Genomic DNA, 115343 nt, shown 5'->3' with positions numbered 1-115343 from the left:
GCATCAACGTAATTTCGAGGAATAACTTCGAATGTCCATTGCACGAATCATTCAGAATGCCTGGAATCGGAAAGCCAGGTGGCTGATCGTGCTGCGCCCGCTGTCCTGGTTGTACAGAGCCGGTTTTTTAGTCAATAAAACACTGTATCAACACGGCATAAAAAAAGTATATCAGGCGCCTGTTCCGGTCATGGTTATTGGAAATATCACGGTGGGAGGCAGTGGCAAAACACCGTTATTAATTCATCTGGTCAGATATTTACAGCAGAAGCAGATCCGGGTCGGTGTCATCAGCCGGGGCTATGGCGGTCACGGACCTTTTCCTGCGCTGGTGACGGTGGATACTTTGCCTGAAACGGCAGGTGATGAGCCTTGTCTGATTGTACAGTCTACCGAGGCTGTCATGACTGTGGGAGCTGACCGGAAAGCCGGTATCGAATTATTACTCCAGCAGCAGCCGCTTGATTTGATTATCAGCGATGACGGCCTGCAGCATTGGGCATTGGCCCGTCAGCTGGAATGGATTGTGGTTGATCATAATCGTGGTCTGGGAAATCAGCAATTACTACCGGAAGGTTATTTACGGGAACCGGTTTCCCGCCTGGATCAGGGTACTGTCATTGAACATGCAGTTCAGCCACAGACGGCCCTGAATATGCATTTGCAACCAGGGAAACCCTATCTACTCAACCCTCAGACTGCATTACTCAATCCACAATTCAATCCCCATCAGGACTATTATGCAGTGGTGGGTATCGGTTTTCCGCAGCGTTTTTATCAGACGCTGGACAGTATTGGAATTTATCGCTTTCAATGTCATGAATTTTCGGACCATTATGACTATGAGATTGATGACTTACAGTTTGAGGATGAAAATCCGGTCATTACCACGGAAAAAGATGCCGTTAAAATATTGCCGCTGTTAAAAAAACATCCGGAATTCAGTCGCGAAATCTGGGTTGTTCCTGTTGAAGCGGTATTATCTGATCCATGCTATACATTGCTGGCGCAGCAATTGAGTCAGCTGGGTATTCACATTTCTTAAGGTTTACGCCATGAAACACATTGTCATTCCTGCACGCTATGCCAGTTCCCGGTTACCGGGAAAGCCATTATTGCTGATTCATGGTCGGCCAATGGTTTTGCGTGTTGTGGATCAGGCACGCAAAGTGCAGGGTTTTGATGACCTGTGTGTTGCCACGGATGATCAGCGTATTGCTGACATCTGTCAGGTGGATGGCGTGGATGTGGTGATGACTGATCCTGATCATCCATCAGGAACCGATCGTTTAAGTGAAGTCGCGCGAATCAAGGGATGGAGTGCTGAGGATATCGTGGTCAATGTCCAGGGCGATGAACCCTTCCTGCCGGCACAGCTGGTGGGTCAGGTGGCGGATTTGCTGGTGAATCAGCCCGGCTGTTCAATGTCGACATTGTGCGAGCGCATTCATCAGCTGGACGAGTTTCAGCGCAGCAGTATTGTGAAAGTGGTGATCTCCAGGCTGAACGAGGCGTTATATTTCAGCCGTGCTGCGATTCCCTGTGACCGGGACGCGGCACAACAGGCTATTCCTCAGCTGCATCAGCAGGCTTATCGTCATCTGGGGCTGTATGCCTATCGGGTCAGTCTGCTGCAGGAGTTTGTCAGCTGGGATATGGGTGCACTGGAAAAACTGGAAAGCCTGGAGCAGTTAAGGGTGCTTGAAAACGGTCGTCGAATTGCCATTGATATTGCCCAGGTAAGCTTACCTCCAGGAGTAGATACCCAAGCCGACCTGGATCGTCTGAATGCAATGGATATGTCATATTTTGAGTCAATCTGAGCCAGGTGATTATTGATGGACGTTGTGGATTCAAAAGTTTACCCCTGGCAGGAACACAGTTGGGAAACCCTGACCGGACGTTTTCCTCAGCTGAGTCATGGCTTATTGTTCTATGGAAAAAAAGGCTGCGGTAAGCATGCGTTTGCACGACATTTCGTGGCCTGGGTACTGTGTCTGAATAAACAGGCAAATGGTGCCTGTGGTGAATGCAGCAGTTGCCAATGGCTGAAATCTGATACGCATCCAAATTATGTGCATATCAGTACGGATGAAGACAATAAAAAGCAGAATGCCCGTATTAAAATTGAAAAAATCCGGGATTTATTGCCTTTTGTCCAGCAGACCGTGGATGGCTGGCGTGTGATTGTGATTGAACCGGCAGAAGCCCTGAATATTGCCTCTGCCAATGCGCTACTGAAAACCCTGGAAGAGCCGGGCGAACGCGTAGTGATCATCCTGCTGGCGGATCATTATCTAAAACTGCCTGCAACCGTCCGCAGTCGTTTACAGCATGTTGCCCTGGACCGGATTTCAGCAGAACAGAGCCAGGCATATTTACAGCAACATCTACCGGAATCAGCAGCATCACAGCTTTCATTGCTCATGAATCTGTCCGGTCATATGCCGTTGCAGGCTGTTCAGCTGGCACACTCCGATTGGTTGCAGCGCCGGCATGAGTTCGTCCAGGACTGGGAAAAACTGGTGCTTCAGAAAAACATGCCACTTCACTATGCCACCAGGTGGAATAAGGAATTGAGTTTTATCGACTTTATGCAAATGCTCGATTATTTACTGTCAGATCTGGCCTGTATAAAGCTGAATCAGCAGATCAAAAATAATGATATGCAACCGGGGCTGGAGCGTTTGTCTGCGCAATATCAGCTGGAACAGCTTTTTACCTTATATGAGGATTTACAGCGATTCAGACAGCTGGCCGATCAGAATGTACAGAGTAATTTAATTATGGATCAATTATTTATAAAACTGATGAATTGTGGCCCATTTCTTGAATGATTCTGACCCATTGGCAGGAAATATGTGGTATAAAAATCGGAATACTGTAAATGGATTATATCAGGTGAGATACAGGTGAAAGAAATCAGTTACTCTGAGTTAAAAAAAACGCTGGATGGTTTTTCAGGTCAGGGAAAAGAACCTCAGCGAATTTTAATTGGCTACAAGACTTTTGCAAAACTGATGCGGGAAGAAAAATTTGCAGCGTCACTGCAGAAAATTGAAGGTAGTCCCTTACAGCGCTCGTTTAAAAAAATTATTATTAAGATTGTGCCGGAAAAGCATTATCTGGAAATCACCTGATTCCCCAATGAATCAGGCTGTTGCCCATCAACATCAATACCTGTTGTTATGCAGCTGCATGGTTAAGACGGATGAGAAGGGAATGATGATCGTCTGCTCAGCATTCAGGAAATATACTCGTATTGACATGGCCCCCATGTTTTCTTTTATCTGATGAGCTCAGCTCAAGTTGAATTTGCAGAGATTTGCAAAATGATTGTCATGTTTCGGTAAGACAAGTGGCTTAGGCTGATGATTGACAGGGTATGGTCATGCTATAGCTCTCGATCAATACGACAGTCATTTACAAAAAAGACAGTAACTTACAGAGAATTGTTGAAAAATGGTTTTATACCCTATATTATTCTATTAATTTATAGATTTTTAAATTAATATGGACAGCAGTGAACTGGAAAACGTTTCAGCTTTATTCCGTGCACTTTCTGATCAGGGGCGTCTGTCATTGGTTATGTTACTGGAAAGTGGCGAAAAGAGTGTAGGTGAACTCACGGAAGCAAGTGGGGATAAACTGGTCAATGTTTCTGCACGGTTACGTGACCTGTACCATGCCAGACTTGTTTCCAAAAGACGGGAGGGAAGAAACATTTATTATTCCCTGTCGGATAAACATGTTACTGAAATCATCCACAATGCCTGTGAGCATATAAGTGAATGTTAATGACAGAGGATAAGAAAATGAACTGTACCGAAAAACACCATGAAAACCATGATCATCAGCATGGAAAAGGTTGTGGGCATACTGCAATTGTACATGAGGACCATGTTGACTACCTGCATGACGGACATCTTCATCATCCGCATGGTGAGCATGTAGACGAGCATGTTCTTGAAGTCAGTGAAAAAAATCCGGATACCTGTACGCCGGAACATCGTTGTTCTGGTCATGAGCCCGGCCATGTACATGGGGTTGGTTGTGGCCATGAAGCGGTTCCGCACGGTGATCATATTGACTATCTGGTGGATGGTCATCTGCATCATCCACATGGTGATCACTGTGATAATCACGGGCCGGTTGAACTCGTGAACAACAAATAAAGCAGCAACAAATCAATAAAAAAGTCGCCAATGGGCGACTTTTTTATTGATCAATGATCTGGTTTTTATCGTCCAGGCAAGCCATAGCTGCACTGAACGCTCAGAATGCTTCTGAAAGGGCTGCGGCTGAAATTTTTCAGGATACAGACAAGACCGTTTTATGACTGAGCAAAATCCCGGATCAGCGCTTCTGCGGCCATGCGACCCAGCAGGTCTGAGGCCAGTGGACTGTCACCGGTAATCAGTCTGCGGTCCTGATGACATTTTCCTGTAATGTCACTGTTTAGAATTTCAACGCCCAGAGCTTTCAGTCTTTCACCCACCAGCCATGGCATCGGGCCGGGAATATAACCGATATCAATATTTGCACCGGTATCCAGGCTGTCTGGGAATACACAGATCTGATAGCCTTTGAACATATAGTTTTCAGGTGCTTCATCGATAGAGGCAGCCAGCAGGCCTGCCGGACCATGACACAGGGAAATCACATATTTATCTTCATGCATTGCCCATTGCAGAACGGATTTAACCGCTTTGCTTTGTGGAATACTGTTCATGACACCATGCCCACCGGGAATAAATACACCGACATAAGGTGAATGTGGACCCGTAATTTCCTCCAGGATATCTGTCAGTTTCAGCGGCGTGACCAACTGTGGCAAAAAATTCTGATAGGTGTTCATGACAAGTTCATCTTTTTCAGGCAATGCCCAGATCTCCAGTTTTACCGGGTTGCCGGACAGGGTGGCAACATCAATATCAAAACCGGCCTGGGTCATATGATACATGGGCAACAGCATTTCGACCGGATGGTTGCCGGTTGAAAAGAATTTCCCATCCTTCATTAATAAATAACGTTCATCGGATGCAATCATCAGAATTTTACGTTTTTTGTCAGTATTGGCACCGGCATAGGACACTGCTTTTGCCCCCGTGACTGGAGAGGTGTACTGACTCAGTGAATAAGGGGATGGGAAAAAGGCATTATGTTCTGCGGGATCCGGGGTCGGTTGTTTATGATCCTGTTCTATGGACATGATAATCTCCTGTAATCTGGATGATTGATGACTAAAAGCCTGATCAGGCTGTTTGCTTTTATGTTCAACTGTCTTTTTAGCTGGTCGATCTGCATGGCTGCTGAATCGATCGGGTATGGGACTGTCAATAAACGAGGGCACCCTGCGTGCAGTGAAATGATTAACTGATCGTCAGTTATAGTGATGCTGCAGCTTTAAGGATAAAGGCTGCAACTTCCTGTGGTCTGGATGCCAGTGACGCATGACTGGCTTCAAGCTCAATAATTTCCCTGGCGTTTAAACGGGCTGACATTTTTCGCTGATTATCCGGGGCAATCATACGATCCTGTGTTGAAATCTGATACCAGCAGGGTTTTACCTTCCATGCCGGTGCAGATATGGCATCTGAAAAGGTTGCAGCAAGTGGTGCTTTCTGGGCGACGGCCATCGCAATTGATTCTGATGGATCCAGGTCCTGACAGAAACCATCATGATATTGATCTGCCTTGATCCATAAATAACCGTCGCTGTCCGGGTAAAGGCTGGCCGCTGCCTGTGGTGGGTTCTGTTGGGTAATTGTCCCCGGGCTTTCTGAATGGTCGGGTGCAAAAGCGGCAATATAAACCAATCCGGCCACTTTCTCATGATTGCCGGCTTCAGTAATGACCGCCCCACCATATGAATGTCCCACCAATAGTACGGGGCCGCTGGCCTGGTTAATCATTTTATTTGTTCTTTCAACGTCATCTGCCAGTGAAGTCAGTGGAATTTCCACAGCCTGGACATTAAGGTTTTCTTTGACCAACAAGGGAATGACGTGTTGCCAATGCAGGGAATTTCCCCAGAAACCATGCACCAGGATAATTGTTGGTGATGTCATTTGTTATCTCCTTCTAATTTTAAATTTATCTAAATAATAGCGGATCAGCATGTTGTGAATGTTTGTTTTTTGTTGAAGACGATAGTAACCTATGGAATGATGAGTTTTAAATTTAAGTAATTAAAAAATAAAAATATTTTTTAATTATGAGTCTGGGCGTGCAAAGGGCAGGCTGCCCGGGGGGCTGTTGATGTGACTGTTGAACCAGCCGGAATTCAGTGGGCTTGCTGCCTGGCGGCAGTAGGTCTGCTGATAATAACTTCTATTGATTCAGTTGCATGCTATGTCTGATGCGATGAAAAAATTGCCCGGATGGATTTTATGCTGAGTATTGAGGGTATGGTGTGTATAGGGCTGGGTTAAAAATGGCAGATAAGATTAAACTTACTTCACAGAGTTAAAACTTATAAAATGATTGCAATTGAATGGTCATGTAAAATATCAGTGCAATATAAAGGAGTCGCTCAAATGTATAAAATAGTCGCCATGATTTTAATGCCGCTGGCAGGACTGGGTTGCAGCACTGTGCAGCAGCATAATGATCCATCTGCTATAAATGCGTCTGATGGGAAGACCATTTATCTTGAAGTTGCAGCGCATACACAGCTATGTCCAGGCATGGCACAACAGTTTGAATGTCTTCAGGTTCGGGAGGTCAGTTATGATCAGCAGGGCCATAAGGTGATCAAAAACCCGGAGTGGCATAATTTTTATAACGAAATAGAAGGCTATACCCATCGGCCGTCGGAACAGGCGTTATTAAAATTAAAAATGTATGAGATTGCTCATCCTGCTGCGGATGGTTCCAGTGTCAGGTATGTGTTTGACCAATATGTGGAAAGAAAACAATCCAGATAAAAAACACAGTTGATCCGGAGTCCAGTGCTTAGGGTGACATGGAGACAGCGGCTGTATGAGTCGTCGTTATTTATAGGGTTATTCTTTAACAATTTTAACAACAGTTCTTTAACAATGGGACAGGTGAGATTCTGGTAGTGGTGCCGGGATTAATTATCTATAATCAGAATGAGTCGATGCGGTATGTGCAGGGATACATGAAATTTATTTTCATGATTCAGTCTGCAATAGTGTACAGATGGTTTGGCAGAACAAAAATCATTCATACAGCTGCGGATACAAGTCTATGATGGATGATTGATAAAAATGAATGAATTTTGCATTATCCAGGGGGAATAATTATGCAGCCACGTATGGGCGGTTTATTACAGGTCAATATCCATGACAGGGCAACCCTGCAAGCCAGCTATATGCCCTTTGTTCAGGGCGGTGGTCTATTTATTCCATCAAAACAGCCGGTTAAGATGGGAGAGGAAGTATTTGTACTGGCCACTTTGCCGGATCAGTCACAGAAAATACCACTGACAGGCAAGGTCATCTGGATTTCACACAAACAGGTGGGAATGAAGCCACAGGGTTTTGCCATCCAGCTGTGCGGTGAAAAGGGCGTATATTACAAAATGGAAGCAGAAAAATTACTGGCCGGCAGTATGTTACTGGACCGTCCAGGCTTTACAATGTAAATCACTCATGACCAAAACGGGTAGTTACTGTGTTTGTTGATACGCACTGTCATTTAACAATGCTGGATCTTGAGCCATATGGTGGCAGTCTTGATGCAGCACTTCAGCAGGCACGGGATGCCGGGGTCTCCAGGATGATGGCGATTTCAGTTGATCTGGATGATCACATTGCACTGTCTGAAATTGCCTCACGGCATGCCGATGTTGGCTATAGTGTCGGTGTCCATCCCTGCGAAAATCCGGAGGTCATGCAGCGGGCAACGGTTGAGCAGTTGACTGCGCTGGCACGGCAGGACAGGGTCTGGGCACTGGGTGAAACCGGACTGGATTATTTTCACAGCACTGAATTTGTGACAGAACAAAAAGCCTGTTTTGCACGGCATATTCAGACTTCACAGATTGTCAAAAAACCGGTGGTGGTGCATACACGTGCGGCTAAGCATGACACGGTGGATATTATTCGGGCCGAGAAATCCACACATGGCATTCTGCATTGTTTCACCGAAGACTGGGAAACGGCAAAGGCCGTGCTGGACTGTGGTTATTACATTTCATTTTCAGGCATCGTGTCTTTTAAAAATGCCGGGGATCTACGGGAGGTTGCAAGGCAGGTTCCGCTAGATCGGCTATTGATTGAAACCGACAGCCCCTATCTGGCGCCAGTGCCCTACAGAGGAAAACCCAATGAACCGAAATATGTTCCTTATGTAGCCAAAGCCTTAAGTGATGTATATGATAAACCCCTCGAGGAGATTGCCTTGATTACGACACAGAACTTTGAAAACCTCCTGAGTCAAAAGTAAATATTTTAAATGGTTTAATGCAGGCAAGAAGAGAGTGATGAAGTGAAAATGGATCGTCAGGCTCAGTTCAGAGCGAGAGAAGTACTGATTTTTCAGGTTGCTGAACAGCTGCTGCTGGAAAATGGTGAATCCGGGATGACACTGGACGTACTCGCAGCGGAGCTGGATCTGGCTAAAGGTACACTTTATAAACATTTCCAGAGTAAGGATGAGTTATATATGTTGCTTATTATCCGTAATGAGCGCATGTTGCTGGAAATGGTCCGTGATGCAGAAAAAACGTTTCCTGAGCATCTGGCTTTCTTTATGCTACATCATTTGCATCATCCTGAACGTGCTGTGTTGTTTCATCAGATTGAAGAGCGTCTATCGACTACAGGGCAGGGCATTCACCATTTATTCAGTGAGTTATATCAGGTGCGCAAGCAGCGTCTGCGTATCATCATCAGTATGACGGAAGACTACCTGGCGACGGTTCAGAGCAGCATGACGGTCCGTGATTATCTTGCTTCCATCTGGTCTGTGACTCAGGGTGGAGCGGCAATTCTGAATTCAAGTTTTTATCAGCGTTATCTGGGAAGCCGGGACACCCTGCGGGTTGCATTGATTGATCAGGCATTGGCCATGCCGGAGCATCAGTCAGTGAATGCACAGATGAATTAAAGGCCACTCATGAAAACAGGATCATCATCCAGGTCTGTGGCGGGTTTTACACTGATAGAGCTGATGGTGGTGATTGTTATTATCAGCATTATGGCCTCATTGATTATTCTGAATATTGATGGTGTGGACCAGCGTAAAGCCATGCAGGCACGTGAATTGCTGATCCTGGATCTGAGAAAAATCAATCGTGAAGCCAATGACCAGGCACGTATCTATGCGCTGAATGTCCAGTATGCGACGGATGTTGCATCATTCGGTTATGGAATTGATGAGTATCTGATGGTGTCAGGGAACCGGCCGGGCCAGCCTCAGCCGGTTGGGCAGAACCAGTGGAAGGCGGTCACGGACTTTGAACAGAGAAAATTGCCTGATCATGTCTCTTTCAGTATCACCGAACAGGAACATCAATATCAGAATGCCGGTAACAGTGATCTGGTGGGCGGAAATGCGCCTAAATTGATCTGGTTCGGTAACGGTGAAGCCAAACCGGTTTCCATACAGATGTACTATGACCAGACCCCTGTGGGTGATGTCATTAACATCGATTATCTGGGTAAAATCAATGAAAACTGATCAGGGTTTTACGTTAATTGAGGTGGTGGTTGCCCTGGCGATTTTTGCAATTGCGGCAATTGCCCTGAGCAATGTAGCCATGCAATATACCCAGTCAACAGCCAATGCCATTTTAAGAACCAAGGCACAGTTTGTCGCACAGAATGAAATTGCACAGATGCAGATTAATGGCGAATGGCTGGAGGGGACTCAGTCGAAACAGGTGACATCCCAGGGGGAAACCTGGCAGATTGACAAAAAATCAGAAGCCACCATCAGTCCCAGTGTGCAAAGGATTGATATTCAGGTGAGTTTGTTTAATACCGCACTCGGTAAGGTTGACTCAGGCATCACTACAATGGTGTTTTTCAACTACCCGAGCAAAGTAGAACAACAACAATGAAAAGCCGGCCAGTTATGAAGAATAAAACAACAATGAAGCATCATGGGGTGGCTGCGGCAACAGGAACATCCCGTGGATTTACGCTGGTTGAGCTATTGGTGGCCATTGCCATTTTTGCTGTATTGTCAGCACTGGGATGGAAAGTGCTGGACTACCTGATAAAGACCAAAGAACGTAATAGCATGCACGAAGAGAGTCTGGGGCAGTTGCAGGAAGCATATCAGCAGATTCAGCGGGACACTTTGCAGATGATGCCCATGACTGCAAATACCAATGGAGAAATACAGCCGGCTTTAGTGCTGGAAGATCAGCGTTTAATCTTCAGTAAAGCCGGTGTGACAGATCCGCTGAAACAGGGTCTGTCGCCGTATGAACGTGTTGAATACCAATATAATGCGCAGGATAAAAAAATTTATCGGCTAAAATACAGCCATTTGAATACCGGCAGTACCGAGCAGCCATTATCAAGTGTCTTGCTGACAGATGTCGATCAGTACCAGATTATGGCATTGAACCCGGGTGAGCTGCCACGATGGCCTGAAACCACAGAAGAGGGCAATAAGGATCAGGCTGCCCGATTACGTCGATTACTGCCGCATGGCCTGAAAATGAAATTCAGTATACATGGTGTTGAATATGAATGGATATTCAGTGTATTAAATACAGATTTTCTGATCATGCAGCAGGACCAATCCAGTGCACCGGGAAATAATGGAGATGCTCAGGGTAGCGGCAGTCAGCCACAGAGCAGCGGTTCACAGAAGTCCGCAGAATCCGGTGGTGCCCAGCATGATATCTGATATGAAACAGCAACGGGGCATTGCATTACTGACCATTCTGGTGATGGTGGCACTGGCGACTATTCTTGCTGCAACTATTGCAAAACGTCAGCACAATACCTATGAAAATACGGCCTATCTGATGCGCCAGAACCAGGCACTGGCTTATGCAAAAAGTGCCGAGGCTTTTTTCTCGGAACTGCTGTTGCAGGACAGTGAAAGTTCTGCAGATGCCGATTACCTACAGGAAAGCTGGGCACAGCCCATGCCGTCTTTTCCGGTTGAAGATGGCATGGTCAGTGGTTATCTGGAAGATGAGTCCGGGAAATTCAATTTAAACAGTCTGCTGAAAAAAGATGGCACTGTAAATGAAAACGCCCAGAAGTTTTTTGAAAAACTGCTGGTGCGTGTCGGTTTACCGCCGGAATCCAGTCAGGCGGTCATTGACTGGCAGGATGACGATGATGCGGCCATTGGGGCGATGGGAGCGGAGAGCAGTTATTATCAGGGATTGCCCAACGGATACCTGGCTGCAAATGCCCCCTTTCATTCCATTGAAGAGCTCAGGCAGGTCCGGGGTTTTGAAGGAAAGAATTTTGAACTGATCGCCCCCTATATTTCGGCATTGCCTGATGCTGAAACCAAAATTAACATCAATACTGCACTGCCTTTGTTACTGGCTTGTGTGGACGAAAAACTGGATGTCAATGCCGTGCAGGACGCCCTGCAAAAAAAGCTGAATGGCACCGAACATTTTACCGGTGTGGATCAGTTATTGGCGTTGCCGCCTTTTGATACACTCAGTGAAGAATCCAGACCATTGGTCAGTGACCTGTTTGACGTAAAATCCAGTTTTTTTGTGGCACGGATTGAGGTGGTCTTAAGTAACCGAAAGAGACAATTTACCAGTCATCTGATCCGGGTTAATGGTCAGGTCAGTGTTTATGCAAGAAGCCTGGCGCCATTTATTTCGGACCGGGCACCCGCGGCTCAGCCTTGATTCTGCCGGTAAATCTGTATGCCGTGACTGAGATACTGCCGGATCCTGCGTATAAAGGCCGTTAATCAATACACATACGTGTTAAAATTAATGCTATGAGTTTCTATTTTGCTTTATAATCAAATTTCTTAACGTTTTGTTGATATCCCTGACACATGTTAATCCGTAAGCTGTTTAAGTTTGAAAACGCACATATTGTGCGCAATTGCACATCAGACCGCTGCAAGCGTTCGATTCACGGGCACAGTTATAAAGTGGAACTGTTGCTTAAGGCTTCGAAGCTTGATCACGGTCAGATGGTCTATGACTTTGGTTTACTCAAAGGGGTAATCAGGGACCTGTTTGACAGTTTTGACCATGCAATCTGTTTCTGGCAGAACGATAGTGCCGATTATATACAGGCCTGTAAGACCTTCAGTGCAAGATGGATTGCCTTACCGGTTTCACCTTCGGCTGAACAGTTTTCACGGATTTTTTTCTACCTGGCCCAGCAGATTTTAAAAGCCACCATTACTCAGAATGGTGAAGGTGATGTTGAAGTTTATTCTGTGATTGTGCATGAAACAGATACCGGTTATGCCCAGAGTTTTCTTGAAGATATTGACAATGAACAGATGGGCAGACTGAATCTGGAACAGATCGTATTTTCTGAGCAGGTACAGTCGGAGTGGGCGGACCCGCAGATGTTTGAAAACCTGAAACAGGGGCTTAAATTTCAGAATCCACAGGTTGACTTACAGGTCCGGATTTAAGGAAATTTGCCAGGTCATTTTTGAATAATAACGAATGGACTCAGGACAAAATATTGATGCAGCTGACTGAACAGGAACAAATTAAATTAAATCAGGTTCGGTTGGATGACAGCTGGAAAAACAGCCTGGCAGAGTTTTTACTCAGTCCGAAAATGGACGAGCTGCGCTCATTCCTGAACACAGAGCGGCAGGCGGACAAAGTGATTTACCCTCCGGGATCACAAATATTCAATGCACTGAATACCACACCGCTTCATCAGGTCAGAGCAGTGATTCTGGGTCAGGACCCCTATCATGGACCTGACCAGGCTCATGGATTAAGTTTTTCTGTACAAAGAGGGCTTGCATTACCGCCTTCTTTACGTAATATTTTTCATGAATTACAGACCGATCTGGGGGTGCCGCCCTCCAGGCATGGCGACCTGAGTCAATGGGCACAACAGGGTGTATTGTTATTGAACAGTGTCCTGACGGTTGAAGCCGGGCAACCGACATCTCATCAGAAGCGTGGATGGGAAGAATTTACCGATACAGTCATTGATGTGCTGAATGAGCAGCGTGAGCATATCGTTTTTATCCTGTGGGGAGCATATGCACAACGCAAGGGACAACGTATCAATCAGAACAGACATCTGGTTCTAAAGGCTGCTCATCCATCACCACTGGCGGCAAACCGGGGTGGTTTTTTTGGTTGTAAGGTTTTTTCAAAAACCAATCATTATCTGAAACAAAATGGCATTGAGCCCATAGACTGGCAGTTGGACGCATGACAAATTCTTCTGAAATCAATCACTATCATCCCGACTTAATTGTAGAAGAGGCACAGAATGGCTGGCGAATTGTCCGCCTGAACCGCCCGAAGTCGCTGCATGCGCTGGATGAGTCCATTACCACAGCCTTACTGAAATTATTTCAGGACTCCCATACGGATGATACCGTCAAGGCGATCTGGCTGGATTCGACCACACCCAAGGCATTCTGTGCCGGTGGCGACGTCAGAAAACTGCGTCAGCTGGTGATCAATAACGAAGTGGATGCGGCCAATAAGTTCTTTGAGCAGGAATATGCACTTGATTTGCTGCTGCATGATTATGCCAAGCCTGTGGTGGTCTGGGGTGAGGGCTACGTCATGGGTGGCGGGCTCGGGTTGTTCATGGCAGCACCATTCCGGCTGGTGACATCACACTCCCGACTGGCGATGCCGGAAGTCAATATTGGGCTTTATCCGGACGTCGGTGCCAGTCGTTTCCTTGCAGACCGCGGACCGATCGGGCTGTTTACAGGGTTGACTGGTTCCATTATGACTTCGGCCGGCGCCTATGGTATTGGCTGGGCGACGCATATCTGTGATGCGCAGCGTGACAGCGTGTTGCAAAAATTACTGGATATTGACTGGGAACATTATCCGGCGGGTGATTTCCGGGCGCTGGATGATACCTTGAATGGGCTGCATCGTCCGGTTCCGCCAGGCCCATTGCAAAACTCGCTGGATGTGATTCACAGTGTCTGCCGTGGGGTCAGTTTTGAGCAGGACTATGAAGCCATCATTGGTTTAAGTGATGCACGCAGTGACTGGTTGCGTCAGGCCAGTGAAAATCTGCAAAAGGGTTCACCCAGTACAGCAGCCATTACCTGGTTACTGTGGCAGTGGGGACGGCAGGTGCATCCGTGGCATGAAGTTTTTGCACTGGAAACCCAGATTTCTGACTGGAAAATACGCCATCCGGATTTTGTGGAAGGTGTTCGTGCGCGGCTGGTGGATAAGGATCTGTCTCCCGAGTGGCAGGCACATGATTCCATGACCCTCAAGGGGATTTTATCCGGTAATCCACCTGTGACGAATATGGACAGCTGGAATGCGCTGTTAAAACATTATGAGATTATTTAAATACACCGTGATTGCGCATGACTGAACATCAAAAGCCGGAAAATGCTGAATCTGAAGGTATTCAACAGCGACAGAAGCAGCAGGCTGAAGATGAGAAATGGATGCACTGTGCTTTTGAACAGGCGGCGTCAGCAGCGCTGATGGGGGAAGTGCCTGTCGGTGCGGTTATTGTCAGTCAGGGGGAAATTATTGGTCGGGGATTTAATCAGCTGATTTCACGGCATGATCCGACTGCCCATGCTGAAATCCAGGCCCTGCGTGAGGCCTGCGAAAAAATACAGAATTATCGCCTGCCGGAAGATTCAACCCTGTATGTCACACTTGAGCCCTGTACCATGTGTGTTGGCGCGCTGATTCATTCACGGGTCAGTCGTGTGGTTTTTGCAGCCACTGAGCCGAAAGCCGGTTCCCTGGTCAGTGCACGGCGCTTATTGGACAGTGGTTATTATAACCATGTCTTTACATTTGAAGGCGGTTGCTTACAGGAGCAATGTTCAGCGCAATTGTCCGATTTTTTTAAAATGCGGCGTGAACAGAAAAAACAACAGCGGGCCAGACAAATGGACGGTGTGGAACAGGCAAACGATGCCGAATAAAAAACCATGTCAAATAAAAAAATGGTGTCAAACAGAAAACGTCGGACAAAAAAACAGGGCTGAATGAGCTGAATCAGTCAGAATGCTTCGATCATTGTTCACAAAAACTATCGGCATCAACAGGGAATTGATCATGAACACCATTCAGATTACAACAGAATTTAATGCACCCATAGATCAGGTATTTGAATTACTTTCAAAACATGCCAGCTATAATGTTGCTTTTGCACCGATTCAGGTGGTCCGGGTGACTGATGCTGCTGATCCTGAACATCCGGATGGGCTTGGCTCAGTGCGCCGCATGGGGTTTGGTCCTGTAAAGCCACTGATGGAACAGATTACCCGGTTTGAGGTGAATCAGCGTATTGAATATCAGCTGATTAACAATCCATTCATCAGGCATCATATCGGTATTATTGAGTTTCAGGCATTGGCACCGAAGAAAACCCTGGTCAGCTATACGATTGAATTACAGGCAAAAGTCCCTTTTGTCAGTCAATTAATACTTGCACAGCTTAAATTGGCGATTAAACTTGGTCTGAGTAAACTGGCAAAATCTATCGCTTAAACTGGACATGCAATGACAATTCAAATTATTACCATCGATGGTCCCAGCGGTTCCGGCAAGGGAACCCTGGCAGCAAAACTTGCGGATCACTATCAGTTTCATCTGCTGGATTCGGGGGCATTGTATCGATTGCTTGGATTATCATTACACAAAAAAGACCTGCTCGATTCCCTGGAAGATCAACAGGGTCTTAAACAAAGCGTTACAATTGCAACGGCGCTGGATATCTGTTTTCAGAGTACGGAACAGGGCATTTCCATTCTGCTGGATGGTGAAGACGTTACACAGACCATCCGCACAGAACGTGTCGGCGAGTTTGCCTCAAAAGTTGCTGCAATTCCTGAGCTTAGAGCTGCCTTGTTGAGCCGGCAGCGCGCTTTTGTCAGGCTGCCGGGGCTGGTGGCCGACGGCCGTGATATGGCAACCTCTGTCTTTCCGGAAGCCCAGGCCAAGATTTATTTGACCGCTTCGGCAGCATCCAGGGCGGAGCGTCGGGTAAAACAGTTGCAGGCTATGGGCCTGGATGTTAAAATAAGCGACATTTTGGCTAATATACAGGCCAGGGACAAGCGTGATATGGAAAGAACCGTGGCGCCACTGAAGCCGGCGGTTGATGCCTATATCATTGACAGCTCTGATCTGAACATTGATGAAGTCTTCACCCTGATGACTGATTTTGTCAATGAAAAGTTGGCCGGATAACCAATATATCACCGAATATTTGCCAAAGCATAGCCTGATCAGTTTTTATATGGACTATGTGGAAGCCTAACTGAACCGGCCCTGTCTGATCCAGGACCGCTGACTTTACCAGGTATATCATGACCGAATCTTTTGCAGCCCTCTTTGAAGCAAGTGAATTAAACCTCAACGTTGAAAAGGGTGCCGTCATCCAGGGTATTGTTGTCAGCATTGACTCTGACTGGGTAACTGTTGATACAGGCCTTAAATCTGAAGGTGTTGTTGCACGTGCTGAATTTTTAAATGAGCAGCGTGAACTTGAAGTTCAGGTGGGCGACACTGTGGATGTTGTTGTTGAAGCACTCGACAACGGTATGGGACAGACTGTTTTATCACGTGAAAAAGCCAAACGTGCTGAAACATGGACAAAACTTGAAAAAATCTTTGAAGATGGTGAAATTGTTACCGGTGTTATCTCCGGTAAGGTAAAAGGTGGTTTCACTGTTGACATCGGTCCGGTACGTGCGTTCCTGCCAGGTTCTCTGGTGGACACTCGTCCGATCCGTGATACAACTCACCTTGAAGGTAAGGAACTTGAATTCAAGGTCATCAAACTTGATGCCAAGCGTAACAACGTGGTCGTATCCCGTCGTGCCGTCATGGAAGCTGAATCTTCAGCTGATCGTGAAGCGCTGCTTTCCCAGCTGGAAGAAGGTCAGACCGTTACCGGTACCATCAAGAACCTGACTGACTACGGTGCATTCGTTGACCTTGGCGGTATTGATGGTCTTCTGCATATCACGGATATGGCCTGGAAACGTATCAAACACCCTTCAGAAGTGGTTGAAGTGGGTCAGGAAGTTACAGTTAAAGTTCTTAAATTTGATAAAGAACGTAACCGTGTATCCCTGGGTCTGAAACAACTGGGTGAAGATCCGTGGTTAGCGATCATGAACCGTTATCCTAAAGGTTCCATCGTTAAGGCGCGTGTAACCAACTTAACTGACTATGGTTGCTTTGCTGAAATCGCTGAAGGCGTTGAAGGCCTGGTACACGTTTCAGAAATGGACCACACCAACAAAAACATTCATCCATCCAAAGTGGTTCAGATTGGTGATGAAGTGGATGTCATGGTACTTGAAGTGGATGAAGAACGTCGTCGTATTTCTCTTGGTATCAAACAGACTCGCGCGAATCCGTGGGAAGAGTTTGCCAAGGCACATGAAAAAGGCGAAAAAGTTTCCGGTACAATCAAATCAATCACTGATTTCGGTATCTTTATTGGTTTACCTGGCGGTATTGACGGTCTGGTTCACCTGTCTGATATTTCCTGGAACGAACAGGGTGAAGAGGCGATTCGTCGTTACAAGAAAGGTGATACCGTTGAAGCCGTTATTCTGTCTGTAGACGCTGAAGGTAACCGCATCAGTCTGGGAATCAAGCAGCTGAACAATGATCCGTTCAATGACTTCCTGGCTGCAAACGAACGTGGTGCGCTGGTAAAAGGCACTGTCACTTCTGTTGATGCCAAAGGTGCTGTTGTTAAACTGGGTGATGAAATTGAAGCGCAGTTAAAAGCGTCTGAAATTAATCGTGACCGCGTTGAAGATGCAACTAAATTCCTGGAAGTTGGTCAGGAAGTTGAAGCGAAAATCATCAACGTTGATCGTAAATCCCGCTCTATCAACCTGTCGATCAAAGCGAAAGACGAAGCTGAAGAGAAGGAAGCTGTTGCGAACTTACGTCAGGCGACTGCTGGTCAGGACAATGGTCCTAAAACCATCGGTGATCTGATCAAAGCGCAAATGAATCCCTGAGTTGAAGTAAAAAAGTATTATCTAATGTAAGTTATTAATACTTTTTATACGAATACTGTAAACGGTGGCGTAGTATTTTATGACTGCGCTACCGTTTTGTATTTAAACAGGTTATTATCAGTGCTAATAGCAATTAGATGATAATAGCGAGGTCATGAATGACAACCGAAGCACTTAATAAATCGGACTTAATGGAAAGAATTTCACTGAAGAATCCACACCTGGCAGAACCTCTTGTTGAAGAAGCTGTTAAAATTATGATTGATCAGATGATTGCATCGTTGTCTGCAGATCATCGTATTGAAATCCGTGGATTTGGCAGTTTTGCCTTACATCATCGTGATCCGCGCATTGGCCGTAATCCAAAAACAGGAAAATCTGTTGAAGTTGCAGCAAAGGCTGTACCACACTTCAAGCCTGGTAAGGCATTACGTGATGCAGTAAACGAGTCTGCCGATAAATAAAATTCGAAAGAGGTGTATATGCGCTATTTTCTGGTTGCATTATTAATTGTAGTCTTTGGTTATGCATTGGCACTTGTACTGCAAAATAGTACAGAGTTGCCGGTGGATCTGCTGTTTACCCAGGTTCCGGCAATGCCTTTGGGTCTATTACTGCTATTGGCTCTGGTCATTGGTATTGTACTTGGTTTGCTGTTGGGCGTTCAGATCTTCCGTGTATTTCAGAATAGCTGGGAAATTAAACGTCTGCGTAAGGATATCGCCTATCTGCGCAAGGAACAGATTCAGACTGCACAACTGGCCGCCGCAGAGGCTGCTGTGAATGTAAAGCATGAAAAAACAGTACTGGACATTCATCCTGAAAACAGAAATTCAAATCCGTTTTAAGATAAATCGACTGCTCTGTGCATATGTTGCAACGGAGCAGTTACTTGCTTTTTCTCCCACAGCTTCGTTGCGTCCCTGACCATTTTGCTTCCCTGATTTCTACCAAGTGGTTTATTATTGCTATTAATGTGTTCTGATCAGATGAATGCCTGAGCATCAGCATAATTCAGTGTTTAGCTGCTTTATTTTTCCTTACTCCCCATAAATCGCTACATAGGCTTTGTCAAAGCTTTATTCAGTGGATACAACTCATTTATAATGACGCATCTTCTTATGTGATGGAATAAACGCTTGAGTATCATTGTTGCCCTCGATGCCAGAAGTCAGTATGAGGCGCTGAAGATTGCAGAACAACTCGATCCATCACAATGCAGGGTCAAAGTGGGAAAAGAACTGTTTACCCATGAAGGACCGGCTGTTGTCACGGCCCTGCAAAATATGGGTTTTGAATTATTCCTTGATCTGAAATTCCATGATATTCCAAATACTACGGCACAGGCGGTCTGTGCCGCGGCCGATCTTGGGGTGTGGATGGTGAATGTCCATGCATCAGGTGGCCGTAAAATGATGGAAACCTGTGTGGAGCGTCTGAAAGCCGGCAATTATTCGACACAACTAATTGCGGTGACTGTACTGACCTCCATGAGCCATGAAGACTTAAGCGATATTGGTCTGGATATTGAACCGGCAATACAGGTACAGCGACTGGCAAAACTGACTCAGGCCTGCGGTCTGGACGGTGTGGTCTGTTCTGCACAGGAAGTGATAATGCTGCGTGAACAGCTGGGGCCGGATTTTGCACTGGTCACACCGGGTATTCGTCCTGCCGGCTCCAATATGGATGATCAGAAGCGCATTGTAACACCGGAACAGGCCATGCAGGATGGCTCCACCCATCTGGTGATTGGCCGGCCAGTCACCCAGTCTGATAATCCTGCTCAGACATTGACCGACATTCTCTTGTCTATTTCAGCAGGTTCATCGCAGTAAATTTACGGTTATTCGGGCAGGGTAAAGGGGTTAAAGCGCTGCCAGGACACTCACGGCAATGGGCGCCACAATGGACAGAACAAAACCGCTGACCATGGCATGTGGAATAAATTCATTGCCGCAGGCCTGCTTGACCATAGGCAGGGAAACATCCATTGCTGTTGCTGCTGCGGTGGAAATTGCAGAGCGTGGATAGCGCCAGCCAATGCTGTACATCAACAGAATTGCAATGATTTCACGAAATAAATCATTCATCAGTGCAACACTGCCAAGCTGTGCATTTTTTAGTTCCGTGACCACAATCCCGCTCATGGAATAAAAACCATAGCCTTGAGACAGCATAATCAGATCTTTCAGGCTGATCTGACTGATCAGCAATGAAGCAATGACTGCCCCTATGACAGAACCCAGCATACAGCCGAACGGCACCAGCAGGATCCGCCAGTTTAACCAGGAGCGATCCAGTGGAGAGTAAGCCAGATCCAGCCCGATCAGCAGCATATAAATTAGCAGCAGTTTCCATGTGCTGATGTGCAGCACATAACCGGCATTGCTGCACAGTTCCGCCACAATATACCCACAGGCCAGTGCCATAAATGCATAGCTGATATTCAGTAATGACCTGAACAAAAAATCGACTGATATTTTGCCATGCACAGGCTGATAACCGATGGCCCTGAACAGGACATAGCAACATAAAAAGGCACCGCCTGATGTGGCAATGGCCAGTATAATGGCACTGGAAAGAATTTTTGAAGGTGCTGAAATCTGATGCAGGGTCAGGGAAAATTCAATGGCAATTGCTGCCAGCAATACATAGGTAAAACAGGGCAGAATTTTAAATGCTGCTTTTTCCAGCCATTGTGGTAATCGCCTTGCCAGCATGAAACCTGTCAGCAGACAAAACAACAGTTGAAAAATAAGCCAGAGGGATTGCATGAAAAATCTATAAATAATGGTGACAGATGATTATAGTCTGATTTGATGACAGCACCGATACTTTATATGCAACTTATTGCAGTCTAATGCATTCCATACTTTTTATTATGATCTGATTTTTAGATGAGATTTTAAAATATTGATAGTTTTGGCAATGTTCAAATGCTGAAATTCAGAGTAAAAAATTGATTGCTATTGTTCTGCAAATCATGTCTGAACCAGCGCAGATCCTTGATCATTTTACCGGCATTGAGTCATTCTGCCATAAAAATCAGGCATGGGTTGATTTATCCATGGTGATAATTCGATATACTTTCAACACGCCACAAAAGTACACAAGCCATATGACCGATCAACAGACTATACATCATACTTCATTTACACCTTTATCTCCTGCAGAGCGTTATGCTCAGGCTATTGCTTCCGGTCAGTTCATGCCGGATGACGCCCAGGCGCAGGCGGTACATGAACTTGAACGGGTCTGGCAGGAACTGCTCGGGCGTTATAAGGCATCCAGGAAAACATTCAGACGTTTTCGGCGGCAGACAGCGCCAAAAGGCGTTTATATGTGGGGCGGCGTCGGTCGGGGTAAAACCTGGCTGATGGACCAGTTTTATGAATCCATCCCTTTTCGCCGTAAAACCCGGATGCACTTTCATCATTTCATGCAATTTGTGCATAAAGAGTTAAATCAGTTGTCCGGGCAACGCAATCCACTGGATATTGTGGCCAATCAGATTTATAAAAATGCTGTGGTGATTTGTTTTGATGAGTTTTTTGTGGCCAATGTAACGGATGCCATGATACTGGGTGATTTGTTTCAGAAATTATTCAGTCGGGGCATTACCCTGATTGCGACCTCAAATATTGCACCGGATGGCTTATATCAGAACGGCATACATCGTGACCGTTTTTTACCGGCGATCGAAGTGCTGAAAAACAGTTGTGTGGTGCTGAATGTTGACGCAGGAGTGGACTACCGTCTGCGGGTACTGAAACAGGCACAACTCTTTAAGTCACCGCTGACGGATGAACATGATTTATGGATGGCACAGCGTTTTGGTGCGCTGACTCAGGCACAGAAAGTCAGTGATGAACCGATTATGGTCAATCACCGGGTGGTGGAAACCCTGGGGCATACTGATGATGTCCTGTGGTGCCGGTTTTCTGAACTGTGCCTGAAACCGCGCAGTCCGGCAGATTTTATTGAAATTGCCCGGATTTATAATACTGTGCTGGTCAGCAATGTGCCGCATCTGACAGATTATCTGTCGGAAGGAACACGACGTTTTATTTATCTGGTGGATGAATTTTATGATCGTGGGGTAAAGCTGTTACTGACATCTGAAGACAGTATTCTGGACATTTATGAAGGGGAAAGACTGGCGTTTGAAATAGAACGGACCCGTTCCAGATTACTGGAAATGCAGTCAGATGATTATTTGCAGTCTGCGCATCGCTCATCAGATGTTGCGAAGCAGGAAACAGAACATTAAGGATGATCAGGATTTTGTTCTGAGCAATTTTAGTCGGGTTTATCTGCTTATTTCAGACCGCAATACAGGCGATTGCTGAGGTATCTGCAGTCCCTGATGATGTCAATATGGATGTGTTAAAAAATGATTACTATTTAGGAATGTGATATTACTATTCAGCCACTTATAAATGAGTATACTAGAAGCTCTTGTGATAAAAAGTAGCACTATCAGGAAAGACAATGACTGCACGTATTCAAAAAGGCAAGTTGGCGATTGCTCAGGAACTTTACGATTTCATCGAAAATGAAGCTTTACCCGGTTCAGGTCTGGACAGTGAGACTTACTGGAAAAACTTTGAGCAGGTCGTTGTTGATCTTAGCCCTGAAAATAAAACGCTGTTGGCAAAGCGTGATGAACTTCAGGCTAAAATTGATGAATGGCACCGTAACAATACATTTGAATTGGGGGCTTATAAAGCTTTCCTTGAAGAAATTGGCTACTTATTACCAGAAGTAGAAGATTTCCAGATCAGCACTGAAAATGTCGATGAAGAAATCGCATTGCTTGCTGGTCCGCAACTGGTGGTTCCTGTACGGAATGCCCGTTACAGTCTGAATGCAGCCAATGCACGATGGGGTTCCCTGTACGATGCATTATATGGTTTTGATGTGATTCCGGAAGATGGCGGCGCTGAAAAAGGCAAGGGCTATAACCCGGTACGCGGCGAAAAAGTAATTGCATTTGCGAAAAACTTTCTGAACGAAACCTTCCCGCTTGCACAGGGTTCACATGCAGATGCGACAAAATATGCAGTGGATCACAACAGATTGGTTATAACGCTTAAAGACGGTACAACCACCAGCCTGGCACACGAAGCTCAGTTTGTCGGTTATAACGGTGAAACTGCTGCACCTGTGGAAATTGTTTTAAAAAATAATGGACTGCATGTTATTATCGAAATCGATGCAACCGGCCCGATTGGTCAGACAGATGCGGCCGGTGTAAAAGACCTGGTCCTTGAAGCAGCAGTCACCACCATTCAGGATATTGAAGATTCGGTTGCGGCGGTGGATGCCGAAGAAAAAGTGGAAGGCTATCGTAACTGGTTGGGGTTGATGAAAGGGACCCTGGAAGAATCGATTGAAAAAAATGGCAAAATCGTCAGCCGTAAACTCAATAAAGACCGTACCCATAAAAATTTGATTGGCGGTGAAACAGTGATTCATGGCCGTTCATTAATGCTGTTGCGTAACGTCGGTCACCTGATGACCAACCCGGCCATTCTTGTGGATGGTGCCGAGATTTACGAAGGGATCATGGACGCTTTAATTACGCCATTATTGACCTTTGCAGACATTAAGGGCGAAAACGAGATTAAGAACTCACGCAAGGGCTCCATGTATATCGTAAAACCGAAAATGCATGGTCCTGAAGAAGTGGCCTTTACTGTAAAACTGTTTGAACGTGTCGAACAGGCACTGGCTCTGCCGGCAAAAACGCTGAAAGTCGGTATTATGGATGAAGAACGTCGTACATCCGTGAATCTGAAAAACTGTATCGCTCAGGCGAAGGATCGTACCATTTTCATTAACACAGGCTTTATGGATCGTACCGGTGATGAAATTCATACCTTTATGGATGCCGGTCCGTTTGTCCGTAAGGGTGAAGTGAAAGCTCAGATCTGGTTCCCGGCTTATGAAAACCGTAATGTCATGGTTGGTTTGCAGACCGGTCTGCGTGGCAAGGCTCAGATTGGTAAGGGTATGTGGCCTAAACCGGATATGTTGCTGGATATGTACAAGACCAAGATTGAGCATCCGGAGGCTGGTGCAAGCTGTGCATGGGTACCGTCTCCATCCGGTGCCGTGATTCACGCCATTCATTATCATCAGTGCAATGTTGCGCAGCGTCAGCAGGAGCTGCTCGCAACAACAGCATTGCCACTGGATGATCTGCTGACGCCACCATTGGCGAAGGACACCAGCTGGACGGAAGAAGAAAAGATCAGGGAACTGGAAAATAACTGTCAGGGCATCCTGGGTTATGTAGTTCGCTGGGTTGATCTGGGTGTGGGTTGTTCCAAAGTGCCGGATATCAGCAATGTCGGTCTGATGGAAGACCGTGCAACATTGCGTATTTCTTCCCAGCATGTGGCCAACTGGTTACGTCATGGGGTTGTGACCCGTGAGCAGGTTGAAGATGTCATGAAACGTATGGCTAAAATTGTGGATGGGCAAAACGCCAGTGATTCAGCCTATCGGCCAATGGCAGTAAACCTCGAAAACAGTATCGCGTTCCAGGCAGCATCTGATTTGATCTTTAAAGGTGCTGAGCAACCTTCAGGTTATACTGAGCCATTGTTACATGCTGCACGTTTAAAATTAAAAGGTTATACCGGTGACTGATTTCACCGTATAGCAGTACAGTATTGGACAAGACAAACGCCCGGTGAATTTCATTGGGCGTTTTATATTTCAGGACTGGACTGTGGAACGATAGTACTGGATAAAACAGGCTGCAATCATAGCGGCTGTTCTGTAGTGCGTTAAAAGTCTGTACAGCATGTAAAAAAGCACTAAAAAAATACTGACAGCACAACACTGTCAGTATTGGAGAAGTAAAAGGTATTTCTAAAGATATGTATTGTTCTAAAGTCGCAATTTCTTAATGATTGCTCACAATGCCTATTTTAGTCACGCCCAGACGCTGTGCTGTTGCCATGACCAGGGCCACATTTTTATATTCTGCCTGCTGATCCGGTTGCAGCCGGATCTGGTCCTGATCCTTTTTACGGGCGACGCCCTGCAACAAAATCTCCAGTGCCTGACGATCAGTAACCGGTTTCTCATTCCAGAATGACTGGCCTGTTGCATCAATACGCAGATCGACCACTTCCGGCGGCTTTTCCCGGGTCGGTGGTGGTGTGCCATTGGGCAGATTAATGTTAATGGCATTGTTCGGTGTTGGAATGGTAATAATAAACATAATAATCAGGACCAGCATGACATCAATCAGTGGTGTCATGTTGACCTCCATCATGACGTCATCATCATGATTTGAACCGGTATTCATACCCATAACTGACTCCTGAATGAATTAGGACGACGCCGGCGGTGTTGTGACAAAAGCAATTTTGCCAATTCCGGCCTGTTTGGTGGTGCTGATCACCTGATCAATTGCATCGAAACGGGTCAGCTGATCTCCACGGATATGCACTTCAGGCTGAGGGCGTTTTTGTGCCTCAACCTTAAGCCTGGCCAGTAATATTTCCTGATTCGGAAGATAATCCTCGTTCCAGAAAACATCGCCGTTTTTATTGATGGCCAGCTGAATATTTTCAGGGGTGGTTGCATAAGGGGTACTTTTTTCCTCAGGCAACTTCACCGGAACAGTATGTGTGACCACTGGAATGGTAATTAAGAAAATAATAAGTAAAACCAGCATCACATCCACCAGGGGAGTGGTGTTGATCGTGCCAATGACTTCATCATCATTGTCATCTGAGTTAACCGTCATACCCATGAGAGATTCCTCTTATTTCATGCCGCGATTGACTGGATTATTGGTGCTCATTTCCCCGCTGAGCAATATGGCATGCAGATCAGAGCCAAAGGAACGGACATTTTCCATCACGGCTTTATTGCGGCGTGTCAGCCAGTTATAGCCAAGTACTGCCGGCACAGCCACGGCAAGACCAATGGCAGTCATAATCAGTGCTTCGCCCACCGGACCTGCGACTTTGTCTATGGAGGCCTGCCCGGAGATGCCGATTGCAGTCAGCGCATGATAAATCCCCCAGACGGTCCCAAACAGACCAACAAATGGCGCGGTTGAGCCAACGGTGGCCAGAAAGGCCAGTCCACCGCTCAGGTGACTCTGGACTTTGTCCACGGCACGCTGAATGGAAATACTGACCCAGGTATTAAAATCAATCCGTTCCAGTAAGGTGCCACCATGATGTTTTGTAGAGTGAATGCCCTTTTCAGCAATATAACGATAGGCACTGCTCTGTTCCAGACTTTCTGCGGCACTGTCCAGCGATACTGATTCCCAGAAACTCTTTTCAGCCTGCTTGCCCTGGCGTTTGACCTTTGCCTGCTGCAGAAATTTAGAAATGATGATGTACCACGTGCCAATGGACATCAGCACCAGAATGAATAAGGTTGATTTTGCGACCAGGTCACCTTCTTTCCACAGAGCTTCCAGTCCATAGGGATTATGCACTGTTTCTTTGGCGGCAGGTGCCGGAGGAGGAACCGGAGTGGTTGAAGCAGGATCCGCGGTCGTGGTTGCAGCAGGAGTGGGATTGACCTGTTGTTCTGCAAAAACTGAATTCAGGGGCAATAATGTGCTGAGAGCCAGCAAACCGGCAGAAGCAAACCGGACCAGACGCTGTGTTGAATTGTTCATAAAAATAATCTCCGATATTAGTAAATTGTTTAATTTAATCTGTTATTCAAGTACGAAAGGATATTCAATTTCGTACCAGTCCTGCTGAGGGACACCATCTTTCATTGCCGGTGTAAATGTACACAGGCTGTAGGCTTTGGTTGCGGCTTTATCCAGGCTTTTACTGCCACTGGATTTTTTAACTTTCGCCTCAACCACCTTGCCCGAAGTATCGACAAGCACTCGGATCTGAACCGTACCCTGTTCTTCATTCATCAGTGCATCACGTGGATATTCCGGTTTTTTACATCCGGCACTGCCTTGTGAAACCCCCTTACTGACACCTGTTGGTTTTGCAACCGGCGCAGCAGCGGCAGGTGCCGGCTCTGGTGATGGCGAAGCAGGTGCTGGGGGTGCAGGCTCCGATTTTTCAGTTGGCCGGGCTGTCGTTACCGGTTCTGTTTTCTGCACCGGTTGTACTTTCTCAACAGGCTTGGGGGTGTCCGGTGTTTTCGCGACTTTTTCAACTTCAACCATTTTGGGAGGTTCAGACACTTTTTCTTCTGGTTTGGGTTTTTCCGGTTCCGGTGGGGGTGGCGGCGGTGGAGGCGGAATATCCTGAATAATTTGTAATTCCACAGGTTTGGGGGCAGGTTTTTCAATGGTATTTGTCAAACCCGACACCAGGATATAGGCGACAAGCAGGTGCAGGAAAAGCACTGCTGCAATCCCAATCAGGCGTTTGGCAGATTTATTTTCCGGCTCTGTAAAAGATATGCCCATTGTTGCTCCTGAAACTTAAGGCAAACCATCAATGTAAGTGACCGTAAAGACGTCCTGGATGTCATGGGATCATCCTGTCATGATGTTTACAGTCACTTCCTGTCTGGCTCAGATTTAGATTTTTAAAGGCATCATTTCTGTCCATATTAAAGTCAGGAAAACAGAAACCATGCCAGGGACGGGACTCAGAACTTATAGGTTCCCCTGACAAAGTAAGTGCGTCCAAGTGGATCGGCATAGCGGGGATCATAACCCTGTTGCGAATTATCCTGGACGTTGCTTGCCGGTGGATCTTCATCAAATATATTTTTGATACCCATGGAAAGTTCGAGGTTTTTAAAGCCCTTATAGGTGCCTGAAATGTTGTAGATGGTATAGTCGCTGACCCGGTGATTTCTATACGCTGCAGCAATACTGTTTGAATTCTGGTCTTTATAGCCTCTGGTAAACTGTTGCTGAAGATTTAGAGCCCAGTTGTCATCACTCCAGTTGATATTGGCGGTATGCTTCCAGCGGATGACTGCACGGCCATCGGTATACAGCCCGACATTGTTGATCCAGTCGCCGCCTGGTTCATTCTGAAAGTCATATTTTGTGATATAGGTTCCATCAATACCAAAACCAAAACGGCCGGTAGATGTCATTGGACTTAAGTAATTCAGGGCAATATCAAAGCCCTGGGTTCTCAACCCACCGAGATTTTCTTCTGTTTTGATAATATGGCTGAGTGAGCCATTTGCATTGCGGACAAATTTATCTGCATATTTTTCAGGGTTACCAAAAATGGTCTGTTCGGCGATTGAGTCAATCAGGTCATCGACCTTAATATGGAAGTAGTCCACACTGAACACCAGGTTTTTAATTGGCTCCAGCACCATGCCCAGGGTAAATGATTTTGACTCTTCCGGATTCAGATTTTCATTGCCGCCCTGTTGGCGATAAAATTGCTGTCCGCAATCACGGGCAGCCTCACCATTTGCAGCTGGTACACCTCCCGGACATAACACCGGATCATTATATCTGGAACTGGTATAGGTCAGTGATTTAGGGGAATTTTGTTCCCACAGGGTAGGTGCACGGAAACCGGTACTATAGGAACTGCGGAACATCAGTTGCTTGATGGGTTCCCAGCGTAATGAAAATTTCGGATTAAAAGTATCACCGAAATCACTGTAATCATCGTAGCGGAGTGCGAGTTGTGCCTCCAGGGTTTTATGCAGGGGAACATGCAGTTCGGTAAAAACAGAGGTGATGTCCCGTTTGCCTTTATTCTCCGGTTCATCCGGGTCTACACCCAGACTGGGGGAAAGTGAGGTCAGTTCAGCATTCACCCTGGATTTCCAGTCATCGTGTCTGAAACTTCCGCCCAGTGCAAAACCGACATCTCCGGCGGGTAGGGTAAAGATGGGTTTACTGACGGTAATATCGAAAATTGTTGAATCCAGTGACGCTTTTTGATAGTCGCCGGAAATATTCAGTTTTTTCCATAAATCAGGGTCATCTCCGGCAGCCTGTGGGCCAAAGGGGTTCAGCACACCGTCATTGAGTGCTATCTGAGTTGCATTCTGATTTAAATTACCACTGACACTGTGGTCTGTTGCAGAACTGTGCGCATAGGTAACTCCGCTATTGATGTCCCATCCTGCGAATTCGCCTTCAACACCTGCAAATGCCCGATGTGATTCATTAATGCTTTCGCTGACCCGATTACCGGCGCGGGAGCGTAAATAAAGTGTCAGAGGGCCATTACTGATGCCACCAACCGCCGGCGTGATTCCATTACCTGGATAATACTTACTGTCAGCGTTCAGGGTCAGGTCGCCATTGAATACATCCGGTGCTACAGAGGTGGTTACTTCATTCCGGGCATAGACATATTCGCCAATCGCATTAAAATCATCGTTCAATTTGAGGGTCATACGCCCCATGGCAGACACATCTTCGGTGCTGGGAACAATGCCTGTTAATGCAGCTGAATTAAAACGGCAGTTATTTTCGTCCGGGTAGATATTGGGAAAATTACAGCCTGTAGCCGCATAAGGGTTGCCGGTGATATCTGTAGTCGGGTCATGGAAATTGGCTGGTTGCGAGCCATTATATCCGGTTTTAACCCCCAGCTCCGGTATTAAGCCGCCCCGGGCGCTGAACTTCCGGTTTCTGGCCATGACATCATTGGATCTTCTGTAATCAATCACTCCGAAGGCATTAAAACCATTTTCATCCAGATCACCAAAACCACCGAAAACGCTGATGTCCTGTTTATCGCCGCCGGACTCTTCAGGTTGTGACAGGCCACCGCTGATATTTAACCCGGTAAATTGTTTTTTGGTAATAAAGTTAATCACACCGCCAATTGCATCTGTACCATAAACGGCAGAGGCACCGTCACGCAATACTTCGATGCGTTCAAGCATTGCCAATGGAATAATATTCAGATTGGTCACGCCACTGTCAAAGGCATTGGCTGCCAGCCGACGCCCATTCAGCAAAATTAAAGTTTTATTTGCGCCTATGCCACGCAGATTGGCCGTAGAACCAGAGGTTCCACTTCTGGAGACATTACTGGCGGTGACAAAATTTGATTGATTGGCGCTGATTTTATTGATTGCCTCTTCGGCCGTGGTGACGCCCTGTTTGATCATGTCGTCAACTTTGACTACGGTAATGGGGGAGGCACTCTGGGCTGCAACACCTTTAATGGATGAACCTGTGACAGTGACTTTAATGACTTTCGCCGGTGCTTTTTCAGCGGCATGTGCCAGGTTCAGATAGAGCATACTTAGACTGAGCGTGCTCAGTTTAAAAATAGTATTCCCGACTCGATGAATGGCCTGAGATCGGGTTGGGTTGATTTTTTTCATCGTAAATTTAACCCTTTTTAATTGTGATCAGCGATATTGCCTGTGTGCAGACTAAGCAAGGCATATGCCAACAGTGTATTTGAAGTTATTTTTATGTTGATAAAGCACTCATTATATTTATTATTTTTTATACCGGGTTTTATATGCTGATGGATTTAACCCTGGATGAGATGATTTATTTCTGGTTGAAAAATATACGATGATTAAGAAATATCATGCATCAGCCAGTTTTTTTCAGTTTCTCTATCCGGAATTTATGTGAAAGTGATCTGGAATGTAACATTATGGTTACTGAGTAAATCAGGAATGAACCACATATTCAGGATCAGCTGAATCTGGTTTTTTAAATAAAATAAGCCAGTTATCTTCTGAATTGTTTTCAGTGAAATCGCTGTTTTTTGGGGAGTGCTTAAATGGAACATGGGCGGATTATCTTTGTGCGTTGTTTAGTTTTTATACAATTTGTTTTTATAATCTACTGATAAAAAAATGCAGGACAAGTGAGCGAAGATATCATTTTAAATGATTAATAATATTGTAAATTTTAAATGAATATTGAGTGTTTTATATTGCATCAGGAAATATGGCATGAAATTCGCTTTAACCTTGCCATTCAGGAAAAAGTATTGTCTTATTTCCTATTGATCGGACTGATAAAAGACGACACAGTGAAATAAGCAATGAAAAATTAAGGATCATCAATCAATGAGAGAACAGAAAGAACTGGTTTAAGTAAAGTGGTTATACAGTAATTTCAAATGCGATCGATAATAAGACATCTGCAATTTTCTGAAAATAGTTTGAATGGGTATAAATTTGAAAGTTAAACATTTTAAAATAATGACTGTGTTTTTTACAGCGCTGATCGGCAGCAATAGCATGGATGCAAAAACACCTGCCCGGCCGGATAAAGTGCTGCATGTTGCCTTTAATGCCCCGGATGAAGGTTTTGATATGGTCAGAACCATGAACCTATACAGTGGCAATATTGCGGATGTTATTTTTGAGCGATTGCTGCAATATGATTATCTGGCCAATCCGGTTCAGTTACGTCCGGAAACCGCTGAAAGCATGCCTGACATACAGCAGGATGGCAAAGTCTATACCTTTAAAATTAAACCTGGCATTTATTTTACGGCAGATCCAGCCTTTAAGGGCAAAAAGCGTGAACTGGTTGCAGAAGATTATGTCTACAGCATAAAGCGTCTGCTTGATCCGAAGAATCGTGCACCTACGTTTTCTTTTGTTGGCGGAAAGATAGTCGGTGCAGATGCGGTGATTGCCCAGGCAAAGAAAACCGGGAAATTTAATTATGATGCACCCATTGATGGAATGAAGGCGCTTGACCGCTATACATTGCAGTTCCGTCTGACCCGGCCGGATTATAATTTCCCCTATATTCTTGCTTACAGTGCCTTGGGTGCTTCAGCACGGGAAGTGGTTGAATATTATGGTAATCGTGTTGGTCTGCATCCGGTCGGTACCGGGCCTTATATGATCAGTAAGTATGTTCCGCGAAGTAAAATAGAACTGGTGGCCAATCCGGATTACCGGGGGTTCACCTGGGATTTTAAATCCAGTGGTTCCGCCTGGGACAATCAATTGGTCAAGGATATGTACGGTAAAAAAATGCCGCAGATTGGCAAGGTCACGGTCACCATCATGGAAGAAGACCAGTCCCGCTGGCTGGCTTTTCAGTCAGGGCAACTTGATTTCAGCGGAGTGGTTCCGGATGCTGTGGATAAGGTACTGGATGGTCAGCAATTGAAACCTGAATTTAAGAAAAAAGGCATACAGCTGAATCAGAGTAAAGCAGCTGAACTGACCATCATTTATATGAACATGAGGGATCCGCTCATTGGTGGCTATAGTCCGGAAAAAATAGCATTGAGACGTGCGATTGCCATGGCTTATAACATGGATGAGTCCACCCGGATTTTACGCAAGGGTCAGGCCGTCAAGGGTGAAATGATTGTACCGGATGGGGTCAATGGTTTTAATCCTGCATACCGGAGTAGTATTGGTTATGACCCGATGCTGGCCAACAGACTATTGGATCATTTCGGTTATAAAAAAGGGGCAGATGGCTATCGGACCCTGCCGAATGGAAAGCCGCTACGTCTGAAAATGAATACAGAGCCGGGGACGGCTTATGTTGCTCAGTCTGAATTAATTAAAAAAACCCTGGATGCCATTGGTCTGCATATCGATTTTATGGTCAGTAACTTTGCGGATAATCAGAAAGCTGCCGTGCAGTGTAAATATATGATATGGGGTGGCGCATGGTTTGCAGACTACCCTGAGGGTGAAAATTTCGCACAGCTTTTATATGGTCCCAATGCAGAGCAGGGTAATTTGTCCTGTTACCAGTCAGCAGCATATGACCGGCTATATGAACAGGCCATGCAACAGCCACCTGAAAAAAGGATGCCGTATTATGAAAAAATGAGCCGTCAGGTGGAAGCGGACAACCCGTGGATTATTCGTGACAGCCGCATTAACAACTGGTTGATACAACCGCAGGTTAAGGGGTTCAAGGCACATCCCATTATGAATACCAACTGGCAATACCTGGATATTGTCCCGGCTGTTAAAAAATAATGACAGGGCTCAGCATGAAACAAATTTTAAAAACAGGTTTTAAATCGTATGGCTGGCTTGTTCCGCTGATGATGGCATTGAGTTCAGCCGCAATGACCGTGCAGGCAAAGAGTCCTGCCAATCCGAATAAAGTATTGAGATATGTGTTTCCCGCCCAGGAAAGCGGTTTTGATCCGGCTGCCGTGAACGATCTGTATTCTGCACAGGTGAACCATGCGATCTTTGAAACCTTATATGGTTATGACTATCTGGCGTCTCCGGCAAAATTGGTCCCGAAAACTGCAACGGATTATCCGGAAGTCAGCAGTGATGGACTGACCTATACCATCCGAATTAAAAAGGGCATTTATTTTAGCCCGGACCCGGTGTTTAAGGGAAAATCCCGGGAGCTGACCTCAGCGGATTATGCTTATTCCTTTAAGCGTCTGCTGGATCCTGCTATACGCTCTCCTGGCAGCTGGTTGTTTAATAATAGAATTTTTGATCTGGATCAGTTGCTGCAACAGGCACGGAAAACCGGTCAGTTCAATTATGACCGGCCTTTTGAGGGTATACAGACACCTGATCGGTATACGCTGGTGATTCGTCTGAACAAGCCTGATCATAACTTTCCGATGCTGCTGGCACATCAGCCGGCTGGCGCGGTTGCCCGGGAAGTCATTGAACATTACCGCAACAAGGCCGGTACGGTAATGGGACATCCGATTGGAACCGGGCCGTACATGCTCACCAGCTGGACACCGGGATCACGGATTATTTTAAAGGCCAATCCGAATTATCGGGGTTATATCTGGGATTTTAAGGCATCCTCAGCCGAAGATCAGTCGATTGTTGATCAGATGAGAGGCAAAAAAATGCCGCAGATTGGTGTGGTGGACATTCGTGTCATGGAGGAACAGCAAACCGCCTGGTTGTCCTTTAAAAAGGATGAAGCAGATATGATCCAGCTGGAAGGTGAAATGGTGTCGCAAGCTGTAGAGGACGGTAAGTTGAAACCTGAGCTAGCTCAAAAGGGTGTAAAGTTGTCCAGGATTTCTGATCCGGCCATTGATTATACCTATTGGAACACACAAAATCCGGTGGTAGGTGGTTTCAGTAAGGAAAAAATTGCATTGCGGCGTGCCATGGCCATGGTCTATTCAGTCGATGATGATATCAATATGGGATTTAAGGGCAATGCCCGAAAATTACAATATCCCATTCCCTATGGAGTGGTCGGGCACGATCCGAACTATAAAAGCAGTATTCCGCATTCAATAAAGGCAGCCAATCTGCTGCTGGATCGCTACCACTATAAAGTGGGGCAGGACGGCTGGCGTACCCAGCCGGATGGTCAGCCACTGCTTGTGGAATACACCTATTCGCTCAATGGCCCGCGTGGTCAGTTATCTGCTGAATTATGGAAAAAAAGACTGAATGGGATAAAAATTAATATGGTTGCCAAAGGGATGCCATTTGCAGAAGGCCTCAAGGCAGAGAAGCGATGTAAAACCATGTTTAAATCTTCGGCCTGGGTGGCTGATTATCCCGATGGCGACAATTTTATGCAGTTGTTCTATGGTGGAAATATTCACGCCACCAATGATCCCTGTTTTAAATTACCTGAATATGACCGCTTATATGAGCAGACCCAACAAATGGATGCAGGACCTGAACGGGACGCATTGTACAGAAAAATGGCCCGTTTACTGGAAGTGTATTCACCGGTTCTGATCAATTATTCACGTTATAGAAATATACTGGCACAGCCCCGTGTCATTGGTTATAAGAAGCACCCGATTATGCCATCGGAGTGGATGTATTTCGATCTTGAGTCAAAAACGAATTAAAGCAATTAAACTGGAGTGATGATGAAAAATAAAGTGGTGAGCAATAAAACGCTGCAAAAGAAAGCAAAAAAACTGTCGGTCTGTTATCTGCTGGCCGTTGGCGTCAGTGGTCTGGGTCAGACTGCATTTGCAGATACGGATGCCCGGAAGACACTTTCGTTATTTCAGGCTGACCAGGTTGCCGGTCAGTGTGATACCAGTTTGAATCAGTTGCAGCAGCATATCAGTTTACTGGAAGAAAAATCACTGAAACCGAAAGCTGAGGCAGCAACCATTTTGCAGCAGTGGAATGCCATGCTGGTGGATTTTGAGAATTTCTCAGGTCCGGTTGGTTTGTACAGCAATATTGACCCTGATCCGAAGGTGCGTAAGGCCGCAGAAGATTGCAGCATTAAAATTAATCAGTTCATGACGGAAATGTACCAGAATCCGAAACTTTATAAGCTGATTAAAGCTGCGAAAACCATGGATGCCATTGATGTCAAATACCGTCAGGATCTACTGGATGGATTTGAAAATACCGGGGTACAACTCAGTTCGGAAAAGCGTGCCCGTTTAAAGGTGATACTGGATCAGCTGACCAGACTGGGACAGGAATATGCCCGCAATGTCAGGGATAATCCGACAAAACTGGAATTTACAGCTGCCGAAATGAAAGGATTGCCTGAAAGTTATCTGTCAGGTTTAAAGAAAAATGAGAAAGGCAATTATCTGCTGGGCTTTGAATACCCTGAATATAACCCGTTTATGCAACTGGCAGATGATGATGATGCCCGTAAGCGTTATTTGATTGCGTATACCCGTCGCGGTACTGAAAAAAATCTGGATTTACTTAAACAGGCCATTGACTTGCGTCATGAACAGGCTCAGTTGTTTGGACTGCCCAGCTATGCGGACTGGGCACTGAAAAAACGTATGGCCAAAACACCGCAGGCTGTGAATAAGTTCCTGGCCGATGTCCAGAAAACCGTGGCGCCACTGGAAAAAAAAGAAGCGGATGAACTCAGCGCATTTAAGGCAAAAACATTAAATATACCGTTGGATCAGGCGGGAATTACGCGCTGGAGTGAAAGTTACTGGAGTGAGAAGTTACGTCAGAACAAATATCAGATTGATCAGGAAAAACTCAGGGAGTATTTCCCGACACTGGCTGCTCAGAAATGGATTTTTGCAATTTCCTCAGATTTATATGGTATTGAATTTAAACCGGTCAAAGTCAATACCTGGTATAAAGAAGTTGAATATTATGATGTCATGGATAAAAAAACCGGCAAGCTGCTGGGCGGTTTATACATGGATAAATTTCCGCGTGAAGGCAAATATGGTCATGCTGCAGTATGGAGTGTTTATGGCAGCAGCAGCCTGGCGGGCCGCAGGCCTGTATCGGTGCTGGTGACCAACTTTAACCGTAAGGGCCTGAACAGCGATGAGCTGGAGACATTTGTACATGAATTTGGCCATGCTTTGCACGGAATTTTGTCCCAGACCCGTTACGAAGCTCAGTCCGGTACATCGGTTGAACGTGATTTTGTAGAAGCGCCTTCCCAGATGTATGAAGAATGGGCCCGTCGTAAGGAAACCCTGTCAAAAATTGCCGATTATTGCGACCCGGCCTGTCCACGGGTTGATGATGCACTCATTCAGCGCTTAAAGTCGGTTCATAACTATGGGCGCGGCCTGCGTTATGCACGTCAGACCCTGTATGCTCAATACGATATGGCGCTACATGCAGCAGATGCCCTACAGGTCAAGCCAATGGATGTATGGAAAAAAATGGAGGCTGAAACGGCATTGGGTTATGTGCCGACCACAGAGTTTCCGGGGCAGTTTGGTCATGTAATGAAAGGCTATCAGGCGGGTTATTATGGTTATATGTGGTCGGAAGTACTGGCATTGGATATGTTGTCGGCGTATGGAGACAATCTGAATAACCCGAAAGTGGGTCAGCGTTATCGTCAGAAGGTTCTGTCACAGGGCAGCCAGAAAACTGCGGAACAACTGGTTCGGGATTTCCTGGGCAGGGCACCGGATAACAAAGCTTTTCTGAACGAGATTACCGGACAACGGGTCAAATAAGGAGCGACTGCGATGCTGGCTTATGTGATCCGAAGACTCTGGCAAATGATTCCGACTATGCTGGGCGTGATTTTGCTGATCTTTTTCCTGTTTAACTGGGTTGGTGGAGATCCGGCCTATATCCTGGCTGGGAAAATGTCCAGTCCAGAGCAGATTGAAAACATCAGAAAACAACTGGGTACCGACCAACCCTATTATATTCAGTTATGGATTTTCATTAAACAAATTCTGACCTTTGACTATGGGGCCAGCTGGAGTACCGGAGAGTTGGTCTCGCAGATTCTGGCTACCCGATTGGGTCCTTCACTGACCTTACTTATTCCACTGACCATTTTACAGACGTTGATTTCCATTTTACTGGCGCTGGCCGTTGCGGCCATTCGGGGTTCCCTGGCCGATCGGATGGTCATGATGCTGTGTACCATTGGCATGTCAATCAGTATTCTAGTTTATATTATTGTTTTTCAGTATTTTTTCTCATATAAACTTGGTTGGTTTCCTGTACAGGGCTGGAGTGATGACTTTACGGAAAATCTGTTCAAATATGCCTTACTGCCTATCATCATTATGCTGGTGGTGAGTATTTCTCCCACCTTACGCCTCTATAGAAGTTTTGTGCTGGATGAAATTAATCAGGACTATATTCGGACAGCCCGGGCCAAAGGCGTGGGCGAACGTCGGATTCTGGGGGTACATGTGTTACGCAATGCTTCCATTCCGATCATTACCGATGTCATGTCAGCATTGCCTGCCTTATTGATTGGTGCATTTTTGATTGAACGTTTTTTCGGCATTCCCGGAATTGGCCGGGAAATTATCATTGCTGTTGAACGCAGTGATTTTCCTGTCATTAAGGCAATTACCGTCTATGTTGCAGCGGCAACCATGTTTTTTAATCTGATTGCGGATCTGATTTATAAGGCCGTAGATCCACGTGTCCAGTTGAAGTAGGTGAAATATGCTGAATGCTTTATGGAAAGGAAAAGACGAAGCAGATGTGACACCTGAGTCTCCAGGCTTATGGCAACTGGCGATGCGCAGATTGCGATCGGATCGGATTGCCATGGTTTCACTGCTGGTTGTTTTATTTTACTGTGTCATGTTGGGCCTATCCATGACCGGGGTTATTGCATCCAGCTGGAACAAAGAGGTGGCGGTCAGTTATGCACCTCCGGGTTTTATGGGGCCGAACCTGCACAGTCTGAATGAGACAGGTGATTCGTCCATGCCAAAGGAGGCGTTGCCGGAAAATCCGGTAGATCCGCTGAAGGATGTGATTCATGAGCTGAAAGCACAGATTGCAAATGAACAGGGCTCCCAGGCCATTGATTATTATGGAGTGGTTGATCCATTGGCCGCAGATATGCAGGAGATTAACCAGCAGCTTGGTGGCCATTTGATGGATCAGCAGCAACAGTTAAAAACTACCCTGCTGTTTGGTGCGGACAAGTGGGGGCAGGATGTTTTACAGAAAACCATTAAGGGTGCGGAAACCTCAATTATTGTGGGACTGGTTGCGGCCTTATTTGCAGTCATTATCGGCAGTATTTTAGGTGCAATTTCCGGCTACTTTGGTGGCTGGGTGGATGATGTCATTAACTGGTTTTATAGTGTTTTTACTTCAATTCCCTATTTGCTGCTGGTGCTGGCAATTGCGGCGGTACTCCAGCAGCGGGGCGTTTTGTCCATTGTTCTGATTCTGGGGCTGACCGGCTGGACAGGTGTATACCGGCTGATCCGTGCTGAATATATGAAGCATAAATCCCGGGAATATGTGCTTGCGGCAAAAGCGATTGGGGTCAGCAATCTGCGCAGGATGTTTATCCATATTTTCCCGAATGTCAGCCATATCGCCCTGGTACAGATGTCCATTCTGGTGGTTTCATTCATTAAATCTGAGGTGATTTTAAGTTTTCTCGGTTTTGGTGTCCCTGTGGGCGTGGTGTCGTGGGGCAGCATGCTGAATGAGGCACAAAGTGAGCTGATTCAGGGGAAATGGTGGCAATTGGTTGCTGCATCAACGGCCATGGCGGTGCTGGTGACCGCATTTTCAATGTTCACGGATGCATTGCGTGATGCCCTCGATCCAAAACTCAAATAGCAGGAGAATGACATGCATCATCAGACGGATATTAGAGATACTGTGGACGCTGACACCTTATTGCGTATTGAAAACCTGGGGATCAGTTTTAAAAATGAAAATAAACAATATATCGAGACGGTCAAGGGTATTTCATTTTCCATTCCGGTCAATCGGACCGTGGCACTGGTGGGGGAATCCGGCAGCGGTAAGTCTGTGTCATCCATGGCCATTATGGGCTTATTGCCTGCCGGTCAGAGTAAAATCAGTGCAGCGGCTCAAATTATTTTTGAAGGGAAAAACTTACTGAGCCTTTCCAGAAAGGAGATTCGCCGGATTTGTGGTAAGGAAATTGCCATGATTTTCCAGGAACCCATGTCTTCTTTAAATCCGGTTTTTACAGTGGGCAATCAGATTGCAGAAACATTGCGTCTGCACCTGGGTATGAACCGGAAAAAAGCCCGGCAGCGTACGCTGGAGCTGTTAAAGGAAGTCGGCATTCCCTCACCGGAAATCAAAATAGATGCTTATCCCAGTCAGTTGTCTGGTGGTCAGCAACAAAGGGTAATGATTGCCATGGCCATTGCCTGTGAACCAAAACTGCTGATTGCCGATGAACCGACCACCGCGCTGGACGTGACCATACAAAAGCAGATTATTGATCTGCTGGAATCCCTCAGACAGCGTTACCGGATGTCAATGCTGTTTATTACCCATGATCTGGCACTGGTGGGTGAAATCGCAGATGAAGTGATTGTCATGCGTCACGGAGAAATCCGCGAGCAGGGCAGTGCCAGTCAGGTACTGGAACAACCGGAAGATGTTTATACACGTGCTTTACTGCATTGCCGGCCTCAGCTATCCCATCGTCTCTGGCGTTTGCCGGTGACCAGTGACTTTATGAAGGAGGCGGCAGATGGTTCATTGGTGGAACAGACTACGGTCCCTGCCATGAGCCTGATGGAAAGAAAACGGGGTCTGACTGGAAATGAACAGATGATTCTGCAAGTCCGGGACCTGAAAAAATCCTTTTATAGCCGCAAGGGATTGTGGGGGCAGGAAGAATTCCAGGCAGTCAGGGGGGTATCCTTTGAACTGGCCCGGGGCAAAACACTGGCGCTGGTTGGGGAATCCGGTTCGGGGAAAACCACCATTGGTCTATTGTTGATGCGTTTACATGAAGCAAGTGGCGGTCAGGTCCTGATTGAAGGGAAAGATATCCTGGCAATGAGTGAAAAGGAGTTTGTACAGTATCAGCGGAAAATTCAGATTATTTTTCAGAATCCGTATGCATCACTGAATCCGCGCTTTACCATCGGCCAGATTTTAACGGAGCCCATGCGGGTCCATGGGATTGGTCAGCATGATGCTGAACGCAGGCAGATTGTCTTAAATTTATTGGACAAAGTCAGTTTACCGGCGACGGCTTATAATCGTTATCCGCATGAGTTTTCCGGTGGACAGCGTCAGCGGATTGCAATTGCACGTTGTCTGACATTAAAACCGGAAATACTGATCTGTGATGAATCGGTTTCAGCACTGGATGTTTCAGTGCAGGCTCAGGTCTTAAATTTATTACAGGATCTACAGGATGAGTTCGGACTAAGCTATATTTTTATTTCTCATGATTTGTCTGTAGTCAAATATATTTCTGATCAGGTCATGGTTATGAATCATGGTGAAATTGTTGAAATGGCCAATTCAGATGAACTGTATCAGCATCCGCAGCATGAATATACCCGAAAACTGTTGAGCGCCATTCCACAGGGCATCAGCGCATTGAGTTAAGGTATTGAATGAATCATTCAGTGGTGCGTCAGTTTGTATAGTGATGAGATGCTGGTAAGGGTGTCGTCAGAAGCCAGCAAAGTGCCGTCATATGCATCATCTTGCATCGTGGTTCCATTTTCTTTGTTTTAGCTTCATAAAAGGCTTTGCTCATTGGCCGGGGAGTCTTTTTATGGCTGTTTCCTGTTGGTTTTTAAGTTCAGATATTGATCAGAAAGTGAGTCATTCAGTTCAGGTTCCTTATTTTACAGAGACTGAGCTGGATATTATTGTGTAGTTTAACTTATTGATGTTGCAGCATGGTAAGCCCATGATATTCATGGATGAATGGTTTTCACGGGAGCTAAAAATAACTTAAGTTAATTATTTATAATGTATAAATTATATTTATGAGTCTTTTCATGGGCGTAATTTTTATTTATTGAACAGCACTGATTATTTTTCGATGGGAAGTTTAAGTGAATAATTATTTAACTTGTCATGTAATTGCAATGTATACAGACTAATTTGTAAAAATCACAGACTGATTGGAGAGTATAATGAAAGCCTCAGAAAATCATGCTTCGTTGATTAAAAGTGTTATTTTCCCTTTACTGTTTATATCCACATCCATTTATGCCGCTCCCACACCACTGCAACACAGCAGTTTAAATACTGATGTTGAGTTGCCAAGATACGTATACAGAGTTGACAGCCGAAGTCCTGATGAAATTTTCAGGGATGGTTTTACTGCCCGGGGAACAGAGGCGAGTATCACCCTTTATGCACAGGGTGGAGCCAATCTGGCCAATGCCATATATATTTCTACAACTTCCAGTCCCGAAACGGCGGAAAGTATAGCTTCATCACAGGTCAATGATACATATCGGAATGCCTGGATCTGTGATTCCACGGGAAGAGTGCAGTGTCGATCATGGGTTTATACCATCAGCCCTGATAATACCAACTTTTTCTCAATGGCCGATAATTTACCTGATACTGAACAATACCGGCGATATTTCGGCCAGCATGAATGGGTGGCCGTTGATCGCATTTATCCTTCACGTATTGTTTCTGCCTATCCGGTCACCCGATTCTTTGATAACTTCGTTCCGGATGGACCGCCTGTTTTCAATATTGGACAGGCCCGGGAAAATCCGAACTATTCATCGTCAGCTGAAGGCTATGTTCCCGTTGGTTTCAGTGAGTCTGATGTAGGCCCTACAAGATCAATAGACAGTTGTACTGCATCGCATTGTGCAAAATGATGCGTAATATCATCATGCAGTAAAAATGATAAACTGAATATAATCCCCCCCATAATCCGGCTTTTCTGAGCCGGCTTTTTTATATTTCATTCTGACCGGACTCTTTTTTCCCTGTTTATATCTGCCTGAGTTCTGGCTGGATTCTACTGCGACTGTTATAACGGGCTGTCATCCCGACGCTCAGCTTTATCGGATTTTCAGTGGCTATATGTCAGGGTAGTCATTTACTCCTGTTGGGCCCTGCTATACTTTCTGGAATTATAAGGAGGGTGGTTCTGCATTAAACCGGATCTTATTTAAAAAAAATATTTAATAACATCTTTATGCTGGCATATGGAGCTGTTTTTACATACATTAAATAAGTACAGCTTAAATATCAAAGGTTGAGATTATGTCAGACGTTTATAGTGGTTTTGATCTACAGTTTATTGCGGGAAAATGGCAAAAAGGCAATTCGAATAAGTTGATTCAGAATATTAATCCCTATACGCAACAGGAAATTCTTCAGATTCCTGGTGCCAGTCAGGCAGATATTGACAGTGTTTATCAAGGTGCACTGACCGCCTGGCAAAGTTGGTCCAGGTCATCTGTTGAAGAGCGAAAAACCTGTTGTACCAGACTTGCAGAAGTGGTTGAACAACGCAGGGAAGAAATTATCAGCTGGCTGGTCAAAGAGGCAGGCGGTACCCGTCTGAAAGCCAGGGGCGAAGTAACCGCCGTACTTGGAATTATCGCAGAAGCTGCGACTTATCCTGAACGGATTGTCAACACACAACTGAAAGCGCTTGAACCGAATCAGCAAAGCTGGGTATACCGTCAGTCGCTGGGAGTGATTGCGGTGATCAGTCCCTGGAATTATCCATTTTATCTGAGTATGCGTTCGGTGATTACTGCCATTGCCACGGGTAATACTGTCGTGCTGAAACCATCCAGTGATACACCGATTACTGGCGGCCTGTTGCTGGGTAAATTGCTTGAAGAAGCCGGAGTACCGGCAGGTGTCATGAACGTGGTGGTTGGTTCCAGCAGTGAAATTGGCGATTACTTTGTTGAACATGATATTCCAAAACTGGTTTCGTTTACCGGTTCCACTAAAGTCGGTAAACATATTGGCGCACTTGCAGTCGGTGGACGTTGTATTAAACGAGTGGCGCTTGAATTGGGGGGAAATGCACCCCTGGTGATTCTGGATGATGCTGATCTGGATCAGGCGGTTGATATTGCCGTGATGGGACGTTTTCTGAATCAGGGGCAGATCTGCATGAGTACCAATCGTCTGATTGTGGATGCCAGCATTTATGACCAGTTTGTGGAAAAACTAAAAATTAAGGTCGAAAATCTGAAAGTGGGTGATCCGAGTCTGGAAGATACACTGGTCGGTCCGATTATTAATGAACAGCAAATCAAGAGTATTCATGCATTAATTGAGCAGGGCAAACAGGATGGTGCCAGGCTGATTATTAGTGGTGAGACTCAGAATAATGTTATTCCACCGCATGTCTTTATTGATGTGGATCCTGATACTTCATTGGCACGTAATGAAAGTTTTGGTCCGATTTTGCCAGTCATTAAGGCAAAAGATGAAGCTCATGCAGCCATCCTGGCTAATGCTTCGGAATATGGCTTATCCAGCGGGGTCTGTACCCGGGATCACGAACGTGGTATCCGCTTTGCACTGGGGATTGATGCAGGAATGACACATATCAATGATATTACGGTCATGGATCATCCGAATGCACCTTTTGGCGGTGAAAAGAACTCAGGGCTGGGACGTTTTAATGGCGGTTGGTTACTGGATGAATTTACACGCACACATTGGATTACCATTCAGGAAGTGCCGAAACAATATCCAATTTAGAAACGGGATCCAGTTCAGAAACAGTATTCAGTCGAATGGCTGGATTTCGATTCTGAATGTTGCTGGATGACATGTCAGCCTCTGATTTCAGGGGCTGGTATTTTACAGTGGCCAGTTTCAATACTGACCAGCTGTTCCGCGCGGGCTTATGAATCTTGATAATGATCAGCTCAGTTAAACAATCATCCGTTTTGATGACGGTTGCTGGTAACGGACAGTGATATCCACCCTTATCTTAATGGGAAAGATTTTTAAAGATATGTTTGAGGGATTCCATCAGTTTTTCAATCTGAAGCGGTGTCAGACCTTCAAAGGACTGCTCAAGTACAACCGCCATTAAATCATTAATTTTATTTGCCATTTGTTTGCCGGACTCGGTCAGGCAGACCCGTGTGATACGTGCATCTTCACTACAGGAATAAGTCTCAACGAAACCTTCGTCCTTCAGGCGATAGACAATTTTGGTTGTGGTGGACATTTTTGAAACGATCATTTCTGAAAGTTCGGAAACGCTGGCATGGGGCCGGGCTTCAAGCGAAATCAGCAGACGTCTTCTGGAGTTATCCACGCCATATTTTTTCAGGACATGGTCAACATTCATGACATAGCGTGCATGTACCTGGGTCACCCAATAGAAAGGAAAATTTTCGATATTGAAATTTTCAAGGCCTGGTAAAAATTTAGCATATCTCTTTGACATTTTTAAGATTCCGGTTTTTGAATTATATCCTGCTGTGACAAGCGCGATTGTATTTGAGATTAAATGACTTAAACAATAAATAACGGTAATTTAACACAAAAACAGGAGAAATCCAGTACTTCAGATTCCTCCTGCGCGAAAGAACTATGCAGGGTAACTGTCCAGTAAAGACAGGGTGTAGCTGTCTTTATCCTGATGAAACGCAACAATACTCTGAGCAAATTTAGTTGCTTCTTCCTGTAGCTGAGAATCCAGAACCGTTACATTCAGCAGTTTTGCTGCTGGAAATGCATTCCCGGGAACGACCTGGTAGATCAATTCCTGCTGTTGATTCTCCTGCGTGACCACGACTTTTACCTGATGTTGTTCAAATGCTGAATCACGATTGATATACGCCCCTTCATAACGTGTATTGGCGAAGGCTTTTGACGTCTTGTTGAAGGTGAGTGTAGTTACATTTGTCATCGCAGATAATCCCGATCAATTCACTGTTTGACTCAGATAGATTGCTATTCTGGCCTTAGCTATTGACTGTTTATTAAACAATCGGAGCTAAGATGGCATTTTAATGAAAAAATTATTTTTTTGAATCTGGCGTTTTAGCAAAAAATTTCTGTCTGAAACGCCATAAACTGTAAAAATCCATATATTTAGTATGTGAATACTACATAATATACTGAATATTAATAAATTAATTATATTCTTTATTTTAATGCATCAGGTTGGGTCAGTATAAATTGATGTAAAAAATACACGGTAAATGTAAGCAAATAATACATAAACACTGTCTGAATTTTCAGTCAGTCGACAGAACACCATCAGAACATGATCCGACTGAGAAATGCAGGCCATGCCATGACCTCAAATTATTTTGCCTGTATTTGTTATAATGTATCAATTTAGATGGGGTTTCCTGAACACTTATATGGGAAGTGGCTGCAAAGTCAGGCCATGAATTCATGGCAAATGAAAGGCCATATATTCTGATGCGATTTTTTAAACATCAGCATATGGCCAATCTGTCGGTGCCCAAAATCGGAAGGCCGTAGCTGATGCATCTGCGTTTCGGCATTGGGATACAGGCGCAGTAAATCCCGGACATTGGCTTCAGTGGCAATTTCATCATCGGCGGACCAGAATACGCTCACAGGGCAGGTGATCCTGTGGTGATGATCTTCAAAAATTGTTTTTCCAATTGCGTTAATGACATAGCCGGGTTTACTGCAAAACAGCGCCCATTGGCTGGCCACCTTTCGGGGCAGATTTTCACCCATCCCCAGCATCTTTGTCGCACCATAACCTTTAAAAAATGATGAAACAGGGAAAATAACATGAAACATAATCGGAGCAAGTTGTCTGGTCCTGCCTTTTAAGCCCCTGACATGTCCGGTTGAACCGGCAATGGCAACCACTCTGGCAATTTTATGATAATTGGGAATAATGCCGGTCAATTGTCCACCGGCGCTGTGCCCCAGTAAAATCACCTGATCCGCCTGAGTATTGGCCAGCAATGTTTCAATGGCAGCAGGGATATCCAGTAATCCCCAGTCCTGAATACTGGCGGTGGAATGTTTTAATGCGCCATACAGTGAAGCGCCAATCCCCCGGAAGTCAAAACTTAAAACATCATATCCCTGTTCAGCCAGCCATTCTGAAAATGCATGATAAAAATTCATGGTGATCCCTGTGGCAGGGCAGATCAGTACCGGTAATAAGTTGTGGTTATTCTTGGCAGTTTTATAAAAACGTGCAGCCAGCGTGTAGCCGTCTTTACAGGTGATACTTAAATTTTCAAATGTATGCATGTCACATTCCCATACAGTGCAGTGGAGTGCCGTATAGCTACTTTATAGCGACTGGCTCGGTAAACCTGGATGAAAGTATGACTAAAAAGTCATATAAATTGAGTTCAGTCTGGAAGAGAATTGTGCTTTGTTGCACAAACCTACTGTTAAGAGCTTATTCAGTAATATCATTCTCAAATGAATAAGCCTGCACCTGAAATATATCGTACAACCAATTGGCCCACCTGCAATCAGGCTTTAATTCATCGAGGAAACATCCTGATCCGGGTTGTACCTTGAATTTGAATTGTGTGGGATAGCTTTAACTTTTAAATTTTTGTGCAACAAAGCCAATTGGATATTAAAAAGTCTTTTGAAAGACTGAATATCCTGCTGCAATACAGGACAGGACAGGACAGGACAGGACAGGACAGGACAGGACAGGACAGGAAATTGATACCTCTAATCCACAATGGTTTCATCCATCATTTACATGAACTTTAAATAAAATTGCTGATGACTACTTGACCAATTTTTTTTTGTTGTTAGAATCCAGCGATCAAAATTATCTGGAGACCTGTGTGAGTACATGTTCAAGTGACGGTAGTCGATTGTTAACATTCGTATAGCATATTCACAAGACAGGTTTTCACTCATGCCTTGTGGACGCAGGGTATTGAGATCTTTTAAATTTTCTCTCACGTTCCAGTCATACGAATACTGATGGTTCACCATACAGTACATGCACTCATACATTTCTGCCTTAAATGCCAAGAGGAATATGTATGAAAAAGAAATCCAGAAGCAAACGTTCTCCATTTCAGAGTATGGAAAATGAAGTCATCATTGCCGTCATCATTCTCTACCTGGTGATTGTTGCGGTGATGGTGGTGGTTCATTATGGGCAGCCGTCAGATCAGAAAACAGAAACTTCTTCCACTTCTGTGTCACATACGAAGCACTAATTTAAACTCCTGGACAGTGAGAAATAAACATGATCACCAGCTATGTCAAAATGGACAACACTCTGACTGCAATAAATGGTTTACCGGCTGAGATTGACAGCAATCTGGTCTGGATTGAAGTAAATTTACCGGTTGAAGATGAATTAAAGAACCTGTCGGATACTTTTGGTATAGAGACAGGCAATAACCATTACAATGGTGAAATGGATATTGGTAATTATCTGTATATCCGGTCTGATCTGTTGACCCTGTCTCCTGAAGGCAGTCCGGTTTTTGGCAGAGTAAACTTTATTCTCTCCGATGATGTGGTCATTACCCTGAACCCAAATGCAGATTTCAGACCATTTGACAGTGCCTTGCGCCGCTTAAACCGTAAATTGCAGAATCATGCCAATCCGCGGGCGGTTTTGCGGGTTTTACTGCAGACTGCCAATGACAATGCCGATATGGTGATTGACCGTATTGCAGATGAACTGGAACAGACCGCTGAAGATATATTTCAGATTTCAGAGGGGCGCAGTGATGATGGTAAGGAACTGGGGGTTCAGGACCTGCTCAGTACCATTATTAGCCTGAATAAAAAGGAAGAGATTATTTCCAGATGTCTGGAAGCACAGCTATCATTGATCCGGGCGGTCCGTTATTTAAATGGTGAAGTGCATAATATTGAAGAGGAAGAGCTGCAGATTCTGGTGACAGAACTGGCCGGTGATGTGGTTGAGGTGAAAGAGCACGCCTCCTTTGAATATGAAAAAGTACGGTATTTACAGAATGCGGTGACCAATATTCTGAATATCAAGCAGAACCAGATTGTTAAAGTCTTTACCATTATTACTGCTGTATTTCTGCCACCTACCCTGGTGGGGACTTTCTATGGGATGAACTTTTCGGTCATGCCGGAATTGTCCTGGGAACATGGCTTTATCTATTCAATGTTCCTGACACTGGCGGCGGCAATTCTGCCATTGGCTTATATTAAATATAAAGGCTGGCTGCGCTGAGTTTACCAGAAGGATGATCTGTTCAGGGGCCGGCCGTGGTCAGGTCAATCAGGGGCAGGATACTGCCCTGACGATATGAGCAAGCCGTGGGGTTTTCAGACAAGGAACTGGTGGCTGCCGGTTTTAAAGCACCTGCCGGAGTTCCCGCATGGTGTCCAGCAGTAAGGGCAGAATCTGTTGCACCAGGTATTCCCGGGTGGTCCGCATGGTCGGGGAGACAATGTTCAGGGCGGCAATCACATTGCCCTTGGCATTATAAACCGGAACAGCAAGTGCATGAACCCCCAGTTCGTGTTCTTCACCTGAATAGCACCAGTCCTGTTCCCTGATGTGATTGAGCAGCTCCATAAATTCCGAATTATCGGTGCAGGTATATCTGGTCAGACGTTTCAGGGGATATTTGTCCAGCCACTGCTGTTGTTCGCCCATTTCAAGATAAGCCAGCAGTATTTTCCCGGCTGATGTTGCATGTGCAGGCAGGCGGTTACCCAGATGCAGGCCATAAGGGTTAATACGTTCAGTTTGCTGATGTGAAGCGCTGCGTGCAATGGTAATAGCTTCAAAACCGTCCAGCACCATCACTGAATAAATCAGCGATGTCTGATGTGTCAGCAGGTTGAGCAGGGGCTGGCAAATTTTTGCAAGCTGGGAACCACTTAAATAAGCGCCGGAAAATTTCAGTACTTTGGGAGATAAATAATAAAAATGACCATCAGATTCCAGGTAACCCAGGTATTCAAGGGTCAGTAAATGCCGGCGTGTAGCTGCACGGGTCATACCGGTTTTTTCTGCGGCAATGCTGGTATTCAGGCGCTGACGTTCCGGGCCAAAACAATCCAGAATCGCCATTCCCTTACTGATTCCTGCGACAAAATCTTCATGACGGATGATTTTCTGGTTATCCGCATTTTGCAGCGTTTTGACCTCGCTGGATGTACGCATGGCAGCCCCATTATTTGATGGTATCGAATTTCATCTGTATTGCTCAGCACAAATTTAATGCTGGTCAATACATCTGGAAATAGCAGAATAAAGCATAAATCTGTAAGTATTGTTCGATCATTAATATATTTGAGCGATCATCGAACAATTTAACAGTTTGATGGTAGAATAAATGCCGGAAAATTACAAAAATAATCTGAGCAGAATTGTATATAACAACATCCTGGCCACAACAGCCGGGACTGAGCCAGGAACGTTGCCAGTCTTTAAAAAATTTCCAGTCTTTAATTTACCCCATGCTATGTCATACACAAATGGAGTTGTCTCATGATTGATAAAAGTCATCTTTCCTTAATGGAAGCCCTTTCAGGCATAGGTGATGGTTCCCGGATCATGGTGGGCGGTTTTGGCCTGGCCGGCCAGCCTGCGGAACTGATGGATGGCCTGATTGAACAGGGTGTACGCGATCTGGTGATCATCAGCAACAATGCCGGCAATGGCGATCATGGCCTTGCCCGGCTGCTGAAAAGCGGGGCTGTCCGAAAAATCATCTGCTCCTTTCCAAGACAGTCCGACTCGTGGGTCTTTGATGAACTGTACCGGAGCGGGAAAATCGAACTGGAACTGGTGCCGCAGGGCAACCTGGCCTGCCGCATTCAGGCCGCGGGCCTGGGCCTTGGCCCGATCCACACCCCGACCGGCTACGGCACACTGCTTGCAGAAGGCAAGCCGACCCTGCACTACCAGGGGAAGGACTACGTACTGGAAGAACCGATCCATGCCGACTTCGCCCTGATCCGTGCGCATCAGGGAGACCGCTGGGGCAACCTGAACTACCGCAAGGCCGCCCGCAACTTTGGCCCGATCATGGCCATGGCCGCCCGGGTGACCATTGCCCAGGTGAGCGAAGTGGTGGAACTGGGCAGCCTTGACCCGGAACAGATCATCACCCCGGGCATCTTTGTACAGCACGTGATACCGATCCAGCCAGGAGAAACCCCATGAGCCATACCAGACTGAGCCGTGAACAGATTGCCCGCCGGGTGGCACAGGACATCCCGGAAGGAGCTTACGTCAACCTGGGCATTGGCCTGCCGACAAAAATTGCCAGCTACCTCCCACCGGACCGGGACATCTTCCTGCACTCGGAAAACGGCCTGCTGGCCTTTGGCCCACCGCCTGCGGCAGGAGAAGAAGATCCGGACCTGATCAATGCCGGCAAGGAATACGTCACCCTGCTGCCGGGGGGCGCCTACTTCCACCACGGCGACTCCTTCGCGATGATGCGCGGCGGCCACCTGGACATCTGCGTACTGGGGGCCTTTCAGGTGGCGGCCAACGGCGACCTGGCCAACTGGCACACCGGAGCCGCCGATGCCATTCCGGCTGTGGGCGGTGCGATGGACCTTGCCGTAGGCGCAAAACAGGTTTTTGTCACCACCGAACACGTGACCCGCAGCGGAGAACCGAAAATCGTCTCTGCCCTGAGCTACCCGGTGACCGGCAAACAATGCGTGGACCGCATCTACACCGACCTGTGCGTGATTGAGGTGAGCCCTGCAGGGCTGCAGGTGACAGAAATCATTCCGGGCCTGAGCTTTGCAGAGCTGCAGGCACTGACCGGTGCCGAACTGACGGATGCCACCGGCGCCGCGGGACAGGAGAACAAGACATGACACAGATTACAGACAGACAGGCCTGGATCGTGGATGCGATCCGCACCCCGTTCGGGCGCTATGGCGGGGCGCTGTCGGCAATCCGCAGTGACGAACTGGGTGCCATTCCGCTCCGTGCCCTGATGCAGCGCCAGCCCGGACTCGACTGGACACAGGTGGATGACATCATCTACGGCTGTGCCAACCAGGCCGGCGAGGACAACCGCAACGTCGGGCGCATGTCGGCACTGCTGGCGGGTCTGCCCTATAGCGTTCCGGCCACCACGGTCAACCGGCTGTGCGGCTCCTCGATGGATGCCATCGCCATGGCGGCCCGTGCGATCCGTTCCGGAGAAGCTGAACTGATCCTTGCCGGCGGAGTGGAGGGCATGAGCCGTGCCCCCTACGTGATGGGCAAATCGGGTACCGCCTATGGCCGCAGCCAGCAGCTGGAGGACACGACCATGGGCTGGCGCTTCATCAACCCGCAGATGAAGGAAATGTACGGCGTGGACAGCATGCCGCAGACTGCGGAGAACGTTGCGGAACAATTCGGCATCAGCCGTGAGGACCAGGACCGCTTTGCACTGAACAGCCAGCAGCGCACGGCAGCAGCACAGCAGCGCGGTTACTTTGACCGGGAGATCACCGCGGTGACCATTCCCCAGCGGCGGGGAGATGCACTGACCATCAGAGAGGACGAACATCCGCGTGCCTCGACCACGGCAGCGGGGCTTTCGGGACTGAAACCGGTGGTGAAAGCGACAGGGACCGTGACTGCGGGCAATGCCTCGGGGATCAATGACGGTGCCGCGGCCCTGCTGATTGCCTCGGATCAGGCTTTGCAACAGCATGGACTTCGGGCGCGTGCGCGGATCATCGGTTCAGTGACGGTGGGGATTGAACCACGGATCATGGGTTATGCCCCGGTGCCGGCAATCCGCAAACTGCTGGAGCGGACCGGGCTGGAGCTGGAGCAGATGGATGTGATTGAACTGAATGAGGCATTTGCAGCACAGGCGCTGGCCTGTACCCGTGCACTGGGTCTGGCGGATGATGCGGCCCGGGTGAATCCGAACGGCGGAGCGATTGCCCTGGGTCATCCGCTTGGAGCATCGGGTGCACGGCTGGTGACTACGGCGCTGAATCAGCTTGAAGTGACGGGTGGCCGGTATGCGCTGTGTTCGATGTGTATCGGTGTGGGTCAGGGCATTGCCATGATCATTGAACGGGTATGAAATCAGGGAAAAGGACGGAATATTCAATGAACCATGTCTATGCCGGTTTGTTTTATCAGGAAGATATGCTCGATATTTTCAGTGGTGAAGCACTGTTGAAATATATGATACAGGCTGAGGTTGCACTGGCAAAAGCCCAGGCCCGGGTCGGCGTCATTCCGCAGGCAGCAGCTGAACATATTGCCGGTGTTGCAGATCGACAGGGAATTGAATGTCTTGATCTGCAACAGCTGGCGACCGCAACGGCACTGGCTGGAAATCTGGCAATCCCATTTGTCAAACAGTTGACCGAAGCTGTAAAAGCGGTTGATGAAGAAGCTTCAGGCTATGTTCACTGGGGCGCGACCAGTCAGGATATCATTGATACTGCTTGTATATTGCAGGCCCGTGATGCGCTGAACATGATTGAGGCCTGGTTACATCAGGCTTATGCTGTTGCACTGCAACTGACTGAAAAATATCGTAATCAGGTGATGATCGGACGGACATGGTTACAGCAGGCCCTGCCAGTCAGCTTTGGTTTTAAGACAGCTCGTTGGGCCAGTGTTTTCAGCCGTGATTTGCAACGCCTGGCGGAAATGAAACCCCGGGTATTGACAGCGCAACTGGGCGGAGCAGTGGGTTCACTGGCCTCATTGACAGTGCATGGTACGGCAGTTGTGGAAGCATATGCAGCTGAGCTGAATTTAGCTGTCCCGGTGTGCAGCTGGCATGGTGAACGTGATCGAATTGCTGAAATTGCATCAACGCTGGCCATAATTGTCGGGAATACCGGGAAAATGGCCCGTGACTGGTCACTGATGATGCAGACTGAAATTGCTGAGCTTTCGGAACCTGCTGCGCCCGGACGTGGCGGTTCATCCACCATGCCGCATAAACGCAATCCCGTGGCTGCTGCCTCCATTCTTGCCGCCGCCAATCGTGTGCCGGCTCTACTGTCCGGTATTTATGCCGGAATGGTTCAGGAACATGAACGTGGCCTCGGAGGGTGGCATGCAGAGTGGCTGGCATTGCCGGAGATCTTTCAGCTGTGTGCCGGTGCACTGACACGTACCGTGGATGTGTTACAGGGCATGGAAATTCATCCTGAAAATATGGCCCGTAATCTGGAGTGCACACACGGTCTGATTATGGCTGAAGCAGTCATGATGGCGCTGGCCCCGAAAATGGGACGTCTGAATGCACATCATCTTGTAGAAAAGGCCTGTCAGCAGGCCGTTGCTGAACAGCGTCATTTGCGTGATGTGATTCGTGAAACTGTCGGTAAAATTGATGGCATTTCAGATGATATGACGGCTGAGGCCTTAGCGCAGATTTTTAATCCTGAATCTTATCTGGGCAATATTCAGCAGCAGATTGATGCGGTTTTGCGTGAAGCAAAAGGAGACGAATAAAAGTGAACCATACCATTATGAATCGGCAGCATAAAACCCTGTCTGTGCAGGTGGAGGGCCCGGAAAATGCACCAGTCATCATCTTTTCCAACTCACTTGGAACAGATAAAGGCATGTGGGATCCTCAGGCTGAATATTTTAAACAGCATTATCGGGTTATCCGTTATGACACACGTGGTCATGGCAAAAGTGATGTGATGCATGGGACCACACTGCAGCAATTGGGTGAAGATGTACTGGATATGATGGATGCTCTGAATATTTCCCGGGCACATTTCTGTGGAATTTCCATGGGGGGATTGACCGGCTTATGGCTAGGTATTTATTACCCAGAGCGTTTTAGCAGTATTACTGTGGCAAATACAGCAGCAAAAATTGGTACTCAGGATGCCTGGCTGGCTCGTGCAGACGCTGTGCAATCAACTGGCCTGGAGTCATTGGTAAAAACAACACATAGTCGCTGGTTCAGTGCGAATTTTGATTATCAGCGCAATCTTCTGGCACAGCAGGTGATTCAAAGTCTGGCGAATACACCAGCGCATGGCTATGCCAATGCATGCCGTGCGCTGGCCCTGGCTGATTTACGTGAAAAGATCAGCAGTATTACCGTGCCAACACTGATTATTGCAGGAAGTCTGGATCCTGTAACCACTGTCACAGATGCAGAATTCATACATCAACAAATAAAGGATAGTCAGCTTTTTTTAATTGAAGCATCCCATCTTTCTAATATTGAACAACCTGAAATATTTACACGGGAAATTAAGCGATTCGTAGAATCTATTCATTAGATTCGAACGTTCTAAAAAGGATTTTGGCCACAGGAGGCTATCATGGCGTTTCAGGATTACGCTACGCAAAAAACCAGTCTGGATGCACAAGCAATCATTAATGATGCGCCACTGAGTAAGTATCAGTGGGTGATCGCAATCATTTGTTTTCTTATTGTTTTTTTTGATGGGGTTGATACTGCGGCAATGGGTTTTATTGCACCGGCATTGGCTGAAGACTGGGGTATTGATCGTTCCCAGCTTGGTCCGGTGATGAGTGCTGCATTGGGTGGCATGATTATTGGAGCATTGGTTTCAGGGCCAACAGCAGACCGTTTCGGTAGAAAAGGGGTGCTAATTATTTCAATGCTGATTTTTGGTGGATTTACCTTAGCATCTGCCTATGCCAGCAATCTGGATACATTGGTCATTCTGCGTTTTTTGACAGGTATTGGTTTAGGTGCGGCCATGCCTAATGCTGCTACGTTGTTTTCTGAATATTGTCCTGGTCGTATCCGTTCCTTATTAGTCACTTGTATGTTTTGTGGTTATAACCTGGGCATGGCCACGGGTGGTTTTGTCAGTAGTTGGCTGATTCCTGCATTTGGCTGGCATAGCCTGTTTTTGCTTGGTGGCTGGGCACCGCTGATTTTGATGTTACTGGTTATTTTCTATTTGCCTGAGTCCTATCGCTTCCTGATTGTTAAAGGCCATCAACATGAAAAAGTTCAGAAAATTTTAAAACGGATTGCGCCTGAAAAAATTCAGGGCGTACATGAATTCCATGTTCCTGAGGAAAAAATTGAAGGAACAGATAAGAAGAATGTATTTGGTCTGATGTTTTCTCAAAAGTACGCCAAAGGCACGCTGTTATTATGGTTTACCTATTTTATGGGTTTAGTGGTGATTTACCTGCTGACCAGTTGGTTACCCACACTCATGAGAGAAACCGGTGCGTCGCTGGAACGTGCAGCATTCATTGGTGGCCTGTTTCAGTTAGGCGGTGTGTTGAGTGCTTTATTCATTGGCTGGGCGATGGATCGTTTTAATCCGAATCGCATCATTGCTGGATTTTATTTCATGACGGGCATTTTTGCGGTCATTGTTGGACAAAGTCTGTCCAATCCGACTTTATTGGCTGTATTTATTTTATGTGCTGGGATGGCTGCAAATGGTGCGCAATCTTCAATGCCGGTTTTAAGTGCACGATTCTATCCAACACAATGCCGTGCAACAGGCGTTGCATGGATGACAGGAATCGGGCGTTTCGGTGCTGTATTCGGTGCCTGGATTGGTGCAGTTTTATTGGGGAATAACTGGTCATTTACGGCTATTTTAAGTTTATTGCTGATTCCCGCAACTGCTGCCGCAATTGCAATTTTTATTAAATCCATTGTTGCACATACCGATGCAACATAGATGAGGTTACTCAAATGAATGATGAACAACGTTATCAACAGGGACTGAAAGTCCGTACTGAAGTACTGGGTGAAACGCATGTACAGCGTTCACTGGACAATCTGAATGAGTTCAATGCTGATTTTCAGAATTTCATCAGTCGGTTTGCCTGGGGAGAGGTATGGTCCCGTCCTGGCATGCCACGTCATACCCGTAGTCTGGTCACAATCGCCATTCTGTTGTCGCTTGGACGTGATGCCGAACTACGTATGCATATCCGTGCTTGTTTCAATAATGGTGTGACCACGGATGATTTAAAGGAGCTGTTTATTCACGCGTCACTTTATGCAGGCTTACCCGCAGCCAATGCGGCCATGCATATGGCTGAAGAGGTGTTCAGGGAGTTGGGTCTGCAGACAGAACACACGGTGGAAGATAAATCTCAATAAAAGGGAGAGAGCGAATGCCTCAGTTGAATTTAGGCGCTTATGCACAGCGCAATAGTGATGATCACCCGCCAGCTTATACGCCAGGCTATAAAACCAGTGTGCTGCGGTCACCTAAGAATGCCCTGATTTCCATTGGTGAAACCATTTCAGAAGTCACTGCCCCCCATTTTTCTGCGGATCTGTTTGGTCCAAAGGACAATGACCTGATTTTAAACTCAGTGCAGGATGGCCTGCCCGTCGGTGAAAGACTGATTGTACATGGTTATGTCCGGGACCAATTTGGTCAGCCGGTCAGAAATGCTTTAATGGAGGTCTGGCAGGCCAATGCCTCAGGCCGTTATTATCACCCTAATGATCAGTTTATTGGCGCACTGGATCCAAACTTCAGTGGCTGTGGCCGCATGCTGACCGATGAAAACGGTTTCTATGTTTTTCGGACCATTAAACCGGGACCTTATCCGTGGCGAAACCGGATTAATGAATGGCGTCCGGCACATATTCATTTTTCATTGATTGCAGATGGCTGGGCACAGCGTCTGATTTCCCAGTTTTATTTTGAGGGCGATACACTGATTGACTCTTGCCCCATTATTCAGACCATTCCAACAGAAGCCCAGCGTCGCGGCCTGATTGCGCTGGAAGACAAAAGTAATTTCATTGAGGCAAACAGCCGCTGCTATCGTTTTGATATCACTTTGCGCGGTCGTCGCAAAACCTATTTTGAAAATGAATTGATGGATTGAGGGAGGATGAACCATGAATCAGTGGAATTTTCAGGAATTACATGAAACTGCATCCCAGACCGGCGGGCCTTATGTGCATATCGGTCTTTTGCCACAGCAGGCAGGGGTTGATGTATTTGAGCACAACTTTAATAACATGCTGGTCAATGACCAGACTGCAGGGCAGCGGATCCGGCTTGAGGGTCAGGTCACCGATGGTCTGGGCTTGCCCGTGCGTGATGTCATGCTGGAAATCTGGCAGGCAGATGCGCAGGGTGTCTATCCCAGTCAGGCCGATTTTCAGGACAAACAGGCTGACCCGGCATTTCGGGGCTGGGGCAGGGCCGGTGCTGATTTTAAGACTGGATTATGGAGTTTTGACACCATTAAGCCGGGCAGTGTTCCCGGACGCAAAGGGTCCATTCAGGCGCCGCATATTAACCTGATCATTTTTGCCCGTGGTATTAACCTGGGGCTCAATACCCGGGTTTATTTTGAAGATGAAGCTGAGGCCAATGCAAAAGACCTGATTCTCAACAGTATTGAGTGGGAACCACGTCGACAGACGTTAATGGCAAAACGTGAACAGCGTGGTGATGACGTCGTTTATCGTTTTGATATCTGCATTCAGGGAGAACATGAAACGGTGTTTTTTGATATTTAAAAAACTTTACTGTCATTGGAAATCATTAAGAAAACAGGTTGGATATAGCAGACCTGTTTTTCAGGAATTTAATTAAACAGCATAATCTATGTAACCAAAACACTTCCAGAATTCAGATTGAGGAGATTGTTTAGGCACATGGTTCAATGCATTAATGACAGCAGCATTCCGTTTACGCCAGTTGCTGCTTTGCCGATAGTAACCGGCTCGGCTTAAATTGGATACAGGTTTCTGCACAGGAGCATTTCCATCCATTGGACAGGGGATTGTGTGCATTCCCTGTTTACACCACATTTCGCAGTTCATTGGCTGTGTTTCTAAGTAGTGGTAAAATCTGATGAATCAGATAATCTTCCTGAATTCGATTACTCTGAGACATGCAGTTTAACGCTGCAATGGTTTTACCCTGCGCATTCAGTACAGGAACTGCAATGGCAATCACCCCCAATTCATGTTCTTCTTTGGAAACACAATAGTCAGATTGCGTGATTTGAGCCAAAACCCCGTAAAATTTATCTATTTCAGTAATGGTAAACGGTGTTAGGCGGATCAGGCCATATTTCTGTACCCAGGTCTGTTGCTGTTCCCGGGTCAGCGTAGAAAGTAATATCTTTCCTGTAGATGTGGCATGCGCAGGTAAGCGACTCCCCAGATGCATTCCATAAGGGCTGACTCGCTGATGATCCTGTGTAGGCGAATAACTTCTCGCAATCGGGACGACTTCATGGTCGTCCAGCACGACAATCGAAAAGGTTAATGATGTCTGTGCGCACAGTAAATTTAAAAAAGATTGAGCAACTCGGGGTAAGTATGCTGAGCTGAGATAAGACCCTGAAAAACGAAGTACCCGGTGCGTCAGCCAGAAAAAGTGATCATCTGTTTCAAGATAACCTAGATATTTCAGTGTTTTTAGATAACGGCGTGCAGCCGTACGGCTAATGCCCGTCCGCTGCGCAATCTGAGTCACATTCAGACGCTGGCGATCGACACCAAAAGCTTCCAGTAGAGCAAGCCCCTTGGCCAGACCTGCAATATAGTCCTGAGACTGAATCAACTCATCCGAATCGGGATGTTGAAGATACTCATCCTGCCGTTTAGTCATAATCTGCTTTCCTTGCATGTTTTGTCCGCATAGTGGACAAATTGGATCATAAACGGTTCCTTTCGGATTTGGTATATGGCTGAAAAATATTAAAGCAATTAATTTAAAACAGATCGATAAATTCAGGAAGAGTGAAATGGAAATTCTAAACACAAAAGTTGCAATTATTGGTGCTGGTCCAGCCGGGCTGCTGCTTGGACAGCTATTGTATAAAGCCGGGATTGAACATGTAATTATTGAACAACGCAGTGCAGAATATGTGGCATCCCGTATCAGAGCTGGTATTTTGGAACAGGTGTCAGTCGATTTATTGAAACAGGCAGGTGTAGATCACAATCTGCGTAAGAAAGGGCTGCTACATTCAGGCGTAGAGATTCTGATTCAGGGGAAAAAGCATCGTGTGAATCTGTCCGCATTGACTCAGGGTAAGCATGTCACAGTCTATGGTCAAACGGAAGTAACAAAGGATTTGATGCAGGCACGGGAACAGCAGCAACTCCTGTCTTTTTATGAAGCAGAGCAGGTGCAGATTGCAGATTTTGATTCTCAGCCCAAAGTGAATTTTTCTTATCAGGGCAAAGCTTATCAGATTGAATGTGACTTTATTGCAGGCTGTGATGGTTATCATGGCATATGTCGTGACAGTATTCCGCAAAACAGGCTAAAAACCTTTGAAAAAGTCTATCCCTTTGGCTGGCTGGGAATCCTGGCGGATGTTCCGCCAGTGGCAGATGAATTGATTTATGTTCAGTCTGAACGTGGTTTTGCCTTATGCAGTATGCGCTCAGAAACACGCAGTCGTTACTATTTGCAGGTTCCCTTAACAGATCACGTCGAAGATTGGTCTGATGAGCAGTTTTGGCAGGAGCTAAAATTACGTCTTGATCCTGAAAGTCGTGAAAAATTAGTTACCGGTCCATCCATTGAGAAAAGTATTGCCCCCTTACGAAGTTTTGTGACTGAACCCATGCGCTTTGGAAAATTGTTTCTGGCAGGTGATGCTGCACATATTGTACCGCCTACCGGAGCCAAGGGTTTGAATCTGGCAGCTTCTGATATTGCTTACTTATCCAGTGCATTGATTGAATATTATGTGCAGGGATCAGAACAGGGGATTGATGAATACTCAGAAAAGTGTCTGCAGCGGGTGTGGAAAGCAGAACGCTTTTCGTGGTGGATGACACATCTACTGCATCGTTTTGAATCAGAAACAGAGTTTGAGCACAAGATTAAACAGGCAGAGCTGGACTATATGCTGGGGTCGCAGGCTGCCATGATGGCCATGGCAGAAAATTATGTGGGTTTACCCTATGAGATTACGCCGCTGGATATTGCCGGGCATACTGAACACTAGACCACAGCGTCTGATTGCACAGGCAATGTGAAACCTGTAGCATTTAGGAAATTTCTTGAAAGTGTGTGTGCTATGTCTTCAGGGCAACGGGTTCTATTAAAATTAAGAAAAATGATTATTTCCGGAGAGTTGGAAGGCGGTTCCCGGATTGCCGAAATTCCTACGGCTGAGTTACTGGGCGTGTCCCGTCAACCGGTGCGGATCGCATTCCGCTTACTTGAGCAGGAAGGTTTGTTAATCAAAAATCCGACACGCGGTTATACCGTTCGTGAATTTTCAGCACAACTGGTCAATGATGCACTGGAAGTACGGGGCGTGCTTGAAGGGCTGGCAGCAAAGAATCTGGCAGAAATCGGGTTATCGGAAGCACAGAAGAAAACATTACTGAACTGCATTCATGCCATGGAAAAACTGTTCCAGAAAGACAGTTTTGATGAGGACGGACTGGAAACCTATCATCACTATAATGTAATTTTTCATGACACCATCATTCAGGGGTCAAATAACGTGGCTTTAATGCAGGCGCTGGCAAGAAACAATCAGTTACCAATGGCATCTGCACAGGCACTGACCTTCGATGAGAGCCAGGCCTTATCGGAATACCGTCGTTTACACTGTGCGCATTTGCAGCATTATGCCATTTATGATGCATTGATACATGGAAGGTCCGGCACTGCTGAAAGCCTGATGCGGGAACATAGCAATGTGGTGATTCTCGGGGAAAAAGTCAGGAGCATTCTGGCGCAGTAAAAAAAAAAGCCGTGGAAGCAGAGGGAATAGCCTTCCACGGCTAAACCTATAATTCGAGGACCAGTATTTTTGATTTGGCGCGGGAACAGCATGGAGTAAACTGGTTATTCAGTGCATGTTCTTCATCAGTCATGAATAAATCACGATGTTCTGGAATACCGGACACCACCCGGGTGATACAGGTCCCACAGATTCCCTGTTCACAGGAAATAGGAACTTCAAAGCCATTTTCAAGCAGGGCCTGGGCAACACTCTGATGAGCCTGTACCTCAATCTGACGATCTGAACCGGCCACTTCCACGGTAAATGCCGTATCCTGTGATGTGTCGACCTGTGCAGCAACAAAATGTTCCTGATGCAGTTGTGCCGTCTGCCATCCGGCCTGCTGAGCAGACTGCGTGATAAAGTCCATGAATCCGTCCGGTCCACAGACATACAGATGCAGGCCGGAGGAAGTTTCCTTTAAGATTTCCGGCAGATCATAGGCGGTTTCGGGTTCGTCCCGGATATGAAAGTGAATATGCTCACCAAAGTGTTCGGTTAAATTGCCATAAAATGCAATCATCTCCCGGGTGCGGACAGAATAATGCAATTCAAATGGAATATTCAGGCGTTTCATCTGGTAAGCCATGGACAGGATCGGGGTAATGCCGATACCGCCGGCAAATAAAATCGCCTGCTGGGTCTGTGAGTGAATTTCAAATAAGTTGCGTGGTTCACTGATGTCCAGATGATCCCCTTGCTGGTATTCCGTGTGAATGCATCTTGAACCCCCACGTGAGGATTCATCATGCAATACGCCAATCACATAGCGGTGCGACTCGCTGCTGCAATTGGACAGTGAATACTGGCGGATCAGTCCATTTTTTAAATGCACATCAATATGCGCACCGGCTTCAAAGGGCGGCAGTGCAGAACCGTCGGCTGAAACCAGTTCAAAGGCCCGGATGGAAGGGGTGAGCTGATGAATTTTATCAATGATAACGTCCATATTCTTATCTCCTTAAATGACACGGATATTCGGAAATTTCTGTGTCGGAGATACAGGCGGCATCGGGCGTTCCTCTGCCAGCAGCCGTTCAATGATTTTACGGGACTGCACACCGCCGGCATCGATATTCAGCATCAGCAGTTTACGTTGTGGATTCAGCAGAATATTTTGTTGTTGCTGTTCCAGCATTTCAAGATCTTCGGTGAAAATTTTGCCCTGACCTTCCCGGATCTGATCAGTCAGTTCGGCATTCTCCGGCTGAAAATTGCGAGCCATTCCCCAGAAATACCAATGTGAAGTTTCTGTTTCAGGGGTAATGAAATCCACCACAATGGATGAAACCTTTTTGTTTTGCGGGGCATGATAACCACCATGACCGGCATGCGCGACGCCAACTTCAATATGTACATTGCTCGGGGCAAAAAAGTGACAGCGCTGCCAGCGGTCCACGGCAACATCATCGGCCAGCTGATTACCACGCAAGGCCATTTGCCAGAAAGGGGGCGCAATGACATTTTCCATATAGCGCTCAGTAATGACATGATCACCATCCACTTTAGTCACCGGCAGCGCATCATCAATTTCCTTCTGGCCAATACTGCTGGAATGCACATAGGTTTCATGGGTCAGATCCATCAGGTTATCAATCATGAGGCGATAATCGCAGTGAATGTGAAATAAGCCACCGCCATAACTCCATGCCGGGTTATCGGCCCATTCCAGTTCAGGAAGTTTTGACTCATCAGCCAATGCCTGTTCTCCTGGCCAGATCCAGACAAAGCCAAATTTTTCAACAACAGCATAGGCTTTATTGCAGGGAAAACCATTAACACGCTGTGCCGGCATGGACACAGTTTTACCTTCACAGCCCATGACCAGGCCATGATAACCACAGACCAGATTGCCATCTTCAACATAGCCGAGTGAAAGCGGCGCACCGCGGTGCGGACAGAAATCTTCAACCGCAGCCACTTTATTTTCCCTGCCACGGTAAAAGACTATTTTTTCACCACAAATGGTGCGACCCAGGGGTTTTTGCTGAATATCTTCGGGGCGACAAGCTACATACCATGCATTTTTGATAAACATTGTGACGACTCCTTATCACTTATTGGATCCAATTTATGCCGATTCAATTCATCGGTCAAGCATGCGTGTGATAAAAATAGATTTTTAATATCGATGTATTATCTTAAATATTTTATTTTTAAATGAATTTAATTAATCGGAATATTTTGTTTTAAATTTAATCTGAAAAACTATTGCTTTTTTGGATCCAAATAATCACTATTAAGCACAGAGCAGGAAGCTCCGGCAGATTAACCGTTGATGTATTTCATGGGGTGAATCTGCTGTATATGATAATTTATTTAACCTTCCAGGCAATTATGAATATGGATATACATAATCACCCAAAGACTACTTTTTATTCCCTTTGTATGTATGTCCTGTCCTGATTGGGAGAGGCACAATGGAAAGAAATGTTTTAAAAGAAATGAATCATCATCTGATGAGCCGTTATCAATGGTTCGTTATTTTTCTCTGTATCTGTCTGAATATTATTGATGGCTTTGATGTCATGGTCATGGCATTTACAGCGTCATCTGTTTCTGCTGAATGGTCTTTATCCGGGGCACAAATTGGTTTGTTGCTGAGTTCTGGTCTGTTTGGCATGGCGACAGGATCAATTCTGCTGGCACCGTATGCAGACAAAATTGGCCGGCGTTTACTGATTCTGATTTGTCTGGCCATTGCCGGACTGAGTATGGTGGCCTGTGCTGTGGTACAGAGTCACACCCTGCTGGCGGTGCTGCGGTTTATTACCGGTATTGGTGTCGGCGGGATTCTGGCCAGCAGTAACGTATTGTCAAGTGAATATGCCAGTGCCCGGTGGCGCAGTCTGGCAGTGAGTCTGATGTCAACCGGTTATGGAATTGGGGCAACCCTGGGGGGTATTTTATCCCTGGTATTGATTGAGCAGTTCGGCTGGCGTTCAGTTTTTCTGGCCGGGGGACTGACCACATTACTGATGTTGTTGATCAGCCTCTGGTATTTACCGGAATCACTGGATTATTTACTGACCCGGAAACCCAGGCAGGCACTTCAGAACATCAATGCCATTATGGGGCGTATCGGGTTGAATCCACTTGAGCAGCTTCCCCGTTATGAAAAAGCCGCACAGCAAAGTGGCAGTGATGTGGCAAAACTATTTCAGGGACCGCTGGGTATTCAGACCCTGTGTCTATGGCTGGCTTTCTTTCTGGTGATGTTCGGTTTTTATTTTGTCATGAGCTGGACCCCGAAAATATTAATTGCCATGGGCATGTCTGCTGATCAGGGCGTCAGTACCGGTATTCTGATCAGTATTGGTGGAATTTTCGGTGCAGCATTGATTGGCCTGCTGGCATCACGCATCAAAATTTTTTATGCCCTGAATCTGTTTCTGGGATTAACCGCATTGTCTGTATTTTTATTTGTTGCGGTTTCATCGCAGGTCAGTATCGCGCTGATGGTTGGATTATGCCTGGGTACACTGATCAATGGCTGTGTGGCCGGATTGTATTCCATTTCACCAACCATTTATGACGCCGGAATCCGCAGTCGTGGCGTGGGCTATGCCATTGGTTTTGGGCGTATTGGCGCTATTTTGTCCCCGACGGTTGCCGGCATTTTCCTGGATCAGGGCTTTGCACCGGCAACACTGTATGCCTGTTATGGCATCGTGTTTATTCTGGCTATTTTCCTGATACTGGCACTGGGGCGAGCCTATGACCGTCATAAAAAAGATCAGGTGAGTTCGCTGAATACAGCAATTTAAATTTTACAGATTAAATGGTTAGGATGACTGATGAAAACAACAACATTATGTGTGGGAATTTGTCTTTCCCCCTTATTTTTGACTGATACGGCCTATGCAGAGTTTATTGCAGACAGCAAGGCGGAAGTTACATTACGGAATTTTTATTTTGATCGGGATTATAAAAAGAATCCTTATCCTTATACCGCATCCAGGGACTGGGCGCAGGGCCTGATTTTCAGGGGACAGTCCGGTTATACCGAAGGCCCTGTTGGTCTGGGTGTCGACATACTGGCAATGGCCGGTTTTAATTTACTGGGCAGCACGGCAGATGATTATGCACGCAGTAGCTTATTGCCGGTTAATGCAGACAATAGCCGGGATGACTATTATGGCAAGATTGGTATTACTGCCAAGGCAAAATATCGTAATAATGAATTGTTTGTCGGTGATCTGGTTCCGTTGTTACCGACCATATTTTCATCACCAGCCAGGTTATTTCCACAAACCTACCGGGGGATTCGGTTTGTTTCGACCGAGATTCCAAATGTGCAGCTTGAAGGGTTCTATGTGGATGAAGTCCGTCAGCGTGATTCGATCCGTTATACCGATGTCGGTCTGGACAATATTAACCGCCGTTTTGAGCGGGGCGCAACGACCGACAGTTTTTATACCCTGGGTGGTACCTACCAGTTGAATGACGCCTATCGATTACGTGCTTATCATGCGGAGCTGAAGGATATTTATCAGCAACAGTTCCTGGGATTTAACGGAAAGCAACCACTGAATACAACGCTGAATTTTCTCAGTGATGTGCGTTTTTTTAACAGTGATGAAGCGGGCGCCAGTAAAATTGGTCAGGTGGATAACCGTCATTTCAGTGGCTTATTTGGTTTAAATTACCAGAATCACACCTTATCGCTGGGCTATATGCAGTCTTTCGGTTCCACCGGACTGGCAATTTTGTCCGGAACTGAAAGCCCGGTCGTGCTGGATTTTATGAGTTCAGATTATTCAAATAAGGATGAGAAAGTCTACTCTGTACGGTATGAATATGACTTTAAGGATACTCGGCTGGGCGATGTTTCATTAAACGGACTACGTTTTATGACCCGGTATGCCAAAGGTGAAGATATTGATTTACTGTACTATGCCGATCAGCGTTTTAAGGAGGAATCCGTGGAGTTCGATCTGGGTTACCGGGTCCCGGAAGGCATGTTTAAGGGATTGGGCTTAAGGGCGCGTTTTTCTCATTATCGCAATGATATGCCTACAGATATGACCTTTCATTCAACCAATGAAACCCGTCTGAATGTAGACTATAGTTTTAAGTTCTAAACCTGCATATGCAAGCCGGCAGTACATATACTGGTCTGCCGGTGGGTCAATGCGACTTTCTTTACGGTGTACACAAATAGATTGTGTACAGAAGGTGAAGTACAGAAATTGAGCATAAAGCAGAAGATTTATATTATTCTTATAATAAAACGTTAAACACATCACATTTTAATGTATCATTATGTAAGTATAAGTAACTTCTGTAAGTAGGAAATGACAAAAATTATTGTGTTGGTCATGTTAACGGTCACTGTCTTGTTGGGCTATGTGGCGTATATCGATTCTGAAAAGAAAAAACATCGTGAAATGCTGAAAATTATTGAAGATGCCAATCAGAGTATTCATGAGGCTGAAAATAATCCGCATAACTATTCAAAACACCTGACCTCCTGGAACCGGCAAATGTAATTCATCAGAATGGATTGGTGAGTCAAAGTGGTGCGCAGTCGTGAATACAGGTGATGGATGTGGGTCAGATAAAGCAGCAATGTGCTATAATTTATGGAAATGGAAAATATATCCAGTGTGATAACTGTTCCAACCCGGGTAAATCCAAAGCTGCTGAGAGGCAGCTTTTTTAGTGCCACTGCAACTTTAACAGGACACGTCATTCTGGTACGTTTATTGAATGCATCATTCAGATCAACTGTATTTGTCGGTGTTTCATTGAACAAATGCATTACATTTATTTCACAAACAGCTACTTTATAAACAGCTCAAACGACAGGGGCTCAATAATGAATCCAGACGCTTCAACGGGTTTGCTTGAACGCTTATTCCATTTAAGTGAGAACAAAACCACATTCAGAACAGAATTGATTGCCGGTATAACGACATTTCTGACCATGTGTTACATCATCATTGTCAATCCGCTGATTTTGTCTGAAACGGGTATGGATCATGGTGCGGTATTTGTCGCCACATGTCTTGCAGCAGCCATTGGCTGCCTGGTCATGGGAATGGTTGCCAATTATCCGATTGCACTGGCACCGGGTATGGGATTGAATGCCTATTTTACCTATTCAGTCTGTATGGGAATGGGAGTGCCGTGGCAGACTGCGCTGGCAGCTGTGTTTATGTCCGGCCTGATTTTTATTGCCATCAGTCTGCTTAAAATCCGTGAAGCGATTGTCAATGCGATTCCCATGTCACTGAAGTTTGCCATCGGTGGGGGAATTGGTTTATTCCTGGCACTGATTGCATTAAAAAATTCAGGCATAATTGTTGCAAATCAGGCGACGCTGGTGGGACTGGGGGATATTGAACAACCTACGGTGCTGTTGTCATTACTGGGTTTTCTGTTGATTGTGGTCATGCATCATTTTAAAGTGCGCGGTGCGATTATTATCAGTATTCTGGTGATTACCGGGCTGGCCACACTGCTGGGGCTGAATGAATTCAAGGGAGTTTTGGGCACAGTGCCTTCCATTGCACCGACGTTCATGCAAATGGATTTTGAGGGTCTATTTACGGCAAGCCTGATCGGGGTGATCTTTGTATTCTTCCTGGTGGATTTATTTGATTCAACCGGGACACTGGTCGGGGTTTCACATCGTGCAGGATTACTGAAAGACGGCAAACTACCGCGTCTGAAAAAAGCATTATTTGCGGACTCCAGTGCCATTGTTGCAGGAGCGGCGCTGGGAACCTCCTCAACCACGCCGTATATTGAATCTTCGGCAGGGGTTGCTGCCGGCGGACGCACCGGCCTGACGGCTGTGGTGGTGGGATTGTTATTTATTGCCTGTTTATTTCTGGCGCCATTGGCACAATCGGTTCCGGCTTTTGCAACCGCGCCGGCATTATTGTTCATTGGTGTGCTGATGATTCACGGGATCACCCAGATTGAATGGGACGACATCACTGAGGCTGTTCCGGCATTCCTGACCATTGTATTCATGCCATTTACCTATTCCATTGCCGACGGCATTGCCATGGGATTCATCAGTTATGCACTGGTGAAGCTGTTTACCGGAAAAGCTGCCACAGTACCTTATATGGTGTGGATTATTGCTGTATTGTGGGTGATCAAATTTATTGCATTCGGCGGTTAATTCAGCCTTGCTGCATCAGGGTGTAAACTCAGGCTTACACCTTTTTATTTTGTGATTGAACTGTTTTTAGATGAGAGGTCAGAAATGGATCGTACAGCGCTCATTCGTGCTTTACCCAAAGCTGAATTGCATGTGCATATTGAAGGGACTTTTGAACCTGAACTTATGTTTGCCATCGCCCAGCGCAACCAGATTGAGATTCCATATAAATCAGTGGAAGAGGTAAAGCAGGCCTACCATTTTCATAACCTGCAATCTTTCCTTGATATTTATTATGCCGGTGCCCATGTATTGATTCAGGAGCAGGATTTTTATGATCTGGCCTGGGCCTATTTTGAAAAATGTCATGCTGATCATGTGGTGCATACCGAAATATTTTTTGATCCTCAGACACATACCGACCGTGGTGTGGCATTTGAGACTGTTCTGAATGGTCTGAAAAGGGCCTGCGATGATGCGAAAGCCAGACTGGACATTAGTTCACATCTGATTCTGTGTTTTTTACGGCATCTCAGTGAAGAAGCTGCATTTGCAACCCTTGAGCAGGCATTGCCGTATAAGGATCAGATCATCGGGGTCGGGCTGGATTCCAGTGAAGTCGGGCATCCACCTTCCGGGTTTGAGCGTGTTTTTGCCCGTGCCCGTGCAGAAGGTCTGCTGGTGGTTGCGCATGCCGGTGAAGAAGGCCCGGCAGAATATGTGTGGGAAGCATTGGATCTGCTGAAAGTGAACCGGATTGATCATGGTGTCCGTTCAGAAGAGGACCCGGAACTTATGCAGCGTCTGATTGCTGAAAAAATGCCACTGACGGTATGCCCACTGAGTAATTTAAAACTCCGTGTCGTGGATGATATGGCTCAGCATAATATTCAGCGTCTATTGCAGCAGGGTGTACATGTGACTGTGAACTCGGATGATCCATCCTATTTTGGCGGGTATATGAATGATAATTTCTTTGCCATTGCCGATGCGCTGGATTTATCCACTGATGAATTAAAGCAGCTGGTGAAAAACTCGTTTGAGGCATCATTTATTTCAGACGCTGAAAAACAGAAATGGATCAGGCAGATTGATGCCATTGTTTAACCCGCTGATGCATTCGCATAATAAAAAAGCAGTGATTGAATCACTGCTTTTTTACGTTCCGATGCCGGGGAGTTTAATCATTCTGACGAGTCATACTTTTCAGAACATTGTCTTTGTCAACGAAATGGTGCTTCAATGCAGCCAGTACATGACCGACAATCAGCAGTCCGGCAGCCCATGAAAGATAAATGTGCAATGGTTTTACAATCGCGTTTAAATCAGGGTTGTCCTGCACCAGGCGGGGAATTTCAAACAGGTAAAGTACAGGAGCAGGGTGGCCGGCACTCCAACTGTACAGGCAGCCGGTAATAGGCACTGCAAGCAGCATGAAATATAAACCCAGATGACCCAGATGCGCCAATTTTTTCATCAGAGGCGACATCGTTGCTGGAAGTTCTGGCGTTGGGTGTGTATAGCGCCAGAAAATACGGATTACGATCAGGAAAATGATGGGTGTTGCAATATTTTTATGTAAAGTAATGACGTTCCCCTTGAAACTACCATCTGTTTCATAGCTCAGGAAATTTCCACTGAAAAATCCAATTAGCCAGGCACCGATAAAAATAATGGCCATGACCCAATGCAACCATTGCGCTGTCCTTGTGTAATACTGAGATTGATTGTTCATGAATGTCCCTGAAATATGTAGTTATTCGTATCATATAATATGGTTTTTTTATGACATAAGCTGTATTAAAAAATCAACGTGCTGTTGCAATATTGAAATGATGTGCAGCAGGTGTTTGTTTTCTGGGCTTCCGGGCTGCATTGTATGGTGCTGACATGTTCGTATATGTTACATGAATACTGAAAATACCGACTGTTATAAATAACCTGCTTTAGGGCAAAATAGTCCTACATAATTTTATCCGTATAAAAGGAATATCTGTGAAAAAATTAGCGGCAATACTTTTACCATTGGCATTGACTCTGACTGCATGTGCAACGGATTCAATTGGAACGGCAGCGGGTACAAATGGATCAGCAGCAGGGACAACCGGCCAGCTGGGTGTGGCTGCATTGAAAATTGCCATTAATGCCAAATGTACGACTGAGCTGAACAATCTGGCTGCATGGCAGACCGCAAGTAAAGTGATGACAGAAGAGCAGAAGCAGAATATCCAGAGTAATGTATGTGGCTGTGTCAGTGATAAGGCACCACAGAATGTTACGGCTGTAGACCTGGCAACCGCAGCGCTTGACTCCAGTGCCCGTGCGACCATTGTTAGTGACGCCGTGACCAAAACCATTAATGAATGTGTTGCAGAAGCAATTAAATAACCATCGGTCGAAGTTGAAGGGGCTGAGTTCAGCCTCTTTTTTATTGATGATCAGGGGGAAATCAATGTTAATTGCAGGGATAGATGAAGCAGGACGTGGTCCGCTGGTTGGGTCGGTGTTTGCAGCTGCGGTGATTCTGGACCCGGAACAACCCATCGTCGGTCTGAATGATTCCAAGAAGTTGTCCGAAAAAAAACGTGAGCAGTTATTCGGTGAAATTCAGCAGAAAGCACTGGCCTGGGCAATTGCAGAAGCAACGCATACTGAAATAGATGAACTGAATATTTTACAGGCATCCTTGCTGGCAATGCGTCGTGCAGTGGAAGCCTTGCATCTTCAGCCGGAGCACAGTCTGGTGGATGGCAATAAAATTCCACCGGGCCTCAGCATGAGCTGTGATGCCATTGTTGGGGGAGATGCACTGCATGCGGAAATTTCAGCTGCCAGTATTCTTGCCAAGGTTGCACGTGACCGGGAAATGGTCAGACTGGATTTACAACATCCCCAGTATGGCTTTGCCCGGCACAAGGGTTATCCAACCAAAGCGCATTTTGAGGCGATTGCCGCTTATGGGGTGATTGAACAGCATCGCCGCAGTTATGCACCAGTCAGAAAAGCACTTGGGCTGTAATTTTTCATATATTTAAGCCATATAAATTTAAAGCGGCCTGAAAGGCCGCTTTAGTTGGTCAGAACTTTTTAATCTGCTTAGCGATTAAAATTATTCTGCTGAATATTATCTTCTTCTTCAAAAGAAGACGGATAATCCTGATCAAGATGCTGTAGGTGTTCGTGCATTGCGCGTTCATGCTGGATCCGCTGATAGATCTCTTCACGATGGACAGAAACTTCTTTTGGTGCATTGACACCAATACGTACCTGATTACCTTTCACGCCAAGCACAGTAACACTGACCTGGTCCCCAATCATTAATGTTTCTCCGACACGACGGGTCAGAATCAGCATGTTTATCTCCTTGCTTAAACGCTAAACCTGCGATAGTTTTTTTCAGAAAATGAAAATAACAACCTCGGTATCAGAATGAAATTTTAACAGATAATTGTGATGAATTACGCAATTCTAACAACTCTATCAAAATTCCCCAAAAAAACCTCTTGGGCTAATATAACAGAGCCACTATAAAAAACACTATAGTGGCTCGAAATATTTTTATTGCCTGATATAACTAATAAGTTGTTATATATGCTTAAAAATTAGGCACGGACACTGGATTCACCATGTTCACGGTCCAGGCCGAAAGCGGTATGCAGTGAGCGCACGGCAAGTTCCAGGTAGTTTTCTTCAATAATGACAGAGATCTTAATTTCTGAGGTTGAAATCATCAGAATATTAATACTTTCTTCTGCAAGTGCCGTAAACATTTTACTGGCTACACCGGCATGTGAGCGCATACCGACACCAACAATGGATACCTTGACGATATCATCACGGGTTGCCACTTCACGTGCACCAATGGCCTTTGCTGTTTCTTCCAGAATCTTTCTGGCTTTGGTCAGCTCACCGCGATTGACGGTAAAGGTGAAGTCGGTGGTACCGTCTTCTTCCACATTCTGAATGATCATATCCACTTCGATGTTGGCGGCACCGATCGGGGACAGAATTTTAGAGGCAATTCCCGGTTCATCCGGTACACCTAAAATGGTTAATTTCGCTTCGTCCCGGTTAAATGCAATACCTGAAATAATTGGCTGTTCCATATTGTCTTCCGCTTCAGTCGTGATGAGTGTACCGACGTTTTGCTTAAACTCTTCGTCAAAGGCACCATCATTGTCATTGTCAAAACTGGATAATACCCGTAAAGGCACCTGATATTTACCTGCAAATTCAACTGAACGAATCTGCAGAACCTTGGAACCCAGAGAGGCCATTTCCAGCATTTCTTCAAATGAAATACGATCAATTTTTCTGGCTTTGGGTGCAACACGTGGGTCTGTGGTATAGACACCATCCACATCCGTATAAATCTGGCATTCATCTGCCTTCAGGGCAGCAGCCAGTGCCACACCGGAGGTGTCCGAGCCACCACGGCCAAGTGTGGTGGTGTTGCCATTGGCATCAAAGCCCTGGAAACCAGCCACCACAATGACCCGTCCTGCATCCAGATGACTGGTCATGACATCTGTGTCAATGGATTCGATACGTGCTTTGGTAAAGGCATTGTCAGTTTTAATACCAACCTGACGACCGGTTAATGACTGTGCTTCCACACCGATGGAATTCAGCGCCATGGCCAGCATGGAAATGGTGACCTGTTCACCGGTGGACACCATCTGATCCAGTTCACGTGGGTCAGGCGCTTCGGTAATGGCCTTCGCTAAAGCCAGTAAGCGGTTGGTTTCACCACTCATTGCCGAGACAACCACAACAACTTTGTGACCGTGGTCATGCCAGCGCTTTACCCGACGGGCAACATTTAAAATGCGCTCGGGTGTACCCATTGAGGTGCCGCCATATTTTTGAATGATTAGAGCCATAGTTGTTCCATAAAAGCCATGATTCTGAATTACCTGTTCAGAATCAGTTACACAAAAGGTGAAATTATTGCTGTTCAAGCCATGCAGTTAAACCTGCCATAACCTGATCGGACTTTTCATTAAATGGCGCACCACCCTGTGCCAGGTCAGGCTTACCACCACCTTTACCGCCCAGCTCTGCTGCCAGGTGTTTAATGATGTCACCTGCCTTAATGCTGCCGGTGAAGTCTTTTGCGACAGATGCAATCAGACTGATTTTGTCATTCTCTACACCTGCGAGCACAATGACTGCATTTTCCAGTTTTGATTTTACACTGTCATGTAAATGACGCAGTGATTTTGCATCCTGATTCTGCACGGTGGTGATCAGTGTCGGGCGACCATGAATATTCTGCACCTGACTGACTAAGTCAGCCGCCTGGAAGCTGGCCAGTTTCTGGTTCAGCTGTTCAATCTGTTTTTGCAGCTGCTGGGCAGTGTCCACAGTCGCTTCCACTTTTTCCAGTGTCTGGTCTTTCTGTGCTTTAAGTAATGTATTAATGGACTGAATATCGGCATCTGTTTTTTGCACAATATCCAGCGCCTTTGTCCCGGTAACGGCTTCAATACGGCGTACACCTGCCGCAACACCGCCTTCCGAGGTGATTTTGAACAGGCCAATATCCCCGGTACGGTTCACATGAATACCGCCACACAGTTCAATGGAGAAATTTTTATCATCAATCACTGAACCCATGGAAAGCACACGGACTTCATCACCATATTTTTCACCGAATAACATCATTGCGCCTTTTTGCTTTGCCGCTTCGATGTCTAAAAGCTCAGTAGAAACAGCAGTGTTTGCAATTACTTCACGGTTTACAATGCGTTCAACCTGTTGAATTTGTTCGAATGTTACAGGTTGGTCATTGGCAAAGTCAAAACGTAAAATGTCAGAAGCGACCAAAGAACCTTTTTGTTGTACGTGCTCGCCCAATACCTGCCGTAAAGCAGCATGTAAAAGGTGAGTTGCAGAGTGGTTGCGTGCAGTTGCTTCACGAAGATCTGCTTTTACAATTGCTTCAACATTTTGAGTCGCTTTTAGGCTTCCCATTGTCACGATACCCTGGTGGACAAAAGCGCCACCGGATTTTTTAGTATCCTGGACTTCAAAAATCCCGGTATCATTCTGGAACAGGCCGGTATCGCCAATCTGGCCACCGCTTTCTGCATAGAAAGGGGTCTGGTTCAGTACGATCAGGGCTTCATCACCTTCAAGCACTTCATTGACCTGTTCGCCATCCTTATAAATGGCAACAATCTGACCCTGGCCCTGAGTGGTGCCATAGCCGTCAAATCGGGTTTCACCATCCACTTTGACAATGCTGTTGTAGTCAACTGCAAATTTACCGGCGTCACGGGCACGCTGGCGCTGTGCCGCCATTTCCACTTCAAAACCGGCTTCATCAATTTCCAGCTCACGTTCACGGGCAATATCTGCAGTTAAGTCAACCGGGAAACCGTAGGTGTCATAAAGTTTGAAGACGATTTCACCGGGAATGATTGTACCTTTAAGATTTGCCAACTCACCTTCAAGCAGTTTCAGACCCTGTTCCAGGGTTTTGGCAAATAATTCTTCTTCACGAATTAACGCAGTCTCAATCACCTGGCGGCGTTCGGCCAGTTCAGGATAAGCTTCACCCATCACTTCAATCAGCGGTTGCAGCATTTTGTAGAAGAATGTACCGGTTGCGCCCATTTTATTCCCGTGACGTACAGCACGACGGATAATGCGGCGCAATACATAACCACGGCCTTCATTGGATGGATTCACACCATCCGCAATCAGAAAACAGCAGGAGCGGGCATGATCTGCTACGACTTTCAGGGAAGCAGGGTATTCAACAGCTTTATTTTGTGCTTGTGCCTCAGCCTGGCTCATTTCCACACCGATAATTTCAGCAGCAGATTTTAATAAATGCTGGAACAGGTCAATGTCATAGTTGGAATTGACATGCTGTAACACCGCAGAAATACGTTCCAGGCCCATGCCGGTATCTACCGATGGTGCCGGCAATGGGTGCATGACACCATCGGCTGTACGGTTGAACTGCATGAAAACGTTGTTCCAGATTTCAATGAAACGGTCGCCATCTTCTTCCGGTGTGCCAGGCAGGCCACCCCAGATATGATCGCCGTGATCAAAGAAAATCTCAGAGCAAGGACCGCATGGACCGGTATCGCCCATAGTCCAGAAATTATCCGATGCGTATTTTTCGCCTTTGTTGTCGCCAATACGGATAATACGATCAGCAGGAAGGCCAATTTCTTTGTTCCAGATGTCAAAGGCTTCGTCATCGGTGTGGTAAACCGTGGCATAAAGTTTATCTTTCGGCAGCCCCAGCCATTGTTCAGCCGTCAGAAATTCCCAGGCAAATTTCAGCGCATCCCGTTTAAAATAATCACCAAAGGAGAAATTCCCCAGCATTTCAAAAAATGTATGGTGTCGTGCGGTATAGCCCACGTTATCCAGGTCGTTGTGTTTCCCACCGGCACGTACAACTTTTTGTGAAGTGGTGGCACGGACATAGTTGCGTTTTTCCAGCCCCAGAAAACAGTCCTTAAACTGATTCATCCCGGCGTTGGTGAACAGTAGAGTGGGGTCGTTGGCAGGTACAAGTGAACTTGACGCGACACGTGTATGTCCTTGCGATTCAAAGTAGCGCAAAAATGCTTCACGTATTTCAGCAGTTGTCATAAAACGAGTACTCACAACCAAGTCACTCCTTAATGTTCGTATTGGCTAAAGGTATATCAAATGCGTCCGATGAGCGAGCCGCTTCAGTATGCCGGGCTTAATTTTTTAAAACGACAAATTATAACGGAAAAAGCCTGATCCACCAATGATTTTAAGGCAATAAATATAACCGTAGTGGTTCTGACGGCAAAGGGATGGTGTCCATATGCGACCAGGCAGAACGGATTGTACAGGAAATACTGAAAAGTGCTGCCGGATGCTGTTTATTTAGCATGAAACAACACAAGTGGTATCCGTCCTGGGATGAAATCCGATAACATAGCGCAGATGCAACGACATGCTTTAAACAAAGGACAGCAAATGCAACGTGTGGCGATTAATGGTTTTGGCAGAATTGGACGTAATGCATTACGGGCCTGGTTTGAAAATCCACAGCATTTCCATTTTGAGATTGTCGCCATTAACGATATTGCTGACGTGGCCACGCTGGTACATTTGTTTAAGTATGATTCAGCACATGGTCGTTTCAACGGGCGGGTTGAGATTATTCAGGAAAACTTGCAGATATGGATGCAGGTGGAAGCCGGGCAGTCAAAATTAAAGATCAGGATTCTGAGTGAGGCTGAACCGGTAAAATTGCCGTGGCAGGCGCTGCAGGTTGATCTGGTACTGGAATGTACCGGATTATTCCGTTCACGTGCGGCAGCCACACAGCATATTGCGGCGGGTGCCAGGCGGGTGATTATTGGCGCTGCACCTTTTGATACTGTGGATGCTGCAATTGTCTATGGTGTCAATCATGCAGAGGTCAAAGCCACGGATCAGATTATTTCAGGGGTTTCCTGTACTACTCAGGCATTGGTACCACTGGTTAAAATCATGGATGATGCTTTTGGTATTGATACCGCCCTGATGACAGAAATTCATGCGGTAACCGCGGATCAGTCGGTGCTGGATCATGCACATCGTGATTTACGGCGTGCCCGTGCATCGGGTCAGAATATTATTCCGACCACTTCTTCGGCATTGAGTGCGCTCAGGCAGGTGATGCCAAAAATGGAAGGCCGGATTGATGGCTATTCAATTCGTGTTCCGACCATTAATGTCGCAGCCATTGATCTGACCTTTATTGCTGAGTCTCCACTGACCCGGCATTTGATTAATGAAAAGCTGAGACAGGCCGCCGATGGCGATTATGCAGCGATTATGGCTGTAACCGATGAACCGCTGGTATCGAGTGATTTTAATCACTCTCCTTATTCCTTAATTGCCGATCTGTCACAGACCCTGGTGGTGGGACATCAGGCCAAGGTCTTTGCCTGGTATGACAATGAATGGGGTTATGCCAATCGATTACTGGATCTATGTGAGTCATTTCGCTGAAAGTGCCATAACTTTGCAGTTAAATAGCGGTTGAAAGAAACGGGGGCTTATTTATTGCCGGAGACTGTAATAGATGGCACATTGATTGATTTTAATGTCTTTATCCCGTTTTTTGCCCCTATGCCTGCGTCAGGGAAGGCAGAGATTTTTTTCATGTCCAAATTTGATACATTATAACATATATATAACATAAACTTTGAAGATGTTAACGGGGAAAACGACATAATTGTATTTTCAAAAATTTAGAAAGCCTGATCAGGTTTGATGAGTGTGAATAATTATATTTTTGATTTTTATTTGTTTATTTTAAATGTTTAACATGGATGGATGCTGAAATTATGGATATTACCCGTCGGAATCTTGTGAAATTTGGCGGTGCAGTCGCACTTTCATACTGGTTGCCTGGATGCAGAAGTGATAATGCACTGGATGCTGCTTCAGGCGGTACAGGTATCGTGTCAAAGGCAGTTAAAAGCCCGGAGAAAGCATCCGCCTATCGCCTCTGGTATAGTCAGGCCGCCACTGACTGGCAATCAGAAGCTTTGCCTATTGGCAATGCCCGTATGGGGGCGATGTTATTTGGTGATCCTTTATTTGAACGGGTTCAGTTTAATGAGCATAGTTTCTGGGGCGGCGTGAATAATTATGATGGCGATAAATATGATACCAGTGTGACAGGCTTTGGAAGTTATCTTACTTTTGGTGATCTGACCCTGTCGTTTTCAGATGTGGGACAAGTCCTTGTAACAGCACCGAATAATCGGGGTACTTTTGCCGCGGATCAGGATGTCAGTAAAAGTGTCGATGGTGATACATCAACAAAATGGTGTATTGCAAGTCCCGGTGAGCTTGTGAACTGGCAGGTTGAACTTCCCAAAGCAGTTGTCATCACGTCTTATGTATTGACCAGTGCTAATGATGTTCCTGAACGGGACCCGAAAGTCTGGACTTTGTCGGGTTCCACTGATGGTACGAACTGGACAGTGCTGGACAGCCGGAGTCTGGCGGGACCTTTTGAAAGCCGCTTACAGAACAAAACATTTTCATTTAATAATGCTGTTGCTTACCGTTTCTACAAATTTGCCTTTACTCATCAGACAAGTATCAGTCATTTTCAGGTTGCAGAGATTGCTTTATCAGGGGTCAGTCTGACATCACCGCAGGTCATCTATTTGTCTTCACCCAGTGGACATGCCAACGGTTTGCCAGGCCAGGATATCCTGAAAACTGCAGATCAACAGAATAACACCAAATGGTGCATTGAAAATCCGGGCAGCGCCGTGAGCTGGCAGATGGAACTTGCCAGGGCCGTGGCCATCACATCCTATACCCTGACCAGTGCCAATGATATGCCTGAGCGTGATCCACAAAACTGGACATTATCAGCCTCTAAAGATGGGATCGACTGGACAGTGCTGGACAGTCAGAATCTGGCAGCACCTTTTGAGCAGCGTCTTTCAGGGAAAAATTTTGCAATCAGCAACAAGGTGGCATACCGTTTTTATCGGTTATCTTTTGTTCCTAAGGCCGGTGTGAGCCATTTTCAGCTTGCCGGTATCAACTTAAAGAATGATTATTTCAGCAGCAGTGCACAGACTGCCGTGTCAGAATACCAGCGTAGTCTGGATTTGAAAACCGGTATTCACAGCACACGTTTTAATACAGCTAAGGGCACCATAATACGCGAAGCGTTCGCCAGCAAAGTTGATAATCTGATTGTGTTGCGCTATAGCGCAAGTTCGCCTAAGGCGTTCTCCGGTACGTTGTCACTGAAATCGGGACAGGCAGGTGTACCGACAAAGGTCACAGAACAGGGCGAACTGTCTTTTAAGGGCCAGCTGAAAAATGATCTTCAATACGCCTGCCTGGTCAAATGCAGTAATCAGGGCGGGACACTGACGACTGCCGGTGAAGCTCTGCGTTTTGATCAATGTGACAGCTTTACCGTATTCATGGATGCCCGGACCAACTATAAACCCAGCTATAGTGACGGATGGAGGGGGGATGATCCCGTACCGCTGGTTGCAGGTACCATTGCCGCTGTTACTGAAAAAACATATGACGCACTTAAGAAAAGCCATGTTGATGATTTCTCAGCACTGATTTCACGGGTGAGTGTCAACTGGGGGGACAGTGAAACAGCAACAACAGCCTTACCCATTCAGCAACGACTGGCGAATTATGCAAAAGGAGATGCGGACCCGTTACTTGAACAAACCATGTTTAACTATAGCCGCTATCTCTTAGTCAGTAGTTCCCGCTCAGGCGGCCTTCCTGCCAACCTGCAGGGCGTCTGGAATGACAGTAATCAGCCGGAATGGGCCAGTGATTATCATAACAACATTAATATCCAGATGAATTACTGGGGTGCGGAAAGCACGGATTTATCTGAATGTCATATTCCATTGGTTGACTTTGTGAAGCAGGCGGTAGAACCCAACCGGATTGCATCCAGAAAACATTTTGGTGAAGCAACGAAAGGGTGGACCGCACGTACCAGTCAAAGTATCTTTGGCGGGAATGGCTGGGACTGGAATAATGTGGCCAGCGCCTGGTATGCACAACATCTATATGAGCATTTTGCATTTAGTCAGGATCTGGATTACTTAAAAACAACAGCCTATCCCTTAATTAAGGAAATTTGTGAATTCTGGCAAGGCCTTCTGAAAACACGTGCAGACGGGAAACTGGTTTCACCGGATGGATGGTCACCAGAACATGGCCCTCATGAGGATGGGGTGATGTATGACCAGCAGATTATCTGGGATCTGTTCCAGAACTATCTGGATGCTGCCAGGGCGCTGGGTGTTGATACGGATTATCAGACCACGATTGCCAATATGCAGAAGAATCTTGCACCGAATAAGATTGGCAAGTGGGGACAGCTTCAGGAATGGCAGGAAGATATCGATGATCCAGCTGATGTTCATCGTCATACTTCGCATTTATTTGCGGTTTACCCTGGACGGCAGATTACTCCAGCTGGATCCCCTGAATTTGCAGCAGCAGCGCTGGTTTCCTTAAAAGCACGCTGCGGTGAAAAACAAGGGACAGCGTTTACTGCTGCAGATGTCACCGGCGATAGCCGCCGTTCATGGACCTGGCCATGGCGTTGTGCCCTGTTTGCACGACTGGGTGATCCAGTACGTGCACAGGTTATGCTGCGTGGTTTACTGACCTATAACACATTAAATAATTTATTCTGTAACCATCCTCCTTTCCAGATTGATGGAAATCTGGGGGTTTCAGGTGCCGTGGTTGAAATGTTGTTACAAAGTCATGCGGGAGTAATTACCCTGCTTCCAGCCTGTCCACCTGACTGGAAAAATGGTTCATTCTCAGGTCTGCGTGCACGAGGCGGCTATAAAGTCGATTGCGAGTGGGCGGATGGTAAAGTAACGTCCTTCAAAATTATTGCAGATAAAGCAGCCAGTAGAAAGGCGGTGAATGTTGTGGTCAATGGTGAGCAGCGCAGTGTATTGCCCACCTAGTGTGTGACGGATTTTTTTCAACAGCAGAAATCCGCCGGTTATGGCGGATTTCAGGCTTTGGCAGAGAGACAGACTGATTATTTACTCCGAACGTATATCCGGAAATTTAGATCAAAAAAATTTATAGCAGGAATCGCAATAAACCTGCCGAGCTGATACTGATCAGCACGGTGGGCAATAAGGGTAAATAGATGGCTGCCAATAGTGTAATGATGATGGCGATCAGATTGGCAGGATCATCCGTTACAAAGTAGGGTGCAATCACGGAAATCAGGACGCAACCCGGCATGACTTCAAGTATGCGTCGGGTTCTGGGTTTCAAATTCCTGTTTTTCAGCAAAAGATAACCCATAATCCGGGTGAGATAGGTTGTTGCTGCAATGGCAATAATGGCAATCAGGGTGGCTGAGTGAATCATTGTTCATCTCCTGTTAAGAAAAAGGCTGCAACAATTCCGGACACTGCACCGATTAATACATACCAGCCCTGAGGCAGAAAATGATAGGCCAGTGCGGCAGCAATCAGACTGATCAGCCACGGTTGAGCAGCTTTATAACCTTTCCACATACCACGTAATAAAAACAGAAACACTGCCGGAAATGCCATGTCAAAACCGAATCGGGTCACATCGCCCAGCAGCGCGCCAATACTGACGCCGAGTGTAGTAAAGCTGACCCACATGAGATACAGCGCAAAAGACAGCCCCAGATAAAATGACAGGCTGAAACCTGCAACCGGATTCCGGGGACTGCGTTTGTGTGCATCAGTCAGACTCATTGCCCAGCTTTCATCACACATCAAAAACAGCATGGGCAAGGCCTTACGGTTGGGTAAATGGCGAATAAAGGGCGCCATGCTTGCACTCATCAGAATGTGCCGGCTATTCACCAGAAAGGTGATCAGCACCAAAAACAGCAGCTGTGGTGGATTGGTCCATACTTCCAGAATGGCAAACTCAGAACCACCGGCAAAGTTCAGGCCGGTCAGCAAAGGAACCTCCAGTGCCGAAAAACCTTTTTGTGCGGCCTGTGTGCCCAGTACCAGCGCAAAGGGAATTATACCGAGCAGCATGGGCAGGGAGACTTTTATACCACGCAGGAATTCTCTGTAATCAGATGAATAATTGAGTTCTTTCAGATTGTTTTTAAACGTGAGCATAAGCTGAACCCGGGCAGGAAACTCAGGAAGTGGATAACGTATTTTATGTCAGTTATCAGGATATATTTCGCTAAAGTTGAATTGTTATTTTGAAAAATTGAAATTTTAATCCATAATTAATAAAATTTAAGCAATAAAATTTTAATAATGAATATTGGATATGATGAAACTGGATTTGATGGACAGACATATTCTGCAGGCACTGCAACAGAATGGTAAGTTGCAGAATAATGAACTGGCTGAGCGTATCGGGCTTTCTCCTTCGCCCTGTCTGCGACGGGTTAAGCAGCTGGAAGATGCCGGAATTATTGAAAAATATGTGGCGCTGGTTGATCCACATAAAGTGAACCTTGGGCTGACTGTATTTGCCCGGATTTGGTTAAAGGGCCAGGATGCCCGTACAGTGAACCATTTTATTGATTCCGTCATGGTCATCCCGGAAGTTGTGGAGTGTCAGCTCATGGCAGGAGATTGTGATTTTTTTTTACGGATTGTGGTTTCAGATCTTGAAGCCTATCGTAAATTTCAGATTAATCATTTAAATAAAATTTCAGGCATTCAGAATGTCAAAACTGAAATTCCATTGCAGAAAATTAAACAGACTACCGTACTGCCACTGGATTGAGTGTTCGGGGCAGGGGTTTTTCCTGAGGCTACCCACGGGGTTTCAGTAAAATATTGGGCAACCGGGAATTTTTTTCGACGATGCTGCTGAATATGTTCGGATTATGATAAAACACCGGCAGGTTTTAACCGGGGGCACAATATAAAATCATCAAACAAAATATCATTGATTTTTATACTGGAGTGACCTATTTTTTAAATTGAATCAGGCTTGCAATGTTATTGAACAGACGATTATGAAAAAATTAAAAATCATTATTTTATTTATATCAGGCCTTGTTTTTCCATTTTCTCCTGCATTTTCAAAAGACACCATTTATCTGGTCTCCAGCTCATCTGCTTATAATGAGCAGTCGATTCCCGGTATTATCAGTGCATTTAATCAGAAGGGCTTTCAGGTCAGTACCCGATATCTGAATCAGCAGGTTTCCGATTTTGGTTATAGCAATACAGATCAGGAAAGAGCAAAACAACTGGTGGAGGCACTGACAGCAAATGATGTGAAATATCTCTGGTTTGTCCGTGGCGGTTCCGGCGTTTTAAACCTGTTGCCTGAACTGGTGAAGAATGCAGATCAGATCCGGGCAAGCAATCCCAAAGTGTTGCTGGGTTTCAGCGATGTCACCGGCATACACTATTTTGTCAATAACTTTATTGGCTGGAAGTCCATTCATAGTGCCAATGCCGGCTCACGAAGCATTGTGAACTCCGGTCAGTCGACTGACCAGCCTCAACAGAATGTTATTCAGTTCAGTGCCGTGGACGGTATTGATGAGGTTTTATCGTTAATCAGGCAGGGTGCGGAATATCAGGGGTTATTGCCCTTAAATGCTGAGGCGACTGAAAAAAGCATACAGGGGCCACTTGGCGGTGGAAATATGACCCTGATTCAGACCCTGTTTTCGACACGCTTTGAACACAGCTGGAATGATAAAATTCTTTTGCTGGAAGATGTGAATGTCACCTATAAGCAACTGGACCGAATTCTGCATCAGATTTTATATAAAAAAGATTTTCATCCCCGGGCAATTATTTTTGGTCAGTTTTATCCGGCTGAAACCAATGATGGAGAACGGCTGATTTATAAGGAGGTGCTTCACTCCTTTGCCCGTCAGAGCCATATTCCTGTTTATTATTATCCATATTTTGGCCACGGCAAGGTGAATAAGCCGTTTATTCTGGGCGGGAAGGTGGCTGTTTTATGTAGTTCGGATTCTGAATATTGCCGTCTAAAACAGAGTAAATTCTGAACTATCCCAGGATAAAAACCTGAATAAAATATGGATAAAAATCGATAAAATGCATGGATGAGTTCGGCCTGAATATCTGTTGATTTTTAATTTGCAACAGCGAGGTGATGCGGCCTGCAGGCCCTCTATGGAAACAGGGTGTTTTTTTGGGGTATTAATGCGGATCTGAAATCTGTGGCTATTTTCATTTTCCTGAAATTCTCTGATGCATGGCTGAAACTATCGTGCTAAAATCAGAGAAATCGGGTGTGTTCCCGATTTTTTTATGTGGATAATTTCCGCACTGACAGGACTTTAGGTTTACAACATGCCCATTTCAGAGACATGGTTATTACCTGATGGTGTAGCTGATGTGTTACCGGAACGAGCGCAGGTGATTGAAACCCTGCGTCGTGATGCATTGAATTTCCTCGCAACGCGTGGATATCAGCTGGTATATACCCCATTCATTGAATATATTGAATCTTTATCTTCTCTTTCAGAATCCGGCCAGGACCTTGACCTGGCAACCTTTAAGGTGATTGATCAGCTTTCTGGTCGTTTACTGGGGGTCCGTGCTGATATGACGCCACAGGTGGCACGTATTGATGCGCATGTGCATCCTGTAGACGGTGTTGCACGTTATTGCTATGCAGGCACGGTTTTACACACCCGCCCACAGGGGTTCAACACCACGCGTGCGCCGCTTCAGCTCGGGGCTGAGCTTTTCGGTTCAGAACATATTGATGCCGATGTTGAAATGGTTGATGTCATGCTCAGTCTGCTGCAGCAGGTTGATTGGCTGGAAGGTGTACATCTGGATTTGGGGCATGTCGGTTTATTTCGCAGCCTGGTCAGGTTGGCCGGTCTGACAAAACTCACGGAACGGACACTTTCAGACCTGTATCAGCGCAAGGCATTACCTGAACTGGCTGAGTTTACTGCTGAGCTTGAATATGGCTCAGATTTTTATGCGCTGGGCCGGTATGCAAGTGATCTGCACGCCCTGCAACAGAATCTGAGTGCCAGAACACTGGAAAATCCGGAATTTAAACAGGCGCTGGATGCGCTGACAACCACAGTCACTGAAATTCAGGCCCGATGGCCGGCACTGAATATCGGTATTGATGTGGTGGAATTGCGTTCATATCATTATCACACAGGATTGATGTATGCAGTATATGCACCGAATCGGGCGGCACCACTGGCACTGGGTGGTCGTTATGACGGTATTGGTGAGCATTTTGGCCGTTCACGTCCGGCGACGGGTTTCAGCTGTGATTTATATGCACTCAGTGCCGGGCATTGCAGTGAAATTAACGTGATTGTTGCACCCAAGGGGAGCGATCAACAGCTGCTGGCCGCGGTTTCAGCATTACGTGAGCAGGGTTTAAGCGTTGTTCAGTTACTGGGCGATGATGATTTAAGCTCCATTCCCTATGCAACACACCGGTTGGTGCAGATGCGTGGTGAATGGACGATTGAACAGATTTAGCCATCCGGATTCGGTGTCACAGCACTGAAATGCGATTTCATTTTAACAATACGATGTGACGAGGCAATTATGGGCAAGAGTGTTGTGGTACTGGGTACCCAATGGGGCGACGAAGGTAAGGGTAAAATCGTCGACCTGCTCACAGACCAGGCAGCTGCGGTGGTTCGTTATCAGGGCGGACATAATGCAGGCCATACGTTGGTCGTGGGGGGGAAGAAAACAATTCTTCACCTCATTCCATCTGGTATTTTACGTGAAAATGTATTGTGCCTGATTGGTAATGGCGTAGTTCTTTCACCGGCTGCCTTAATTGAAGAAATGGATATTCTTGAAAAAGAAGGTGTTCCGGTTAAGCAGCGTCTGCGTATTTCTCCGAATTGCCCGTTGATTCTGCCAAACCATATTGCGCTGGATCAGGCACGTGAGAAAAAACGCGGCGATGCCAAAATTGGAACAACGGGTCGTGGTATTGGGCCGGCTTATGAAGACAAGGTGGCCCGCCGTGCAGTACGTGTTGCAGATCTGGTACGGGGTGGTGATCATCTGCGGGCGCAATTGCAGGAGCTACTCGAATTCCATAATTTCCAGCTGACTCAGTTTTACGGTGTGGAAGCAGTCCGGTTTGAAGATGTTGTGGCACTCTGTGATCAGTGGCGTGAAGTACTGCAGCCCTTGGTCACTGATGTAATCACTGAACTGCACAATTACCGCAAGGATGGCGCAAACATCATGTTTGAAGGCGCACAGGGATCATTGCTTGATGTTGATCATGGTACATATCCTTATGTAACTTCATCCAATACCACTGCCGGTGGTGTCAGTTCGGGTTCCGGTCTGGGGCCATTACATCTGGATTATGTGCTGGGAATCACCAAAGCATATACCACCCGGGTGGGTGCAGGGCCGTTCCCGACTGAACTGGTTTATGATGCTGCAAATGATACGGGTGATGCCATCGGTAAACATCTGGGGACTATGGGGCATGAGTTCGGTGCTTCAACAGGCCGTCAGCGTCGTTGTGGCTGGTTCGATGCAGAGATTCTGCGTCGTTCAGTGGATGTCAATTCACTCTCGGGCATCTGTCTGACCAAGCTTGATGTACTGGATGGTCTGGATGAAGTAAAAATCTGTGTCGGTTATCAGGCCGCTGATTCGGGGTGTGCCGGTTCTTCAGATGCACTTGCATTTGAAACCTTAAAGCCGATTTATGAGACCATGCCAGGCTGGAGCGAGTCTACGGTGGGGCTGACGAAAATTGATCAATTACCTGCAAATGCACTGGCTTATGTCAAACGGATTGAACAACTGGTTGAATGTCCGATTGATATTATTTCGACAGGGCCGGACCGTGCTGAAACCATTGTTTTAAGACATCCTTTTCATGTATAAGCAATAGATTTAAGAACGCATAAAAAAGCCCCGGTACATTCGGGGCTTTTTTCTGTCCGCTTCCATGACTGACAGACTGGAAATAACGAAGGGCTGGATCTTTGGTTAAAAAATGATTAAATACAGTGGTTTATGTTGTATTTAATTCGGAGTGATCAAATTTTTACATAATTTATATGATTATGAAGTCATTTCCAATGTAATGACTTATCACTATTGAATATAATGACTGTATATTCCTGTTAAGTTTTGTGTATTTTGAAAGGGTGGAGAATATTATAATGAAGAAGAATCTATTGTTCAGTCTGGGTGCTGTGGGATGTATGGGTATCGCCGGATGTACAACCATTGCAGATATGGCTGGTGCAGACTCTGCAACATTGAATGCAGCTGCAGCCCAGGGTTTTAACAAGACTGTTCAGGATGCGCGCAGCGGAAATATCCTGGACGCCAGTTCAGTGACTTACCAGCGGATTAATACCGTGTTCAACCGGATGAAACCCTATGCAGATCAGATGAATCAGACCGGTCAGCGCTTCAGCTGGCAACTGGCGGTGTTAAAATCAGATAAGCTGAATGCTTATGTCGCACCGGGTGGTAAAGTGGTGTTCTATACCGGTATTGTCAATAAACTGAATCTGACTGATGCAGAAATTGCCGCAGTCATGGGGCATGAAATGACTCACGCCCTTGAAGAACATGCCAAAAGTAAAGTCGGCGCACAGACGCTGACCAATCTTGCGGTGGGCATTGGTAAAAGTTATGTAGGAAATGCTGCTGGACAACTTGGTGGTGCCGCCATTGATCTGGGCAGTCAGATTGGGGTCGGGTTGCCTTATTCGCGTAATCTTGAAAGCCGGGCCGATTATGGCGGTCTGATGCTGATGGCGAAAGCCGGTTATAACCCTCAGGCTGCCATCAGTCTATGGGAAAAAATGAGCAGAATGAGTGGTTCAAATAGTGCTTCGTTTCTTTCCACACATCCTTCAAGTACACAGCGTATAGAAGCCATGCGCAAAAATATGCCAATCGCTCAGGCAATTTATAACAGACACTGATGATCGGTATGTTTTAAAATTTGACGCTGATCAGCATTGTAGCTGTAATTGAATGGTGTCCATACAGACAATAGCCAGAACAGGGATGCGTTCAGCATCCCTGTTTTTTACGGGGCTGGATTGGGCTGTTGTCGGTGAATTTCATCAATCCCTTTAAGAACCTCTTCATCCAGCTGAAGCTGGAAGGCCTGGATATTCTCTTTTAACTGATCCAGCGATGTGGCACCAATGATGGTGCTGGTAACAAAAAACTGTTGCTGAATAAACGCCAGTGCCATTTGAGTGAGGCTTAAATTGTGCTTTTCGGCGAGTAATGCATACTGTTCAATGGCCCATATACTTTGTGGGTTACTGTAGCGACTAAAACGTGAAAACAGAGTGATCCGGCTATTTTCAGGTCGTGCGCCATGCCGGTATTTTCCGGTCAGCCAGCCAAAAGCCAATGGTGAATAAGCCAGCAAGCCAATGGCTTCATAGTGGGCAATTTCAGACATGCCGGTTTCGTAGCTGCGGTTTAACAGACTATAGGGATTCTGGACGCTGACAATCTTTTCCAGACCAAGCGTTTCTGCCAGCTGCAGGAATTTCATGGTACCCCACGGCGTTTCATTGGACAGGCCAATATGACGTATCCGGCCCTTTTTTACTTCCTTGTCCAGTGCCATCAGGGTCTCTGCAAGTGGCGTAATCTGATCTGTCTGAGCGGCCTGGTGATTGCCATAACCTGCAACACCAAAGAAGTTACTCGGACGCTGTGGCCAGTGCAGCTGATACAGGTCGATATAGTCAGTCTGTAATCGTTGCAGTGATCCATCAATGGCTGATGAGATTTCAGCTTCGGTAAAACGGGTAAGACCATCCCGGATATGGCTTCCACCCTGTTGCGGCCCGGCAATTTTGGATGCCAGCAACAGCTGCTCCCTTTGTCCGTTTTGCGCAATCCAGTTGCCGATGATGGTTTCAGTTGCACCCTGGGTTTCAGACTTCGGTGGGACAGGGTACATTTCCGCGGTATCCCAGAAATACAGTCCCTGGTCCAGGGCATAGTTCAGTTGTTCAAAGGCCTGTGGCTGGTCATTCTGTTCACCGAATGTCATGGTGCCCAGACAGATTTCAGGTACAGTTATGCCGGATTGTCCCAATGCTTTCAGTTTCATCTGTATATCCCTGAATTGCTGATTGTTGTTAAAAACAGTCAATAAATAGTAAATGGAGTCGTGTGAAATTTCAACTTTATACGGCATGGCAGGACATATGTCGGTTGGGGTGGAAATAACATGGATGATGCTGTGACAGAGCCTGCACCGTTGCAGACCGAATAAAAAAGCAAATCCGGAGATTTGCTTTTAATGATCAGAATGTCTGTGCTTACAACAGATTATTCATCTTCATATTCATCTTCAGAATATGTGGATTGTTCCAGTGAAACATCAAAAATCAGAATGGCTTTGCCGTCGGTTTCAATCATGCCCTGTTCTTCCAGGGTTTTCAGCACACGGCCAACCATTTCACGTGAGCAGCCAACAATACGGCCGATTTCCTGACGGGTGATACGGATCTGCCGCCCATTAGGCAGAATCATGGCTTCCGGTTGAGCGGAAAGATCAATCAGACAACGGGCAATACGGCCGGATACATCAATGAAGGCCAGATCTGTGACCTTGCGGGTGGTGTTTTTCAGACGGCGCACCAACTGAGCAAAGACGGCATAGCTTAAATCAGGATACTGCTTACTGATTTCATGAAAATTCTCATAGGAGATTTCAGCAATCTCACATACATCACGGGTTCTGACCTCTGCAGTACGTTGAGGGTTCTGCTCAAATAACCCCATTTCCCCAAAGAAATCCCCGGGATTCAGATATGCAACAACAATTTCACGCTCATCATCTTCACGTAAAATAATTGAAACTGAACCTTTTAAAATCAGATAAAGTGACTTTGATTCAGTACCGGCATCAATAATTGCTGTGCGTTTAGGAAAGCGATTAATATGAGCGCGTTTCAGTAAGGCTTTAACAGACTCAGGCAACTGGCCTGGTGACAAAGCATCTGTACTCAGTTGTGCAAAGTTAGAAGGCATGCTTAAAAGTTCCAGATTGGATAATAATGGATCTATTGACTTAATTGGACTCGTCACGTAGAAGCTGCTGAGATGAAATTCCGTATCAACTCATTTTATGCTAGTGTACAGGTACCCCGTAAATTTATAGCTTTTTTTAGGTTGTTGCAATGCAAACTCGCGTACATTGGTTAGAGAATGTTGCTTTTGAGGCAAAATCAGAGAGTGGACACCCATTGGTGATGGATGGATCTGCTGAATATGGTGGAGAAAACCGCGGTCCACGTCCGATGGAACTGATTCTGATGGGACTGGGGGGCTGTGCGTCATTTGATATTGTCACCATTTTAAAGAAATCACGTCAGGACATTACCGATGTGGTTTGTGAGTTGCAGGCACAGCGTGCAGAAACCATTCCGGCTGTATTTACGGAAATTCATCTGCATTTTGTAGTGACAGGAAACAATATTAAGGAAAAGCAGGTGGCGAAGGCCGTTGAGCTTTCAGCAGAGAAGTATTGTTCTGCCAGTAAAATGCTTGCTGATGGCGGGGTGAAAATTACCCATGATTTTGAAATCAGGGAACTGCAGAGCTCTGGAGTGTAAATCCCTGACATTTAAAATGACATGAACAATAAAGTCAGTTTCGATTGGCTTTTATGTCTGCAGATGCTGTATTCATACTGCTGTGTCGGATTCAGCGGAAACAGTGAAAAGTAATAAAAATGGTCTTGAAAAATCGGATGACTGCACAGATATTATAATCATGATGTATTCGTATTTTTTAAATATAAATACATGAAAAATATATAAATATTGTTTGAAATTTACAAAAATGCTCCCATATATCCACTCAGGTATAAAATTTGTTGTGAGGAAGAATAACAATGCGTTTTGAAAAGTTTACAAACCGTCTGCAACAGGCTTTATCAGATGCCCAGTCGCTGGCAATGGGCAAAGACCATACGGCCATTGAAGGAATTCATATTCTCGCGTCATTGCTGAACGAATCGTCCAATCTGAGTCTGTTGCAACAGGCCGGCGCAACTCTGAGCGATCTTCAGACCCGATTGCAGCAGGCTTTAAATGATGCAGCAACCATTGCCACACCGACAGGTGATATCAATTTAAACCCGGAAGCTGTGCGTACGCTGAATCTGGCAGACAGTTTTGCACAAAAAGCCGGGGATGAGTTTCTCTCTACCGACTGGGTATTACTCGCACTGGCAGAGACGGGAACAACCAAAGCCATATTAAACCATGCCGGCGTAACAGCCGAACGTTTACGCAAGGCCATAGAACATATTCGAGGTGGTGATAAAGTCATGAGTAATAACCACGAAGATCAGCGTGATTCCCTGAATAAATATACCATTGATCTGACTGAACGTGCGATGGCGGGTAAACTGGACCCGGTGATTGGCCGTGATGAAGAAATTCGCCGGACAATTCAGGTGCTGTCACGTCGGACAAAAAATAACCCGGTGCTGATTGGTGAACCCGGTGTCGGTAAAACTGCCATTGTGGAAGGGCTGGCGCAGCGGATTGTCAATGGTGAGGTGCCGGAAAGCCTGAAAGGTAAGCGGGTTTTATCGCTTGATCTGGGTTCTTTACTGGCCGGTGCCAAATATCGTGGTGAATTTGAAGAACGTCTGAAAGCTGTTCTGAAGGACCTGGCGAAATACGATGGTGAAATCATTCTGTTTATTGATGAATTGCACACCCTGGTTGGCGCAGGTAAGGGCGAGGGGGCCATGGATGCCGGTAATATGCTGAAACCGGCACTGGCACGTGGTGAGCTCCGCTGTGTGGGAGCAACCACGCTGGATGAATATCGTCAGTTTATTGAAAAGGATGCCGCATTAGAGCGGCGTTTCCAGAAAGTCCTGGTGAATGAACCGAGTGTGGAAGACACCATTGCCATTTTGCGTGGGCTGAAAGAGAAATACGCGACGCATCATGGGGTACAGATTCTGGATTCTGCCATTATTGCTGCTGCAAAAATGTCGCATCGTTACATTACTGATCGTCAGTTGCCGGACAAAGCCATTGACCTGATTGATGAAGCAGCATCACGCATCAAGATGGAAATTGATTCCAAGCCAGAACCGCTCGATCGTCTGGATCGCCGCCTGATTCAGCTGAAAATGCAGCTGGAAGCAGTGAAGAAGGATGCCGATTCGGTCAGTAAGGCGGAAGTCAGCCATCTGGAAAAACAGATTGAAGAAGTCCAGAAGGAATACAACGATCTGGAAGAAGTATGGCGTGCTGAAAAAACCCTGGTGGAAGGAACCAGTCAGGCCCAGGTTGAACTGGATAAGGCGCGGACTGCTTTTGAAAAAGCACAGCGTGAAGGTGATCTGGCAGAAGCCAGTCGTCTGCAATACGGTGTAATTCCCGAATTGCAGAAACGCCTTGAAGCAGTGGAAGTGGCAGAGGTGAATGAGGAACCGAAACTGATTCGGACCAAAGTCACTGAAAATGAAATTGCCGAGGTGGTCAGTGCAGCAACCGGGATTCCAGTCACTAAAATGTTGCAGGGTGAACGTGAGAAACTGCTGCATATGGAAGAGTTCCTGCATAACCGTGTGGTTGGACAGGATGAAGCTGTGGTTGCTGTGTCCAATGCAGTGCGCCGTTCACGGGCAGGCTTGTCTGATCCGAACCGTCCAGGGGGCTCGTTCCTGTTTCTGGGGCCGACCGGTGTCGGTAAGACAGAGTTGACCAAGGCACTGGCCAGTTTTCTGTTTGACAGTGATGACGCCATGATCCGGGTCGACATGAGTGAGTTCATGGAAAAACATTCAGTCAGTCGTTTGGTTGGTGCGCCTCCGGGGTATGTCGGCTATGAAGAAGGTGGTGTGCTGACAGAGGCGGTGCGTCGTAAACCGTATAGCGTGGTGTTGTTTGATGAGGTGGAAAAAGCGCATCCGGATGTATTCAATATTCTGTTACAGGTACTGGATGATGGTCGCTTAACGGATTCTCAGGGTCGGGTGATTGACTTTAAGAATACCGTGATTGTGATGACCTCTAACCTGGGGTCGCAGGATGTGCGTGAACTGGGGGAGCATGCCAGTGATGATGAAGTGCGTACGGTGGTGATGAATGCGGTTTCTCAGCATTTCCGTCCCGAATTCATCAACCGGATTGACGAACTGGTGGTGTTCCATGCACTGAAAAAATCTCAGATTCGTGGTATTGCAGATATTCAGCTGGATCGGTTGCGTTCACGCCTGAACGACCGGGAGATTGGATTAAAAGTGGATGATGTTGCCTTTGATCTGCTGATTGAAGCCGGATTTGATCCTGTGTATGGTGCCCGTCCTTTAAAACGTGCCATTCAGCAGCAGATTGAAAATCCATTGGCTCAGAAAATCCTGGCTGGTGATTTTACGCCGGGGGATACCATTTTAGTTGGTGCGGATGGTGGTAATCTGAGTTTTGAAAAACTGAAACTGAGTTAAAGCTGAGCGGGCTGATTCAATTCAGTGAATTGAAACGATCAGCCATAAACTGAAAAACCCGGCTTCGGCCGGGTTTTTTTATGTACGCTTGTGTGTGTGGCATTGGGTCAGAGGATCAGTAGGCGCATGATACATGGTCAATCTGATTTGCCTGTTATCGGGAAGTCAGTGAAATGGATTGCAGTTACATTCTAAAATTGTTAATTTTTAAACGGTAATAATAAAAATGGATATTGGATCATGATGATCAGTGATAAGCAGACCTGTGACAAAAAAACACAACGCTATTTTATCGGGGCATATATTCCCCTGGTTCTGAGCATGAGTGTGTCAGGAGCCTGTGCCCAGACCCGTATGGATGATGAAATGCTCGCAGTGCAGACGACACAACGGACAATGTTCAGTCCTGTCGTGATTTCTGATATAAAAACTTCTGCAATAAAGACCGATCTACAGCAGGCAGCAGATGTACAGCAATCTGCCGGGGAACAGCAGCTTGATGCTGAACAACTGGCCAGACTGCATACGGATCAGATCAATCAGGACAATATTGATGCAACGGTACTGACCGAATACGGTATGCAGAAAAAAGAAGCGGATGCCAGGCAATTGACTGGAGAGAAAAAAGTGTATGCGCCATTGAAGGTAAGAACAGTGGAGTATGGGGGGAGCGCCCAACAGAATACGGTCCGCATCACCACTGAAGATAAAATTATCATTTATACCAACCGGGACAGTGGTCAGTTCAAGTAGTCGGTTCCACACCGCTGGCGCTTCAATTAAACTGCATAATGCCGGATTTTCCATGCTCTATGGATGCGGCTATTGCGTTTAAAATCGGAACCAATGGTTTCATTGGTGATTTCCTGAACGTCAAACATGGCGTCAATTTCTTCATCCATTTCAAAACCGCGATAGTTATTTGAAAAATACAGGGTACCTTCGCTGGTCAGACGATTCATGGCACGTTTTAACAGGGAGATGTGATCACGCTGGACATCAAAAGTGCCCTGAAATTTTTTGGAGTTTGAGAATGTCGGTGGGTCAATGAAGATCATGTCATATTGTTCATGACCCTCTTTGAGCCATTCAAAACAGTCACTTGCAAAAAACTGATGCTGTTCATCGACATGATCGACCGTTAAACCATTCAGCACAAAATTTTCTCTGGACCAGGTCAGATAGGTATTTGAAAGATCCACACTGGTGGTACTGGCGGCTCCCCCTAAGGCTGCATGCAGACTGGCGGTGGAGGTATAACTGTACAGATTCAGGAAATGCTTGCCATGGGCTTCTGCTGCGATGCGCAGACGCATCTGGCGATGATCCAGAAATAAGCCGGTATCCAGATAATCCGTTAAATTGACCAGGATTTTTGCCTTACCTTCCTGAACAATAAAACGCCTGGATGCGGTACTCTGTTTGCTGTACTGGTTTTTACCTTCCTGACGTGCGCGGGTTTTAATGAAAATCGCGTCACGTGGCAGCCCGGTAACTGCCCGAATGCCGGCCAGTGCCAGGTTAAAACGTTTTTTGGCTTTTTCCGGGTCAATCGATTTGGGCGGCGCATATTCCTGTACATGCAGGCGGTCGCCATATAAGTCAACAGCAACGTTAAAATCCGGTAAATCGGCGTCATACAGACGCAGACAGAAGATATTTTCCTTGACTGCCCATTTCTTCAGGGTTTGCATATTTTTCTGCAAACGGTTGGTAAAATCTTCCGCGCCTTCAATTGTTTCAAACTGCTGTGGCTGCCAGGTGGCCAGAAATGGTTCAATCACGCTGGCAGGTTTAATGTCGCCAAAACGAATATAAATTGGCAGCTTGCCATTCATCAGCCGTAGGATCTGCGGGTGATTGAAAGCCAGTACATCGGCCTGTTCAATCTGTGCGGCAATTACTGCGGCATACTGGTTCGGAAAGTTCTGTTGTAATCGGGCAGATAAACCCAGATACAGCGCACGACTGGAGGCTTTGTCCCCTAAGCGCTCACCATAGGGTGGGTTGGTGACAATAAATGCTGTTTTTGCTTCGCTTTTAAAGTCCGGCCAGTCTGCAAGGGTCCGTTCTTCAATTCTGATCTGATCGAGCTGTGCTTCAAAACCGGCAGCAATAATATTCTGTCTGGTGGCTTTAATGGCTTCCCAGTCGGCATCATAGGCATAAATGTCAGGGAGTGGCTGAGTCAATGCCTGCTGGTGGCGCTCTGCAGCTTCAGCTTTAATGGACATCCATAATTCGTGATCATGTCCATTCCAGCCGTTAAATCCAAAACGACGCACCAGGCCGGGTGCACGATCTGTCAGTATCATCAGTGATTCAATAATAAACGTGCCTGAACCACACATGGGGTCCAGGATGATACCCGGCTGGCGCTGTTTCAGCTGCGCTTTCTGTAAAATGGCGGCAGCAAGATTTTCCTTAATCGGGGCATCTGTCATAAAGCGGCGGTAACCGCGTTTATGCAATGAGTCACCGGATAAATCCAGGCAATAGGTATGTGCGGTTTTGCCTGCCAGTACATACAACGTAATTTCAGGCTGTTTGATGTCAATGCTAGGACGCTTCCCCACGGCTTCCATAAAGGAATCAACCACACCATCCTTAACGCGCAGGGTGGCAAACTGGGTGTTGACTTTAATATTACGTTCTACATGCAGGCGAATGGCGAAAGTACTTTGTGGAGCAAAAATCAGTGACCAGTCGAAATTGATGGCACCTTCGTACAGCTCTTCTGCAACATCCCGTGCATCGTGAGTGAAATCCAGTTCATAGCTATGAATCGGGGTCAGCACACGGGAAGCCAGCCGGGACCACATGCAAATACGATAGGCATCTTCCAGTCTGCCTTTAAAAATCAGGCGCCCCGGGAAACGCTCAATATTCTGAACGCCCAAACCTTCCATTTCTTCCTGTAATAAGGTTTCAAGTCCATCTGCACAGGTAACCCAGTAGGTAGAAAGACGCGGTTGAGAATTCATGAACATTTCCAGCAGACAGGTATAAAGCAATCCGGGATTTTAACGTATTTTGAGGATGAAAGCTCATGGATCGGATTCATAATTCACTATTTTTTACTGTGAATGCGATCATTGCCCTGCTGCAGAGGGAGGCACTGTGACTGATCTGGACCATTTCATTTCAGGCAGTCAATGACAGGGCAGACTGCTGACCCGTTGCGCCAGGCATCCTGAAAATGAACACTGATGCATCATCAGTGCATGAACTGGTACATAAATTGCTGAATAAATGAAACTTAATTTCATCATTCGACAGCATTGCATGTGTGAGCGGATGGTTTTTTACTTTTGATTCAACTATGGGGACTGATAAGATGAACACCGCAATAAATGATGGATTGAAGACAAACAGTGAGGCATTTTCTGTTGCAACGCTGATCTATGCCCGATTAAGACGGGTATTGGGACGGGTGGTTGATGTGGTCTATCTGGTTGAAAATAAAGAGTATGCCTGCTATGTGGCCGAGCTTGCGCAGTCCACGGAGGATACAGAATTACAGCGCCATGCCGCTCGACTGCAAGTCTTACTTGAACTTGAACAGCAATCCGGGGCTCTGGAAGATCAGACGCAGCAACAGCCGGATTATTCAACTGAGGTGACTGAGGAGGAAATTTATCGGGCTCAGGTACCGCATCACTATATTGGTGCATTGCGCTAATCTGGATCGTCTGTTTTATGGCGTTGAACCTATTAAAATACAAATGAAAGTGCTGTCCATCCTGACTGAAAAGTGGAATTTTTCAGTCAGGACAGGATGGAAATCGGTTTTTAGCTGAATCCGTCTGAAAAATAATTTGTGTTTAAAATATCTGCCTGAAACATTTCATAAGCATATCTGATCTGATCCGAATCAAACGATGGGAAATCCGTGCGAATGCTGAAAACTTCAACTGCCAAATACAAAAGAATGTCTGTATAATGCCTTAACTTAACGTATAGGGAATCTCTCATGCACCTGGCGGCATTGCACACTCCGAGTCAGATTCAGCTTAATCAAAACAATAATTTAAAGCATTTTCTAACGATTGAAGGCCTTTCCAGAGCCACACTCACCAAAATTCTTGATACAGCACAGTCATTTATAAATGATCAGAATCAACTGATTACGACGCCATTACTGGAAGGTCGTACCGTCATGAATCTGTTTTTCGAAAACTCCACCCGGACCCGTATGACCTTTGAAGCCGCCGCGAAACGGCTGTCAGCCAATGTACTGAATATTGATATTGCCCGTTCCAGCACATCCAAAGGGGAAACCCTGCGTGATACGCTGTGGAATCTTGAGGCGATGGCCGCCGATGTGTTTGTGGTGCGTCATTCTTCCTCGGGCGCGGCGCATTTTATTGCAGAAACGGTGTCTCCGAATGTTGCAATTATCAATGCCGGTGATGGACGCCATGCTCATCCGACCCAGGCCATGCTGGATATGCTGACCATTCGTCGTGAGACCGCTAAAAAATTTGAAGACATCAGCGTGGCCATTATTGGTGATATTAAACATTCCCGGGTGGCCCGTTCAGATATTGCCGCACTGCAAACGCTGGGATGCCGCGATATCCGTGTAATCGCTCCCAACACATTGCTGCCCTGCGGGTTCAGTGAATATGGTGAGGGAATTCGTCTGTTCAATAAAATGGATCAGGGGGTGCAGGACTGTGATGTCATTATTACCCTGCGGATTCAGAATGAGCGCATTGACTCACCGGCGCTGTCCTCACAGGCTGAGTTTTACAAAATGTATGGTCTGAATAAGGAACGACTGGCATTGGCAAAACCGGATTGTATTGTCATGCATCCGGGGCCGATGAATCGTGGTGTGGAAATTGACTCTGCAATTGCCGATGGTCCGCAATCCGCTATTCTGCATCAGGTGACCAATGGGATTGCAGTCCGTATGGCTGTGCTGGCGCTTGCCATGCAGGGGCAGCTACAGGAAAAGGGTTTACTTGAAGCCATTACCATTTAAAGGGAGTCCGTCATGAGTATTGTAAAAATTGAAAATGTACGGGTACTGGACCCAGTCAGAATGATTGATGCTGTACAGTCTGTATATCTTGAAAATGGCCGGCTGATCACAGTGACAGATAATGTTTCAGAAAATAACCCTGCGGAAAACAGAATTTCAGAAGTCGTTGATGGCCAGGGCAAATGGCTGATGCCGACCATGCTTGATTTATGCGCACGTATGCGTGAACCGGGTCAGCAACAGCATGGTACTTTGAAATCCGAAGGTCGGGCCGCGCGTGAAAATGGCATTCTGCATGTGTTTACACCGCCGGATTCAAAACCGATTGTTCAGGACAATGGTGCATTGATTCATGGACTGGTTGAAAAAGCCAGACTGGATGGCGGTATTCATTTACAGATCATTGGCGCGCAGACCCAGGGATTGAATGGCAAACAGCCTGCCAATATGGCAGGTCTGAAAAAGGGGGGATGTACAGCTGTTTCCAACGCCTATGCGCCGTTTGAAGATGATGATGTGATCATTCGTACCCTCGAATATGCAGCTGGTCTGGACATGATGGTCATGTTCTATGCAGAAGAACATCAGATTGCCCGGGATGGCTGTGTACATGAAGGCTTTATTGCATCGCGTCAGGGCTTACCCATGATTCCGGCACTGGCAGAAACAGTGGCCATCGCCAAATATCTGCTCATGATTGAAGCGACCGGTGTTCGTGCCCACTTTGGCCTGTTGTCCTGTGGCGCCTCGGTGGAATTAATTAAAATTGCCAGGGACAAGGGATTGCCGGTGACCGCCGATGTTGCCATGCATCAGCTGCATTTAACGGAAGAATTGCTGGATGGTTTTAATTCACTGGCACATGTTCGTCCGCCGCTTCGTTCCGAAAAGGATAAGCAGTTGCTGCGACGTGGTGTTCAGGAAGGGGTCATTGACGCAATCTGTACGCATCATGAACCACTCAGCGGTTCTGCCAAACTGGCGCCATTTGAGGAAACATTACCGGGCATTACTGCATTTGACAGCTATATTCCCTTTGGTATTCAGCTAGTGAATGAAGGCCTGCTGCAACCCTTGCAGTGGGTTGAAAAAGTGACTGCTGCACCGGCCAGGGTAGCAGGCATGCTGGACAGATGGCAGCGGGAAGCCGGATGGGTACTGGTGGATCCGGCATTGCAATGGACACTGTCCAATGAAAATATTTTTTCACAGGGTAAAAATACGCCACTGATTGATCAGGTGGTCACAGGTAAAGCCATCCGAACATTTACAGTCTGACTGCCCATTTTTAAAAAAGTCAGCATCTGCTGGCTTTTTTATTGGTGTATTCAGTTATATAAGTTTAACCAATAATAACAAATCTTAAATAAATCCTTCATAAGATAAGCGCATAATTCTTATGTGTGTGAGAACAATAACTTCAGAATATAATGATTTAGGAGCATGTATGGATCTAATCGCCTTGCTTAAGGATCGGGTTTCACCACTCGTTCTGCAAAACCACACCACATTTTTAACAGAAAAAAGTAGCGCGCTTTCGGCGTTTTATCCTTTTTTACTCTCAGCTTTAAAAGAAAATCCAAAGCTGATCAGTTTTTTTCAGAATAATTTAAACCCACGAATTGCTGATTTATTTGGTTCCAATTCAGGTTTAAAGGATCAGTTATTGGCGCATCTGGGTGGTCCAGTTCCTGTTGAAGAACTTGAACAAACCATTAACAAGTCCATTGCTCCGACATTATCCTTACTGGGTGACCAGGCTGGTACACAGGATGAACAGGGCATTGTGCAATTTATTCAGCAGCATGCGTCTTCCATTCAGGCAGCATTGCCTCAGTGGTCTACCAGCCTGTTATCTGGCCTGGGCCTGGGTGCAGTGGCCAGCGCAGCGTCAAATCTGGGTTCTTCCGTCACTTCCAAAGTGAATGCGACAACGTCATCGGTACAGCAGAATATTCCTGAAAAACCTAAAAAAGGGATATTGTGGCCCATTATCGGTTTATTAATTCTGGTAGGCTTAATTGCATTATTGCTGCGTGCCTGTGACCAGAAAAAAGCCGCGCCGGATGCGGCACCGGCTGCACCATCGGCAGCAGAAGCATCGACTGAATCTGCGGCGCTACATCTGAAAACGGATGGACAGGGTCAGGTTGAAAGCTGTGAAGTTTCCATTGCAGATGCCGGTTTTGTTGATGTTTTACAGAATCATATTAAAACGTTATTTACCAAATCACAGCCATGTAATGCCAATACCGATGCGAAGTTCCAGGCTGCATTGCTGGATCAGAAAGCACTTCCTGACGTACTGAAACATGTACAGGGCGTGCCGAATGTAGATTTATCATGGGTGGATAACAAATTAACCATCCAGGCACCGGATCAGGCTCAGGCACAGCAACTGGCAGATAAGGTTAAATCACTGGTTCCTAACCTGCAGGTCGTGGCTGGTGCTTTACAGGGTGTCGATGTGAATCAGACTGTAAATAACAGTATCGATCAGGCGAAAAAAGCACTGTCTGACCTGACTGCCGGTGGTACAGTCGGCGCTGAAGATATTGCCAAAGCGCTGAATCTGCAAATTATTAATTTCAGTTCAGCATCAAGTGCAATTCCTGACAGCAATAAGCAGGTACTGGACCAGGCTGCTGCTTTACTGACGAAAGCGCCGGATGTGAAATTGAATGTCAAGGGTTTCACCGATTCAACCGGTAAAGCTGAAGCAAACAAGGTATTGTCACAAAAGCGTGCTCAGGCTGTTGCAGATTATCTGATCAGTAAAGGTGCCAAATCAGACCAGCTGACTGCGGTGGGTTATGGTCAGGAAAATCCTGTTGCGGATAACGCGACCAAAGAAGGACAATTTAAAAATCGTCGTATCGAATTTGAAGTTGTCAATACACAGACCGGTGAGCAGCAGAAAGTTGATGCTCAGCATTAAGTCACTGTTTCACAGAAAGCCCCGATTATTTCGGGGCTTTTTTTGTCGGATCGTTTTCCCTGTCTGCAAGTGAGTGGAAAGCTTTGACCAGATTAGTTCTCTGACTGAAAGCCCCCATTGATTCATCGTATTTTTATTGGCATGCTGTGACTTAGTTTTTTACTCGTAGCATAAAATGCGTATCAGTTTTATTGGTTCAGGCCGGGTTGCCACTCACCTTGCAGGTGTTTTATCCGGGTCACATGACATTGTACAAATCTGCAGCAGGGATCCTGTACACGCACAAAAACTTGCCCGGCAGGTTCAGGCACAGGCAATCAGTGATGATCAGCAGCTGAATCCGGACATTGATGTATTGATGCTGGCGGTCAGTGATCAGGCCATTGCGACTGTTATCCAGGGTTTACCGATCAGTTTCCGCAATATCCTGGTGGTTCATACCTCCGGCAGTACACATCTGGATGTACTGACCCGGCATCACCAGAGTTCAGGTGTGTTTTATCCCTTGCAGACTTTCAGCCTGGAGCGGCAAGTCAACTGGTCGGATATCCCTTTACTGGTGGAAGCGAATCATAAGGAAGATCTGGTTTTATTGACTCATCTTGCAAATAGCCTCAGTAATCATGTCTACCCATATAATTCAGTGCAACGTCTGAGTTTGCATCTTGCTGCGGTATTTGCCTGTAATTTCAGTAATTATTGCTATGACGTGGCCAGTCAGTTAACCCATGCGCAACAGGTTGATTTCAGTTTACTTTATCCATTGATGCTGGAAACCACCCATAAAGCAATGCAATATGATCCGAAGGCAATGCAGACCGGTCCGGCAGTCCGCGGCGATCAGAATATTCTGATGCTGCATCAGCAACTGCTGGCAGATGCGCAGCGCGAAGATCTGATACAGATTTATGAGTTGTTGAGTCGGGGAATTATGCAGCGGCATTTGAGCTGACCCGCAGGGGGCGTTGCTGCTTTGTTCAGAATCTAAAATAGCTGTTCATTGACACGATTGCAAATCATATTGAAGATTCAATATGTCTTCATCATCTGCTGAAAGCTGCCTGGTGGCATTTCAGTTGCCGGATTGGTTTGAATTGATCTTCTTAAAGATAAAATCACTGATCCGATGACCGGATTCAATGCCACGACGTTCAAATTTGGTTTGTGGTCTCCATTCCGGACGCGGATAACGGTTGCCTTTACCCGCCATGTTTTCCAGGGTGGGGCGATTGTCCAGCACATCCTGCATCCATTCAGCATAGGGCTCCCAGTCCGTTGCCGCATGGAAGGTCCCGCCGATTTCCAGTTTCTGTTCCACCAGCGGCATCCGTTCATGAGAAACAAATCGCCGTTTAAAATGACGTTTCTTTTGCCAAGGGTCAGGAAAATACAGTTGTATGCAATTAATGCTGTTATCCGGCATGTCACGTAATACCTGCATGGCGTCTGCATCCAGTAAACGCAGATTATTCAGTCCGGCCATGCCGGCTTCATAGACACATTGTGCAATGCCGGGAACATGGACCTCAATGCCAATAAAGTTACGCGCTGGATTGGCCTTTGCCATCAATACCAGTGAACGTCCCATACCAAAACCGATTTCAACAGTTAATGGACGTCCCGGTTCTGCAAAGTGCTGACGCAGATCGCCGACAGGATATTCCAGAATGAGGTGGCGATATTGTTCAAGTGCGGTACGCTGAGATGTATTCAGTGGGGATGAACGACGCATGAAAGTGACAATTTCACGATGTTCCTGCAAATTATCCAGTTCTGTAACCTGTAGCTCTGCTTGATCGTCTGACATAACCCTGACACATGTAAAAATTCAGAAGGGCTATTGTAAAACCTGAAAAGATTAAGTCAAATGAATCTGTGAAATTGACAGGCTTCCGATATTTTTTTGCCGGGTTTTAAATTTTTAATGTGATTGTCATGCGCAGAAAATAGACTCAGAGCAAATCATTAGCATGAATTAAAACCATGAAAATTTTAAAACCACATACATTGGCACTGAGTCTGACGTTAATGGGCTGTTCATTTTCCAGCTATGCACAGTTAATGTTCAGTCAGTATATCGATGGCAGCAGCAACAGAAAGGGCCTGGAAATTTATAATCCGGATAACACTGCTGTTAATCTGGCAGATTATGAAATTCAGCAATACAATAATGGCGTAACCACCAGGACCACCACAGTCCGTTTACAGGGTTCACTGGCCAGCAAACAGAAGTTTCTGGTCGGGCGTTCAGAGCTCAAGACTGAAATTGGCGATAAAGTCAATCAGGTTGCGGCTTTATCATTCAATGGCGATGATGCAGTTGTACTGGTGTACCGGGGAACGCCGGTGGATCGTTTTGGACGGATTGGTGAGCGTCCGGCTTCGGGCTGGGGAACATCGGTTTTAAGTACAGGCAACAGCTTTAAGCGTGTGGAAACTGAAAATCCGGCTGTCAGCATTGATCCAACGGCACCTTTTGATCTGGATCAGTCCTGGTCAGCCTGGGCAAACCGCAACGAATTTTCAAACCTGACTGCTTCGGGAACAACAACCCCACCTTCGACAGAAGTGGTGAGTTGTTCCGGAACTGATACACCTATTGCTGACCTGGCACAGGCCAGTCAGAACCAGGTGTATACCGTACGTGGTGTTATTACCGCCGATTATCGTTATAACAACGGTTTCTCCGGTTTCTACGTACAGACGCCGGACTCCAGGGCGAAACTGAATACCAGCAATGCTATTTTTGTCTATATTCCAAACAGCAGCCAGGTGAAGGGCGGTCAACCGGGTGATGAAGTTGTATTACGTGGTCGTTTAACCACTTACCAGAACCAGTTGCAGATTGATCAGTTACAGGGCGACGTCCAGACCTGTAACCAGAATATGGCAGATCAGGTCCAGCCGAAGAGCATGGAGTTACCATTCTCCGGTTTAACCGCAGGCTCTGAAAACTCGCCGTATCGTTATCAGGGCATGCTGGTGAAAATTCCACAGACCCTGACTGTCAGCGAAAACTATAACTATGGTCGTTATGGCGAACTGTCCTTAAGCTTGGGACGTTTATTCATTCCAACCAATTTATATCCGGCAAAATCCAGTGAAGCAATTGCACTGGCCAAACAGAATTTGCTTTCAAAAGTGATCCTGGATGATGGCTATAACAACCAGAACCGCACACCGTGGTTACCTGAAAACTTCAGTGCGCTGAATACATTACGCAGCGGTTATCAGATGAAGAATGTGGAAGGGATTCTGGAATATCGCTTTAACGGCTGGAGAATCCAGCCTGTGCAGGGCAGAGCTTTGCCGGAAGTGATCAAAGAGGGTAATCCACGCAATGACAGTGTCCTTGCCAGGGATTCAAAACAGGTCCGCGTTGCATCCTTCAATGTACTGAACTATGACAACGGAGCGCAGAAAGGCTTTCCAACTGAACGTGGCGCGACGTCCGAAGCAGAGTTTAAAAAGCAGCATCAGAAAATCATGACAGCATTAAAACGTATTGATGCTGATGTCTATGGTCTGATGGAAATTGCCAACAACGGTTATGATGATAAAAGCGCAATTGCTTACTTAACGAAAGCATTGGGTGCTGACTGGAAATATGTGATTCCACCGAAATCTGAGAAACTGGGAACAGATGCCATTGCTGTGGCCATCATCTATAACAGTAAGCGGGTTAAACCGGTCAATGAAGCTGCCGTATTTGATGATCAGACTCAGAAGAACCGCGTAACCATGGCACAGACCTTCCAGCCAATTAACGGCGGTAAGAACTTTACCATTATCCCGAATCATCTGAAGTCGAAACGCTGTGATGGCGCAACCGGGCTGGAAGCAGATCAGAACGATGGTCAGAGTTGCTGGAACCAGACCCGTTTAACTGCAGCACAGCAGCTGATGCAATGGATTGCCCGCAACCCGACGCAGGTACAGAAGCCAAACTATTTACTGGTGGGCGACATGAACAGCTATGCCAAGGAAGATCCGATACTGGCATTTGAAAAAGCCAGCTATAAGGTTCTGCTGAATGATGAAAAAATTGGTCAGGGCAAGCAGGCGTACAGTTATGTATTCGGTGTTGCAAGTAATACCGAAGGTTACGGTGGTGCGGGTAGCCTGGATCATGCCATCGCCGATGAGAACCTGTATCCTATGGTGAAACGTGCGTTCGCCTGGCATATCAATGCCGATGAACCTACGGCACTGGATTATAACGAAGAATATAAAACTGATGAGCAAAAAGCATTATTTTACAATGATGATGCCTTCCGTTCTTCAGACCATGATCCTGTTATTGTCGATCTGGATTTAAACGAAACTGATACTAAAGGTCTGGAGAACCAGGGAAACAAAAGCCCATGGAATTTCCTGACGGTACTGTTTTCCTGGATCAGCCAGTTATTCAGTCGCCACTGAGCTGGCTGAAAAGTCTGTGACATTTGGCCCTGTTCCACACGTGGCTGAATGTCATGGTAGATGATGACTTATTTTATATGCAGTCGGGCGTTTTACCGTAACAACGTAAATATCGCCTGATTGCATTTTTCTCATCCAGGTGAATATAACCCTAACGGTTTTCTGAGGGGATGCTGTATGCTCTTTATTCAATGAGCACAGTATTTTCGAAAATTGCCGTTTATATGAGTATTCAGGAAATCCTGTTTTAATTTTTACGCTTTATTGCAATTTATCCGGTGATGGAACTTGCAAGATTTCTAGAAGCGTTTTAAAACATAATAGAGTCAGATAACAAGGATCAATTATGAAGTTGTATTATTCCCCTGGGGCATGTTCACTTGCTTCCCATATTATTTTAAATGAAATTAATGTAGATTTTGACCTTGAAAAAGTGGATTTAAAAACACATAAAACTGAAAAAGGAACTGATTATTATCAAATTAATCCAAAAGGTTATGTGCCTGCACTTGAAATTAACCCGGGCTTGATCCTGACGGAAACCATTGCGATTTTACCTTTTCTGGCACAGCATGACCCAAAACAGGATCTGATTCCACCTTCCGGTCTTGGTCGTGCCAAAGTACTGGAGTGGCTGGGATATTTAAGTTCGGAATTACATGATGCCTATGCGGTATTTTTTGGTGAGCCGTTGCATGATGAAGCAAAAGCCAAAGCCTACGCCGGAATTGACCGTTTACTGACCTATATTAATAAAGCGATTGCCGAGTCAGACAATGACTACCTGGTGGATGACAATTTTGGTCCTGCAGATGCCTATCTCTTTGTACTGACTAATTGGTCCAATTCAATTGGACATGACCTGACACCTTATCCGGAGATTGTGGCCTTACGTAATCAGGTTGCTGCACGGCAGTCTGTACAGATTGCAATGCGTGATGAAGGTCTGATTCTTTAGGTGGATGACATAAATCGATCAATAAAAAGGATTCCAGGCGGAATCCTTTTTTATCGCAGTTTTGCAGTCAGCATTGTGCTAAATCAGTGATTCAGTCAATTATTTAAAAAAATAACCGGTTTCAGGTGAACTGGCATTGGCCATGCGCTTACGTGGCATGCGACCTGCCCGATACGCTTCACGGCCGGCTTCAACTGCTTTTTTCATGGCAGAGGCCATCAGAACCGGATGTTGTGCAGCAGCAATGGCGGTGTTCATTAATACACCATCACATCCCAGTTCCATGGCGATGGCTGCATCGCTTGCTGTACCTACGCCGGCATCGACCAGCACCGGAACACGGGCATTTTCCAGAATAATGGAAATGGTATGCGGGTTTAAAATGCCCAGGCCTGAGCCAATCAGGCTGCCCAAAGGCATAATGGCCACACAGCCCATGCTTTCAAGTTCCTGTGCCACAATTGGATCATCAGAAGTATAGACCATCACTTCAAAGCCATCATCAATGAGTGTCCGGGCGGCATCCAATGTTGCTGTGATGTTGGGATACAGGGTTTTTTCGTCGCCTAACACTTCCAGTTTGACCAGATTGTGGCCATCAAGCAGTTCACGTGCCAGCATACAGGTACGTACGGCACTGCTGGCATCGAAGCAACCTGCAGTATTGGGCAGAATGGTATATTTTTCAGGGGGAATGACCGACAGTAAATTCGGCTGATCGGCATGTTGCCCAATATTGACACGGCGTATGGCAACCGTGACAATTTCAGCACCACTGGCCTGAATTGCCAGTCCGGTTTCATTCAGATCCTTATATTTACCTGTACCGACCAGCAAACGGGACTGAAAGGTGCGTGAGCCGATAATAAGAGGGGTATCTTGCATGAAAAAGCTCCGAATTAGCCGCCACCGACAGCCTGAATAATTTCTATATGGTCATGTTCAGCAAGCTGGGTGTGTTCAAACCTGCTTCTGGAAAGAATCATTTCATTGATTTCAACAGCAAAGCGCTTTCCTTCCAGTGATAATTCCTGAATGAGCTGCAGAATATTCTGGCAGCTGGTTTCCGTAAGTTTGCCGTTTAAGTAAATCTGCATGAAAAATCCGTGTAATAGTGCAAAGTTATAGCAGTGATTGTTCGTATTTAAAGGCATTCCAGGCCAGCAGCAGCCAACCGGCAATCATGAATGTTCCGCCAATCGGGGTAATGGCACCCAATATGCGTGGAGCACCCAGCGCCATCAAATACAGGGAACCGCAGAAAATAAAAATTCCCAGTTGCAAACAGATAAAACTGGCTTTAAAGGGGAGTTGTGGGAGGACTCTGGCCATGATGCTAAGCATCAGCAGCCCCAGCGCATGCCAGAAAAAATATTCCGTTGCTGTATGCCACCAGCTGAGTTGTTCAGTTGTGGCACGCATTTTTAGACCATGCGCACCAAAGGCACCCAAAATGACTGCAAAAGCTAAATTGAGCGCTGAAATAGCAATCGACATAAGCAGGATTCACCGGAAATAAGTCTGCGCATAACCTTAACATAAATTTTAAATGCAGATAAGGCTAAAACCATGCTGTAGAACAAGTTCAGGGCAAAATAAAAGGGCCTGCAGGCCCTGATATCTGACAATGCCTCTGTATTTGTCACATCTCAGTTAGACGACATGGCGACCTTGATTTTCTCCATGGCATTTTTTTCCAGCTGACGAATCCGCTCCGCAGAGACGTTATATTCTGCTGCCAACTCATGCAATGTGGATTTATCATCATCCAGCCAGCGTCGTTGCAGAATATTTCGTGAGCGGTCATCCAGTTGTTCCATTGCCTCATGCAGGGCGGAACTGCTCTGTTGCTCGTAATCTTCCTCTTCTGCCAGGCGGGCCGGATCGTAACGGTTATCTTCCAGATACAGGGCCGGGGCAACCGGAGCTGAACCTTCGCCGTCATCATCGCCCTGTGCTTCAAAAGCAGCATCATAGGCGGTCAGGCGGCCTTCCATCTCAAGAACCTGTTCCGCGGTGACGTTCAGGTCGGCCGCAATGGATTTTGCTTCATCCAGTGTGAGTTTCTTACTGGATTTTTTCAGGCTGCGTAAATTGAAAAATAATTTACGCTGTGCCTTGGTGGTCGCAATTTTGACAATACGCCAGTTACGGATCACATATTCATGAATTTCTGCTTTAATCCAATGCACGGCAAAGGAAACCAATCGAACCCCCATATTGGGGTCAAAGCGTTTGACTGCTTTCATCAGCCCGAGGTTGCCTTCCTGAATCAGATCACCCTGCGGTAAGCCATAACCTGCATAACTGCGTGCAATATGCACCACAAAACGCAAGTGGGACATCACCAGCATTTTTGCTGCGTCCAGATCCTGATCATAAAAATAACGATCAGCCAGTTCTTTTTCCTGTTCGGCAGTCAGAATCGGAATCTGATTGACAGTACTGATATAAGCGCCAAGATTTACACCGGGCGCAGATAAGGACAGGGGCATCAGTTGATTGCTGCTGTCACTCATGTGTTCTCCTCAACCAGGTATGTATTGTGGGCAATAGGACCATCTTAATTGGAATAATATGCATTGATAAGCAAAATTGGGTATATAAATGTAAAATTTTATGCAATTTCATCGACTTTTAGTGTAAGTGGAATATGCTTAAGATTCAATTAAGTAATGAAATTCATCATCAGATAATTTCGTCATTTGACAGTGAATGCCGTGAATCTGACAATAACGTAAAATATCGGTCTGACTGTGCGGGTCGGAGGCTTTCAGCAGCAGCGTCTGCCGGGGAAGGGCTTTTTTCAGCTCACGCTTCAGCATCAGCAGCGGCATTGGACAGGGTTGATCCATTGCATTAATACAAGTGTATTCAGTCATTTCCGGTCAGTGAATCAGATTCGGCAGTATCTAGTCTAACAAATTACAGAGAACTCACCAAAAGTTATTTTGTGGCAGCCAGGTGCAGAATCCCAGGCAGTTTTAAGCCTGTTCAGACATGCAGAATTGAATCTGAATCGTCAATAGATACTTTTCTTAAAACTTTTATCGAAAAAATTCTATTAATTGTCATAAACCCGTGTTAAGCTCGTTGGCGTAATTAAGGTTTTGTCATAAAACAATTGTTGTTTTAAAACCCTATTACCAGATGGATGTAACCGGGATTTTGTTAATAGTTTTACAGAATGATTACAAGCTTTGAAATACAAAATTATTTTAAATCTTTGTTTGCTCTGCTGTTTGCAACACCGGGTGGTCCTTTTTCTTAATAACTGAGGATTAACTTATGACAGCTCGTGAACAAGGTGTTGTTAAATGGTTCAACGACACTAAAGGTTTCGGCTTTATTCAACGCGCTGGCGGCGATGACGTATTCGTTCATTTCCGTGCTATCCAGGGCGACGGTCACCGTTCACTTCGTGACGGTCAACGTGTTGAATTCAGCGTTGTTCAAGGTCAGAAAGGTTTTCAGGCAGAAGAAGTTCAGCCTTTAGACTAATATTCAGTTTTCATTACTGAATATCAGACGCCCCAATATGATATTGGGGCGTTTTTGTTTATAATCGGGCATTGTTTTTTTCCATCACAGTTAGAGCACGTATTTATGGCTTCTGGTTTTCAAACCCTGAATTTACATCCGCAATTAAATCAAGCGATTGATGCTTTAGGGTTTAAGGAAATGACTCCAATCCAGCAAAAGGTTCTGAAATACACGCTGGCCGGGCACGATGCAATCGGGCGCGCTCAGACCGGTACCGGTAAGACTGCAGCATTTCTGATCAGCGTGATTAATGATCTGCTGAATAATCCACTTACAGCTCAGCGCTATCGTGGTGAACCACGGGCCTTGATTCTGGCGCCAACCCGTGAACTGGCAATTCAGATTGAAAATGATGCCAGGGATCTGACCAGGTTTAGTGATTTAAATGTGGTGACCCTGGTCGGTGGTGTGGATTTTGATAAACAGAAAAAACAGTTAAGCCAGAACTTTGTTGACATTATGGTAGCGACACCTGGTCGTCTGATTGATTTTATTGAACAAAAGGAAGTTTATCTGGATCTGATCGAATTCCTGGTGATTGATGAAGCAGACCGCTTACTGGATATGGGTTTTATTCCCTCAGTCAAACGGATTGTGCGTTATTCACCACGCAAGGAACAGCGCCAGACCTTAATGTTTTCTGCAACCTTCAGTTATGATGTGCTGAACCTGGCGCAGCAATGGCTTTTTGAACCGGTTACTGTTGAAATTGAGCCTGAAAAGAAAACCAATGCCGATGTAGAGCAGCGGGTTTATGTGGTTGCCAGGCAGGATAAATATAAATTATTGCAGGATATCCTGCGTGATGAACCCATTGAAAAAGTGATGATTTTTGCAAACCGGCGTGATCAGGTGCGTAAACTGTATGATCATTTGAAGCGGGATGGCTATAAGGTGGTCATGTTATCCGGTGAAATTGCTCAGGATAAGCGTCTGAAAATGCTGGATCAGTTCAAAAACGGGAAACACAATATCATGATTGCAACAGACGTTGCCGGTCGTGGTATCCATGTTGATGGCGTGTCGCATGTGGTGAATTTTACGTTGCCGGAACAGTCGGATGACTATGTGCATCGTATTGGCCGGACCGGTCGTGCCGGGACCCAGGGGGTCAGTATTAGTTTTCTGTCAGAAGATGATGCATTTTATCTGCCGGAAATTGAAAAGGCCATTGGGCAGAAATTGCCACTGACCCGATTGGAAGGTTATTGCTGATGCCGATTGAAGCAACCGCGCAGCAGATTACAGCCGGATTTTAAACAAGCTTCTCAGCATGAACAGCCGAAAAGCAAAGCCCCTTAACCGAACAGAGGCTTTGCTTTTTTCTTTCATGGAATAGCTGAATGGTTTATGTATTTGCTTTGCAGCTGAAGGTCAGCGTGGTCTGGTAGTCTGTATCCTTGTCCACTCCGGTATCTCTGCCCAGTACTGAGCCCAATACGCCGGCAGCCGCATGAATCATCTGTCCGGTTTTTTCATCAACCACACCTTTCAGGGCGCCACTGTATTCAGATTTTTCATCACTGACAACCGGTGTGGCCTTTTTACCACAGGTGTTGTTTGCCGCTGCAATGGCATTGTTTTTTGCAATGATCTGGCTTTTGCCCAGGCCTGTAATTTCATACTGATTGTCAGTTTTCTGTATGGCAAGTGTCTGTGTCTGTGTGGAAGCACAGGCTGCCAGTGTCAGTGTGGTCAACAGGACGGTCAGTCCGGAAATTTGATTCATGTATGGAATACTCATATTTATGTTCCTTAATGTCAGGAAACGATCTGAATTCATTGGAACATGGCAATCGGTTGTATCGTGGTACAAGTTGTATAAAAATTGATGTCTTATATTGCAGTCATGTGAATGTATGCGTGTGATTGCAGGAAAATGTTCTCTGCATAGCACTTTTTTTTTAGAGTATGCTAAGCTTGAATCACATATGTTTTCACAGATATACAGTCAATGACCGATTCAGCTCTCAAAATAATTCATGACAATATGCACAACCGCCAGTCGGTCGGACAACTGGTGGAACCTGCACCGGATGCAGCACAGCTTGAAATAGCTTTTCAGGCGGCATTGACAGCGCCGGATCACCACAGGTTAAAACCGACCCGTTTTATGGTGGTTGAGCAAGATCAGCGTGAAGCTTTTGCTGAGTTGCTGGTTCAGGCGATGGTGGATCAGGGGGAACAGGACCCGGTACAGCTGGATCGTGTCAGGCATCATCCATTTCGTGCACCCTTACTGGTACTGGCGGTTACCCAGTTTCAGGATCACCCCAAAGTGCCTTATTTTGAACAGACACTCAGCAGTGGTGCGGCCATTCAGAATTTTTTACTGTCCATGCAGGCACAGGGTTTTGCCAGCATATGGCGCAGTGGTGCAGTGGTTGAATCAAAGCTGTTTAAGCGGGCATTGGGTTTGCAGGAACATGATTTGATTTCCGGTATTATCTATCTGGGGACTGCAGCCAGGACCATTATGCCCAGAGCTGAGTCTGATAATCAGCCGTATGTGAGTTTATGGCGCAGGGCATGATGTGTCTGAGCATGCGTATGACTGAAATTTGTATGATTCAGGATAGCAGGAACGGTACTGGGGAGTGCCAATGTCGGATTTAAAATTTACGGATCTGGTTGAGCCTGTTGAGATGAATCAGAAAACAGCGCTGAGAATAACGGTATTGGGGGGGGGCAGTTTTGGAACTGCCATGGCAAACATAGCGGTACGTAATGGCTGTGACACCATGATCTGGATCCGGGATCAATCCGTTGCACAGGAAATGAATGCCAGTCATGTTAATAGACGTTATCTGCCGGATTATCCATTGGAACCTGCCTTATGTGCAGAGTCTGATCTGAAAAAGGCTGTCTGTAACCGGGACATCATTCTGGTGGCCATTCCCAGTCACTCTTTTCGTGATGTACTCAGACAGATCAGGCCATATATCAGTGCGCAGGCGGTAATTTCCCTGACCAAGGGTGTAGAGGCTCAGACGTTCAGTTTTATGAGTGATATCATTCGCGAAGAGTTGCCGGAAGTTCCTTATGGTGTGTTGTCAGGTCCAAATCTGGCGAAGGAAATTATGGCGGGTATGCCTGCGGGAACCGTAATTGCCAGTCACTCTGAACTGGTTCGTTATGCAGTACAACAGGCACTGCATAGTGCCTTATTCCGGGTGTTTGGCAGTGATGATGTACATGGCGTGGAACTCGGTGGTGCTTTAAAGAACATTTATGCAGTGGCCATGGGCATGGCTGCGGCTTATAAGGTGGGTGAAAATACCAAAAGTATGATTTTAACCCGGGCATTGGCAGAAATGAGCCGTTTTGCGGTTAAACTGGGTGCGAATCCACTGACTTTTCTGGGTTTGTCCGGCGTGGGGGACCTGTTCGCCACATGTAACAGCCCATTAAGCCGTAATTATCAGATGGGTTTTGCACTGGGATCCGGCAAGAGCCTGGATCAGGCTACAAAAGAATTGGGCCAGACTGCAGAAGGCATCAATACTATTATTCAGGTTGCTGCCCGTGCCCGGGAACTGGAGGTGTATATGCCCATTACCACGGCATTGCATGAAGTGATTTTTGAGGGTGCACCGCCGCTGAATATTGCAATATCCCTGATGAAGAGTGGCCACCGCAGTGATGTGGAGTTTGTGTTGCCGCATAATGAAGTCTGATGACTGAAAATGATAGGATTAAGACGGGAAAAATAAATGCAACTGACATTGGTGAGACATGGTGAGGCGGCAGCTCCGGTCAATGGTAATGATCATAAACGACCATTGACTGAGCGTGGACATCTTCAGGCAGAACAGACCGCTGAGTTTTTGAAGACACAATATGTTCCGGATGTGTTTGTGGTCAGTCCGCTGCTGCGTGCGCAGGAAACGCTGGCACATATACAGCACTATTTTCCGGATGTTCCGGTTTTAATTTGTGATACTATCAAGCCGGATGATGATGCAGGGCTTGCGGTGGAATGGCTGGCTCAATTACCATTTGAACAGGTTACTGTGGTGTGTCATATGAATGTTGTTGCACATATTGCAGAGCAACTGACCAATGACGCCTTTCAGCCATTTTCACTGGCTGAGGCACGGATTTATGAGCAGGCAGTGATTGCAAATGGTTTGTCGACACAAAAAAAGGCGTTTGTTCCGAGTGCATAAGCACCCCATAATATTAATTAAACGGCAGAAAACGATAAATGTTGTACTTATGGATGCCTGAGGCCGGTGGGAGCTGGCAATGGTCACGTGGTGAAAACTGGACACAGGCACAAAGCCTGGAACAGCTGATTCATGAGATTAAATCAGAACAAAATGAAGACGCGGTGGTTTATTTCCCCAGCCGTGATGTACAGATTCTCCAGCAGAATTTAAGCAAGGCTCAGTACAAGCAGCTGGGACCTGAAGGCATTAAATACTTACTGGAAGAATTTGTGATTTCATCTGTGGATCAGATGAAAGTATTTTCTCATTTTGAACAACCAGATCGGGTGTCTGTACTGGGGGTGGCGCAGAATATGGTCCTGACATTGCAGCATGCATTGTCGTTGATTCCGGTCAGGGTGATTTCCCTGTTGCCTGATTTTCTGATGCTACCGGTTCCAGAAGAGAACTACACCGTATTGGCGAGTATCCATGGCCGTTTACTGGTGCGTGAAAGTGAATATCTGGGAAATTCCATTGATGATCTGAGTCTGTATCTGGACGTTGCAGAAAAAGACCGGAACTATCAGTACAGTGGCCTGACCGAGGCACAGACCGACAGTCTGTTTGCAGTGACGACCCCTGAAACCCGTGAAAGTTTTGATTATCAGTTCACTGAAATTAAAAAAACCCGGAATCATGTCTATAACATTTTACCGCATGAAAAAAAGTCGGGTCATGCTGTTTCAGGCTATTGGAAAGCCTGTGCGGCCGTGCTGGTGGCGTTACTGCTGGTGCAGTTCAGTTATGATGCATTGCGCTGGTTTAAGCTGAAAAAGATTGCAGATCAGAGTGCAGTCATTGCCATGGATCAATACCACTCCTGGTTTGGTGACAAAGCCCGCGTGACAGAGGAGACGATCCGTGATGAATTTAAAAAGAAACTGGATTTAAGTATCGGTGCAAATACTCAGGCTTTACAGTTACTGAGTCGGGTCGGACCAATTCTGATGCAGCATCAGATTATTGCCAATAAGGTGGATTATGATGCATCCATTTTAAATATGGATCTGGTGGCCCGATCTTCAGATGCATTGCAGACATTGGTGAAGCAGTTGAATCAACAGGGGTTCAAGGCTGAACTTGGGAATATTCAGACACAGGATTCATCTGTGGTTGGTCTGGTGAAAATACAATAATGAAAGCATTGGATAAATTTCAGACAAAAATGGATGACAGGATTGGACAGGTTTTAGTTCAGCTGGAAAAAATGTCTGCCCGTGAACGGATCATGGTGATTTTTACCACAGTTTTTGTGGTTGTTGCGGCCATTGGTTCTGCACTGTGGTACATGCATGCTGCGGCAGAAAAGCAGCAGAACCGGCTCAATGGCCTGAAAGACCTGGTGGTCTGGATGCAGAGTAATGTGGTTGCCATG

The 115343-nt window shown here is 46.1% G+C and carries 111 protein-coding genes (2 of these 111 only partly in view); 79 read left to right on the top strand and 32 right to left on the bottom strand.

All coding sequences use genetic code 11. The features are described from left to right. From msbA to ACT6PV_RS07975, 7 genes are all read left to right on the top strand, one after another. Window positions 1-25, top strand: partial view of a lipid A export permease/ATP-binding protein MsbA gene (gene msbA, locus ACT6PV_RS08005; protein ID WP_445115873.1) — the 3' portion only. The gene continues 1706 nt to the left of window position 1, outside the view; only the last 25 of its 1731 coding nucleotides appear in the window; its start codon lies off the left edge, out of view; it ends in the stop codon at window positions 23-25. A 6-nt stretch (window positions 26-31) separates the two neighbouring features. Then, window positions 32-1045: a tetraacyldisaccharide 4'-kinase gene (gene lpxK / locus ACT6PV_RS08000; RefSeq protein ID WP_445115872.1), complete on the top strand. Its 1014-nt coding sequence runs from the start codon at window positions 32-34 to the stop codon at window positions 1043-1045. A gap of 10 nt (window positions 1046-1055) precedes the next feature. Next, window positions 1056-1823 carry a 3-deoxy-manno-octulosonate cytidylyltransferase gene (gene kdsB / locus ACT6PV_RS07995; RefSeq protein WP_445115871.1) on the top strand — a complete coding sequence of 256 codons (768 nt, stop codon included), beginning with the start codon at window positions 1056-1058 and terminating at the stop codon, window positions 1821-1823. A gap of 15 nt (window positions 1824-1838) precedes the next feature. Continuing rightward, window positions 1839-2837, top strand: coding sequence for a DNA polymerase III subunit delta' C-terminal domain-containing protein (locus tag ACT6PV_RS07990; RefSeq protein ID WP_445115870.1), 999 nt, complete (start codon window positions 1839-1841; stop codon window positions 2835-2837). 75 nt (window positions 2838-2912) lie between these two features. Beyond that, entirely contained in the window at window positions 2913-3140 is a 228-nt protein-coding gene (locus tag ACT6PV_RS07985; RefSeq protein WP_445115869.1) for a hypothetical protein, read from the top strand. Between the two features lie 373 nt (window positions 3141-3513). Continuing rightward, window positions 3514-3798 (top strand): ArsR/SmtB family transcription factor, encoded by a 285-nt coding sequence (locus tag ACT6PV_RS07980; protein WP_445115868.1) that lies wholly within the window; start codon window positions 3514-3516, stop codon window positions 3796-3798. Window positions 3799-3815: 17 nt separating this feature from the next. Next, complete coding sequence (locus tag ACT6PV_RS07975; RefSeq protein ID WP_445115867.1) at window positions 3816-4175, top strand: hypothetical protein; 360 nt, start codon at window positions 3816-3818, stop codon at window positions 4173-4175. A 158-nt stretch (window positions 4176-4333) separates the two neighbouring features. On the opposite strand, the gene hchA is transcribed toward ACT6PV_RS07975, so the two are convergent. Next, entirely contained in the window at window positions 4334-5212 is an 879-nt protein-coding gene (hchA, locus tag ACT6PV_RS07970; RefSeq protein WP_445115866.1) for a glyoxalase III HchA, read from the bottom strand. A gap of 175 nt (window positions 5213-5387) precedes the next feature. Next, window positions 5388-6071 (bottom strand): alpha/beta hydrolase, encoded by a 684-nt coding sequence (locus ACT6PV_RS07965; RefSeq protein WP_445115865.1) that lies wholly within the window; start codon window positions 6069-6071, stop codon window positions 5388-5390. Window positions 6072-6539: 468 nt separating this feature from the next. Between ACT6PV_RS07965 and ACT6PV_RS07960 the strand changes: the two genes are divergently transcribed. From ACT6PV_RS07960 to pyrF, 18 genes are all read left to right on the top strand, one after another. Next, a complete protein-coding gene (locus ACT6PV_RS07960; protein WP_445115864.1) occupies window positions 6540-6929 on the top strand; it encodes a DUF4377 domain-containing protein in 390 nt (129 codons plus the stop codon). Between the two features lie 341 nt (window positions 6930-7270). Beyond that, window positions 7271-7612 carry a PilZ domain-containing protein gene (locus ACT6PV_RS07955; RefSeq protein ID WP_445115863.1) on the top strand — a complete coding sequence of 114 codons (342 nt, stop codon included), beginning with the start codon at window positions 7271-7273 and terminating at the stop codon, window positions 7610-7612. 29 nt (window positions 7613-7641) lie between these two features. Beyond that, entirely contained in the window at window positions 7642-8415 is a 774-nt protein-coding gene (locus ACT6PV_RS07950; RefSeq protein WP_445115862.1) for a TatD family hydrolase, read from the top strand. Between the two features lie 48 nt (window positions 8416-8463). Next, window positions 8464-9078 (top strand): TetR/AcrR family transcriptional regulator, encoded by a 615-nt coding sequence (locus ACT6PV_RS07945; RefSeq protein ID WP_445117066.1) that lies wholly within the window; start codon window positions 8464-8466, stop codon window positions 9076-9078. Between the two features lie 9 nt (window positions 9079-9087). Then, window positions 9088-9651 (top strand): type II secretion system protein, encoded by a 564-nt coding sequence (locus ACT6PV_RS07940; RefSeq protein ID WP_445115861.1) that lies wholly within the window; start codon window positions 9088-9090, stop codon window positions 9649-9651. After that, window positions 9641-10033, top strand: a complete 393-nt coding sequence (gspI, locus tag ACT6PV_RS07935; RefSeq protein WP_445115860.1) for a type II secretion system minor pseudopilin GspI — start codon at window positions 9641-9643, stop codon at window positions 10031-10033. Before ACT6PV_RS07940 ends, gspI begins: the two co-directional genes overlap by 11 nt. Window positions 10034-10047: 14 nt before the next feature. Beyond that, window positions 10048-10833, top strand: a complete 786-nt coding sequence (gene gspJ, locus ACT6PV_RS07930) for a type II secretion system minor pseudopilin GspJ (RefSeq protein WP_445115859.1) — start codon at window positions 10048-10050, stop codon at window positions 10831-10833. Further along, the gene (gene gspK, locus ACT6PV_RS07925) at window positions 10823-11812 is read left to right on the top strand and encodes a type II secretion system minor pseudopilin GspK (protein ID WP_445115858.1); all 990 of its coding nucleotides are present in this window, start codon (window positions 10823-10825) and stop codon (window positions 11810-11812) included. The genes gspJ and gspK overlap by 11 nt, the downstream gene beginning before the upstream one ends. 155 nt (window positions 11813-11967) lie before the next feature. Continuing rightward, complete coding sequence (locus tag ACT6PV_RS07920; protein ID WP_445115857.1) at window positions 11968-12564, top strand: 6-pyruvoyl trahydropterin synthase family protein; 597 nt, start codon at window positions 11968-11970, stop codon at window positions 12562-12564. Window positions 12565-12620: 56 nt separating this feature from the next. Then, window positions 12621-13334 (top strand): uracil-DNA glycosylase, encoded by a 714-nt coding sequence (ung, locus tag ACT6PV_RS07915; RefSeq protein WP_445117065.1) that lies wholly within the window; start codon window positions 12621-12623, stop codon window positions 13332-13334. After that, on the top strand, window positions 13331-14452 hold the full coding sequence (locus tag ACT6PV_RS07910; protein ID WP_445115856.1) for an enoyl-CoA hydratase/isomerase family protein: 1122 nt from the start codon (window positions 13331-13333) through the stop codon (window positions 14450-14452). The genes ung and ACT6PV_RS07910 overlap by 4 nt, the downstream gene beginning before the upstream one ends. A gap of 17 nt (window positions 14453-14469) precedes the next feature. After that, entirely contained in the window at window positions 14470-15048 is a 579-nt protein-coding gene (gene tadA, locus ACT6PV_RS07905; protein ID WP_445115855.1) for a tRNA adenosine(34) deaminase TadA, read from the top strand. A 133-nt stretch (window positions 15049-15181) separates the two neighbouring features. Continuing rightward, a complete protein-coding gene (locus ACT6PV_RS07900) occupies window positions 15182-15616 on the top strand; it encodes an SRPBCC family protein (protein ID WP_445115854.1) in 435 nt (144 codons plus the stop codon). 12 nt (window positions 15617-15628) lie between these two features. Further along, entirely contained in the window at window positions 15629-16318 is a 690-nt protein-coding gene (gene cmk, locus ACT6PV_RS07895; RefSeq protein ID WP_445115853.1) for a (d)CMP kinase, read from the top strand. Between the two features lie 119 nt (window positions 16319-16437). After that, window positions 16438-18114, top strand: a complete 1677-nt coding sequence (gene rpsA, locus ACT6PV_RS07890) for a 30S ribosomal protein S1 (protein ID WP_445115852.1) — start codon at window positions 16438-16440, stop codon at window positions 18112-18114. 158 nt (window positions 18115-18272) lie between these two features. Continuing rightward, window positions 18273-18578: an integration host factor subunit beta gene (locus tag ACT6PV_RS07885; RefSeq protein WP_445115851.1), complete on the top strand. Its 306-nt coding sequence runs from the start codon at window positions 18273-18275 to the stop codon at window positions 18576-18578. Between the two features lie 18 nt (window positions 18579-18596). Then, complete coding sequence (locus ACT6PV_RS07880; RefSeq protein ID WP_445115850.1) at window positions 18597-18962, top strand: lipopolysaccharide assembly protein LapA domain-containing protein; 366 nt, start codon at window positions 18597-18599, stop codon at window positions 18960-18962. A 291-nt stretch (window positions 18963-19253) separates the two neighbouring features. Further along, the gene (pyrF, locus tag ACT6PV_RS07875) at window positions 19254-19952 is read left to right on the top strand and encodes an orotidine-5'-phosphate decarboxylase (RefSeq protein WP_445115849.1); all 699 of its coding nucleotides are present in this window, start codon (window positions 19254-19256) and stop codon (window positions 19950-19952) included. 30 nt (window positions 19953-19982) lie between these two features. Here the strand turns inward: pyrF and ACT6PV_RS07870 are convergent, their stop codons facing one another. Continuing rightward, entirely contained in the window at window positions 19983-20891 is a 909-nt protein-coding gene (locus ACT6PV_RS07870; protein WP_445115848.1) for a lysine exporter LysO family protein, read from the bottom strand. 344 nt (window positions 20892-21235) lie between these two features. Between ACT6PV_RS07870 and zapE the strand changes: the two genes are divergently transcribed. Together zapE and ACT6PV_RS07860 are read left to right on the top strand one after the other, a co-directional pair. Next, complete coding sequence (gene zapE / locus ACT6PV_RS07865; protein ID WP_445117064.1) at window positions 21236-22387, top strand: cell division protein ZapE; 1152 nt, start codon at window positions 21236-21238, stop codon at window positions 22385-22387. 221 nt (window positions 22388-22608) lie between these two features. Beyond that, window positions 22609-24774, top strand: a complete 2166-nt coding sequence (locus ACT6PV_RS07860; RefSeq protein ID WP_445115847.1) for a malate synthase G — start codon at window positions 22609-22611, stop codon at window positions 24772-24774. 259 nt (window positions 24775-25033) lie between these two features. Here the strand turns inward: ACT6PV_RS07860 and ACT6PV_RS07855 are convergent, their stop codons facing one another. The 5 genes from ACT6PV_RS07855 to ACT6PV_RS07835 form a co-directional block, all read right to left on the bottom strand. After that, window positions 25034-25447 (bottom strand): ExbD/TolR family protein, encoded by a 414-nt coding sequence (locus tag ACT6PV_RS07855; protein ID WP_445115846.1) that lies wholly within the window; start codon window positions 25445-25447, stop codon window positions 25034-25036. 18 nt (window positions 25448-25465) lie between these two features. Beyond that, a complete protein-coding gene (locus tag ACT6PV_RS07850) occupies window positions 25466-25891 on the bottom strand; it encodes an ExbD/TolR family protein (protein ID WP_445115845.1) in 426 nt (141 codons plus the stop codon). A 12-nt stretch (window positions 25892-25903) separates the two neighbouring features. Further along, window positions 25904-26779, bottom strand: coding sequence for a MotA/TolQ/ExbB proton channel family protein (locus ACT6PV_RS07845; RefSeq protein WP_445115844.1), 876 nt, complete (start codon window positions 26777-26779; stop codon window positions 25904-25906). A gap of 42 nt (window positions 26780-26821) precedes the next feature. Then, on the bottom strand, window positions 26822-27541 hold the full coding sequence (locus ACT6PV_RS07840) for an energy transducer TonB (RefSeq protein WP_445115843.1): 720 nt from the start codon (window positions 27539-27541) through the stop codon (window positions 26822-26824). A gap of 185 nt (window positions 27542-27726) precedes the next feature. Further along, on the bottom strand, window positions 27727-30402 hold the full coding sequence (locus ACT6PV_RS07835) for a TonB-dependent receptor (protein ID WP_445115842.1): 2676 nt from the start codon (window positions 30400-30402) through the stop codon (window positions 27727-27729). Between the two features lie 840 nt (window positions 30403-31242). Here ACT6PV_RS07835 and ACT6PV_RS07830 point away from each other — a divergent pair. The 8 genes from ACT6PV_RS07830 (at window position 31243) to ACT6PV_RS07795 (ending at window position 43881) form a co-directional block, all read left to right on the top strand. Then, complete coding sequence (locus tag ACT6PV_RS07830; protein WP_445117063.1) at window positions 31243-33003, top strand: ABC transporter substrate-binding protein; 1761 nt, start codon at window positions 31243-31245, stop codon at window positions 33001-33003. A gap of 14 nt (window positions 33004-33017) precedes the next feature. After that, window positions 33018-34832, top strand: a complete 1815-nt coding sequence (locus ACT6PV_RS07825) for an ABC transporter substrate-binding protein (RefSeq protein ID WP_445115841.1) — start codon at window positions 33018-33020, stop codon at window positions 34830-34832. Window positions 34833-34853: 21 nt separating this feature from the next. After that, on the top strand, window positions 34854-36908 hold the full coding sequence (locus ACT6PV_RS07820; RefSeq protein WP_445115840.1) for a M3 family metallopeptidase: 2055 nt from the start codon (window positions 34854-34856) through the stop codon (window positions 36906-36908). A 12-nt stretch (window positions 36909-36920) separates the two neighbouring features. Continuing rightward, window positions 36921-37859: an ABC transporter permease gene (locus ACT6PV_RS07815; protein WP_445115839.1), complete on the top strand. Its 939-nt coding sequence runs from the start codon at window positions 36921-36923 to the stop codon at window positions 37857-37859. Window positions 37860-37866: 7 nt separating this feature from the next. Further along, window positions 37867-39009 (top strand): ABC transporter permease, encoded by a 1143-nt coding sequence (locus ACT6PV_RS07810; protein WP_445115838.1) that lies wholly within the window; start codon window positions 37867-37869, stop codon window positions 39007-39009. 12 nt (window positions 39010-39021) lie between these two features. Next, on the top strand, window positions 39022-40776 hold the full coding sequence (locus ACT6PV_RS07805) for an ABC transporter ATP-binding protein (protein ID WP_445115837.1): 1755 nt from the start codon (window positions 39022-39024) through the stop codon (window positions 40774-40776). A 539-nt stretch (window positions 40777-41315) separates the two neighbouring features. Then, window positions 41316-42023: an enterotoxin A family protein gene (locus ACT6PV_RS07800; protein ID WP_445115836.1), complete on the top strand. Its 708-nt coding sequence runs from the start codon at window positions 41316-41318 to the stop codon at window positions 42021-42023. Window positions 42024-42414: 391 nt separating this feature from the next. Beyond that, window positions 42415-43881, top strand: coding sequence for an aldehyde dehydrogenase family protein (locus ACT6PV_RS07795; RefSeq protein ID WP_445115835.1), 1467 nt, complete (start codon window positions 42415-42417; stop codon window positions 43879-43881). A gap of 235 nt (window positions 43882-44116) precedes the next feature. On the opposite strand, the gene ACT6PV_RS07790 is transcribed toward ACT6PV_RS07795, so the two are convergent. From ACT6PV_RS07790 to ACT6PV_RS07780, 3 genes are all read right to left on the bottom strand, one after another. Continuing rightward, window positions 44117-44581, bottom strand: coding sequence for a MarR family winged helix-turn-helix transcriptional regulator (locus tag ACT6PV_RS07790; RefSeq protein ID WP_445115834.1), 465 nt, complete (start codon window positions 44579-44581; stop codon window positions 44117-44119). A gap of 144 nt (window positions 44582-44725) precedes the next feature. Next, on the bottom strand, window positions 44726-45046 hold the full coding sequence (locus tag ACT6PV_RS07785) for a hypothetical protein (RefSeq protein ID WP_445115833.1): 321 nt from the start codon (window positions 45044-45046) through the stop codon (window positions 44726-44728). Window positions 45047-45525: 479 nt separating this feature from the next. Next, entirely contained in the window at window positions 45526-46386 is an 861-nt protein-coding gene (locus ACT6PV_RS07780) for an alpha/beta hydrolase family protein (RefSeq protein ID WP_445115832.1), read from the bottom strand. 764 nt (window positions 46387-47150) lie between these two features. Between ACT6PV_RS07780 and ACT6PV_RS07775 the strand changes: the two genes are divergently transcribed. Together ACT6PV_RS07775 and ACT6PV_RS07770 are read left to right on the top strand one after the other, a co-directional pair. Continuing rightward, on the top strand, window positions 47151-47330 hold the full coding sequence (locus tag ACT6PV_RS07775) for a hypothetical protein (protein WP_445115831.1): 180 nt from the start codon (window positions 47151-47153) through the stop codon (window positions 47328-47330). A gap of 29 nt (window positions 47331-47359) precedes the next feature. After that, window positions 47360-48331, top strand: a complete 972-nt coding sequence (locus ACT6PV_RS07770; protein ID WP_445115830.1) for a CorA family divalent cation transporter — start codon at window positions 47360-47362, stop codon at window positions 48329-48331. 123 nt (window positions 48332-48454) lie between these two features. Here the strand turns inward: ACT6PV_RS07770 and pcaU are convergent, their stop codons facing one another. Beyond that, window positions 48455-49273 carry an IclR family transcriptional regulator PcaU gene (gene pcaU / locus ACT6PV_RS07765; protein ID WP_445115829.1) on the bottom strand — a complete coding sequence of 273 codons (819 nt, stop codon included), beginning with the start codon at window positions 49271-49273 and terminating at the stop codon, window positions 48455-48457. Window positions 49274-49600: 327 nt separating this feature from the next. Between pcaU and ACT6PV_RS07760 the strand changes: the two genes are divergently transcribed. Genes ACT6PV_RS07760 through pcaG form a run of 9 tightly spaced genes read left to right on the top strand, consistent with a single transcriptional unit; the run spans window position 49601 to window position 57563 of the window. Continuing rightward, complete coding sequence (locus tag ACT6PV_RS07760) at window positions 49601-50278, top strand: 3-oxoacid CoA-transferase subunit A (protein WP_445115828.1); 678 nt, start codon at window positions 49601-49603, stop codon at window positions 50276-50278. Continuing rightward, the gene (locus ACT6PV_RS07755; RefSeq protein ID WP_445115348.1) at window positions 50275-50949 is read left to right on the top strand and encodes a 3-oxoacid CoA-transferase subunit B; all 675 of its coding nucleotides are present in this window, start codon (window positions 50275-50277) and stop codon (window positions 50947-50949) included. Before ACT6PV_RS07760 ends, ACT6PV_RS07755 begins: the two co-directional genes overlap by 4 nt. Further along, window positions 50946-52166 (top strand): 3-oxoadipyl-CoA thiolase, encoded by a 1221-nt coding sequence (pcaF, locus tag ACT6PV_RS07750; RefSeq protein ID WP_445115349.1) that lies wholly within the window; start codon window positions 50946-50948, stop codon window positions 52164-52166. Before ACT6PV_RS07755 ends, pcaF begins: the two co-directional genes overlap by 4 nt. Before the next feature lie 26 nt (window positions 52167-52192). Beyond that, entirely contained in the window at window positions 52193-53560 is a 1368-nt protein-coding gene (gene pcaB, locus ACT6PV_RS07745) for a 3-carboxy-cis,cis-muconate cycloisomerase (RefSeq protein ID WP_445115827.1), read from the top strand. A gap of 2 nt (window positions 53561-53562) precedes the next feature. Beyond that, window positions 53563-54351, top strand: a complete 789-nt coding sequence (pcaD, locus tag ACT6PV_RS07740) for a 3-oxoadipate enol-lactonase (RefSeq protein WP_445115826.1) — start codon at window positions 53563-53565, stop codon at window positions 54349-54351. 42 nt (window positions 54352-54393) lie between these two features. Next, on the top strand, window positions 54394-55749 hold the full coding sequence (locus ACT6PV_RS07735; RefSeq protein ID WP_445115825.1) for an MFS transporter: 1356 nt from the start codon (window positions 54394-54396) through the stop codon (window positions 55747-55749). Window positions 55750-55763: 14 nt separating this feature from the next. Continuing rightward, window positions 55764-56177: a 4-carboxymuconolactone decarboxylase gene (gene pcaC, locus ACT6PV_RS07730; RefSeq protein WP_445115824.1), complete on the top strand. Its 414-nt coding sequence runs from the start codon at window positions 55764-55766 to the stop codon at window positions 56175-56177. A gap of 14 nt (window positions 56178-56191) precedes the next feature. Next, entirely contained in the window at window positions 56192-56920 is a 729-nt protein-coding gene (pcaH, locus tag ACT6PV_RS07725; protein WP_445115823.1) for a protocatechuate 3,4-dioxygenase subunit beta, read from the top strand. Window positions 56921-56933: 13 nt separating this feature from the next. Beyond that, complete coding sequence (gene pcaG, locus ACT6PV_RS07720; protein WP_445115822.1) at window positions 56934-57563, top strand: protocatechuate 3,4-dioxygenase subunit alpha; 630 nt, start codon at window positions 56934-56936, stop codon at window positions 57561-57563. 72 nt (window positions 57564-57635) lie between these two features. Here the strand turns inward: pcaG and ACT6PV_RS07715 are convergent, their stop codons facing one another. Together ACT6PV_RS07715 and ACT6PV_RS07710 are read right to left on the bottom strand one after the other, a co-directional pair. Beyond that, on the bottom strand, window positions 57636-57800 hold the full coding sequence (locus ACT6PV_RS07715; protein ID WP_445115821.1) for a hypothetical protein: 165 nt from the start codon (window positions 57798-57800) through the stop codon (window positions 57636-57638). Window positions 57801-57846: 46 nt separating this feature from the next. Next, window positions 57847-58665 carry an IclR family transcriptional regulator domain-containing protein gene (locus ACT6PV_RS07710; protein WP_445115820.1) on the bottom strand — a complete coding sequence of 273 codons (819 nt, stop codon included), beginning with the start codon at window positions 58663-58665 and terminating at the stop codon, window positions 57847-57849. A 136-nt stretch (window positions 58666-58801) separates the two neighbouring features. Between ACT6PV_RS07710 and pobA the strand changes: the two genes are divergently transcribed. Continuing rightward, on the top strand, window positions 58802-60019 hold the full coding sequence (gene pobA / locus ACT6PV_RS07705) for a 4-hydroxybenzoate 3-monooxygenase (protein ID WP_445115819.1): 1218 nt from the start codon (window positions 58802-58804) through the stop codon (window positions 60017-60019). 72 nt (window positions 60020-60091) lie between these two features. Beyond that, the gene (locus tag ACT6PV_RS07700; RefSeq protein WP_445115818.1) at window positions 60092-60769 is read left to right on the top strand and encodes a GntR family transcriptional regulator; all 678 of its coding nucleotides are present in this window, start codon (window positions 60092-60094) and stop codon (window positions 60767-60769) included. A gap of 46 nt (window positions 60770-60815) precedes the next feature. Here ACT6PV_RS07700 and ACT6PV_RS07695 read toward each other — a convergent pair whose 3' ends face one another. Continuing rightward, window positions 60816-61760 carry a PDR/VanB family oxidoreductase gene (locus ACT6PV_RS07695; protein ID WP_445115817.1) on the bottom strand — a complete coding sequence of 315 codons (945 nt, stop codon included), beginning with the start codon at window positions 61758-61760 and terminating at the stop codon, window positions 60816-60818. Between the two features lie 12 nt (window positions 61761-61772). After that, window positions 61773-62849: an aromatic ring-hydroxylating dioxygenase subunit alpha gene (locus tag ACT6PV_RS07690; protein ID WP_445115816.1), complete on the bottom strand. Its 1077-nt coding sequence runs from the start codon at window positions 62847-62849 to the stop codon at window positions 61773-61775. Window positions 62850-63231: 382 nt separating this feature from the next. On the opposite strand from ACT6PV_RS07690, the gene ACT6PV_RS07685 reads away from it, so the two are divergent. The 5 genes from ACT6PV_RS07685 to ACT6PV_RS07665 all read left to right on the top strand — a co-directional run bounded on the left by ACT6PV_RS07685 (window position 63232) and on the right by ACT6PV_RS07665 (window position 69035). Further along, window positions 63232-64578, top strand: coding sequence for an MFS transporter (locus tag ACT6PV_RS07685; RefSeq protein WP_445115815.1), 1347 nt, complete (start codon window positions 63232-63234; stop codon window positions 64576-64578). A 30-nt stretch (window positions 64579-64608) separates the two neighbouring features. Beyond that, window positions 64609-65895, top strand: a complete 1287-nt coding sequence (locus ACT6PV_RS07680) for an OprD family outer membrane porin (RefSeq protein ID WP_445115814.1) — start codon at window positions 64609-64611, stop codon at window positions 65893-65895. A gap of 213 nt (window positions 65896-66108) precedes the next feature. Beyond that, the gene (locus ACT6PV_RS07675) at window positions 66109-66303 is read left to right on the top strand and encodes a hypothetical protein (RefSeq protein WP_445115813.1); all 195 of its coding nucleotides are present in this window, start codon (window positions 66109-66111) and stop codon (window positions 66301-66303) included. 329 nt (window positions 66304-66632) lie between these two features. After that, window positions 66633-67949: an NCS2 family permease gene (locus ACT6PV_RS07670; RefSeq protein ID WP_445115812.1), complete on the top strand. Its 1317-nt coding sequence runs from the start codon at window positions 66633-66635 to the stop codon at window positions 67947-67949. An 84-nt stretch (window positions 67950-68033) separates the two neighbouring features. After that, window positions 68034-69035: an adenosine deaminase gene (locus ACT6PV_RS07665; RefSeq protein WP_445115811.1), complete on the top strand. Its 1002-nt coding sequence runs from the start codon at window positions 68034-68036 to the stop codon at window positions 69033-69035. 73 nt (window positions 69036-69108) lie between these two features. On the opposite strand, the gene ACT6PV_RS07660 is transcribed toward ACT6PV_RS07665, so the two are convergent. Further along, window positions 69109-69663, bottom strand: a complete 555-nt coding sequence (locus ACT6PV_RS07660) for a cytochrome b (protein WP_445115810.1) — start codon at window positions 69661-69663, stop codon at window positions 69109-69111. Between the two features lie 260 nt (window positions 69664-69923). On the opposite strand from ACT6PV_RS07660, the gene ACT6PV_RS07655 reads away from it, so the two are divergent. Together ACT6PV_RS07655 and rnhB are read left to right on the top strand one after the other, a co-directional pair. Then, window positions 69924-70316, top strand: coding sequence for a hypothetical protein (locus ACT6PV_RS07655; RefSeq protein WP_445115809.1), 393 nt, complete (start codon window positions 69924-69926; stop codon window positions 70314-70316). A 64-nt stretch (window positions 70317-70380) separates the two neighbouring features. Next, complete coding sequence (gene rnhB, locus ACT6PV_RS07650) at window positions 70381-70947, top strand: ribonuclease HII (protein WP_445115808.1); 567 nt, start codon at window positions 70381-70383, stop codon at window positions 70945-70947. A gap of 77 nt (window positions 70948-71024) precedes the next feature. Here the strand turns inward: rnhB and csrA are convergent, their stop codons facing one another. The 3 genes from csrA to alaS form a co-directional block, all read right to left on the bottom strand. Beyond that, window positions 71025-71282, bottom strand: coding sequence for a carbon storage regulator CsrA (csrA, locus tag ACT6PV_RS07645; protein ID WP_445115807.1), 258 nt, complete (start codon window positions 71280-71282; stop codon window positions 71025-71027). Between the two features lie 248 nt (window positions 71283-71530). Further along, window positions 71531-72811: an aspartate kinase gene (locus ACT6PV_RS07640; RefSeq protein ID WP_445115806.1), complete on the bottom strand. Its 1281-nt coding sequence runs from the start codon at window positions 72809-72811 to the stop codon at window positions 71531-71533. A 64-nt stretch (window positions 72812-72875) separates the two neighbouring features. Continuing rightward, window positions 72876-75563 carry an alanine--tRNA ligase gene (gene alaS, locus ACT6PV_RS07635; protein WP_445115805.1) on the bottom strand — a complete coding sequence of 896 codons (2688 nt, stop codon included), beginning with the start codon at window positions 75561-75563 and terminating at the stop codon, window positions 72876-72878. A gap of 345 nt (window positions 75564-75908) precedes the next feature. Here alaS and ACT6PV_RS07630 point away from each other — a divergent pair, with 345 nt between their 5' ends. Together ACT6PV_RS07630 and ACT6PV_RS07625 are read left to right on the top strand one after the other, a co-directional pair. Beyond that, entirely contained in the window at window positions 75909-76931 is a 1023-nt protein-coding gene (locus ACT6PV_RS07630; protein WP_445117062.1) for a type I glyceraldehyde-3-phosphate dehydrogenase, read from the top strand. Between the two features lie 338 nt (window positions 76932-77269). Further along, window positions 77270-80422, top strand: coding sequence for a glycosyl hydrolase family 95 catalytic domain-containing protein (locus tag ACT6PV_RS07625; protein WP_445115804.1), 3153 nt, complete (start codon window positions 77270-77272; stop codon window positions 80420-80422). Window positions 80423-80543: 121 nt separating this feature from the next. Here ACT6PV_RS07625 and ACT6PV_RS07620 read toward each other — a convergent pair whose 3' ends face one another. Beyond that, the gene (locus ACT6PV_RS07620; protein ID WP_445115803.1) at window positions 80544-80840 is read right to left on the bottom strand and encodes an AzlD family protein; all 297 of its coding nucleotides are present in this window, start codon (window positions 80838-80840) and stop codon (window positions 80544-80546) included. Next, a complete protein-coding gene (locus tag ACT6PV_RS07615) occupies window positions 80837-81580 on the bottom strand; it encodes an AzlC family ABC transporter permease (RefSeq protein ID WP_445115802.1) in 744 nt (247 codons plus the stop codon). Before ACT6PV_RS07615 ends, ACT6PV_RS07620 begins: the two co-directional genes overlap by 4 nt. 163 nt (window positions 81581-81743) lie before the next feature. Here ACT6PV_RS07615 and ACT6PV_RS07610 point away from each other — a divergent pair, with 163 nt between their 5' ends. From ACT6PV_RS07610 to ACT6PV_RS07590, 5 genes are all read left to right on the top strand, one after another. Beyond that, on the top strand, window positions 81744-82205 hold the full coding sequence (locus ACT6PV_RS07610; RefSeq protein ID WP_445117061.1) for an Lrp/AsnC family transcriptional regulator: 462 nt from the start codon (window positions 81744-81746) through the stop codon (window positions 82203-82205). 235 nt (window positions 82206-82440) lie between these two features. Further along, window positions 82441-83454: an LD-carboxypeptidase gene (locus ACT6PV_RS07605; protein WP_445115801.1), complete on the top strand. Its 1014-nt coding sequence runs from the start codon at window positions 82441-82443 to the stop codon at window positions 83452-83454. A 307-nt stretch (window positions 83455-83761) separates the two neighbouring features. After that, a complete protein-coding gene (locus tag ACT6PV_RS07600; protein ID WP_445115800.1) occupies window positions 83762-84928 on the top strand; it encodes an ATP phosphoribosyltransferase regulatory subunit in 1167 nt (388 codons plus the stop codon). 69 nt (window positions 84929-84997) lie between these two features. Continuing rightward, window positions 84998-86317 (top strand): adenylosuccinate synthase, encoded by a 1320-nt coding sequence (locus ACT6PV_RS07595; RefSeq protein ID WP_445115799.1) that lies wholly within the window; start codon window positions 84998-85000, stop codon window positions 86315-86317. Between the two features lie 281 nt (window positions 86318-86598). Next, complete coding sequence (locus tag ACT6PV_RS07590) at window positions 86599-87375, top strand: M48 family metallopeptidase (protein ID WP_445115798.1); 777 nt, start codon at window positions 86599-86601, stop codon at window positions 87373-87375. Window positions 87376-87482: 107 nt separating this feature from the next. Here ACT6PV_RS07590 and ACT6PV_RS07585 read toward each other — a convergent pair whose 3' ends face one another. Continuing rightward, a complete protein-coding gene (locus ACT6PV_RS07585; RefSeq protein ID WP_445115797.1) occupies window positions 87483-88532 on the bottom strand; it encodes an NADP(H)-dependent aldo-keto reductase in 1050 nt (349 codons plus the stop codon). 221 nt (window positions 88533-88753) lie between these two features. Beyond that, complete coding sequence (gene crp, locus ACT6PV_RS07580) at window positions 88754-89458, bottom strand: cAMP-activated global transcriptional regulator CRP (RefSeq protein ID WP_445115796.1); 705 nt, start codon at window positions 89456-89458, stop codon at window positions 88754-88756. A 149-nt stretch (window positions 89459-89607) separates the two neighbouring features. Between crp and ACT6PV_RS07575 the strand changes: the two genes are divergently transcribed. From ACT6PV_RS07575 to ACT6PV_RS07565, 3 genes are all read left to right on the top strand, one after another. Next, window positions 89608-90042 carry an OsmC family protein gene (locus ACT6PV_RS07575; protein WP_445115795.1) on the top strand — a complete coding sequence of 145 codons (435 nt, stop codon included), beginning with the start codon at window positions 89608-89610 and terminating at the stop codon, window positions 90040-90042. Between the two features lie 281 nt (window positions 90043-90323). Next, entirely contained in the window at window positions 90324-92903 is a 2580-nt protein-coding gene (clpB, locus tag ACT6PV_RS07570; RefSeq protein WP_445115794.1) for an ATP-dependent chaperone ClpB, read from the top strand. A gap of 240 nt (window positions 92904-93143) precedes the next feature. Then, a complete protein-coding gene (locus tag ACT6PV_RS07565) occupies window positions 93144-93656 on the top strand; it encodes a hypothetical protein (RefSeq protein WP_445115793.1) in 513 nt (170 codons plus the stop codon). A 26-nt stretch (window positions 93657-93682) separates the two neighbouring features. Here ACT6PV_RS07565 and rlmKL read toward each other — a convergent pair whose 3' ends face one another. Next, complete coding sequence (gene rlmKL, locus ACT6PV_RS07560) at window positions 93683-95887, bottom strand: bifunctional 23S rRNA (guanine(2069)-N(7))-methyltransferase RlmK/23S rRNA (guanine(2445)-N(2))-methyltransferase RlmL (RefSeq protein ID WP_445115792.1); 2205 nt, start codon at window positions 95885-95887, stop codon at window positions 93683-93685. A 353-nt stretch (window positions 95888-96240) separates the two neighbouring features. On the opposite strand from rlmKL, the gene ACT6PV_RS07555 reads away from it, so the two are divergent. The 5 genes from ACT6PV_RS07555 to ACT6PV_RS07535 all read left to right on the top strand — a co-directional run bounded on the left by ACT6PV_RS07555 (window position 96241) and on the right by ACT6PV_RS07535 (window position 101783). Next, window positions 96241-96585 carry a hypothetical protein gene (locus tag ACT6PV_RS07555; protein WP_445115791.1) on the top strand — a complete coding sequence of 115 codons (345 nt, stop codon included), beginning with the start codon at window positions 96241-96243 and terminating at the stop codon, window positions 96583-96585. Between the two features lie 291 nt (window positions 96586-96876). Beyond that, entirely contained in the window at window positions 96877-97893 is a 1017-nt protein-coding gene (locus tag ACT6PV_RS07550) for an aspartate carbamoyltransferase catalytic subunit (protein WP_445115790.1), read from the top strand. Between the two features lie 12 nt (window positions 97894-97905). Then, window positions 97906-99171 (top strand): dihydroorotase, encoded by a 1266-nt coding sequence (locus tag ACT6PV_RS07545; RefSeq protein WP_445115789.1) that lies wholly within the window; start codon window positions 97906-97908, stop codon window positions 99169-99171. 169 nt (window positions 99172-99340) lie between these two features. Further along, entirely contained in the window at window positions 99341-100831 is a 1491-nt protein-coding gene (locus ACT6PV_RS07540) for an OmpA family protein (RefSeq protein WP_445115788.1), read from the top strand. Window positions 100832-101006: 175 nt separating this feature from the next. Next, entirely contained in the window at window positions 101007-101783 is a 777-nt protein-coding gene (locus ACT6PV_RS07535) for a Rossmann-like and DUF2520 domain-containing protein (RefSeq protein WP_445115787.1), read from the top strand. Between the two features lie 120 nt (window positions 101784-101903). Here the strand turns inward: ACT6PV_RS07535 and trmB are convergent, their stop codons facing one another. Then, window positions 101904-102638, bottom strand: coding sequence for a tRNA (guanosine(46)-N7)-methyltransferase TrmB (gene trmB, locus ACT6PV_RS07530; RefSeq protein WP_445115786.1), 735 nt, complete (start codon window positions 102636-102638; stop codon window positions 101904-101906). A gap of 176 nt (window positions 102639-102814) precedes the next feature. Between trmB and ACT6PV_RS07525 the strand changes: the two genes are divergently transcribed. Further along, on the top strand, window positions 102815-105253 hold the full coding sequence (locus ACT6PV_RS07525) for an ExeM/NucH family extracellular endonuclease (RefSeq protein WP_445115785.1): 2439 nt from the start codon (window positions 102815-102817) through the stop codon (window positions 105251-105253). Between the two features lie 346 nt (window positions 105254-105599). Continuing rightward, on the top strand, window positions 105600-106211 hold the full coding sequence (locus tag ACT6PV_RS07520) for a glutathione binding-like protein (protein WP_445115784.1): 612 nt from the start codon (window positions 105600-105602) through the stop codon (window positions 106209-106211). 99 nt (window positions 106212-106310) lie between these two features. On the opposite strand, the gene ACT6PV_RS07515 is transcribed toward ACT6PV_RS07520, so the two are convergent. The 5 genes from ACT6PV_RS07515 to ACT6PV_RS07495 form a co-directional block, all read right to left on the bottom strand. After that, window positions 106311-107096, bottom strand: coding sequence for a thiazole synthase (locus tag ACT6PV_RS07515; RefSeq protein ID WP_445115783.1), 786 nt, complete (start codon window positions 107094-107096; stop codon window positions 106311-106313). 14 nt (window positions 107097-107110) lie between these two features. Further along, on the bottom strand, window positions 107111-107308 hold the full coding sequence (gene thiS, locus ACT6PV_RS07510) for a sulfur carrier protein ThiS (RefSeq protein WP_445115782.1): 198 nt from the start codon (window positions 107306-107308) through the stop codon (window positions 107111-107113). Window positions 107309-107333: 25 nt separating this feature from the next. Next, complete coding sequence (locus ACT6PV_RS07505; RefSeq protein ID WP_445115781.1) at window positions 107334-107708, bottom strand: DUF423 domain-containing protein; 375 nt, start codon at window positions 107706-107708, stop codon at window positions 107334-107336. A gap of 152 nt (window positions 107709-107860) precedes the next feature. After that, window positions 107861-108730, bottom strand: coding sequence for an RNA polymerase sigma factor RpoH (rpoH, locus tag ACT6PV_RS07500; RefSeq protein ID WP_445115780.1), 870 nt, complete (start codon window positions 108728-108730; stop codon window positions 107861-107863). 138 nt (window positions 108731-108868) lie between these two features. Further along, complete coding sequence (locus tag ACT6PV_RS07495) at window positions 108869-109093, bottom strand: sulfurtransferase TusA family protein (RefSeq protein ID WP_445115779.1); 225 nt, start codon at window positions 109091-109093, stop codon at window positions 108869-108871. A 406-nt stretch (window positions 109094-109499) separates the two neighbouring features. On the opposite strand from ACT6PV_RS07495, the gene ACT6PV_RS07490 reads away from it, so the two are divergent. Together ACT6PV_RS07490 and rhlB are read left to right on the top strand one after the other, a co-directional pair. Beyond that, entirely contained in the window at window positions 109500-109712 is a 213-nt protein-coding gene (locus tag ACT6PV_RS07490) for a cold-shock protein (protein WP_004822370.1), read from the top strand. Between the two features lie 105 nt (window positions 109713-109817). After that, the gene (gene rhlB / locus ACT6PV_RS07485; RefSeq protein ID WP_445115778.1) at window positions 109818-110969 is read left to right on the top strand and encodes an ATP-dependent RNA helicase RhlB; all 1152 of its coding nucleotides are present in this window, start codon (window positions 109818-109820) and stop codon (window positions 110967-110969) included. A gap of 133 nt (window positions 110970-111102) precedes the next feature. On the opposite strand, the gene ACT6PV_RS07480 is transcribed toward rhlB, so the two are convergent. After that, window positions 111103-111483 (bottom strand): hypothetical protein, encoded by a 381-nt coding sequence (locus ACT6PV_RS07480; protein ID WP_445117060.1) that lies wholly within the window; start codon window positions 111481-111483, stop codon window positions 111103-111105. Window positions 111484-111708: 225 nt separating this feature from the next. Between ACT6PV_RS07480 and ACT6PV_RS07475 the strand changes: the two genes are divergently transcribed. The 5 genes from ACT6PV_RS07475 to gspM form a co-directional block, all read left to right on the top strand. After that, window positions 111709-112287: a nitroreductase family protein gene (locus ACT6PV_RS07475; protein ID WP_445115777.1), complete on the top strand. Its 579-nt coding sequence runs from the start codon at window positions 111709-111711 to the stop codon at window positions 112285-112287. A 70-nt stretch (window positions 112288-112357) separates the two neighbouring features. Next, the gene (locus tag ACT6PV_RS07470; RefSeq protein WP_445115776.1) at window positions 112358-113431 is read left to right on the top strand and encodes an NAD(P)H-dependent glycerol-3-phosphate dehydrogenase; all 1074 of its coding nucleotides are present in this window, start codon (window positions 112358-112360) and stop codon (window positions 113429-113431) included. A gap of 36 nt (window positions 113432-113467) precedes the next feature. Next, window positions 113468-113923, top strand: coding sequence for a phosphoglycerate mutase family protein (locus tag ACT6PV_RS07465; protein WP_445115775.1), 456 nt, complete (start codon window positions 113468-113470; stop codon window positions 113921-113923). A 38-nt stretch (window positions 113924-113961) separates the two neighbouring features. After that, entirely contained in the window at window positions 113962-115104 is a 1143-nt protein-coding gene (gene gspL, locus ACT6PV_RS07460; RefSeq protein WP_445115774.1) for a type II secretion system protein GspL, read from the top strand. Beyond that, window positions 115104-115343: the 5' end (the start) of a type II secretion system protein GspM gene (gene gspM, locus ACT6PV_RS07455; protein ID WP_445115773.1), read on the top strand. 243 nt of this gene lie beyond the right edge of the window; the window shows 240 of its 483 coding nt (coding positions 1-240); the start codon lies at window positions 115104-115106; its stop codon lies beyond the right edge, outside the window. The genes gspL and gspM overlap by 1 nt, the downstream gene beginning before the upstream one ends.

The organism is Acinetobacter sp. WZC-1 (assembly GCF_052544965.1).
This window is presented reverse-complemented; position numbering and strand designations above follow the sequence as displayed.

What these genes read in the sequence shown, in the direction of transcription:
- thiS (WP_445115782.1), bottom strand. Translation starts at nt 107,308, where the DNA reads ATGCAGATTTACTTAAACGGCAAACTTACGGAAACCAGCTGCCAGAAT.
- gspK (WP_445115858.1), top strand. Translation starts at nt 10,823, where the DNA reads ATGATATCTGATATGAAACAGCAACGGGGCATTGCATTACTGACCATT.
- pobA (WP_445115819.1), top strand. Translation starts at nt 58,802, where the DNA reads ATGGAAATTCTAAACACAAAAGTTGCAATTATTGGTGCTGGTCCAGCC.
- ACT6PV_RS07910 (WP_445115856.1), top strand. Translation starts at nt 13,331, where the DNA reads ATGACAAATTCTTCTGAAATCAATCACTATCATCCCGACTTAATTGTA.
- ACT6PV_RS07795 (WP_445115835.1), top strand. Translation starts at nt 42,415, where the DNA reads ATGTCAGACGTTTATAGTGGTTTTGATCTACAGTTTATTGCGGGAAAA.
- crp (WP_445115796.1), bottom strand. Translation starts at nt 89,458, where the DNA reads ATGCCTTCTAACTTTGCACAACTGAGTACAGATGCTTTGTCACCAGGC.
- ACT6PV_RS07470 (WP_445115776.1), top strand. Translation starts at nt 112,358, where the DNA reads ATGTCGGATTTAAAATTTACGGATCTGGTTGAGCCTGTTGAGATGAAT.
- zapE (WP_445117064.1), top strand. Translation starts at nt 21,236, where the DNA reads ATGACCGATCAACAGACTATACATCATACTTCATTTACACCTTTATCT.
- ACT6PV_RS07495 (WP_445115779.1), bottom strand. Translation starts at nt 109,093, where the DNA reads ATGACTGAATACACTTGTATTAATGCAATGGATCAACCCTGTCCAATG.
- ACT6PV_RS07880 (WP_445115850.1), top strand. Translation starts at nt 18,597, where the DNA reads ATGCGCTATTTTCTGGTTGCATTATTAATTGTAGTCTTTGGTTATGCA.
- pcaC (WP_445115824.1), top strand. Translation starts at nt 55,764, where the DNA reads ATGAATGATGAACAACGTTATCAACAGGGACTGAAAGTCCGTACTGAA.
- ACT6PV_RS07860 (WP_445115847.1), top strand. Translation starts at nt 22,609, where the DNA reads ATGACTGCACGTATTCAAAAAGGCAAGTTGGCGATTGCTCAGGAACTT.
- ACT6PV_RS07990 (WP_445115870.1), top strand. Translation starts at nt 1,839, where the DNA reads ATGGACGTTGTGGATTCAAAAGTTTACCCCTGGCAGGAACACAGTTGG.
- ACT6PV_RS07975 (WP_445115867.1), top strand. Translation starts at nt 3,816, where the DNA reads ATGAACTGTACCGAAAAACACCATGAAAACCATGATCATCAGCATGGA.
- gspI (WP_445115860.1), top strand. Translation starts at nt 9,641, where the DNA reads ATGAAAACTGATCAGGGTTTTACGTTAATTGAGGTGGTGGTTGCCCTG.
- ACT6PV_RS07790 (WP_445115834.1), bottom strand. Translation starts at nt 44,581, where the DNA reads ATGTCAAAGAGATATGCTAAATTTTTACCAGGCCTTGAAAATTTCAAT.
- rlmKL (WP_445115792.1), bottom strand. Translation starts at nt 95,887, where the DNA reads ATGAATTCTCAACCGCGTCTTTCTACCTACTGGGTTACCTGTGCAGAT.
- pcaU (WP_445115829.1), bottom strand. Translation starts at nt 49,273, where the DNA reads ATGCGTACATCCAGCGAGGTCAAAACGCTGCAAAATGCGGATAACCAG.
- ACT6PV_RS07625 (WP_445115804.1), top strand. Translation starts at nt 77,270, where the DNA reads ATGGATATTACCCGTCGGAATCTTGTGAAATTTGGCGGTGCAGTCGCA.
- ACT6PV_RS07590 (WP_445115798.1), top strand. Translation starts at nt 86,599, where the DNA reads ATGAAGAAGAATCTATTGTTCAGTCTGGGTGCTGTGGGATGTATGGGT.
- pcaB (WP_445115827.1), top strand. Translation starts at nt 52,193, where the DNA reads ATGAACCATGTCTATGCCGGTTTGTTTTATCAGGAAGATATGCTCGAT.
- ACT6PV_RS07920 (WP_445115857.1), top strand. Translation starts at nt 11,968, where the DNA reads ATGTTAATCCGTAAGCTGTTTAAGTTTGAAAACGCACATATTGTGCGC.
- ACT6PV_RS07815 (WP_445115839.1), top strand. Translation starts at nt 36,921, where the DNA reads ATGCTGGCTTATGTGATCCGAAGACTCTGGCAAATGATTCCGACTATG.
- ACT6PV_RS07685 (WP_445115815.1), top strand. Translation starts at nt 63,232, where the DNA reads ATGGAAAGAAATGTTTTAAAAGAAATGAATCATCATCTGATGAGCCGT.
- ACT6PV_RS07480 (WP_445117060.1), bottom strand. Translation starts at nt 111,483, where the DNA reads ATGAATCAAATTTCCGGACTGACCGTCCTGTTGACCACACTGACACTG.
- ACT6PV_RS07640 (WP_445115806.1), bottom strand. Translation starts at nt 72,811, where the DNA reads ATGGCTCTAATCATTCAAAAATATGGCGGCACCTCAATGGGTACACCC.
- ACT6PV_RS07520 (WP_445115784.1), top strand. Translation starts at nt 105,600, where the DNA reads ATGAAGTTGTATTATTCCCCTGGGGCATGTTCACTTGCTTCCCATATT.
- ACT6PV_RS07540 (WP_445115788.1), top strand. Translation starts at nt 99,341, where the DNA reads ATGGATCTAATCGCCTTGCTTAAGGATCGGGTTTCACCACTCGTTCTG.
- trmB (WP_445115786.1), bottom strand. Translation starts at nt 102,638, where the DNA reads ATGTCAGACGATCAAGCAGAGCTACAGGTTACAGAACTGGATAATTTG.
- ACT6PV_RS07660 (WP_445115810.1), bottom strand. Translation starts at nt 69,663, where the DNA reads ATGAACAATCAATCTCAGTATTACACAAGGACAGCGCAATGGTTGCAT.
- ACT6PV_RS07940 (WP_445115861.1), top strand. Translation starts at nt 9,088, where the DNA reads ATGAAAACAGGATCATCATCCAGGTCTGTGGCGGGTTTTACACTGATA.
- ACT6PV_RS07620 (WP_445115803.1), bottom strand. Translation starts at nt 80,840, where the DNA reads ATGATTCACTCAGCCACCCTGATTGCCATTATTGCCATTGCAGCAACA.
- gspJ (WP_445115859.1), top strand. Translation starts at nt 10,048, where the DNA reads ATGAAGAATAAAACAACAATGAAGCATCATGGGGTGGCTGCGGCAACA.
- ACT6PV_RS07755 (WP_445115348.1), top strand. Translation starts at nt 50,275, where the DNA reads ATGAGCCATACCAGACTGAGCCGTGAACAGATTGCCCGCCGGGTGGCA.
- ACT6PV_RS07845 (WP_445115844.1), bottom strand. Translation starts at nt 26,779, where the DNA reads ATGAACAATTCAACACAGCGTCTGGTCCGGTTTGCTTCTGCCGGTTTG.
- ACT6PV_RS07870 (WP_445115848.1), bottom strand. Translation starts at nt 20,891, where the DNA reads ATGCAATCCCTCTGGCTTATTTTTCAACTGTTGTTTTGTCTGCTGACA.
- ACT6PV_RS07615 (WP_445115802.1), bottom strand. Translation starts at nt 81,580, where the DNA reads ATGCTCACGTTTAAAAACAATCTGAAAGAACTCAATTATTCATCTGAT.
- ACT6PV_RS07475 (WP_445115777.1), top strand. Translation starts at nt 111,709, where the DNA reads ATGACCGATTCAGCTCTCAAAATAATTCATGACAATATGCACAACCGC.
- ACT6PV_RS07555 (WP_445115791.1), top strand. Translation starts at nt 96,241, where the DNA reads ATGAACACCGCAATAAATGATGGATTGAAGACAAACAGTGAGGCATTT.
- clpB (WP_445115794.1), top strand. Translation starts at nt 90,324, where the DNA reads ATGCGTTTTGAAAAGTTTACAAACCGTCTGCAACAGGCTTTATCAGAT.
- ACT6PV_RS07980 (WP_445115868.1), top strand. Translation starts at nt 3,514, where the DNA reads ATGGACAGCAGTGAACTGGAAAACGTTTCAGCTTTATTCCGTGCACTT.
- ACT6PV_RS07490 (WP_004822370.1), top strand. Translation starts at nt 109,500, where the DNA reads ATGACAGCTCGTGAACAAGGTGTTGTTAAATGGTTCAACGACACTAAA.
- rpoH (WP_445115780.1), bottom strand. Translation starts at nt 108,730, where the DNA reads ATGAGTGACAGCAGCAATCAACTGATGCCCCTGTCCTTATCTGCGCCC.
- ACT6PV_RS07955 (WP_445115863.1), top strand. Translation starts at nt 7,271, where the DNA reads ATGCAGCCACGTATGGGCGGTTTATTACAGGTCAATATCCATGACAGG.
- ACT6PV_RS07695 (WP_445115817.1), bottom strand. Translation starts at nt 61,760, where the DNA reads ATGGACGTTATCATTGATAAAATTCATCAGCTCACCCCTTCCATCCGG.
- ACT6PV_RS07680 (WP_445115814.1), top strand. Translation starts at nt 64,609, where the DNA reads ATGAAAACAACAACATTATGTGTGGGAATTTGTCTTTCCCCCTTATTT.
- csrA (WP_445115807.1), bottom strand. Translation starts at nt 71,282, where the DNA reads ATGCTGATTCTGACCCGTCGTGTCGGAGAAACATTAATGATTGGGGAC.
- ACT6PV_RS07630 (WP_445117062.1), top strand. Translation starts at nt 75,909, where the DNA reads ATGCAACGTGTGGCGATTAATGGTTTTGGCAGAATTGGACGTAATGCA.
- ACT6PV_RS07595 (WP_445115799.1), top strand. Translation starts at nt 84,998, where the DNA reads ATGGGCAAGAGTGTTGTGGTACTGGGTACCCAATGGGGCGACGAAGGT.
- cmk (WP_445115853.1), top strand. Translation starts at nt 15,629, where the DNA reads ATGACAATTCAAATTATTACCATCGATGGTCCCAGCGGTTCCGGCAAG.
- ACT6PV_RS07855 (WP_445115846.1), bottom strand. Translation starts at nt 25,447, where the DNA reads ATGGGTATGAATACCGGTTCAAATCATGATGATGACGTCATGATGGAG.
- rhlB (WP_445115778.1), top strand. Translation starts at nt 109,818, where the DNA reads ATGGCTTCTGGTTTTCAAACCCTGAATTTACATCCGCAATTAAATCAA.
- ACT6PV_RS07665 (WP_445115811.1), top strand. Translation starts at nt 68,034, where the DNA reads ATGGATCGTACAGCGCTCATTCGTGCTTTACCCAAAGCTGAATTGCAT.
- ACT6PV_RS07900 (WP_445115854.1), top strand. Translation starts at nt 15,182, where the DNA reads ATGAACACCATTCAGATTACAACAGAATTTAATGCACCCATAGATCAG.
- ACT6PV_RS07810 (WP_445115838.1), top strand. Translation starts at nt 37,867, where the DNA reads ATGCTGAATGCTTTATGGAAAGGAAAAGACGAAGCAGATGTGACACCT.
- gspL (WP_445115774.1), top strand. Translation starts at nt 113,962, where the DNA reads ATGTTGTACTTATGGATGCCTGAGGCCGGTGGGAGCTGGCAATGGTCA.
- ACT6PV_RS07690 (WP_445115816.1), bottom strand. Translation starts at nt 62,849, where the DNA reads ATGTTTATCAAAAATGCATGGTATGTAGCTTGTCGCCCCGAAGATATT.
- ACT6PV_RS07605 (WP_445115801.1), top strand. Translation starts at nt 82,441, where the DNA reads ATGAAAAAATTAAAAATCATTATTTTATTTATATCAGGCCTTGTTTTT.
- ACT6PV_RS07785 (WP_445115833.1), bottom strand. Translation starts at nt 45,046, where the DNA reads ATGACAAATGTAACTACACTCACCTTCAACAAGACGTCAAAAGCCTTC.
- ACT6PV_RS07840 (WP_445115843.1), bottom strand. Translation starts at nt 27,541, where the DNA reads ATGGGCATATCTTTTACAGAGCCGGAAAATAAATCTGCCAAACGCCTG.
- ACT6PV_RS07800 (WP_445115836.1), top strand. Translation starts at nt 41,316, where the DNA reads ATGAAAGCCTCAGAAAATCATGCTTCGTTGATTAAAAGTGTTATTTTC.
- ACT6PV_RS07465 (WP_445115775.1), top strand. Translation starts at nt 113,468, where the DNA reads ATGCAACTGACATTGGTGAGACATGGTGAGGCGGCAGCTCCGGTCAAT.
- ACT6PV_RS07965 (WP_445115865.1), bottom strand. Translation starts at nt 6,071, where the DNA reads ATGACATCACCAACAATTATCCTGGTGCATGGTTTCTGGGGAAATTCC.
- ung (WP_445117065.1), top strand. Translation starts at nt 12,621, where the DNA reads ATGCAGCTGACTGAACAGGAACAAATTAAATTAAATCAGGTTCGGTTG.
- ACT6PV_RS07805 (WP_445115837.1), top strand. Translation starts at nt 39,022, where the DNA reads ATGCATCATCAGACGGATATTAGAGATACTGTGGACGCTGACACCTTA.
- ACT6PV_RS07945 (WP_445117066.1), top strand. Translation starts at nt 8,464, where the DNA reads ATGGATCGTCAGGCTCAGTTCAGAGCGAGAGAAGTACTGATTTTTCAG.
- ACT6PV_RS07575 (WP_445115795.1), top strand. Translation starts at nt 89,608, where the DNA reads ATGCAAACTCGCGTACATTGGTTAGAGAATGTTGCTTTTGAGGCAAAA.
- hchA (WP_445115866.1), bottom strand. Translation starts at nt 5,212, where the DNA reads ATGTCCATAGAACAGGATCATAAACAACCGACCCCGGATCCCGCAGAA.
- pcaG (WP_445115822.1), top strand. Translation starts at nt 56,934, where the DNA reads ATGAATCAGTGGAATTTTCAGGAATTACATGAAACTGCATCCCAGACC.
- ACT6PV_RS07545 (WP_445115789.1), top strand. Translation starts at nt 97,906, where the DNA reads ATGAGTATTGTAAAAATTGAAAATGTACGGGTACTGGACCCAGTCAGA.
- ACT6PV_RS07610 (WP_445117061.1), top strand. Translation starts at nt 81,744, where the DNA reads ATGAAACTGGATTTGATGGACAGACATATTCTGCAGGCACTGCAACAG.
- ACT6PV_RS07565 (WP_445115793.1), top strand. Translation starts at nt 93,144, where the DNA reads ATGATGATCAGTGATAAGCAGACCTGTGACAAAAAAACACAACGCTAT.
- ACT6PV_RS07775 (WP_445115831.1), top strand. Translation starts at nt 47,151, where the DNA reads ATGAAAAAGAAATCCAGAAGCAAACGTTCTCCATTTCAGAGTATGGAA.
- ACT6PV_RS07700 (WP_445115818.1), top strand. Translation starts at nt 60,092, where the DNA reads ATGTCTTCAGGGCAACGGGTTCTATTAAAATTAAGAAAAATGATTATT.
- ACT6PV_RS07600 (WP_445115800.1), top strand. Translation starts at nt 83,762, where the DNA reads ATGCCCATTTCAGAGACATGGTTATTACCTGATGGTGTAGCTGATGTG.
- ACT6PV_RS07960 (WP_445115864.1), top strand. Translation starts at nt 6,540, where the DNA reads ATGTATAAAATAGTCGCCATGATTTTAATGCCGCTGGCAGGACTGGGT.
- tadA (WP_445115855.1), top strand. Translation starts at nt 14,470, where the DNA reads ATGACTGAACATCAAAAGCCGGAAAATGCTGAATCTGAAGGTATTCAA.
- ACT6PV_RS07820 (WP_445115840.1), top strand. Translation starts at nt 34,854, where the DNA reads ATGAAAAATAAAGTGGTGAGCAATAAAACGCTGCAAAAGAAAGCAAAA.
- ACT6PV_RS07525 (WP_445115785.1), top strand. Translation starts at nt 102,815, where the DNA reads ATGAAAATTTTAAAACCACATACATTGGCACTGAGTCTGACGTTAATG.
- ACT6PV_RS07760 (WP_445115828.1), top strand. Translation starts at nt 49,601, where the DNA reads ATGATTGATAAAAGTCATCTTTCCTTAATGGAAGCCCTTTCAGGCATA.
- ACT6PV_RS07850 (WP_445115845.1), bottom strand. Translation starts at nt 25,891, where the DNA reads ATGGGTATGACGGTTAACTCAGATGACAATGATGATGAAGTCATTGGC.
- ACT6PV_RS07505 (WP_445115781.1), bottom strand. Translation starts at nt 107,708, where the DNA reads ATGTCGATTGCTATTTCAGCGCTCAATTTAGCTTTTGCAGTCATTTTG.
- rpsA (WP_445115852.1), top strand. Translation starts at nt 16,438, where the DNA reads ATGACCGAATCTTTTGCAGCCCTCTTTGAAGCAAGTGAATTAAACCTC.
- ACT6PV_RS07670 (WP_445115812.1), top strand. Translation starts at nt 66,633, where the DNA reads ATGAATCCAGACGCTTCAACGGGTTTGCTTGAACGCTTATTCCATTTA.
- ACT6PV_RS07770 (WP_445115830.1), top strand. Translation starts at nt 47,360, where the DNA reads ATGATCACCAGCTATGTCAAAATGGACAACACTCTGACTGCAATAAAT.
- pcaF (WP_445115349.1), top strand. Translation starts at nt 50,946, where the DNA reads ATGACACAGATTACAGACAGACAGGCCTGGATCGTGGATGCGATCCGC.
- ACT6PV_RS07550 (WP_445115790.1), top strand. Translation starts at nt 96,877, where the DNA reads ATGCACCTGGCGGCATTGCACACTCCGAGTCAGATTCAGCTTAATCAA.
- ACT6PV_RS07675 (WP_445115813.1), top strand. Translation starts at nt 66,109, where the DNA reads ATGACAAAAATTATTGTGTTGGTCATGTTAACGGTCACTGTCTTGTTG.
- rnhB (WP_445115808.1), top strand. Translation starts at nt 70,381, where the DNA reads ATGTTAATTGCAGGGATAGATGAAGCAGGACGTGGTCCGCTGGTTGGG.
- ACT6PV_RS07710 (WP_445115820.1), bottom strand. Translation starts at nt 58,665, where the DNA reads ATGACTAAACGGCAGGATGAGTATCTTCAACATCCCGATTCGGATGAG.
- ACT6PV_RS07830 (WP_445117063.1), top strand. Translation starts at nt 31,243, where the DNA reads ATGACTGTGTTTTTTACAGCGCTGATCGGCAGCAATAGCATGGATGCA.
- ACT6PV_RS07585 (WP_445115797.1), bottom strand. Translation starts at nt 88,532, where the DNA reads ATGAAACTGAAAGCATTGGGACAATCCGGCATAACTGTACCTGAAATC.
- ACT6PV_RS07515 (WP_445115783.1), bottom strand. Translation starts at nt 107,096, where the DNA reads ATGCAAGATACCCCTCTTATTATCGGCTCACGCACCTTTCAGTCCCGT.
- ACT6PV_RS07735 (WP_445115825.1), top strand. Translation starts at nt 54,394, where the DNA reads ATGGCGTTTCAGGATTACGCTACGCAAAAAACCAGTCTGGATGCACAA.
- ACT6PV_RS07885 (WP_445115851.1), top strand. Translation starts at nt 18,273, where the DNA reads ATGACAACCGAAGCACTTAATAAATCGGACTTAATGGAAAGAATTTCA.
- ACT6PV_RS07780 (WP_445115832.1), bottom strand. Translation starts at nt 46,386, where the DNA reads ATGCATACATTTGAAAATTTAAGTATCACCTGTAAAGACGGCTACACG.
- lpxK (WP_445115872.1), top strand. Translation starts at nt 32, where the DNA reads ATGTCCATTGCACGAATCATTCAGAATGCCTGGAATCGGAAAGCCAGG.
- kdsB (WP_445115871.1), top strand. Translation starts at nt 1,056, where the DNA reads ATGAAACACATTGTCATTCCTGCACGCTATGCCAGTTCCCGGTTACCG.
- pcaH (WP_445115823.1), top strand. Translation starts at nt 56,192, where the DNA reads ATGCCTCAGTTGAATTTAGGCGCTTATGCACAGCGCAATAGTGATGAT.
- ACT6PV_RS07835 (WP_445115842.1), bottom strand. Translation starts at nt 30,402, where the DNA reads ATGAAAAAAATCAACCCAACCCGATCTCAGGCCATTCATCGAGTCGGG.
- ACT6PV_RS07825 (WP_445115841.1), top strand. Translation starts at nt 33,018, where the DNA reads ATGAAACAAATTTTAAAAACAGGTTTTAAATCGTATGGCTGGCTTGTT.
- ACT6PV_RS07535 (WP_445115787.1), top strand. Translation starts at nt 101,007, where the DNA reads ATGCGTATCAGTTTTATTGGTTCAGGCCGGGTTGCCACTCACCTTGCA.